This is a genomic window from Aeromonas sp. S16(2024) (assembly GCF_041403065.1).
In the GTDB taxonomy this organism is placed as follows: Bacteria; Pseudomonadota; Gammaproteobacteria; order Enterobacterales; family Aeromonadaceae; genus Aeromonas.
Map to the genome: position 1 here is coordinate 173,015 of NZ_JBGLQX010000002.1, position 113,538 is coordinate 286,552.

Consider the following 113,538-nt stretch of genomic DNA (forward strand, 5'->3'; position numbering starts at 1 on the left):
ACCCATGCTGAGCCGCACCGCAAGCGAACTCTACTGGATGTCCCGCCATCTGGAGCGGGCGGAGAACACGGCCCGCATGCTGGACGTCACCCAGACCATGTCGCTGATGCCCTCCATCGACGCCGATCACAGCGAGCTGGTGGCCCCCCTCACCATCAGCGGCACCCACGAGCCCTTCCTGGCCCGCTACGGCCAGGTGAACATGGAGAACCTGCTGCAATTTTTCTGCTTCGACGAGGAGAACCCGAGCAGCATCTTCAGTTGCCTGCGCATGGCCAGGGACAATGCCCACGGGGTGCGCGGCAAGATCCCAGGAGAGGTGTGGGAGAGCATCAACGCCGCCTGGATAGAGATACGCAGGCGCCGCAAGGCGGGGCTGTCCAGCGGCCAGGCCCAGGAGTTCTTCGACTGGATCAAGGAGCGATCCCATCAGTTCCGTGGCGCCACCTACGGCACCATGATGCGGGGGGACGTGCTCTGGTTCCTGCGCCTTGGCACCTTCATCGAGCGGGCCGACAACACGGCGCGCATCCTGACCGTGAAGTATCAGGTGATCCGGGAGGACGAGGACAGCGTGCGCGAGTTCTACCGCTGGAACGCCCTGCTGCGCTCGGTGGGGGCCTACGAGGCGCACCAGACCCTCTACAAGACCCTCTCCCACGCCTCCATCGCCGAGCTGCTGATCCTGCGCAACGAGGTGCCGCGCTCCCTGCGTGCCTGCCTCGACGAGATGGAGCACATCCTGGCCCAGATCGAGGGCAACGCCGGCCAGGCGCCCCGGCGCCTCACCACCATACTCAACGCCCATCTGACCTATGGCGCCATCGAGGATGTGTTCGCCCTCGGCATGCAGGCGTACCTGAGGGACTTTCTCAGCGACATCGGCGCCATCGGCCAGAGCATCCACGCCGCCTACCTGGAGGTATTATGAGACTCATCATCGATCACCAGACCCGCTACCACTATGCCGACGTGGTGCGCCGCAGCACCCAGTACCTGCGCCTGACCCCCCACAGCACGGCGCGCCAGCAGATCCTCTCCTGGCAGCTGGAGCTGCCCGGGGAGGCCACCTGCACCACGGACGGCTACGGCAACATACTGCACGTGCTGAGCCTGGAGTCCCCCCACGAGGGGATATTGATCCGCGCCCATGGCGAGGTGGAGATCTGCGACGACGCCCTGGAGGATGAAGAGCACTCCCTCATCTCCCCCCTGAGCTACCTGAGGCCCACCCCCCTCACCAGTCCGACCCCGGCCCTGCGGGATCTCGCACAATCCTGTCTGCCAGAGGAGCCCACCCTGGCCGATCTGCAGGGGCTGATGGCACGCATCCTGGTGCTGATGCCCTATCAACCCGGCAGCACGGACGCCACCTTCAGCGCCGACGAGGCCCTCGCCTCGGGCAGCGGCGTCTGTCAGGACCACACCCATGTGTTCCTGGCCTGCTGCCGCCATGCCGGCCTGCCAGCGCGGTACGTGAGCGGTTACCTCTACAGCCAGGACAGCAGCCACGTGGCGATGCACGCCTGGGCCGAGGTGTGGATCGAGGCGCGCTGGCACACCTTCGACGTCACCAACCTCACCTGCTCCGCCAGCGAGCACCTCAAGCTCGCGGTCGGCATGGATTACCTGGATGCCTGCCCGGTGCGCGGGGTGCGCTACGGTGGCGGCTGCGAGCAGTTGCAGAGCCAGGCGCGGGTCACCCGCCTGGATGGGCAGCAGCAATGAGGGCCCGGGACGCGCTGGCGGGAGGGCGGCCATGACCTATTGCGTCGCCATGTGCCTGCAAGATGGCATCGTCTTCGCCTCAGACTCGCGCACCAATGCGGGGGTGGATCACATCGCCACCTTCCGCAAGCTGCACCTCTTCACCCAGGAGGACAGGGTGATAGTGCTGCAAAGCGCCGGCAATCTGGCCACCACCCAGAGTGTCATCAGCCTGCTGACACAGGGGCAGGAGCTGCTTGCCCTCCCCAGCCTCTACGAGGTCGCGGCCCTCATCGGCCAGACCATACGCACCGTCATCAGCCGGGATGGGGGCCAGCAGCAGGGGCATGTCAACTTCGGCTGCAACATACTGCTGGGGGGGCAGATCCGGGGGGAGCGCCACCGCCTGTTCCACATCTATCCGGAGGGCAACTTCATCGAGGCGGGCCCGGACACCCCCTACTTCCAGATAGGGGAGAGTAAGTACGGCAAGCCCATCATAGATCGCATCATCCAGTACGAGACGCCGCTCCAGACCGCCATGCAGTGCGCCCTCATCTCCATCGACTCGACCCTGCGCAGCAATCTGTCGGTGGGCTTGCCCCTGGATGCGCTCGTCTATTCCGAAGGGAGCTTCTCGGCGGCACAGCTGCACCGCATCACAGAGCAGAACCCCCACTTCCAGGCCCTGCGCAAGGCCTGGGGCGAGGGGTTGCAGCGGCTGTTCCGAGAGCTTCCCCCCTTCCCCCTCTGAACGGGCGAGGGAGCGCCATGGCGCTTTCCCGCCCCCCTCTTTCCAGATATTCTTGCTGCCATTCGCTTCCCTCTCAATGGAGTCCCCATGCGCCGCTTCAACTTAATGCTCAACGGCAGCCGGCTGATGATGTTCCCCTTCTATGTCTGCATCCTGATCTGCGTCGTCCTCTTGATGGTGAAGTTCGCCATGCAGCTCTATGTGCTGAGCCGCGACATCATCGAGATCCACTATCTGGATCTCATCACCGGGGTGCTCACCCTGGTGGACTTCGTGCTGGTGGCCCAGATGCTGATCCTGGTGGCCCTGTGCGGCTATGTGCAGTTCATCAAGACCCCGGAGCAGCGGGCGGCCCTGGGGGACAACTGGCTCCACAAGATCAACTTCGCCTCCCTGAAACTCATCGTCATCAACTCCCTGGTGACCATAGCCGGCATCGAGGTGCTCAAGGCCTTCCTGGACGATGGCATCGGCAACGAGACCGAGATGAAGTGGTCTGTCATCGTGTTTCTCGCCTTCTCCACCGCCGCCCTCATCTACGCCATCACCGAGCGGCTGGCGGATCACAAGTGACCCGCCCCTGATTTCATTCAGGATCTATTCATCAGCAGCCGAATTGATAACTCTTTTCATTACCCTTACCCCATTGTAAACTTGCTCGCCCCGGGCTGAACTGCCCGGGTGCTGGAGCACCCATGACAAGCCTTTCCCTCTCACCGCGACAATTCTGGCAATGGCTGGCCTATCACCATCAGGCCGCCGAGAGCTCCCTCTACCTGATGTTCTTCTCCGGCCTGCTGCTGTGGGAGCCGCTGACCCCGGTCTGGTCCCTGGCGCGCTGGAATCTGTTTCTCCACGTGATGCTTTCGCTCACCCTGTTTCCCCTGCTGTTTGGCGCCTTCTGGCTCTCCCATCGCAGCCTGCTGAACAAGAGCCGCAGACCTTTCTTGCGCACCACGGGGCGCATCATCGAAGCCTTGCTGCTGGTCTGTCTGGCAAGCGGATTGCTGCTGGTGCTGCATGGCACCCCGGGGGATAGCCTCGGCAACCTTGCCAGCTGGGCCCACTGGCTGAGCGCACTCGCGTTGACGCCCCTGGTGCTGCGCCACGCCTGGCGCTGGACCATCTTGACATGGCGCACCTGATCTTATGTTGAAGTGGTTGTTATCCCTGATGTTCGCCGCCCTGCTGCTGGGCACCGCCTCGGCCCAGGAGATGGGCGCGGCCATGATCGCCTATGACGAGGGCGACGCCCCTCGCCTGCTGGTGGCCAACCAGAGCGCAGGCTCCGTCACCCTGCTTGAACGGGGCAGCGGCAAACGGCTGAAAGAGGTGCAGCTGGGGGGGGATCTGCGCCAGCTTGCCCGCGCCGATGACGGCACCCTGCTGGTGACCGACTACAGCGGCGATCGCCTGCTGCTGCTGGACGAAGATCTCGAGCTGGAAAAGGCGATCCCCACCGGCCATAGACCCTATGGCGTCATCTTCGATGCCAAGCGGCAGTGGTTCTGGGTCACGCTGTTCGAATCAGCTCGTCTGCAGGCCTACGACAGGGCGGGCAAACTCCAACTGGATGCAGAGACTGCCGAGACCCCCCGCGGGCTCGCCCTGACCGACGACGATCGCCTGCTGCTGACCCACGCCATGACAGGCCAGCTCGCCATCTATGATCTCGCCAAACTGGGCAGCGGGCTAACGGGCGCCACCTTGCCCAAGCCGCGTCTCATCACCCTGGCCGAGACCCACAGCGCGCCCCCTACTGGAAAAGCGAGCGACTCCCAGGGGCTGCCGCGCCTGCTGGATGGCATCGCCCTCTCCCCCGATGGCAGCGAAGCCTGGCTGCCCCACGTGCTCTGGAGTTTCGACCACCCCTTCCAGTTTCAGAGCACCGTCTTTCCGGCCGTCTCCATCATCGCTCTCGATGAGGAGAAAGAGCGGGTCGATGAAAGAAAGCAGCTCTTTTTGCAGATCAACCTGCCAAGCGTCGGCAACCGCAGCCAGATCGTCTCCAATCCCTTCGCGGCGCGCTTCGCCGCCGATGGCAAGCGGGTCTACCTGACCCTGGCGGGCTCGGAAGATCTGCTGGTGTTCGACCTGTCGCGCAGCGGCAAATCCAACAACAACCGCCACCGCCGCAAGAAGTTTCAGGGGGGCGCCAAGGCGACCCAGCTGTTGCGTCACCTGCCAGGCCAGAATCCTCGGGATCTGCTGATCGACGGCGACCATATTCTGGTGCACAACGCCATGGGGCAAGATCTCACCCGTCTCAACAGCGGCGGCAGCGGCCCGTTTGCCCGGGTCACCGTGGATGTGCCCCACTTCGCCAAACTGGTGGAGACGGATCCCCGCCCCGAAGCCCTCAAGCGCGGCGAGCGGTTGTTCAACCTGGGCAACACCGCCGCCAACAGCCGCTTCCCCATGGCGGGGGACAACTGGATGAGCTGCAACTCCTGCCATCTGGACGGGTTCAACTTCACCAACCGCCATCTGATGGCGGCCCATCGCCAGAAGAGCGGCGACAATGCCATCAACGGCCACGCCAACCTCGCCAACATGGTGGCGGGGGATTTTGTCGGCGAATACCTGCGCATGACCCAGCAGACCCAGGGCGGCATGGGTCATGACACCCGGGATGGCGCCGAGCAGGTGGATCCCGCGAGGCCCCAGCCCGAGGTGCAGGCGATGATGGTGGATCTGCACGCTTTCGTGACCAGTGATGGCAACCTCCCCTATCTGGCCAACTGGCTGCGGCTCGATGCCCCGCGCAGGGATCCCGCCAAGGCGCCGACCACTCATCCCAAGGAGTGGCTCAACTCCGCCTCCTGCCAGAACTGCCACAGCCAAGCGTTCAAGGATTGGAGCGAGAGCAACCACCGACTGATGGGCAACTCCCACCCCTACTACAAGGTGGTGCAGGCGCTGGCCCGCGAAACCGAAGGGGAAGCCTTCGGTCAGTGGTGCCAGGGCTGCCATATGCCCCAGCAGGTGCTGAACGGCCAGCAGGAGCTGCCCAAGGGCTCCCACATGTTCGAGCAGGGCGGCGCCTCGCTGATTGCCGCCCACCAGGCTGGCGAACCCGTTGTTGAAGAGGGCACCAGCTGCGTGCTCTGCCATCGCATCACCAAAGTCGAAGACGCCGGCGGCAACAGCGCCTTTACGGTCAATTTGAAAGACCGCGAGAGCTATGTGTTCGAGGATGCCCCGGGTGGCAGCCTCAAGCACTGGCTGGCCGAGCGGCAGATCAATGCCCGCCCCGCCATGCACAAGGCCTCCTACCAGAAGGATTTCTACCAGGATGCGGCCCTGTGCAAGTCCTGCCACAACGAGTTTGCCCCGGGCACAGGCGCCAATATCGTCAATACCTGGGATGAGTGGGAGAACTCCAGCTTTGCGAACGCTGAAGATCCCGCCAGGCGGCGCACCTGCATCGACTGCCATATGAACCCGGAGCCGGGCAATGGCGGCGCGCCGGTGGCGGGCCAGTCCACCGAAAACGGCACAGTGAAAGAGCGCCTCTATCGCCACAACTTTACCGGTGCCCAGCACCAGCTGGTGGGGTTACGAAATCCCGCGCTCGAGCAAGAGAGCCTGGCGCTGCTGCGCTCCAGCGCCACCCTCTCTGCCCGTATCGAACAGGCTGCCGATAGTCAGCAGCTGGTGGTGCGGGTCGCCAATACCGGCGCAGGCCATGCCCTGCCCACCGGGGTCGCCGATTTCCGTGAACTCTGGCTGGAGCTGACCGTCACCGACGCCACCGGCAAGCTGGTGCTTGCCAGCGGCCAGCCTGTAGATGGCGCCGTCCCTGAGGATGCGCGGCTGTTCAGAAAAGTGTTCGGCGATGCCGAGGGCAAGCCGGTGGGGCTCAAGTTCTGGCGCTACGCCAAGCTCTTGGAAGATACCCGCATTCCGGCCGATGGCTGGCGCGATGAAGCCTGGCCGCTGCCCGCGGATGCCCGTGGGCCCTTCAAGGCCGATATCAGACTCAATTTCCGCACCTACCCCAAGTGGGTCAGTGATGCGGTGCGCGCCGCCGAGCCGAGCTTGCCGGCGCCACCCATAGTGCAGCTAAATCGGTTGCAACTTACCTTGCAGCCTCTCCCCATCACGCCCGCTACGGAGCCTCAATCCTGATGTTTGCAAGTTTTCTCATTACCCTGCGCGAGGGGCTGGAAGCCTTCCTGCTGGTCGGCATCTGCCTCTCCTACCTCGCCAAGCTGGGGGCGAGCCGCTACAACAAGCTCATCTATCTGGGGGTGGGGCTGGGCCTCGTCGCCTCCCTCGTGGTCGCCTTCCTGTTCCAGGTGGTGGTGAGCCAGTTCGAGAGCGAGCGCTACAACCACCTCTTGATGGCGGGGATCCTCATTTTTGCCACCCTGGTGCTCACCTATATGGCGATCTGGATGCAAAAACAGGCCAAGTCCCAGGTGGGGGCCATGACGGCGCGCATCGACGCCGCCATCGACGGCGGCAACCTGTTTGGGCTGGTGCTGCTCGCCTTCCTGGCTGTGATGCGCGAAGGGTTTGAAACCGTGCTCTTCTTCTCCGCCCTGATCTACTCCGGGCAAGGAGTGGATCTGCAATCCGGCCTCATAGGCGCGCTGGCAGGACTGCTGGTCTCTGTGGTGCTGGTGTGGGGGCTGCTGCGCTCCACCCGCAAGGTGGCGCTGGCCCCCTTCTTCCGCTGGACCGGGCTGCTGATCATCATCATAGCCGCGGGTCTGCTGTCGTCAGCCGTCAACATGTTGCAGGCAGCGGACATCATCACCTTCTGGACCACGCCGGTGTTCGACATCAGCCACATTCTCGACGATCAGGGGGTCTTCGGCACCTTCCTGCGCGCCCTGTTTGGCTACAATGCCTCGCCGGCCGGCTTGCAGCTGCTGACCTGGGCCGCCTATCTGGCAGTCTTCGTCACCCTCTGGCAGCGCAGCTATCGTCCTCGGGTTCAGGGATAACGCCGCCCCGGTTGCAACCCCATTCGGGGGCCGCGCCCTGGCGCGGTTTCCTTATCTATCAAGCAGTGTCGGAAAAGCGCATGAGCGATAACAACAAGAAGAAGAAGATTGCGGTACTGGGTGCCGGTCCCGCCGGTCTGATGGCCGCCTGGCGCCTCTGCCAGGCCGGTTTTGCGGTCACCCTGTTCGAGCAGGAGCCGGTCGTCGGCGGCATGTGCGCCACCCAGACCTTCAAGGGACGCGATGGGGAGTATCGCTTCGACTACGGCGGTCACCGCTTCATCACCAAGAACCCCGAGCTGCTCGCCTTTATCGACGAGCTGATGGGAGACGACTTGCTCCACGCCGAGCGAAAGAGCGTGATCCGCTTTGGCGGGCGCACCTATGACTACCCCCTGAACCTGCCGAACCTGCTCAAGACCGCCCCCCTGCCGCTGATGGCGGGTGCGGTGAAAGACTTGCTGCTGTTGCCTTTTGCCAAGAAGCCGGACGATTTTGCCAAGGCGAGCTTTGCCGAGTGGATCCAGAGCCACTTCGGTCGCACCCTCTACCGCCAGTTCTTCGAGGGCTACACGGCTAAGCTGTGGGGCATCAACCCGGACAAACTTTCCGCAGACTGGGCCGGTCAGCGCATCAGCCTGATTGACCTTAAAGACGTGGCGCGCCGCCTGCTGCCAAGACGCAACGGCAACCTCTCGGTACGCACCTATGCCCGCAAATACCGCTACCCCAAATATGGCTTCGGCCAGATCTTCGCGACCCTGGGCGAGCGGCTGGTGGCCGAAGGTGTTGAGCTCAAAACCGGCGCCACCATCACTCGCCTTGAGCAGGCTGATGGCCGCATTGAACGGGTTTATTGGTCACAAGATAACGTTGAGCAGAGCGCCGCCTTTGATCAGGTGATCTCCACCCTACCGCTGCCACTCACCTGTCAGCATCTGGGCTTGCCGTGCGATCTGCACTACCGGTCGCTTCGCTTCGTCAATATGCCGCTCAAACAGGAGAACCTGTCGGACAACACCTGGCAGTACCTCTCCGACCCCCATATTCTGGCCACCCGCTTGCAGGAGCCGCGCCGCCGCAGCCCCTTTATGGCGCCACAAGGCCAGACCTCGGTGATGCTGGAGATCCCCTGCAATCCGGGGGATGCCACCTGGCAAGCACCGCTTGCTAATCTGCGCGGCCGGGTCACCGCCGATCTGGCAAGCCTCGGCGTGGACACCACCAAGCTTGGCGATGAGACCTTCGAAGCCCGCAGTGAGTACGCCTATCCGCTGATGGATCTCGGCTATCAGGCACGTCGCAACGACGCCATCAAGGCGCTGATGCCTATAGCCAACCTCATCATGACCGGCCGTCAGGGGACATTCCGCTACATCTTCACCGACACCGCCATGGAGATGGGGATGATGGCCGCCGACATGGTGATCGACGGGGTGGACAGACGCCACGCCATCTTCAACCATCGCAACGAAAATACCGTGATCGAAACCCAGAGCGTGGCGTGAGAACCATTGCCGGTGTCCAACAGGTAGACAGACGCCGCAACACCTTCAACCATCGCAATGAAAATACCGTGATCGAGACCCAGCGCGTGGCCTGACCGCCACGCCATTGGCATAACCTCTTGGCATAAGTAAGGAGAACAGGATGACCATCCGCCCGGGTTTACTCGCCCTCACCCTGCTGCTGACGCTCAGCGGACTGACCCTGAGCGGTCAGGCACAGGCTTACTCCTACGCCGCCGCCGGCAAGGAGCCGCTGATCGATGCCCGCGAGGCACTGCTGACCGCCGCCACGGACGGCAAGGATGCCAGCGCCACCTTGAGCGAGATTGCCGACGAGCTGACCTATCTGGAACAGCACCACAAGGTCGAACTGCAAGCGCCCCTGGCCGCCGCCATCAAGGGGAAAGACGCCGCCGCCACCGCCGCCCTGCTCAACCGCGCCTACAAGGCGGAGATCGAGCGCCGCCTCGAGGGGGCGGCTCAGAACCTTGGCGACTACCAGACCGCCAAGGTGCTGGTGGTCAAGAGCAAGCGCTTCCTCGACTTGATCCTCCCCTCCCTCAATGAAGGGGATCGCAAGGCCGCCGAACAGGCGCTGGCCAGGGTGCTGGATGCCATCGGCAACCCGGGGGTATTCGGAGTGGGCGCCAAGCCCGCCGATGCCGCCGCCTTTAGCGATGCAGAAAAAGCGCTGATGGCCGTGCTGGCGCCGCTCTGATCACTCCCGCCCCATCGATGACGACGGAGCCCCTCATCCCCGGCCCTTCTCCCGCAAGGGGAGAAGGGGGGCATCACTACGGCCGATTACGCTTCGCTAATCGACCCTACTGGCTGATCCTGCTGCAACTGGTCTGGATGGGCTGGCTATTTACCTTCCCGGTGGCCCTCGACTCCGACGATGCCCTCAATTTCGCCCACGGGGTGATACGCTTCAGCGTGCTGGAGTTCTCCCCCCATTTTCCGGGCTACCCCGCCTTTATCTGGCTGGCGCGGCTTATCAATCTGGCGGTAGACGACCCGGCCCGCGCGGTGCAATGGGCCAGCCTGCTCGGCACAGCGCTGATAGCGCCCCTCGCCGCCTGGCTGGCGGTGAAACTATGGCAACGGCCAAGCCTGCTGGCGCCAGTCTGGCTGCTGGTGCTGGCCCTGCCGCTCACCCCGGCCCTGGCGCTCTCCGGCCTCTCGGATGGGCCGGCGCTGGCCGCCTGGCTCGGGGCGCTGCTGGCCTTGCAGCATCGCAAAACGGCGCTGGCGGGTCTGCTGCTTGGATTGCTGCTGGCGCTGCGCCCCTCCTACTTTGTGCTGGCCCTGCTGCCCCTTTGGCTGGGGATAGAGCAGAAGGGAACGCGCTTAAGGTTTGTGCTCCCCATCACTCTGGTGGGGCTTATCTGCCTGCTCTTTGTCTGGCAGGCCGATGGCTGGGCCTATTTTGCCGAGGGGCGACGCTTTACCGACGGCCACTTCACCCTCTGGGGCAACACGGCGGCGGCCCACGGCGACCGGCTGCTGAGCTGGGCACGCACCTTCAATGAGCAGCTCACCCCGCTCTGGCCCCTGCCGATGGGGGCACTGCTGGTACTGCCGCTCTGGCAAAGATCAAAAGGCCAAGCCACCGCCCTCTCGCCGCTCTGGCCCCTCTACTGGCTCGCCCTGCTGCTCTGGACCCTGTTTGGCCAGAACCCGGACAATCCCCGCCATCTGGCGCCCATTACCCTGCTCGGTATAGTGCTGCTGGCAGGTTGGCTGCCACGCCGTGGCGAGGTGCTGGTCGCGGTGGCCGGATTGTTGCTGCTCGGCGCGACCTTCACCCAGCCCAGTCCGCCCGCCATGGTGCAGGCGGCCAGACTTGCAGAAAAAACCTGCCCGGCCCTGGTGACCCAATGGGGAGTGAGGCTGCTTAGGGAAACCACCACCCTGCCGGTCACCGATGGCTGGTATCAGGGGGATGCCGCCCTTGCGCTCACCCAGGGGGCCTGCCGCCTCAGCCGCCGCCCCATAGCGCAGAGCGAGATGCCGCTCCCCCACCAAGCGTACTGGTTTGCCCCCCGCTTTGGCGCCGAACCCGGCCTCTGGCTCGCCATCCCGCGCTGACATCTGGCCCAAACGCGTCGCTGCGCCAGCTGACTCGTCTACACTCACTGCGCATGGGCGTGGCAGGGAGAGGATGCATGAAGGGAGGCAAGGAGTGGGCACTGGTGCCCCTGGTTCTGGCGCTGGCCAGTGCGCTCCTGGTGCTGCCTGTCTGGCTGCAGGGGGGCACTCAGGGGCACGATCTGTTCCACCACCTGCTCTCCGGCCACTATTTTGCCCGCCAGCTGTGGCAGGGTGAGCTCTATCCCCGCTGGCTGATGGCCATGAATGGCGGCTTTGGCAGCCCCACCTTCTTCTTCTATCCCCCGCTCCCCTACTACGTCAGCGCCCTCTTTGCCGGCCCCGGTGCCCCCGCCCAGCAGGCCATCTACCCCCTGCTCGGCAGCGCCACCCTGGCGCTGCTGCTCTCGGGCACGTTCGCCTATCTGTGGCTGCGCGCCACCACGCCCCCGGGCCGAGCCCTGGCGGTCAGCCTGCTCTACCTGATCCTGCCCTATCACCTGGCCATGGATCTCTATGCCCGCTTCGCCCTGGCGGAGTTCTGGGCCTTCGCCTGGGCACCGCTGATCCTGCTTGGCCAGGATCTCGCCCATCGCGGCCTGCGCCAGGGCCTGCCCCTGCTGATCCTGGGGCTGGCGCTGCTGGCCTTCTCCCACCTGCCCAGCCTGCTGCTGATGATGGGGCTGGTCAGCGTGCGCGCCCTCTGGTTCGCCTGGCGATCCCGCACCCTGGCGCCCTGCTGGATAGCCCTGGGGGCCCAGGGGCTGGGGCTCTGCATGGCGGCGGCCCTGCTGCTGCCCGCCCTGGCGGATCAGGGGGCCATCTCCATGGAGCTGATGCGCGGCGGCATGTTCGACTTTAGGCGCAACTTCCTCGACCGTTTGCCCTCGGGCTGGGGGGACTGGCGTTTTCGCGGCCACCTGGCGTGGCAGAGCCTGCTGACCCTGGCCCTGCTGCTCATCGCCTGGGCCGCAGCCCGCGAGCCGCGCCACCCCGAGCTCCTGTGCTGGGGGGCGCTCGGGGTGGGTGCCTTCCTGATGATGCTGCCCCTGAGCCAGCCCCTCTGGAGCCTGCTGCCCCCCCTGCAACGGGTGCAGTTTCCCTGGCGGCTCAATCTCATCCTCACCCTGGCCACCATCGCCGTGGTGGCGCTCGGCACCCCCACTCACCGCCCCTGGCAGTGGCTCTGGTGGGGAACACTCCTGCTGACCCTGATCACCACCCTCACCTATGTCCGCCACGCCCCCCTCACCCAGGCCCCCACCCGAGAGGCCATGGCCCTCGAGTTCGACAGCAAGCGCAGCGCCCGGGAGTACAGGCCAAGACAGGTGCCGGGGGGGATGTTCGCCCCCACCCTGCTCGCCTGGAAGGACGAGTTCCAGCCCCCGGTGAGCGCCGATCCCCCGGGCGCCAGCTGGACAGTGCACCACTGGCAGCCCAGGGCCCTGACCCTGGCGGTGACGGCGGCCGTGCCGACCCGGCTGGTCCTGCACCAGTATGATTACCCCGGCTGGCAGGCCTGGCTCGACGAGCGCCTGATGCTGACGGTGGGCGCCAATCACCAGGGCCTGATGCAGCTCTGGGTGCCGGCGGGCAGCCACAGCCTCACCCTCAGACTGACGGTGCGCTGGCCCGAGCGGGCAGGCAATGCCCTCTCCCTGCTCGGGTGGCTGGGCTGGCTGCTGCTTCTGTGCCACCACAGGGCAAGGCGTCCGGTGCGCTGATCCCTTGGCAGATCTGACCTCAGGGCCTGGGCCAGGATAGACCTGCTCAAGCCTGCCAAAGCTGATAGACTCAGCACTTGCCCCTTTTCCCGGCCCTGCCACGACTCGGATACCCTATGCCTCAAGCCACGACCCTCTCTCCCCGCTTCCTGTTCATCCTGCTCGGCGCCCTGGCGGGCCTGACCCCGCTCGCGGTGGACATGTACCTGCCCGCCATTCCGGCCATCGCCCGGGACTTGGCCACCAGCATAGACGGGGCCCAGCTCACCATCAGCGCCTTCCTCGGCGGCTTCGCCATTGGCCAGCTGTTCTACGGGCCGCTCGCCGACAGCTTTGGCCGCAAGCCGGTGATCCTGGCGGGGCTGACGATGTTCGCCGTGGCCTCGGTGGGCTGCGCCATGGCGGACTCCCTGCCGGAGCTGCTGGCCTGGCGCATGTTGCAGGCCGCCGGCGGGGCGGCGGGATCCGTGGTGGTCAATGCCCTGCTGCGGGATCTGTTCGAAAAGGATGCGTTTTCGCGGGCCATGTCCTTCGTCATCCTGGTGATGACGCTGGCGCCCCTGGTGGCCCCCGTGGTGGGCGGTTACATCAGCGCCCACAGCGATTGGCGGGTGATCTTCTGGCTGCTGGTGGGAGTGAGCCTGCTCATCTGCGTGGTGATGCAGTGGAAGATAGAGGAGACCCTCAAACCCGAACACAAGCAGCCCCTCAGGCTAGGCCAGGTGCTGCGCAACTACTGGGGCGTGCTCTCCCACCGCGGCGCCATGGGCTATGTGCTGTGCGGCGCCCTGTCGAGCTCCGGCATGTTTGCCTTTATCAGCGCCTCCCCTTATGTCTATATCGAGTATTTCAAGGTGCCGACCGAGCACTACGGCTGGCTCTTTGGCCTCAATATCCTGCTGATGATGGTGGTCACCTTCGCCAACAGCCGTCTGGTGAAGGGGGTGGGCGCCGAGCGCATGTTGCAGTACGGCCTGACGGTGCTGCCGCTCGCCGGGGGCCTGCTCATCTACAACGCCTGGAGCCAGACCGGGGGCCTGTGGGGCATCGTCATCCCCGTGGTGCTCTTCGTCGGCCACATCAGTCTGGTGGGGGCCAACGCCATGACCGGCCTGATGGGTCACTTCCCCCAGTCGGCGGGCACCGCCTCGGCGCTGGCGGGCACCCTTCGCTTTGGCATAGGCGCCGTGGTGGGGATCCTGGTCAACCTCAAGGCGCCTGAGTCGCCACTGCCCATGGCCATCGCCATCGCCGCCTGCGGCCTGGGCTCGGCGCTCTGCTACTGGCTGCTCACCGGCAAGCGTGCCAGGGTGGCCTGACCATCCCTTCGGCTCACCGCTATGCCGACACGAAAAAGCCCTGTCCACCGGACAGGGCTTTTTGCATCAGGGTTCGCGGCCCTCAGGCGTCTGCCTCGAGGCCGCTGCGGGCCAGGATCTCGCTCTCCACGCCATCCAGGCTCAGCTGATTCTTCTTGCGCCAGTAGGTCTCTATGCCCTCCTTGCCCTGGCGCGCCGACCAATTGGCGAGATCCTCCCTGTCCCCCTGATAGTCAAACAGGGGCACCGACATGCCGCAGGAGGTCTGAACCCGTTCAATGTCGAGCAGGAAGATCTGGCGGGCCGCCACGCTGGCCGGGAAGCGCGCCAACGCAGCCTCCCAGTCCGGGTCACCCCGGTGCAGCACCCGCGCCTGACCATAGGCCCGCAGTATCATGGGCGCCCCCTCGAAGGCGCAAAACATCACCGTCATGCGCGGGTTCTGCAGCACATGGGCCGCCGACTCGTTGCCGCTGCCGGTCAGGTTGAGCCAGGCCAGGGTATGGGCATCGAGAATGCGCAACGAATCCCCGCCCTTGGGAGAGAGGTTGACCGTGCCCTCCCCCGCCGCCGTGCCGACAAAATAGATCTTCTGCGCCTCGATAAAGGCCACGTGGCGCGGCGAAAGCGCCTCGAACAGTTGTCCCATAGTCCCTTCCCCTGCAGTGTCAATCGCGCTCAGAACAGGGCACTGTTGAGCCACAGATGCGCCCCTATGCTGACCATATAGCCAAGCAAAATGGCAGGCAACCACTTGAGATGGCCGAGGAAGGTGTACATGCCACGGGCCTGCCCCATCAGGGCCACCCCGGCGGCGGAGCCGATGGAGAGCAGGCTGCCCCCCACCCCTGTGGTCAGGGTCACCAGCAGCCACTGCCCCGTGCTCATCTGCGGCTCCATCGACAGCACGGCAAACATCACCGGGATGTTGTCGATGACGGAGGAGAGCAGGCCGATGACCACGTTGGCCTGGGTCGGATCGCCCCCCAGATAAAGCAGCTGAGACGCCAGCGCCAGATACCCCATGAAGCCGAGCCCGCCGACGCACATCACCACCCCGTAGAAGAAGAGCAGGGTGTCCCACTCCGCCTTGGCAATCTTGTTGAACACGTCGAACGGCACTATGGAGCCGAGGCGCAGCAGGCGTGCATGATCGCCGGTGCGCTCAAAGAGGGCGCGCTCCCGCGCCAGGATGCCGCGCTGCGTCTTGCGCAGGTAGAAGCCGAAAAATTGCAGATAGCCCAGCCCCGTCATCATGCCGAGCACCGGGGGCAGGTGCAGGAAGTGATGGCAGGCGACGGCGGTCCCTATGGTGAGGAGGAAGAGCAGCACTATGGTGGCGGCCCCGCGCCTGAGCACCACCTCCTCATCGAGCACCCTGGGGGCATGGCGCGGCACCATCAGGCTCATCAGGGCGGCCGGGATCAGGAAGTTGAGCAGGGCGGGGATGAAGAGCACGAAGAACTGGCCGAAGGGCACCTTGCCCGCCTGCCACACCATCAGGGTGGTGATGTCGCCGAAGGGGCTGAAGGCGCCGCCGGCATTGGCCGCCACCACGATGTTGATGCAGGCCAGGTTGATGAAGCGGCGATCCCCGTTGGCCACATTGAGCACCACTGTACACATCAGGAGCGCCGTGGTGAGGTTGTCCACCACGGGGGAGATGAAGAAGGCCAGCCACCCGGTGAGCCAGAACAGGGTGCGCAGGCTGAGCCCGGCCCGCACCAGACGGGCGCGCAGGGCGGCAAACAGCAGCCTGTCCTCCATGGCGTTGATATAGGTCATGGCCACCAGCAGGAACAGCATCAGCTCGGCATATTCCAGCAGGTTCTGCCGAAACCCCTCGTGGGCCAAAGGGCTCTGCCCCGCGTCGGCATAGACGACGCCAATGGCTATCCAGATGATGCCGGCGGCGATCAGCACCGGCTTGGATTTTCGCAGCTTCAGGTACTCTTCGGCCATCACCAGGAGGTAGGCCAGCACGAAGATGGCGAGGGCGAATACACCGACGCCACTGTGTGTCAGGGCAAGGGGGCCCTCGGCCAGGGCGGGGCCGCAGAACAGGCAGAGCCCGGACAAGAGGGCAAGGCGTGAGGATCCAGACATGAGTGCGCGTCTCTTGAGAACCGTCTGGCATTGAGGCTAGCAGCGGACAGGGAAGTCACCGCCATCCCGACCCGGATGTCGAGCCACCCGCCTCGGCCGGGCAGGCGGCGCGGCTCAGGGGATATCAGGGGGATTTTTTGCCAAAACCGGATTGCTTGAGGGTATAGCCAGCGCTGTTTTGCCAGGCATCCAATCCGCTTCTGTTGTTGCCCGCCGCCCGCCTAGGCCGGGCAGGCGGCGCGGCTCAGGGGACGTCAGGGTGTTTTCTTGCCGAAACCGGATTGCTTGAGGGTATAGCCGGCGCTGTTTTGCCAGGCATCCAGCCCGCTTCTGTTGTTGCCCGCCACCCGCCTCGGCCGGGCAGGCGGCGTGGCTGTCTCAGAGGCATCAGGGGGATTTTTTGCCAAAGCCGGATTGCTTGAGGGTGTAGCCGGCGCTGTTTTGCCAAGCATCCAGCCCGCTTCTGTTGTTGCCCGCCACCAGACTGGCGGCCAGGCTCGGGCTGTTGAACAGCTGATCGGCGCTGAACATGAAGCCCCCCTCGGCTCGGGGGATGAGCACCCCCTTGGCCAGCAGCTCCTGGCGCAGCTCGATCACCGCCTCGCGCAGGGAGGCGGCATCTTCCCCGTTGGCGGTGGAGCCCGCCTGCACCATGAAGCCGGGATTCTGGCGCTTGCCCACCGGATAGCCATGGGCCTCGGCACCCTTGCCGTTGAAGTGGTAGAGCTCGCGCTCGCCGGGCTTGTTGTCGGAGAGCGCCTTCTGCAGGGTCATCAGCTCGTTGTAGATATCGATGGGAACCACGGCAGCCTGCTTGGCCCCCTTGCTGTCGACGATAAAACTGACTTGCTTGTGTAACATCCTTGCTCATCCTGTGACCCATGGAGGCCCCTATTCTAACCACCTCTGGCGAGCGGGATCCAGCAAGGATCCTCATCCCTTTTGCAGGCGCGATCACTAACTGGCATAGTGACTGACATTGTGAAAGCCATTGGCCATCAACCGGTTATCCCATGCTGAACCTGCGCAACCTCAGTAAACGCTTCGCCAGCGGCGGCGAGACGCTCCCCCTGTTTGAGGGGCTGGATCTCAAGCTCGCCCCGGGGGAAACCTGTCTGCTGCTGGGGCAGAGCGGCTGTGGCAAGTCCACCCTGCTGAGCCTCATCGCCGGCCTCATTGCCCCGGACGAGGGGGAGATCTGGCTGGGGGAGACCCGGCTCGACACCCAGTCCCCGGACGAACGGGCCCGTTTGCGGGGCCGGCATTTTGGCATCGTCTATCAGGACTTCAACCTGCTGCCGACCCTCACTGTGCTGGAAAACCTCTGCCTGCCGCTTGAGATAAACCACCTGCCCCGCGACATGGCACACCTCGATACCCTGCTGGAGCGCCTTGGCATGAGTCACAAGCGCCACGCCTGGCCGGAGCAGCTCTCCGGCGGCCAGCGCCAGCGGGTGGCCCTGGCCCGGGCCCTGGTTCACCGGCCCCAGTGGCTGCTCGCTGACGAGCCCACCGGCAGCCTCGATGAACACAACGCCGAGCAGGTGATGGGGCTGATGATGGCTGCGGTGCGGGACACCGGCGCAGGCCTCTTGCTGGTGAGCCACAACCCGGGCTATGGCGCCCTGGCGGATCGGGTGCTGCGCCTGGAAGGGGGGCAGTTGCTCGAGGCCAGACCCCATGGGTGACGCCCGCCGCAAGGATGCATCATGCTGCCGCTGAAGGCGCTGCTTCGCCTCTATCGCGCCCACCCCTGGCTGCTGCTGATGAGCCTGGCGGGGCTTATGCTGGGGGTCACCCTGGTGGTGGCCATCGAGCTTTTGAACCACAGCGCCCGCACCAATTTCGTCGCCGCCCGCAGCCAGCTTGCGGGGGAAGCGAACTACCGCCTGGCCCCGAGCGGCGGCCTGGATGAGCAGCTCTATGTGACGCTGGTGCGAAGCCAGCCGGGTCTGGATGCCATGCCCCAGCTGCACGCCTGGCTCAAGGACCAGCAGGGACGCAGCTTCCAGCTGCTGGGGATGGATCTCTTCAACCCGGGCCCCCTGCGCCGACTCTTTGGCGAGCAACCGGGGCGCGAGCCCGACTTCACCCTGAGCCGCGCCGACAGCGTCTGGCTCTCGGCCCCCGAGGCAAGGCGCCTTGACTGGCAACCGGGCCAGTCGCGGGCCTTTATGCTGGGCACGGACGGTGAGCGAGCCCGTACGCTCACCCTCACTCTCGCGGGCACCTTCGAGCCGGGTGCCGTTCCCATGGAGCGACTGCTGGTGACCGACATAGGTCTCGCTCAATCGCTGCTTGGCAAGGCCGGAAGGCTGGATCGCATCGTCTTCAAGTTAAGCGATGCAGAGGCCAATACCTTGCAAAGCGCCTTGCAGGCCGCGCAGGGAGCCGAGTTCCCCGCTCAGCCGCTCTGGCTCGAGCCCATCAGCCCGGCCCTCGATGCCAGCCAACTCGGGGATGCCCTGGCCCTCAACCTCAGCGCCCTCTCCCTGCTCGCCATGGCGGTGGGATTGTTTTTGGTGTTCAACGCCCAGCGCTTCGTGCAGAGCGTGCGCCGCCCCCAGCTCGCCCAGCTCATCATCCTGGGGATGCCCCCAAGCCGGGTACTCCGCTGGCTGGCTCTGGAGCTCTCCATCCTCGCCACTCTAGGCACCCTGCTCGGGCTGCTGCTCGGCAGCCTGCTGGCGCTGGCCCTCATGGGGCAGCTCACCCAGGCGCTGGCCGATCTCTATGGCCCCAATCCCATCGACCTGCTGCGCCTCTCCCCCGCAAGCCTTATCAAGGCGCTGCTGATAGGCCTGGCTGGCACCCTTGCCGCCAACCTCCCCGGCTGGTGGCAGTTGCTGCGCCAATCCCCTCTTGAACTGCGGGAGGGCAACAGCCGCCCGCCGACTCACCCCTGGCAACGTCGGGGGCTGGCCATCGCCATACTGCTGCTCTGCGCCCTCTGCCTCTTGTTGCCGCAGACCGGCCTGGGAGGCGCCCTCTTCGTGGCCGGGGGCTGGCTGCTCGCCATGGCGCTCGCCCTGCCGGATGCCCTGCGCGCGCTGCTGGGCCGGCTGCGCGGGCACGGCCCCCTCAGCGTCCGGCTCGGGGTGGCCGAGACCCAATACCATCTGGATCGCACCGCCATCGCAGTGATGGCGCTACAGCTTGCCATCGCCGCGGCCATCGGCATCGGGGTCATGGTGTCGAGCTTTCGCTCGAGCGTGGAGATCTGGCTCGGCCAGCGGCTCGCCGCCGACCTCTATGTCAGCGCCCCCAAGGGGGTGGCAGGCAGCAGAGGCCAGCTGAGCGAGCAGAGCCTGACCGCCATACTCGCCGAGCCAGATGTGCGTGCCGCCTCCCGCCGCGCCGTGCATCCCGCCCGCTGGCAGGGGCAGCCCATCGAGTGGGCGCAGATGGACTTTATCCCCGAGCTCAAGGCCGCCTACCCGCTGCTCGCCGGGCGCTGGCCCGCAACGCCCGACGAGGTGCTGGCGAGCGAACCGCTCACTGTGCGCCTCGGGGTCAGGGTGGGCCAGATACTTGATGTAACAAGCGAAGGGGGGCCAAGGGCCCTCACCGTCACCGGGGTCTATCAGGATTACGGCAGCGACAAGGGGCAGATACTGCACGCCTTCGAAGGGGGGGCGGTGCAATCCCTTGCCCTCTTCAGCGCGGACCCCGAGGGCCTAAGCGATCGGCTGCGAGCGCGCCTTGGCGAGCGGGTGAACCTGCTGCCCGCCCCCGCCATCCACGCCGCGGCGCTTAAGGTGTTCGATCAGACCTTCGTGGTGACCGAGCTATTGAAACTGCTCATCCTCGGCATCGCCTTCGTCGGCATCGGCTCCGCCTTTATGGTGCTGGGGCTGGCCAGGCGCGGGGAGTTGCAGACCTTGCAGAGCTTAGGGATTGGCCCCCGCCACTGCCGCCGCCTGCTGGTGTGGCAGGGGGCGGGATTGGGGCTGCTCACGGCGCTGCTGGCCCTGCCGGTGGGCTATGGCCTGGCCTGGGTGCTGATTGAAGTGGTCAACCCCCGCGCCTTTGGCTGGCGCCTCGCCTTCGAGGCCGCCCCGCTGCACGCCGTCACGGCGCTCTTGCTGGCGCCGGTGTGCGGGGCACTCGCCTCCTGGTATGCCGCAAGGAGAGTGGTATGAAATATCGGTTACCGCACTGGCTCGGCCATGGCTTGACGCTCCCATGGACCACATCCCTGTCACCACTCTTGATTCAGCGCAGAGAAGCGCATAGAGCTGCCGCGAACCATCCCCTCTCCCTTCGGGAGAGGGCCAGGGTGAGGGGAATCTTGTCCTCTTTACGGACCCTGTGGCTCGCAGCCCTCTTGATCCCGCTTATTGCCATGAGCGGCAACGCGCAGGCCAGCGATCTGGGGAGCATCCTTGGCGGCGGCAGCGATCAGTTCAAGAAGGCCCTGCCGGGCCAGCCCATCAGACTGCCCACGGATCACGGCGCCCACCCCGACTACAGATCCGAGTGGTGGTATCTCACCGGCAACCTCAAGGACGAGCAGGGGCGCGACTACGGCCTGCAGTGGACCCTGTTTCGCCAGGGTATCGAGCAGCAGATCACATCTGACAACCCCTGGCTCAGCCCCCAGCTCTGGCTGGCCCAGTTCGCCATCACGGATCTCGCCCGTGGCACTCACCGCCAGGATGAGCGTACCAGCCGCCAGGGGCCTGGGCTCGCCGGCGCCAGCGGCGGCGAGTATTGGCTGAAAGAGTGGGTACTCGCCTCTGAAGGAGAATCGCTCTTTCCCGCCACCCTCAAGGTGCAGAGCAAGATGGGTGAGCTGAACCTCAGGGTGAGCGCCGCCAAGCCGGTGGTGCTGCAAGGCAAAGCGGGTTACAGCGAGAAGAGCCCGGGCAACGCCTCCTTCTACTACTCCTACCCGCGCCTGACGCTTAGCGGCACCTTGACCCTGGAGGGGGAGACCCGCAATGTCACGGGCCAGGGCTGGTTCGATCACGAGTGGAGCAGCTCGGTATTGGCCCAGTGGCAGTCGGGCTGGGACTGGTTCTCCCTGCAACTTGTCGATGGCCGCGAGCTGATGCTGTTTCGCCTGCGCACCAAGGAAGGTCGTCCCGAACCCGAGAACCGCTACGGCATACTGATTGAGCGGGATGGCAGCAGCCGTGTGCTCGCCCCCGAATCCATCGTCCTCACCCCCGGCAAGACCTGGCACGGCCCCAAGGGCCAGCCCTACCCCGTCGAGTGGCAGCTTAAGGCCGGTGATTTGAATCTCGTTATCAAAGCACGTCAACCCAATCAGGCCATGACGGGGCGTTTTGACTACTGGGAGGGGGCGGTGACTGTGGAGGGCGATGCAACAGGGCTGGGCTATCTGGAGATGACGGGGTATTGAGCCCGGGCCCACCCCGTTTCTTCGCTGCGTCTATTTTTTTGTATTCCGGGGCGAAGTCTGCTCCCCATTACAAATGCGGCGGCTGTAGAGTGCGAAAGCAATACCCTCATAACCGCCAGCTTTAAACCACCTCCCCCTTCCGGATTTCTGATCTCCATCAAAGTAACGCGTAAATCCCCCGCCTTGGTAAAACGTTTCGCTCAACAACGGGATAGACACTTGGTACCCTACTCATCCGGCCCTCATAGCCCCAAAGGCAGCCAAGGAGCGCCTATGGTTTGCCCCTTCTCAATCCGGTTAAGCGCAGCACACAGGGAGCTGAAACCCCGTGCGGTAGCCACCCTATTTTCCGGCAGACGAGAACGTAGGACAACAATAAGAAAAGCATATGGCCCTCTCTCCAAACCAGCATAATGGTTAATATTATCGTGTGGGAAATATCAATGAAGCTTGATGAAATAGTGAAGAAGTTTGAGCTCTATATAGTATCACTATGGTTACTATTTTTTCTCATAATCGTTGTTACTGCAGACATTCCTATATGTTTCGGAAATGATTGTACATTTATTGGCTTTAGTTCATTGATTTCAAGAAACGTCATCCCTTTAATTTCATTGTTATTTTTATTAATCGGTGTGTTTTCATACTTAAGATTTGACTATAGAATTTCCGGAAGTAAAAAAATCCCCTCAAGAATTGATAAAATAGAAGATCTAAACTATGAGCATTTGACATTTCTCACAACATATATAATTCCATTAATTTGCTTTAATTTATCCAACGCTAGGTACGTGTTTGCTTTGGCTTTCTTATTAGTGGTGATCGGCATAATCTATGTGAAAACTGATAAGTTTTATGCAAATCCAACCTTAGCTGTTCTTGGCTACAGACTATATAAAGTAACCATAACAACGCGAACAAAAACAAGCGAGAACATTGTAGTAATTACAAAAGAACGACTAACTGAGGCCGATCAAATAAGAATAATCGATCTCGATGATAAGGTTTGTTTTGCAAGGAAAATAAAATGACAATAGAAGTTCTTAAGAAAGGTGTATCTTCCATCATCAGCGCAGCTGGATGTTCGGCTGAATTTTTCTTTTTGTTTGATGATAAAAGCAACATGAGAGTTAAGTCCGTCGATATCAACGACACTGACCATAAAGAGCTAGAGAAAATCTTCATAAAATCAATTACCGATACATTGCTTTTGAATGATGATTTAACGCTAATTTCACTTTCTAGTGCAGATGATAGAAAAGATGCCGTCTATCATTACGATTTAGATGACGTGCCAGTGGGCCTTACATATCTCAAGGAGATTATTGATAATGAAAACATTGATAATTTTGAATTAGCTAATGATGATCTATCAACACTTGAAGGAATTCTTATTCTCATTGGAAATCAAGACTCACAGGTGGCTTTATATAAACACCAATATCCTGTGACTTTGATGAAACCGGATAGCGGCTTCAGTTTAATGAAACCAAAAGGGAATAATAGATTCAAGAAATTAGACACCGACATACTAAAAATCAGTTCTAAGTTTGAATTCATTAAATATGATAACAAATATTACATTTTTGACATTAAAGCCCTAGAAAGATTTTTCGGTTTCCACGAAGCGGTTAAAAACATTGCGACAAAAGGTGTTGAAAACATAAAAAATACAGAAATCGTTATGGATTGCGAGGTATTTAACGCACGATTAGATGAAATATCCTTCGCAAGGAAGTTAGTTAAATCCGCTAACAACTCTCCTGTTTTAAATGTAATACCTAACTCACAAATAATTAGCTTCACCCAAAATCATCCTGCTTTGAAAGGTAAGTTCAAATACAGCACGGATGGACTTCAACTAAATTTAAAAACGAAAAAATCACAGGATTTATTCTTGAAGTTACTAAATGATGATTTCCTTCAATCAGAATTAACTAAGAAATATTACGACAGCATTGCAAAAGATAGCGTTGACATTAAAGAGGACAGCGCAGCATAGGCTCGAATAGCGAAGCGTATTCAAACGTTCGTGGTTTTATTAATTAAACAATTCCAGCCCTGAGATAATATTCGGGGCTTGTATCTATTTATACCTGATAACGGAAATCAAATCCTGTCACAACGAAGCATCCTGATGCTGGGCTTCGCTAAGCTCAGCATCAACCTACGCCCAACCTTCCCCATTAAATGGCTTATGCCGCGACCGTCTGGCTGGAGATAAACGCCAACGACTGCCGGTTGAAGTGCTCCGGCTGCTCCACGTTGCAGACATGGCCGCAGTTTTCGATGATCTCGAGCTGGCTGTAGGGGTCGCGGGCGACCTGCTCGCGCACCGGGGCGATAAACATATGGTCCTCCTCCCCCATCAGGTAGAGGGTGGGAATGGGCAGGGCGCGCTCCTTGAAGTAGCGCATCAGGGGGTTGACCTCGGTGGCGAGGCGGAACCAGCGTTTGAACTCCTTCTGGCAGAGCTTTCTGGCCTCGCGCACGAAGAGGTTGCGGGACTCCTGATGGTGCTGGCGCGGCATGATGATGAAGGCGAACAAGCGGTAGAGCCACATGTAGGGCAGTATGTGCTGGCCGACCCGGCCAAGCTGCACCAGCACCCGGGAGCGGATGTCGAGGCGCAGTATGGCGCCGCCGAGCACCATGCTCTTGACCCGCTCCGGGCAGAGCTCGGCCAGGTGGCGAATGAGGATGGTACCAAGGGAGATGCCGACAAAATGGGCGCGGGGAATGCGCAGGTGATCGAGCAGCCGCAGTATGTCCTCGGTCACGGCCCGAAAGCTGTAGTGCCCCTTGACCACCTGTTGCAACTGGTTGGATTGGCCGTGGCCGCGAAGATCCAGCAGCAGCACGTTGAAGTGCTCCCGGTAGGCCCGCAGTTGCTTGAACCAGATGGAGGAGCTGCCGCCGGCACCGTGCACGAACACCACCCAATCCCGATCGGGGCCCAGCTCAAAGGTCTTGTGGTACAACATCTTATGGGCTCCCGGGGGGTTGGGGGATATACTCGGCGGGCATATTAACAGAAGGGGCGCCCCGCTGAATATGCTGCCACCCATCATCGGACCAGCATGGAGTCCTGTATGAGCCTTGCATCGTTACGTGAATTTCTGCTAAGCCAGCCCGGCGCCACCGAGGATACTCCCTTTGGCCCCGAGATCCTGGTCTATCGCATCGCCGGCAAGATGTTCGCCCTGGTGGACTGGCAGGCGGCGCCGCTCACCATCAACCTCAAGTGCGAGCCCGAGCTGGCGCTGCTGCTGCGAGAGATACACCCCGAAGTCAAACCCGGCTGGCATATGAACAAGCAGCACTGGAACACGGTGACCCTGAGCGAGAATCTGGACGCCGAGCTCTGGCAGGGCTGGATTGAACACTCCTACCAGCGGGTGGTGGCGGGCCTGCCCAAGGCCAAGCGGCCACAGGCGCCGGCCTCCCATTTCAAACCATGAGCCTTCCCATGTCTGACTCCCCTGCTCCGCACTCCCGCGACCCTGACCTCTATCCCGTCGTTCCCTTGGATGAGCGCCATATCCCGGCCCTGCTCACCCTGTTCGAGCAGTCGGTGCGCCGCCTGGGCCCGGAGCACTACAGCCCGGCGCAAGTGGAGCAATGGGCGCTGGGCGCCCGTCATCCGGGTCTCGCCAGCCAGTTGCGCGAACACCACGGCTGGCTCATCGAGCAGGAGGGGATCCCCCTTGGCTTTGTCACCTTAAGCGATGATGGCCACCTCAGCCTGCTCTATGTGAGCGCGGATCATCCGCGCCAGGGGCTCGGCGGCCTGCTGCTGGTGCAGGCGCTGCAGGCGGCGAGCCAGCTGGGTCTGCACAGCCTAACCACAGAGGCCAGCGCCTTCAGCCTCGCGCTCTTTCTGCGCCACGGCTTCGAGCAGGCCGGATTGGAAACCGTGGAGCGCGGCGGGGTCAGTTTTGTCCGCCATCGCCTCTACTGCCGCTTGCCAAGCCAGGGCCAGCCACTAAAATACCCCCCATTTCCCTAAAGCGATGAATGAAGGCAGCCATCATGGTGGTAGAGAGCGACGGTTATATTGCGCTGATCGAGTATCTGGTAGAGAGTCTGGGCCTGTTCGAGAGCCAGCAGCAGGGCACGGGCTCCCAGACCATAGAGGATCTGGTGAGCAACCGGGTGGCAGGCAACCTCATGGCCATCTGCGAGCAGAACCCCCAGCTCGACCCCAAGGTGCGTTTCATGATCATGCAGGAGGCCGACGCCGTGGTGGCCGATCTGGAGGAGGTGCTCTCCGCCGTCTGGCTGCGGGCGCCCACCCCGGCCCAGCACGCCTTCCTCGATGAGTTCATCGATCTCATCAAGAACCTGTTCGACAGCACCATCGGCTAGTCCCCTCCCCCGCGGCCGCAGGGCCCGCCAAAGATCCGCAATGAAAAGGGCCGCCTCAACGGGCAGCCCTGCTTGCTATCACTTCCGATTCATCGCGCTTGTCAGTTGAATGAATATCGAGGCAAGAAATGTGTCTGGTCTTGGCTGCCGTCCATGGTAGCTACCCTGTTAGTCTGCCGAGGTTAGGTTAAGTTCCCGGCCAGGACGTTTTTTTTAATATTTCTTTCAAAAAAACGAAACAGGGGCCTAATGGCCCCTGTTTTATCCAGGCTGCGCCTCAGCGGTTCAGGCTGGGGGGCAGGCAGACGCCAATGCCCCCCAGTCCGCAATAGCCTTCCGGGTTCTTCTCCAGATATTGCTGATGGTAATCCTCGGCGTAGTAGAAGGGCGCCAGCGGCAGGATCCGGGTGGTGATGGCGCGGGCGTCGCCGCTCGCCATCATGGCCTGCTGGTAGGCCGCCAGGCTCTGCTGGGCGATGGCCTCCTGGGTTTCATCCCCATAGAAGATCACCGAGCGGTACTGGGTGCCGATGTCGCCGCCCTGGCGCATGCCCTGGGCCGGATCGTGCTGCTCCCAGAACAGCTTGAGCAGATCGCCATAGCTGATGACCGCAGGATCGAACACCACCTGCACCGTCTCCGCATGACCGGTCAGGCCGCTGCACACCTCCTTGTAGGTGGGGTTGGGCGTCAAGCCCCCCTGATAACCGGCGGCGGTGGAATAGACGCCGGGCTGCTGCCAGAACAGGCGCTCCACACCCCAGAAACAGCCCATGCCAAACCAGGCCAGCTCCATCCCCTCGGGCCAGGGGCCCTGGGTCGGGTGGCCGTTGACGGCATGCTGCTGGCCGATCGCCAGCGCTTCCCGTCGTCCCGGCAGGGCCTCTGCCGGTGAAATAATCTGCTCCATATGCCCTGTCCTTGAATAAAATCCCGCGCGAGGCGGCTGACGAAAAGGAACCCCGAAGATAACAGGTTATGAGCCCGGATCAACCAAGGCGGCCCCTTCAGCGGGCTGACCGCCGCCCGGCTCGCCCAGGCGCAGGGCGTCTGCGGCTGGTCAAAATGGCGGCACAAAACAGCCAAACCAATATTTAGTCTTGATTTGTGAATTTATTTTCATATATTGGGCAAATTGCTGCTTTTTTATGGAACGAAACACGTGCGTGAACGCGAACCCAGCCTGGTCCATGCCTTTCGGCAATCCACCCCCTATGTCAACGTGCACCGGGGTGCCACCTTCGTGCTGATGATGGGCGGGGAAGCCATCTGTCACCCCAACTTTGCCAACATAGTGAGCGACATCGCCCTGCTGCAGACGCTCGGCATTCGCCTGGTGCTGGTGTTCGGCTCGCGTCCGCAAAACGACGAGGCGCTGGCCCGTGCCGGTATCGAGGCCCAGTACCACAGACGAATTCGGGTCACCGACGATCAGAGCTTCGCCATCATCAAGCAGGTGTGCGGCGGTCTGCAATACGACATCACCGCCCAGCTCTCCATGGGACTGGCCAACACCCCCATGCAGGGGGCGCGCATCAGCGTGGTGAGCGGCAACTTCGTCACCGCCCAGCCGCTGGGGGTAGAAGATGGCATCGACTACTGCCACAGCGGCCGGGTGCGGCGCATCGACGTGGAGGGGATCACCCGCCAGCTGGATCAGCATGGTCTGGTGCTCATCTCCCCCATCGGCTGCTCGGTCACCGGCGAGAGCTTCAACCTGAGCTCGGAAGAGGTGGCGCGCCGGGTGGCGGTGGATCTCAAGGCGGACAAGCTCATCTGCTTCAGCAGCACCCAGGGGGTGATGAACCGGCAGGGCGTGGCCATCTCCGAACTCTTCCCCGAGCAGGCCGAAGAGCTGCTGGTGGAGCTGGAGCAGGCGGGCGAGGAGATGTCCGGCACCGCCCGCTACCTGCGCGCGGCCATCGCCTCCTGCCGGGGCGGCGTGCCGCGCTCCCACCTGGTGAGCTATCAGGATGACGGCGCCATGCTGCAGGAGCTGTTCAGCCGCGAGGGGCTCGGCACCCAGATAGTGCGCGAAAGCGCCGAGCGGGCGCGGGCCGCCACCATCGAAGACATCGGCGGCATCCTGGATCTCATCCGGCCGCTGGAGGAGGAAGGCATACTGGTGCGCCGCTCCCGCGAGCAGCTGGAGATGGAGATAGACAAGTTCACCATCATAGAGCGCGATGGCCTCATCATCGGCTGCGCGGCGCTCTACTGCTTCATGGAAGAGGCGATGGCCGAGATGGCCTGCGTCGCCATCCACCCCGAGTACCGCAACTCCAACCGGGGGGATCAGCTGGTGGCCAAGGTGGCCGAGCGGGCCAAGCGGCTCGGCATCCGCCGCCTGTTCGTGCTCACTACCCGCTCCATCCACTGGTTCCGGGAGCGGGGCTTCGATCCCCTGGAGGTGGAAGATCTGCCGGTGGCGCGTCAGCGCCTCTACAACTGGCAGCGCCGCTCCAAGGTTTTGTCCAAGACCATTTCGTAACTGATTGATCTTGTGCCTGGTTGTTGCCAATTGTGTACTTTTTTACAAACTCGATTGACAGTGCAATCCAGTGCAGGGTATTTCTACATGCACGCCACCTTCCAGGGTGGCACCAGAAGAGGAGCGCTGCCCAGGCAGCCCAAGGGAGGACACCAGAGTCCGGTGAACTTGGGTCAGGGGGAGCAGCGCCGAGACGAGTGAGGCAACTGGATACCTCAACGTCGGCTGCGGGGGCTGAATCCCCCGGGTTGTCATCGGTCGTGTGCATCCCACAGGCATCCAGCAGGATCCTTGTGGGATGGGCACCGCGGATGGAGTGCTTCTGGCCGGGATCCTCGCGTTTTCCTGCCATTTATCGCCTCCTCCTCTCTTTTGCCCGATGAAACCGGATTTTCACCTTGAGACAGGAGTATGCAATGAACCCGATCAACGTCGCCAAGTTTGGCGGAACCAGTGTCGCCGATGCCGCGGCCATGAACCATTGCGCCGACGTGGTGCTGGCCAATCCGGCGACCCGGGTAGTGGTACTGAGCGCCAGCGCCGGGGTCACCAACCTGCTGGTGAGCCTGGCCCAGGGTGAACTGGACGAAGCCGGGCAGGATGCCCAGCTCGACAAGCTGACCGGGATCCAGCAGGCCATACTGACGGCGCTCGGCAACCCGGGGGAAGTGAGCGCGCTCATTCACGCCCAGCTTGGCGACATTCGCACCATGGCCCGCCAGGCCTGCCAGCACACGGATGCCGAACTGGCAGACCGCCTCATCGCCTGCGGCGAGCTGATGTCCACCCGCCTCTTCACCGAGCTGCTGCACCAGCGGGGCATCAAGGCCTGCTGGCAGGACGCACGCCAGCTGCTGCGCACCGACAGCCGCTTTGGCAAGGCCACCGTGGATCTCGCCGCCACCCGCACCCTCTGCCAGGCCACCCTGGGCCCCCTGCTGGGTGACAGCCTAATCATCACCCAGGGCTTCATCGGCGCCGACGCCGATGGCCGCACCACTACCCTCGGCCGGGGCGGCTCCGACTACAGCGCGGCCCTGCTCGCCGAGGCGCTGGACGCAGGCAGCATAGAGATCTGGACAGACGTGCCCGGCATCTACACCACGGATCCGCGCCTGGTCACCCGGGCCCGCCCCATCCCGGAAATCAGCTTCGTGGAGGCGGCCGAGATGGCCACCTTCGGCGCCAAGGTGCTGCACCCTGCCACCCTGCAACCCGCACTGCGCCAGGACATTCCGGTGTTCGTCGGCGCAGCCCGGGATCCCGCGGCCGGTGGCACCTGGATCCGCGCCAGCACCGAGACCAGCCCGCTGTTTCGCGCCGTGGCCCTGCGCCGCCAGCAGGTACTGGTCACCCTGCACAGCCTCAACATGTTCCACGCCTACGGCTTTTTGGCGGAGGTATTCGGCATCCTGGCCCGTCACCGCATCTCGGTGGACCTCATCACCACCTCGGAGGTGAGTGTCTCCCTGACCCTGGATCACACCGGCAGCCAGAGCAACGGCGAGCCCATCCTGGGCGACAAGGTGCTGGCGGAGCTCGGCCAGCTGTGCAAGGTGGAGGTGGAGACCGACTTCGCGCTGGTGGCCCTGATTGGCAACCGCATGAGCGAGGCCGCCGGGGTGGGCAGCCGGGTGTTCGACGCCATTCGCGAGCACAATATCCGGATGATCTGCTATGGCGCCAGCGCCCACAACCTCTGCTTCCTGGTCAAGGAGAGCGAGGCGGGCAACATAGTCAATCGCCTCCATCAGGAGCTGCTCGACTGAGCCTGAGTGAAACCATGGCAGGCCCCTCTTCTCTTGCGGCAGAAGGGTCGGTATCAGGGGAAGGCCATGGCGCCAGAGCCGATACCAACGAAGAGGGGCGCCGATGCGCCCCTCTCGTCATTCTGTTAACCCCTCATGTCAGCGCGCAGGCTGGCTGGTCCGGGTCGGCAACAGGTTGGCCCGGATCTGCTCGCGCAGCGCCCCCAGCCGCTGCAACAGCGCAGCCTGGCTGAGCCCCGCCTCGTCAAATCCCAGGTTATCGGCCAGCGCCGGGAAGTGATCCCGCACCGCCTGCTCCAGCCAGTCGAGGCGGCGCAGGGTCATGGGGCCGCAGCTCTTGCCGCTGAGATCGTCCGCAATGTCGAGCCGGTGGCTGCGATACATGTCGCGCCACCAGTTGGCGGCGAGCGCCTGCTCGCTTGCCAGCGCCGCACTCCACTCCCCCACCAGCCCCTGCATCCGGGCCAGCACGGGGGCGCTGGCCCCCTCCCGTGACAGATATTGCAACTCCCCCTTCGCCCAGGCGAGGCAGAGCGCGCGCCAGTGGCGAAACAGCGGCAGGGGGTCTGCCTCCTCCAGCCAGAGCCCCGACAGGGTACGGGTCTCCAGCCGCTCAGGCACATGAAATTCAGGGTCGCTCAGGCCATTGGAGTTGAACTCGTGCAGGGGATCGAAGGGCCACATGTAGCCAAAGTCGAACACCGAGATCTGCTGGCCGTCGTCGAGCAGGTTGCCCGGACTCGGATCCCAGTCAAACCAGCCCCAGCGGGCCAGCTCGGCCTCCACCGCCAGCATCTGCGCCAGGTTGCGTTCACTCAGCCTGCGCACCGGCTCTCCCCGCAGCCAGGGAGAGATCAGCACCCCGGTGCGGGCGGAGCCGAAGCTGGTGCAGACCACGTTGGAGAGGATGGTGGGGTGCAATTCGCGCAGGCTCTCTATCTCCCGGCGCCGCTCCAGCTCGGTGAGAAAGGCGGTCTTGCCGTCGACGTTGGCCACCAGGGAGTCTGGCCGGCAGCGCTTCAGGCACCAGTGGTGGCCCTCCACCTTGAGGTGGAACACCTCGGCGGTGAGCCCCTGACCATAGACCTTGACGACGGCCGGGTGATCCTCGGTCAGCCTTGTCAGCTGGGCCAGGGGCAGGGGACAGTCTCGCTCACGCCCGATCCGGATCTCGTCCCCGTTCTCCAGCATCTGGAGCAATCTTGCCTGACGTGCCGCAACCTTGGGATTCATACATGTACCTCCAACCGTTACTGAGAGACTAAACAGCGCCCCCCTCCCAGACCAGCGGCAAAGGCCCATGATGACGCTTTCATCACAGAATGAGTGCCCCTCCCGGATCGGGATCACAATTTGCACGCCCAGACCGTCACCCAATATTCATCCCGTCGTCATTAAATTGACATCAAGGAACAAGCCCCTCACCATCGGGTCAAAATAGATGCAGCGTTGCTGCCCTGCCCGCTCCAAGGATGAGCCTCTATGAATGCCCCTGTCTGTGATCGCTCCCCCTCTTCCTCCCAATCTCTGGCCGGGTGGTTGTTCGGTCTGCTGATCGCCCTGCTGTTGCTGACCCTGGCCCTGCCGCTGCTCAATCCCGCCGGCTGGCTCGGGCAGGCACAGCCGCTGATCCTGGGGCCCGCCGATCAGCCCATCGCCACCCTCAGCCGCCACAGCCTGCTCTACAAGAGCGACAGTCGCGGCCTCTATCTGGTGGTGCGCAGCCAGTGGCAACTGCTCAAGCCGCTGCAGGCGGGGGACAAGGTGCGGGTGGAGCTGCTCAACGACAAGGGCATTCGCATCGATCAGCTGAGCCAGGCGGTGGAGAAACGCCAGAAGTGTCGCCAGAGCCGCTGCACCCTGGATCTCAACAGCGCCCTGCGCGCCCCCGACGACGCCCTCGACAGCCGCTATCAGCTGCGGATCGGCCTGCTACTGGCGGACAGGCCCGAGAGCGCCGAATACAGCCAGATCCTGCAGACCCTGCCGGAGCGCGGCTTCAATCTTGTCTACCTGATGACCAGCCTGCTGCTGGTGCTGCTGGTGAGCGCCGCCGTGCTCAGGGGGTTGATGCCGCGGCTGCGCCGCAGCTACCGCTCCCGGGTGCTGGGCAGCCTGCTGCTCGGCAACCTCACCTTCGTGCTGCTGCACGGCTTCGTGGTGTTCAAGCTGGGGGAGTTTCTGCTCTGGTCGGGCTTTAGGCCCGAGCACTACTACCTCGCCTGGGGCAGCATGGTGCTGGGCTGGAGCCTCTGCGCCCTGGCGGGCTTCAACCTCTATATGGGGCTGGTCTTTACGGCGCTTTCGGGCATAGGCCTCTTGGCGAACTTCATGAAGATTGCCATCTACGGGGTGCCGCTTGGGGGGGACGATCTCGGCAACCTGCTGGCCCTGCTGCACATACTGCTCGATCAGCACCCCGTGCTGCCGGTGCTGGCCGTGCTGGGGCTCTTGTTCCTGTGCTGGCGCTTTGCCCTGTCGCGCTGGATCCTGCGCACGGCCGCCGCCACCGCCGCCTTCTTCGCGCTCTGCGTGTTCGCCACCCAGACCGGCAACAAGCTGCTCGGGGCCAACATCCGCTACGTGGACAGGGCGGTCAACTATCACAGGGACATCATCCGCGCCGGCCCCGGCCTCTACCTGTTCAACCTGGTGGACGAGATGCTGCAAAGCGGCAACATCTTCCGCTACCCCCTGCAGATCAACGAGCGCACCCCCGAGCTCAGCCAGCCGGCCCCGGGCCAGCCGCCCCGCTTCGATCTGGTGATAGTGCTGCAATATGAGTCCCTCTGGCTCGACTGGCAGGGCAAGATCTGCGCCCCCGCCCCCACCCTCTCTCTGCCCGCCGGCGTGGCCCAGTGGCACAAGACCATCCACTCCCCCACCACAGGGGGCATGACGGTGCTGGCGGAGTTCGAGATGAATACCGGCCTGCCGGTGGGCCTGCTCAAGCAGGGGGTGGTGCCCTACTACTACCTCTCGGACAAGGTGCCCGGCCTTGCCCAAAGCGCCAGGCAGAACGGCTACCAGACCCTGTTCGCCCACCCCTATGTGGAGAAGTTCTGGGGCCGCGCCAAGGCTATTCCGGCGCTCGGCTACCAGGAGCGCTGGTTCGACACCCGCTTCACCACCCTGGAACACAAGGGACTCTACATCTCCGACGACGCCCTCATCGATCACCTGCTCAGGCGCAGCGAGCAGGATGACAAGCCGCTGTTCGCCTACGCGGTCACCATGCAGGGGCACGGCCCCTTCGACGGGGATCGCTATCGGGCCCAGCAGCTCGATCGGGCCTGCCCGGATCAGAGCCCGGCGGACAGGCAGTTGCTCAACACCTACTACACCGGGGTGGTGGACGCCATGGCCTCCCTGGAGCGGTTGCTCAAGACCCTGGATCGCTCCGGCAAGCGCTACCTGGTGGTGGCCTTCGGGGATCACCAGCCCTTCCTGATGTCGGCGGGCAAGAACATCCATGGCGCCAAGCCGCCCCGGGATGCCCCCTACCAGATCCCCATGATGGCCTTCACCCGCAACGATGGCGCCATCACGCTCGATCGCCAGTTCGCCCCGGTGCGCCAGCTCTACCAGATGGGACAGGCCACCCGAGCGCTGCTGGCAGGGGATCTCACCCCCATAGAGGACAAGCCCGTGCTCCATCCGGTGCTGGGGGAGGAGAAGGGCTTCGACCCCTCCCCCCTGGTGCCGCAGATCCGCGCCAGCTTCCGGGCCGATGCCCTGCCCTGAGATCAATTAACATTTAAGAGACGGGGGCCGCAGATCCTTGCAACACCTTCCGGGCCTATGCCCTGCCCTGAGATCAATAAACATTTAAGAGACGGGGGCCGCAGATCCTTGCAATACCTTCAGGGCCGATGCCCTGCCCTGATCCTGCCCGATAGCAACAACAAAGAGGCCGCAACTGCGGCCTCTTTGCATGAAACGGGACATAAGGGCTGAACCTGCTGACGCCAGGTGTTTTCATCCCGGCAAGGGCTCGCAGGCACCGGGCAGGCCGTTTTTTGTTTAGAGAAATCAAACGACATAACCAGGTCGGATAGAAAAAGTAAACAATATTCCCGGCCCGGGGCCTTCCCCTCATCCCCAACCCTTCTCCCGCAAGGGGAGAAGGGTGAATCGCCCCCCATACCCTAGGGGGCCGCGCCCAATAAAGAAGCCGACCTCGGGGTCGGCTTGCTGCGTGCCGTCACAGGCGGCCAGGGGGCAAAGGCGAGCTAGATCACCACGGCGGTGCCGCTGATGCTGACCATCAGCATGCTGCCGTTCTGGCCCACCACCTCGTAGTCGATGTCGATGCCGACCACGGCGTTGGCCCCTAGCGCGGCGGCGCGCTCCTTGAGCTCCTCGAAGGCGATCTCCCGGGCCCGGGCCAGCTCCTTTTCGTAGGCGCCGGAGCGGCCACCTATGATGTCGCGGATGCCGGCGAACAGGTCCTTGAAGATGTTGGCACCCAGGATGGCTTCACCCACGACTATGCCGCGGTATTCACGAATGGCCTTGCCTTCCAGGGTGGGGGTGGTTGAGAGGATCATCTTGCGCTCCTTGGGGTGAAAATGGGCTCCAGACTACCCCAAAGCGGGGCAGGACAACATCCTCTATCGCAAATAACCGGCCAGGGGGACGGGCAGGCAGGGGCCGATCTCCCCGCCCCGCTTCCAGCGGCGCTTGCCGGGTCGCGGTCGTCAAAAACGGCCATAAAAAAGGAGAGGCGAGCCTCTCCTTGTCGTTTGTCTTGTGCTTGCCACTCAAGGCACAGGCTTAGTGCAGCTTCATGCTCGGGCGCAGCACCCGGTTGATGCGGCCCACCAGCATGATGAGGCCGGTCTTGATGTAGCCGTGCAGGGCGACCTGGTGCATACGGTAGAGGGAGATGTAGACGATGCGGGCGATGTAACCTTCCACCATCATGGAGCCGCGCATCAGGTTGCCCATCAGGCTGCCCACGGTGGAGAAGCGGCTCAAAGAGACCAGGGAGCCGTGGTCATGGTAGAGGTAGGGCTTCATCTCGCCGCCGTTCATCTTGGCCAGGATGTTCTTGAACGCCTGGGTCGCCATCTGGTGGGCGGACTGGGCGCGGGGCGGCACGAACTTGCCGTCCGGCTGCGGGCAGGCGGCGCAGTCGCCGATGACGAAGATGTTCTCGTCACGGGTGGTCTGCAGGGTCTCTTTGACCACCAGCTGGTTGATGCGGTTGGTCTCGAGGCCGGCGATCTCCTTCATGAAGTCCGGTGCCTTGATGCCCGCGGCCCACACCATGAGGTCTGCTTCAATCAGCTCCCCATCCTTGGTGTGCAGCCCATCGCTAGTGGCTTCGGTGATCATGGTGGCGGTGCGCACGTCCACACCCAGCTTGACCAGCTCCTGATGGGCGGAGCCGCTGATGCGCTCCGGCAGGGCCGGCAGGATGCGGGGGCCCGCCTCCACCAGTGTCACCTTGAGGCTGTCGGTGGTGAGGTTCTTGAAGCCGTAGGCGTAGAGCTGCTCCACAGCATTGTAGAGCTCGGCGGAGAGTTCGACGCCGGTGGCACCGCCACCGACGATGGCGATCTTCACCTTGTCACCGGGCTGGTATTCGGTGGCGAACTGCAGGAAGCGGTTCATCATGCTGTTGTAGAAGCGGTGCGCCTGGGAGGGGCTGTCCAGGAAGATGCAGTGATCCTTGATGCCCTTGGTGTTGAAGTCGTTGGACACAGAACCTATGGCCATCACCAGCATGTCGTAAGGCAGTTCCCGCTCGTTGACCACCAGGGCGCCGCTCTCGTCATGGATAGGCGCCAGCACGATGCGTTTCTCGTCGCGCTTGATGTCGGTCAGGCTGCCGAGCTGGAATTCGAAGCCGTGGTTCTTGGCGTGGGACTGGTAGCTCAGGGCGTCGATGCCCGCATCCATGGAGCCGGTGGCCACTTCGTGCAGCAGGGGCTTCCACAGGTGGGTGCGGTTGCGATCCACCAGGGTGATCCTGGCCTTGTTCTTCTTGCCCAGCTTGCGGCCCAGGCTGGTCGCAAGCTCCAGACCGCCGGCGCCACCGCCTACAACGACAATATTCATCATGATGATTTTCCTTGGTTCCTCAAAACGAAAGGGAGCCATTGGCTCCCTAAAACGAAATCGGTTGACGTGATGGCTCAGGCTTCTTTGAAGGCCTTCATCCGTTGCAGATGGTGCGAGATGTTCTTGAACTTATGGGTCTCGCGCTCATCCCATACGATGTCGTAATAGTTCTTCAATTCACGTTCAGTGTCCCGATTATCGCGGATTTCATCCTGAACGGAAAGGATGCACAGGCAGTTTCCTGAATTTTTATTACGAAATTCGGTTACACACTTGGTGCCGATGTCCTCGTACTCTTCCGGCCTGTCGATCTTGCCCTGCATGTTCTCTTCCGGGTGCAGGTTGGGGTTGAAGACCACCTGTTTGATGCCGCACAGAAACCCGATCCGCTCGCTCCAGTAGCCGCCGAGCCCTACCCCGCAGATGAGGGGCTTGGGGTCTGTGCTCATGTCGAGCTGCTTCTTCACCTCCTTGAGCAGGTGGCTCATGTCGTGGCGGGGGTGCACCGTGCTGTAGTGAACGAAGCGCACATCATCATCGATAAACTGCAACTGCAGCACTTTCTCATGATTGCCGGGGCTGGTGGCATCGAAGCCATGCAGATAGATGATCATGGATAAGACCTCAAGAACTGTGTCGGTTCTATCGAAACTACCCCAGCGAACCGCAGAGGCGCCACCAAAACATCGCACTTTCTTGCTTTGGATCACGCCCCCCGCCGCCGGAAAATCCTTTTCCCACTCCCTTTGGGCGCATTCGGCAGGGGAAAAGGGGCTCCAGGCCCCTGACGCGGCGCCCGGCCTCAGCTCTGGGTCTGCTCGAAGCGATCCACCGCCGCCGCCACCAGCGCCAGGCTCCCCTGCCAGAAGGCCGCCTCGCGAATGTCCTGCCCAAGGTGTTTTGCGACCAGATCCTCGGCGCTCATGCGGCCAGTGTCTCGCAGCAGGGCGCGATAGGCCTGTGCCACATCCTGCTCGCCCGCGGCCTGACGGCTTATCAGCTGCTGATAGACCCCGAGGCTGAACAGGTAGCCAAAGAGGTAGGGGTAGTTGTAGAAACCGAACCCCGCGATGGAGAAGTGCGCCTTGGCGGCCCAGAACATGGGGTGATAGCGGCCAAGGCTCTTCTCATACCAGCGCCCCCAGGCCTCGTCGGTGAGCGCCTTGAGCCGGGCCGATGACACATAGCCCTGCTCGCGCTCGGCCACCAGGGCCTGCTCGAAGTCAAAGCGGGCCGGGATGTTGACCAGGAAGGTGGCGGCGCCGTCGGCTTCCGCCCAGGCGATGGCCTGGCGCTCCTCGGCGCTTCGGGCCTGCTCGAACAGGGCGCTGCGCACCAGCGTCTCGGCGAAGATGGAGGCGGTCTCGGCGAGCGTCATGGGGTAGCTGCGCTGGCTCATGGGCAAGTCCCGGATGAGCCAGTTGTGCCAGGCGTGCCCCAGCTCGTGAGCCAGCGTGATGACGTTGTCCATGGTGCCGGCATAGGTGATGAAGACCCGCGGCTCCACCGGATCGGCAAACTTGGTGCAGTAGGCCCCGGTGCGCCGGTTCGGGGTGGGGGCGGCGTCAATCCAGCCGCGCTCGGCCATCATGCGGGCGAACGCCCCCATCTCGGGATCGAACCCGGTGAAGGCCAGGGCGATGATCTCGATCGCCTCCTCGAACGGGATGCTGCGGTGGCTGCTCGCCGGGGGCGGCGCGAACAGATCCTCCGGCCCCAGCTCCTCGATGCCGAGCCGCCGGGCCATCAGCCCCAGGGCCCGCTGGCCCAGATGGCGCGCCTGCCAGGTCTCCTGCATCAGGGTATCCAGGGTCGCCCGCTCGATGTGGCTCTGGTGGCAGGAGAGATCCAGGGCATCCAGGGTCCGCACCCTGCCGCGCTGGCGCGAGAGCTCCAGGCGCCAGCCGTTGAGGGCGTTGAGGATGGCGGCCACCGTCTCCTGCTCCCCCTCCCAGCCGGCGCTGATGGCGTCGAAGGCCTCTTTGCGCAGGGCCCCATCCGGGCTGGAGAGCAGGTTGCTCGCCTCCGCCAGCCCCCGCTCCTGGCCGGCGACCTGCACCCGGATCTTGCCCACCAGATCGTTGTAGAGGTTGCCCCAGGCGTGCAGGCCGTCGGTGCCAAGGCCGATGACCAGCTGCTCCGCCTCCACCGGCAGCCGTTGATCCTGCAGGCAGCGCTCGTGGCGCAGCCGATACTCCTCCTCCCCGAGCAGGGGATCCTGCATCAGCGCCCCGAACTCGGCCTCGGGCAGCCCCAGCATCAGATCTTCGATGGGCGCCAGCGTCTTGAACAGGTCCGCATTGAGGGCCCGGGCCCGGGAGGCCAGCTGCTTGGCCAGGGGATCCCTGGCGTCCTGGCTCCCCGTGCAGGCCGCCAGCACGGCGATATTCCAGCCTATTTCGCGGATGCGACGGGCCCGCAGCCGCACCTCTCGTAAGCCATCCCGCAAGCCATCCTGCAGGGCGGCGCCCTGATCACGCAGCGGGCCCAGGCCGTCGATAAAGACCGCCAGCTCGGCGAGGCTGGCGCGGGCCAGGCTCATGTCCGCTTCCAGTACGCTGCTGTCGAGGGAGGGGTAGATGTGCTGATTTTGCCACTGCTGTGGGTAGACTCGTTGTTGCATCGAACGCTCATTGTCAGAGACGGGTCCGGCCCGTCGTGAAACAGGGGTGGCCCCAGGGCCACGCACAGGAATACCAAGGCTGGCGGCGACACCAGCCGGATCAAACACAGGCGACTACACCAGCCGCTCGAGGCGCTCGACTGCCTCCTCCAACAGAGTGCAGGCTCTCCTGCCAGCGCTCAGGAGGACTCGCGACGACTCGCGACTACACCAGCCGCTCGAGACGGCTGACCGCCTCCTCCACAGAGCGCAGGCTCTCCTGCCAGAACGCGGGCTCGCGAATGTCGACCCCCAGGTGCTTCTCCACCAAATCCTCGGCGCTCATGCGGCCGGTGTCGGCGAGCAGCGCCCGATAGGCCGGCACGAAGTCGGCCCCAACCCGCTCCTTCTGGGCATAGAGCCCCAGGCTGAACAGGTAGCCAAACAGATAGGGGTAGTTGTAGAACCCGAACTCGGCGATGGAGAAGTGACCCTTGCTGGCCCAGAACAGCTCGTCATATTGGCTGAGGCTGTCACCATACCACTGCTGCTTCGCGGATTTCATCATGGCCCTCAGCTGGCCCGCCCCCAGATACCCCTCGGCCCGGCCTGCCACCAGCGCCCGTTCGAAGTGGAAGCGGGAGGGGATGTCGAGCAGCAGGCTCGCGACCCGCTCCCCGTCCATCCAGGCGATGGTCAGGCGCTGCTCGCGGGTCTGCGAGCGCGCGAGCAGGGCGTCCCGCACCAGGGTCTCGGCAAACAGGGAGGCGGTCTCGGCCAGCGTCATGGGGTAGTCACGCTGCTCCAGCGGCAACTCCCGCAGCAGCCAGCTGTGCCAGGCGTGGCCGAGCTCGTGGGCCAGGGTGATGACGTTGTCCATGGTGCCCTCGAAGGTGAGGAAGACCCGGGGCTCGGCGGGGTCGGCATACTCGGTGCAATAGGCGCCGCTGCGCCTGTTGTCGCTCGGCGCGGCATCTATCCAGCCCCGATCCGCCATCATGCGGACGAACTCCCCCATCTCGGGATCGAAGGCGGCGAAGGCATCGGCCACCAGGGTCAGCGCCTGTTCGAAGCCAAAGCTGGCCTGCGCCCCATAAGGCGCAGGGGCATAGAGATCCCAGGGGGCAAAATCCGTTATCCCCTGGGCGCTTGCCATGGCTTGCAGGGCCCGCCTGCCCAGCGTCTTGTGGGCCTCGGCCTGCGCCATCAGAGTCTCCAGGGTGGCGCGCTCCAGGTGCCCCTGGTGGCAGGAGAGATCCAGCGCATCGAGCCGCCGCCCCTTGCCGCGCTGGGTGGCGAGCTCGTTGCGCCAGCCGTTGATGGCATTGAGGATGGCGGCCACCGTCTCCTGCTCGCCAGCCCAGGCGGCCTGAATGCCGTGCCAGGCGCTGGCGCGCCGCGCCCTGTCCGGGTGGGCGAGCAGGTTGTCCGCCTGGGCCAGCCCCATGGGCTCCCCCGCCACCACCGGCCTGAGTCTGGCCACCAGGCTGTCGTAGAGATCCCCCCAGGCTTGCAGGCCGTCCACCGCCAATCCCTCGATCAGCTGCTCGCTCTCGAGGGAGAGAGCCTGATCCTGCAACCGGCGATCGTGGCGAATGAGGTAGGCCAGCTCGAACAGCTCGGGATCCTGCAGCAGGGCCCGCACCTGATCCTCGGGGGCATTCAGCCAGAACAGGGCCACCGGCTTGACGAGCTGGGCCAGCCTCGCCTGCAGCTGCTGGCCACGGGAGAGCAGCACCCGGGCGGCCTCGTCGCGGCCGTTGCGGCTGAGCCGGTTGTAGGCGAAGGTCTGGCTGTTCCAGGCTTGTGCTTTCACGGCATTGGCCTGACGGCGAATGGCCCGAAGCAGGTGGCGCAAGGGGTTGATGTCCCGGGTCTCCGGCAAGGCGGCCAGCAGGTTGGCGATCTCGGTCAGGCCATCTGCGGCGCGCTGGAAGTCGGCGTCGATGGCCGGGCAATCGGGGGCGGCATAGATGTGATCATCCTGCCAAAGGGTGGTGGTCATAACTGTCCTTGTCTGTTTGCGTCCATGTGGGCGTCCCGCCTCTGTGGGCAGTGACCGCCAAATAGTACGAAGGGGGCCGGCCCTTGCCTAGCCCCCATTCTGGTCAACAAACAGCAGATCCGACCTGCGACGCCCCCTGTCGGCAGGGGACGATTCCTGAGCGGCCGCCGCTGTTATTTCGCGGGAGTCAGCTTGCCCACCAGGGTCATGGCCAGCACCAGCAGCAGACCGGCCACCACCCCCACCAGGGCGCTCAGCAGGGTCGGCGTCACCGCGGCCAGCACGGCGCCCCCGGCCAGGGGGGCCAGACTGGCGGCCACCCCCTCTATGAGGTGATGGGCAAAGGGCCAGCCGTGGACCAGAATGCCGCCCCCCACCATGAACATGGCAATGGTGCCGACCAGAGCCAGCAGGTGCATCAGCCGGGGTGCCGTTACCAAGAGACCCCGCCCCACTGCCCGGCGCAGGGCGCCGGCATCCGGTTTTTGCAGCAGGTGCAGACCGATGTCGTCGAGCTTGACGATGAGCCCCACCAGGCCATAGACCCCCACCGTCATCAGCAGGGCTATGCCCGCCACCACGGCAATCTGCAGGCCCAGGCTCGAACCCTGCACTGTGCCGAGGGCGATGACGATGATCTCGGCGGAGAGGATGAAGTCGGTGCGAATGGCCCCCTTTATCTTCTGCTGCTCGAAGGCCTCCAGATCGTCCGGGATCGCCTGCGCCGACGAGGCCGTCTCGCCGCTGTCGTGGGGCAGGAACTTGTGGGCCAGCTTCTCGGCCCCCTCGAAGCAGAGGTAGGCGCCCCCCAGCATCAGCAAGGGGGTGATGAGCCAGGGGATCAGGGCGCTGATGGCGATGGCGGCAGGCACCAGGATCAGCTTGTTGCGAAACGAGCCCTTGGCCACCTTCCACACCACGGGCAGCTCCCGCTCGGCCCGCACCCCGGAGACCTGCTCCGCATTGAGGGCGAGATCGTCCCCCAGCACACCGGCGGTCTTCTTGGCCGCCATCTTGGTCATCAGGGCCACGTCATCGAGCACGCTGGCAATATCGTCGAGCAGGGCCAACAAACTGGTTCCGGCCATATCAAACATTCCTTATATCAGTGGGAAACATCGCCCCAGGCAGCACGGCGCTCTTCCTGGTCACCGCCCCGGTCATCAGGGCCAGGTCACCCGGCACGCTGGCAATATCGCCCGGCAGGGCCAACAGACTGGTTCCGGCCATATCAGGCATTCCTTATATCAGTGGGAAAATCCCCTCCGGCACCCAGGCCATCTCGCCGGGCCGATGCCGCGAGCGAGTGCCGAGCAGAGGGGGCTCCTTGTTTCAGGCAAAAGATGGCACAGTGTAACGAGAAGCCGCCCTTTCGGCAGCCCCCCATGACAGGGTCAATCGGCCTTGTTTCACCTCAAGGCCCCAGGCCCAAGGAGTACCCATGCAACCCTGGCAACCCCTGCTCGATTTCTGGTTTGGCGACGACTCAGGCGACGCCCCCCGCGCCGCCAGGCAAGCCCCCCTCTGGTGGGGCAAGATCAGCGAGACGGACGCGCTGCTGGCGCACCGCTTTGGCGAGCTGGCACAGGCCGCCGCAGAGGGGGAGCTCGCCCACTGGGCCGAGGTGCCGGTGGGCAGGCTGGCGCTGATCCTGCTGCTGGACCAGTTGCCGCGCAACCTTCATCGTGGCACCCCGGCGGCCTTTACCCAGGATACCAAGGCCCGGGATCTCTGCCTCAGGGGCCTCTCCCTTGGCGCGGACAAGGCCCTCTCCCCGCTGGCGCGGGTCTTCTTCTACCTGCCGCTGGAACATGCGGAGTCCCGGGAGCAGCAGGCCAGAAGCGTGGCCCTGTTCGAGGCGCTGGCGGCCGAGCAGGCGGACGGCCCGGCCCGGGAGACCTTCGAGGGATTCGCCGACTTCGCCCGCCGCCATCAGGTGATCATCCAGCGCTTTGGCCGCTTCCCCCATCGCAACGCCATCCTGGGGCGCACCAGCACCCCGGAGGAGGCCGAATTTTTGCAGCAACCGGGCTCCGGCTTCTAGGCCAGCCAAAGAGACAAAAAAACGGGCCCAGTGGGGCCCGTTCTGCATGCAAGGAATGGCAAAGGCATCAGGCCGCCTCGGCCAGATCCTCCTCTTTCTTCTGGTAAGCCTGGGGGGAGAGCCCCAGCAGCTCCTGCACGGTCGAGGCGACCGTGATGGAGGAGATGGTGCCCACCAGGATGCCGGCGAACAGGGTGAAGGAGAAGCCGAACAGGGCGTCCCCACCGAACAGCAGCAGGGCCCCCACCGTGAACAATGTGGTGCCCGAAGTGATCATGGTGCGGCTGAAGGTGGCCTTGATGGCCACATCGGAACAGTCGTGGATCCCCATCTGGGTGCGCGAACCGAGCAGGTCACGCAGCCGGTCCGAGATGACGATGCTGTCGTTGAGGGAGTAGCCGATCACCGCCATCAGACCGGCGATGACGTTGAGGTCGAACTCGATATTGAACAGCGCCAGCAGCCCCAGGGCCACCAGACCGTCGTGCAGCACAGAGACCAGGATGCCGATGGCCTGGCGCCACTCGAAGCGCACCGCTAGATAGGCGGAGATGGCCAAGGAGGCCACCAGCACCGCCAGCATCCCCTGCTGGAACAGCTCGGCGCCCACCTGGGGGCCCACTATGGTGGTGCGCAGCAGCTCCACCGGCAGGGCGAGTTGCTGCCCCAGCATGGTCGCCAGATCTTCCGCCGCCCAGGGCAGCTCGTGGGGAGGCAGCTTGATGAGCCACTCGCCGGGCACGCCGGCGCCGTGCAGCTCCACCGCCCCGGCCAGGGGGGCGCTCAGCAGGGCGTTGAGTTCGTGGGCCTCCTTCAGGGTCTGGATGCGAAACTCCAGCAGTATGCCGCCGGTGAAGTCGAGCCCAAGGGAGAGCCCGTTGATGGCGAGCACGGCGATGCTCGCCAACGTCAGCAGCACCGAGGCCCACATCCCGATGTAACGCCAGCGGGTCAGGCCCATGGCAATGATCATTCTCAGCATTCTTCTTCCCTCGACAGCAGATGGCTTGGGCTTCCCAACCGGAAGCAAGTGGCGCGGAGCAGGCTCGAACGCGCGGTGCAATGACACAGGTGGTCAGTCATGGTCATACCCTCAGCAGCTTGGCGCGGCTGTTGCCCCACAGGGGGTTGATGATGGCGCGGGTGCCCCAGATGCCGGTCACCATGCTGGAGATGAGCCCCAGGATCAGGGTGATGGAGAAGCCCTGCAGCGGCCCTGAGCCGATGGCATAGAGCACCACGGCGCAGATGAGCGTCGTGATGTTGGCATCGAAGATGGTGCGAAACGCCGAGCGATAGCCAAAGTCGATGGCGTTGGCCAAGGAGCCCCCCTCCCGCAGCCTGTCCTTGATCCGCTCGAAGATGAGCACATGGGTGTCCACCGCCATGCCCACCGTCAGCACCAGGCCGGCGATCCCGGGCAGGGTCAGCACGGCGCCGGGCAGCACCGCCAGCATCCCCACCTGCATCAGCAGGTTGCCGATGAGCGCCGTGATGGCAACCCAGCCGAACTTGCGATACCAGGCCATCATGAACAGCATCATGCCCGCCATGCCGAACGCCAGGGCGGTGAAGCCCGCCTCTATGTTCTGCAGACCCAAGGTCGGGCCGATTGAGCGCTCTTCCAGGATCTTCAGCGGCGCCGTGAGGGCGCCAGCCCGCAGCAGCATGGCCAGCTCCTGGGCCTCCGGCAGGCTGCCAATCCCTGTGATGCGGAACTGGTTGCCAAGGGCGGTCTGGATGGTGGCGACGTTGATCACCTCGCTTCTGGCCCGAAGCTTGCCCTCGGCGTTGGTCTTGTACTCGGTGAAGACGGTGGCCATGGGCTTGCCCACGTGCTGGCGGCTGAACTGGTTCATCTTGCTGCCACCCAGGGTGTCGAGCACTATGTTGACCTGGGGCTGACCCATCTCCCCCATGTTGGCGCGGGCATCGACGATGTGCTCGCCGCTCAGCACCGGCTTGCGGGCCAGACCGACCGCCTGGCCGTTGCGATCCGCCATGAAGAAGCGGCTGTCGGCCTTGGCCTCGTAGAAGGCCAGGGATGCGGTGGCGCCTATCACCTCTTTCGCCTGCTTGGGGTTGTGCACCCCCGGCAGCTCGATGCGGATGCCGTCCTGACCCTGACGCTGGACCGAGGCCTCGACGATGCCGAGCTCGTTGATCCGTTTCTTGAGGATCGACAGGTTCTGGGTCACGGCGTTGTTCACCAGCAGGGTGCGCTCTGCATCGCTCAGCACCAGCTTGAGCTCATTGCCGGAGCGGGAGAGCTTCCACTGATCCTGACGGGTGCCGGCGCTCTCCTTGATGATAGTGAGCCAGCCCTCCTGCCCGTCGACGTCCGGCAGGGTGACGGCCAGGGCCCCCTGGGCGGTGCGCATCACGCTGGCGCCGCGCAGGTTGGCCTCACGGAAGCGGGTGCGCAGGGTATCCACCAGGTTCTTGGTCTGGTTGTCGATGACAAAGTCCACATCGACCCCGATCAGCAGCTGGGAGCCGCCGCGCAAGTCCAGCCCGAGCTTGATGGGATCGGCGCCGAGCCGGCTTATCCAGGTCGGGGCATTGGAGTGAAACTCCAGGGTGAGGGCGGCGCTGTCCACCCCCTGCTGCTCCAGCAACTGCTTGGCCCGCTGCTGCTCGGCCTGGGTGGCGAACACCAGCTCGATCCGCTCCTTCTGCTCGATCTGCAGCTGGGGCGCAATCTGGTGCTCCTGCAGCAGGCGCTGCTGCGCCTCGCTCAGACGGGTCTGGCCATGGAGGCCCAGGGAGGGTTGCTCACCGAAGAAGGTGGGCAGGGAATAGAACGCGAAGGTGAGCAGCATCAGCAGCAGCAGGGCGTACTGCCACAGGCTCATGCGGTTCAAGACGGTATGACTCTTTTTTCTCATGAAATCGGCCTCTGTCAGGCGAGCGCAAGGGGCGACGCCGGGTCGCACCGTGCAAAAAAATGAAACAAGACAGCCTAGCCGTTCACTAAAAGTGAACAGCAACAGAGAGAAGATGAGGCAACAGCAGGCAGACTGACCCCATCGGGGTCAGGCGAGGAAACTCTGGGAGAAGCGGTATTGCAGGTGCCGGCGCTGCAGGCGGCGCCGGTGGATGCTGGCGAAGTGATCGCGAAAGCTCGTCCTCGGGTAGAAGAGGGCGGCGTAGAGCAGCAGGCCGCACAGCAGCAGCAGTATGGCCTGCTGGGCCCAGCTCATGACCAGCTCGTAGACCACGCTGCCGGGCTGATGATCCCGGCTCAGGGAGTGCTCGAGGCGCAGCAGGTGGCTCTGGTGGGAGCCGATGAACTTGACGACACCGTCGTCGCTGTCGCTGGCGCCGTGGTTCATCCGGGCGCCGTCGGCGGGATCCGCGGCCTCCCCCATCAGCTGGGCGGCGTGCTGGGAAGCGGGTACCTTGAGCCCCTCCACCGAAACGGTAGAGAGCAGCAGAGTGAGCGCGATGAGCAGGGTCATCGCCGCCAGTTTCACTTTGTCCAGCAGGCTCAAAAAGTTAATTCCCGAATAATAGAAAGGGCAAACTACCATAGCCCCCCCACAAGGACAAGGGCGGCAGGCCATGACGCCTGCCGCCCTTGCGGCGCGGATCCTGTCAATCAGCGGCTGCGGGTCATGGTTTCGAAGTCCTCGGCATAGTCCTTGAGCAGGGTGTAGAGGTGGGCGCGCTGGGAGAGATCCATCGACTGGCTGAGGGCGCTGAGCCACTGTATGGTGCGCTGGCGTGACTGGTCGGTGTAACCGGTGAAGCGACCATCCATCAGGCCATCCCCCTGTTGCAGCAGTCGGGTCAGCTCCTTGCCAAAGTCCGGGTCCTGGCGCTGCTTCATCAGCCGCTCCAGCTCCTTGGTCCAGGCCTCCTGAAACTCGAGCCAGGGGGGCATCATCTCGTATTGCCACTCGGCCCACTGGGCAATGAGCGGCTCCTGGGCCGGCTTCACCTTGCCAATCCAGAACACCAGTCGCTCGCTCATCTTCTCCCTGAACTCCTTGAGCATCTGCGCCTTGGGTTCGGTGGTGAAATCATGCTGGCGCTCCTGCTGGCGTTTCACTCTATCGGTCATGAAGCGCGCCACCTGGGCATCGGTCAGGGTGCTGGCGAGGCGCACTGTGCGGGGAATGGCGTTCTCCAGGGTGCGGGTCAGGCTGGCCTGGGTGCGGTCCAGGTGCAGGGTGACCTGGGCCGGGGTCATGGGGCTGGCCACCGCCTTGGCCAGGGCATCGAGATCCCGGGCATAGATGGGCAGCTCGTGCTGGCGATGCCAGGCCATCAGCCCCTTCACCTCCCTGTCCAGCAGGGTCTTCTGGCTGCGGTCCAGGGAGAAGTAGTCGTCCAGTTGCCAGACGATGGCCGAGTCGAGCCAGTAGTAGATCACCCGGGTCGCGCAGCCGGTCATCAGCAGGCAGAGCAGCAGCAGGCTCCAGCTGCGGGGTTGACGCCATGAGAATCTGGTCACCATGCATGCCTCCAAGTCGTAGAAAATAAGCGTCGCGCTGGCCTCTGGCCTATCTCATTCCAGGCGCTGGCGGTTCATGTCGATGAGGGCCTGATAGTCGGGCCCGGGTTGCTGCTCCGCCATCAGCAGCGCCCACAGCAGGCCGATGTAATCGACCCAGGGCAGGAAGGCATCCGCCTGGAATCCCTTGCCATTGAGCAGCTTATGAGCGCCTCCCCTGCCTTCAAGATAGCAGCTCTCCAACTGGCACCGCAGCTCTTCGCTCCAGCCATGGGTGCGCTGTATGCTGGCCAGCTCGAAGCCGGGATGACCGGCGGCGCCATACTCCCAGTCGATGACCCAGGGCCTGTGGCCCAACAAGTTAGCCGGATTGAGATCATGATGGCAAGGGAGCCAGCAGTCGTCCGGCTCGCGGCTCGCGAGCAGGGCCCGCTCCAGCGCTGGCAACCAGGGGGGAATGTGGGCCAGGCGCTGCCGATAGCCGGCGCTGTGGGCCCGCACCGCCATCACCACGGCGGGCAGTGCCAGTCGGTGCAGTCGCCTCAGCACCTCGGCCAGCAAGGGGGCTTGGGCTGCCAGGGGCGGCGGGGCGACGGCCCAGTTAGGCTCGTCGCACCAGTCCAGCAGCATCAGGCCGGTGGCGGGATCGCCGTGATGACAGGGCAAGGCCAGCCCCTGCCCCACGGCCCCCTGATAGAGCTGCCACTCGGTGGCCCTGTCGATACCGAGCCGGACCGGATCCGGGTGGCCGCGCCGCAGGAAGCCGCTCTGCCCCGAGGGCAGATGCAGCCGGTAGTTGCCGTTGGTCAGGCCGCTCGCCAGTGGCTCAAGGCGTCCCTGGTGCCAGGGGGCAGGCAGGTTGGCGAGCAGGGTCAGCTCCGCCAGATCCCCCTGCTGCCGGGTCGCCTCACCAGCCAAAGGTGGAGGTCTTCGCCTGCTTGCGGATCTCTTTCTGATCGGCCCACAGCAGCTCGCCATTCTCCAGATCCATCAGGTTCATGGTCATCTGGTAGTAGACGTCCTTCACCTTGCCATTGTCCTTGACGATGCTGGCGAGGTTGCCATAGACCATGTAGCGGGCGCCGGTCTGCTTGCCAAGGCGCACCATGGAGGCGGGATCCACCATGCCGCTGCTCTGCTGGTACTCGAGCTGCTGCTTGACCGCGCTCACCTTGCTCATGTCCACGAAGCGGAACTTGCCGGCGCGCAGCAGCTTGGTGCGGATGGTGTCTGTGATGGCCTCGGTGTCGATGTGCTCCGAGGTCTTGTTGCGGATGGAGTCCATGAACATCACGGGACGGCCCCCTGCGGTGATCTCGCCTGTGACCGGTGAGGCCAGCATGGAGTCCGCCATCTTGTCGGCGATGGCCTGCAAGTCGGAGGAGCCGTAATCCACTGTCACCGTCTCTGTCTCGGTCGCGTCGCCATAGCTGACGGTGGTGCTGGAGCAGCCCCCCAGCAGCAGGGCAGAAGTCAGGATCAGCAGGGCATGGTTCATTCTCATCAGTTCGATTCCTCAATCACTTCGCGTACGTAAATCCGGTAGCCCCGGGCGGCCGGGCTCGGCGCCAGGGCGGACAGGGTGCGGGTCTGGTAGCCGTGCAGCTTGATGGGGGTCCAGCCGCGGCCATCGCTGGCCACCTCCTGCCCGGCGTCATCATACCAATAGAACAGGTATTGCAGCTTGTTGTCGCCGCGCTGGGTGCTGGCGGCGGCCACGTTGACCTGCAGCAGGCCGTTTTGCTGGCGGCGGCTGAGCTCGGTCAGGGTGACATTGACGTTCTGGTGCTGCTCTGCCACCGCCGCCGCCCCGGGCGCGCCATAGAGCGCCACCCCAGAGGTGTTGGTGGCGCAACCCGCCAGCAGCAGTACCAGCCCGAGGGCCAAGCCATGTGCTTTCATCTTGCTCTCCTTGCCGGCGGCCGATGGGCCGAGCCGGTCAGTGTGTGATCTTGCCCAAACGGGCACTCATAGGGGCATCACTCGGGTGCTCAATCCGGCGCCGAGACGCTGCACCCAGACGAGCGTGGTGCGGCCGGCGTGCACTGTGAGAGGCAGGGTGCGCATGGCGCTGCCCGCCCCCAGCCGGAGTTGCACCTCCCCGGCCGGGACCATTCCCTGCCAGCTCGATGCCTCGGCGGGCAGGGTCAGCCAGCTGCGGGTATCGGCCCGCTCCGAGAGGGTGTTGAAGATCCCCACCAGTATGTTGCCCACATCCCCCCCCTCCTTGGCGGCGGAGCGTCTGAGCTGCTCCTTGGCCACCAGCCGCAGCGCCTGACGGGTCAGCATGCCGGGCAGCCGCTCCTGCAGATCCTTGGCCGCCAGCGCCTCGAGTCGCACCAGCGAGCTGGTCCGCCCGGCCTGTTTGCCCGCCGACACCGTCAGCGGGCCGGTATCGCTGGCCCTGTTGTCGTAATAGGGTACCGCCACGGTGAAGGTACGAAAATCGCCGCTGGAGGTGGAAATCGGCAGGGGCAGGAAGATCTCCCGCCGCGCCGGGATCAGGCCATCTTCAAACAGCACCACCAGCTGGCCCTGATCCCTGGTCAGCGGCGGCGCCTTGCGGCCCACCCTTTTCTCTGTCTCCCTGAGCTCGTCCGCCGCGCCACGCAGCCGGGCCAGGCGCAGCAAGGCATCCTGCAGGCTCTGGTTGTCCGGCGCTATCTGATAGCCGCGCTGATAGTCCACCCAGGCGTCGTTGAGATCCCCGGCCGCCTCGTAGAGCACGCCGGAGAAATAGAAGGTATAGGCGTTCTGGAAACCGTTTTTCACCTGACCTATCAGGCGATCGAGCTCGGGCGCCCCGCGCGACATCAGCTGGCGCATCTCCCCTTCTGCTGCGGTATCAGCCTCGGCCTCTTCGCTCTCTTCCTTGGCCTTGCGCACCTCGTCGGCCCGCGCCTTGAGCGCCCTCTCCTGCACCTGGTTGGCGCGGCGCACCTCCACCAGGGCCCCTTCGGCATCCCCGCGCTGCAGGTAGTTCAGCGCCAGATAGTGGTGCAGCATGGTGCGCTCGTAGTCCGGCGCCCGGTAGGCCATGGTCTGATCGTTGGTGAGCAGGCTGCCCGCCTGATCGAGGCCGTGACTCAGGCGGTACTGGGCCTGACTGTCTTCCCAGGCGAGCCGGCTGTCGGCGGCGGCAAAGCCCTGCTTGCTGACCCCGTCCTGACCCGCCAGCCAGGCGATGCGCCCTCTCTCCAGCTGATCCAGCACATAGGTGTCGTCCCCCGGGGTCGATTCCCGCACCTTCGGCAGGGCCTCGGCGGCATGACCCAGCAGCAGCTGGTTGCGCAGGGGCACCATCTGATCGGAATAGGAGACGAAGAGATCTTGCCAGCGGGAGGCGCAGCCTCCCAGCAGCAGACCGGCCAACAGCAGGCCGGTCAATGAGGCGGGACGCATCACAGGCTGAGCAGGGGTCCCAGCGGCTGGCCACCCACCAGGTGCAGGTGGATGTGGTAGACCTCCTGCCCGCCGTGGCGGTTGCAGTTCATGATGAGGCGATAGCCGTCCTCGGCGATCCCGGCATCCGCCGCCAGCTTGCGGGCCACGGTGAACATGCGGCCGAGCGCCAGCTCGTGATCCGCTTCCACGTCGTTGACCGTGGGGATCAGCACGTTGGGCACGATCAGAATGTGGGTCTTGGCCTTGGGCTGGATGTCGCGAAAGGCGGTCACCAGATCGTCTTGATAAAGGATGTCGGCGGGGATCTCCTTGCGGATGATTTTGCTGAAAATGGTTTCTTGCGCCATGGGTAACTCCTTTATATGAAAAAGAAAATTCAATGCAAAACTCAAGCGACTCCCAAAAATGTCGCCACAGCCCGCCAAGTGTGACACAAGCCGACATTTGACACAGCCGTTGTCCCAATCACTTCAGTTATTGTGAAGAATACCGATAGTGAGGATGACGTCCCGAGTACCCCAGCGGCATTCCCCGTGAGGGCATGCAGGGTACCAAAGGGACGGGGTACTCAGGCAAGGGACTTTTGCATAGACAGCGGGACAATAATGAAACAAACAATGTCAGACCTCTCGATCTTACAGAGAGTCTATCTGGGCTTTGCCATTCTGGTCGCCGTCATGGTCGCCAGCGCGGTACTGACCTTTCGCGGCCAGAGCGAACTCAGCGATGCCCTGGACCAGGTAACACAAGAGTCCATGCCGCTGGTGATCGCCAGCAGCCAGACCCAGATCAGCCTGCTCAGCGCCAACAAGTGGCTCACCGACGTGCTGACCGAGCAGGATCCCAAGCAACTGCCGGCGGAAGTGGCCGAGCTGCAGCAGGCCAAGGGCCAGGTCGACAAGATGCTGACGACCCTCAGGCAGCAGGTGGCGGCACACCCCGAATTGCAGGGGGAGATGACAGCCCTCGGCAAGCTGGTGGCTGACTACCTGCAGCTGACCCAGACCCTGCCCACCGAGCACGAGGCCCTGCTCACCCGGCTGCACAAGGTCAACCAGGCCAAGGGCCAGTTCCAGGTCAGCCTGCCCCAGTTCAAGAAGAACCTCGGCGACATGATGGTCACCGTCGACGACAGCTTCATCAAGATGCTCTCCGAGACCCTGACCACCAAGCTCTCCGCCATCGAGCTCTCCACCATGGATGCCCTCAACCAGAGCATCCCCGGCCCCATCGAAGCGGCGCTCAAGCGCAACAAGATGCAGATCGAGGGCTTCAACAGCACCATCAAGGATCTCCAGGGGGAGCTCAAGGATTTCGACAACAACATGGGCCACTACGTCCATGGCTTCGTGCGCGACACCACCGCCAATGAGGGGGTGCTCGCCCAGTACCTGGCGCTGATGAAGCAGCAGCAGAGCATGCGCGAGCAGAGCAAGCAGGCGAGCCAGCTCATCGTCAGCATCCAGAACAAGCTGGAGGGGATCACCGCCCAGAGCCAGCAGCTGATGAACGCCAGCATCAGGGCCTCCGATCGGGTGCAGACCCAGAGCACCCTGACCCAGGGGATCAGCATTGTCATCGCCATCTTCGTCGCCATACTGGTGGCCTTTACCCTCGGCAAGGCCATACGCCGCCCCCTCAAGGAGCTGCTGCGGGTGCTCACCCAGGTGACCCAGGGTGACATGACCCAGCGGGTCGGCTTCAAGAGCCAGAACGAGTTCGGCCAGCTCGGCAGCCAGATCAACCTGCTGATCCAGCAGATGGGAGACGTGCTCAAGCAGCTCTCCCAGGCCTCGACCCAGCTCAACAGCGCCGCCCACGACAACCGCCACACCACCGAATCGGTGCGCGCGGATCTGGAGAAACAGCGTCAGGAGACCGCCTCGGTCGCCGCCGCCATGACCCAGATGGAGGCCTCGGTGCGGGAGGTGGCCCAGGCCGCCAACCAGACCCTGGAGCGGGTGCAGGACGTGGAGAAAGCCTCCGAGATGGGCCGCAAGGTGATGGCAGGCAACATCACCACCACCCATCAACTGGCGGGCAAGCTGCAGCAGACCGGCAAGGTGATCGGCGATGTAAGCGCCATGAGCGGCCAGATTGGCAACATCCTCGACGTCATCCGCGGCATCGCCGAGCAGACCAACCTGCTGGCCCTCAACGCCGCCATCGAGGCGGCCCGGGCCGGCGAGCAGGGCCGTGGCTTTGCGGTGGTGGCGGACGAGGTGCGCAACCTGGCCGGTCGCACCGCCCAGTCCACCAGCGAGATCCAGACCATGATAGAGAACCTGCAGCAGGGGGTCGCCCGGGCGGTCAACGTGATGCAGGAGTGCTCCCGCGAGATGGACAGCTGCGTGGATCAGAGCTCCCAGGCGAACAACGCCATGGAGGAGGTGCAGGGCATAGTGGTGCTCATCAGCGACATGTCTAGCCAGATAGCCTCCGCCGCCGAGCAGCAGCAGGCCACCAGCGCCGACATCGCCACCAACCTCAACCGCATCTCCGACATCTCGGATCTCAACTATCAGGGCATAGAGCGGGTCGCCGAGACCAGCCAGCAGCTCGACAGCCTGGCCGAGCAGCAGGAGGGGCTGGTGCAGCGCTTCCGGCTTAGCGCCTGAGCCCCCTTAGCCACGGCAGTTAAACGGCGAGGCCCCGCAGATGCGGGGCCTCGTTTTTATTGCGGCTTGCGCCTGGGGATCAGGCGTAGGCGATGGCGCCCTTGCCGACCCCTTCATAGGCGACAATCTTGACGAGCTTGTCTCCCACCTGCTTTTTCACTTCACGGGCAATGTAGTGGGCCAGCAGCTCTATGGTGGTGTCGGTGTCGATCATCTCCACCTCGGCGGCCGGCATGGCGAGCTGGAACAGCCCCTGGGGCGCCAGGTACTTGAAGCCGAGGTGATGCTCCCCCAGGTGGGCCTTGGCCAGCTCGCTCAAGTCCAGTTCGGAGAGGGCCACCTTGTCCTCCAGGGTACCGAGGTAGATGTCGGCCCAGCGCTCGGCCCAGTTCAGCTCCAGCTCCTCGTTGCGCGCCCCGTCCACCTCTATCTCGACCGGAGAGCGATGGCCGTGGGCGATGCGCTGGCAGTTGCCGTCGTGCTTCTTCAGACCATGGCTGTAGTGGTAGAAGGCGCCCTCGATCTTCTCCTGACGCAGGGTCAGGGAGAGATCCTTGATGTTGCCAGGCAGGCGCTTGGCCAGCACCGCCAGCAGATAGCGGGTCACCGACTCCTTGTCCACCTGGGGGGCGGGAATGAAGGCAAACCCCTGGGCCGGGCAGCGCAGGTGGATGGAGCGACCCGGGCGCAGCAGATCCACGGTGCACTCGTCGTTGTCCAGAGCGTGGACATGGACCAGGGGGCTCTCGGTCGGCACCAGCAGCTTGTGATCCACCTCTTCATCGATGATCGACTTGACGAGCTTCTTCACCCGGCCAAAGTCCAGCAGCATGCTCATCTCGTTGAGCTCGCCGCTCATCTCGATGTCCACCAGCCAGCTCTCCCCTACCATGCCGCGACGCTCGCACAGATAGCTGGAATCGATCACAGTCAAATCTCTAACAAATAACTTCATCACTCAGGCCTTGCTACAGAGAAAGTGCAGTTTGCGATATTATGACCCCGGATTATCGGCAAAGGAACTGGAACCCCCCATGAACAAATTGCTTATCAAGAATGCCACCCTGGTCAACGAAGGCCGCATCTATGCTTCCGACGTCTTGATCGAAGGTGAGCGCATCGCCCGCATCGCCCCGGACATCAGCGCCCCCGATGCCGTGGTGATCGATGCCGCAGGCCGTCACCTCATCCCCGGAATGATCGATGATCAGGTCCATTTCCGGGAGCCTGGCCTGACCCACAAGGGGACCATCGCCAGTGAATCCCGGGCCGCCGTCGCCGGTGGCACCACCAGTTTCATGGAAATGCCCAACGTCAATCCCCAGACCACCACCATCGATGCCCTCGAAGCCAAATACCAGATAGCCGCCAACTCCGCCGCCGCCAACTACAGCTTCTACCTGGGTGCCACCAACGACAACCTGGAAGAGATCAAGAAGCTGGATCCCAAGCAGTCCTGCGGCATCAAGATCTTCATGGGGGCCTCCACCGGCAACATGCTGGTGGACAACCAGGAGACACTGGCGGCCATCTTCCGCGAGAGCCCGGTGATGATAGTCACCCACTGCGAGGACACCCCCTCCATCAAGGTGTTGGAAGACGAGGCCCGCGCCAAGTGGGGCGAAGATGTGCCGATGCGCGAGCACGGCCGCATCCGCAGCGCCGATGCCTGCTACAAATCCTCCAGCATGGCGGTGGGGCTGGCGAAAAAATACGGCGCCAAGCTGCACGTGCTGCACCTGACCACGGCCAAGGAGCTCTCCTTGTTCACCGCCACCCCGGATCTGAAGGATCTCAAGGACAAGAACATCACCGCCGAGGTGTGCGTCCATCATCTGTTCTTCAACGAGGCGGACTACGACACCCTGGGCAGCCAGATCAAGTGCAACCCGGCGGTGAAGAGCGCCGCCGACCAGCACGCCCTGCTGGATGCGGTACGCAACGACGTGCTCGACATCATCGCCACCGACCACGCCCCCCACACCTGGGAAGAGAAGCAGAACAGCTACTTCAAGGCGCCGTCCGGCGTGCCCCTGGTGCAGCACTCCCTGCAGGCGCTGCTGGAGCTCTACCACAACGGCGTCTTCTCGCTGGAAACCATCGTCAAGAAGACCTCCCACGCGGTGGCCGAGCGCTTCCAGGTGCAGGATCGCGGCTACATCCGCGAGGGCTACTTCGCGGATCTGGTGCTGCTGGATCTCGGCAAGCCCTATGTGGTCAACGACAGCAACCTGCTCTACCTGTGCGGCTGGTCCCCCTTCAACGGCTACCGCTTCCAGAGCACCATCGACATGACTCTGGTGAACGGCCAGATTGCCTGGCAGAACGGTCAAGTCACCGATCAGGTGCTGGGCAAGCGGCTGACCTTCAACCGCTAAGCCAGTCATCGCTGATACCAGACGGCCGCCCATCGGGCGGCCGTTTTTGATGCAAGAGGGCGGCAAGGTGCTGACAAAATGCGCGACTGGTCGCACTTTGATCCGAAGTTGCTCGCAAAGCAGGCAAACGATCTCGGCGCGGGATTTCCCCTGTTGACAGGGTCGGGGCATCTCCATAAACTCCCTCCCCGTCAGCCGAGCTGACTTAAGTCGGTGTGTAGCGCAGCCAGGTAGCGCATCTGCATGGGGTGTAGAGGGTCGGAGGTTCGAATCCTCTCACACCGACCAAATTCCCCGAGAAAGGCCTTGTCAAACGACAAGGCCTTTTCTTTTTGCCTCCCCGCGGCGGCGCCCAGGCCAGCGATTGTCTCGTGGGCGCCGTTGTGCTGTAGTGATCCCCTCTTTGCCAAGGGCCTGCACCATGTCACCAAGCTCCCCCCTCTTGTTCGCCCTCGCCCTGTGCGGCTCGCTGCTGCTCGGTGGCTGCGCCACCCCCTATGACAGCGAGAAGTCCTTCTGGAACGGCCAGACAGGCTTCTCCCAGACCCGGCTCGGGGAGACCCGCTGGCAGCTGGAGTTTGTGGGCAACGATCTGGTGGACAGGGAGACGGCCCGCAAGTACGTGCTCAAGCGAGCGGGAGAGATGGCGCTGGCGCAGGGGTACGCCTGGGTGCAGGTGCAGTCGCTGACCCTGTCGCGGGATGCAATCAGAGTCATCCCGACCCGCCCCCAGTTCGGCTTCGATGAGTACGAACCCGACACCTTCATGGACGAGACGCAGGTAGAACACCGCACCTCGGCACTGCTGATCTTCTCCCTGGAGAGAGCCCCATTGGACGACCAGAGCCTGGAAGCCATTTATCTGGTAAAAATGAAAATAAACAGCGATTAATATAATTAATTCACAACATACACATCACATACAACTAATCACAACATAAAGTTCTGCTATAAGTCGCTGGATTTCCCCTCCGTGATTAGGCATGCTGCCAGCATACCGGCTGTCAGGATTCCATGGCCCGGATCACAAAAACGGACTGAGGTGGCACCCTGCCCACCTGCACAGGCACTGCACATATCGAGACTGTCCCCCCATGAAAATGAACAAATTGACCGTTGCCATCCTCATTGCGATGTTGCTTGGCATTTTTACCGGGCAAGGCTATCGCCTGTTTGCCCCGGCCCAGGCCGCCACCTTTGCCAGTGAAATCACCCTGCTGACCGACATCTTCCTGCGCCTCATCAAGATGATCATCGCCCCTCTGGTGTTCACTACCCTGGTGGTCGGCATCGCCAAGATGGGCGACACCCGCACCGTGGGCCGCATCGGCGCCAAGACCCTGGGCTGGTTCATGCTGGCCTCCCTGATGTCACTGACCCTGGGGCTGGTGATGGTCCACCTGATGCAGCCCGGGGTCGGCCTCTCCCTCTCCCTGCCCGATGACGGCGCCAGCTCAGGGGTGGCCGCCACCGCCATCTCCCTCAAGGACTTCGTGACCCACGCCATCCCGAAAAGCGTGGTCGAGGCCATGGCCACCAACGAGATCCTGCAGATCGTGGTGTTCTCCCTCTTCTTCGGGCTGGCCGCCGCCGCCCTGGGGGATGCCGCCAAGCCTGTGGTCAAGCTGATGGCCAGCGGCGCCGAGATCATGTTGAAAGTGACCGGCTACGTGATGAACTTCGCCCCCTTCGCGGTCTTTGGTGCCATCGCCGCCATGGTCGCCAAGGAGGGGCTCGGGATCCTCGCCACCTATGGCACCTTCATGGCCCAGTTCTACCTGGCCCTGGCCTGCCTCTGGCTGCTGCTCATCGCCATGGGCAGCCTCTTCATCCGCCGTCGCATCCTGACCCTGCTGGCCATGATCCGCGAGCCCATACTGCTCGCCTTCTCCACCGCCAGCTCCGAAGCCGCCTATCCCAAGACCCTGGACAGGCTGGAGAAGTTCGGCTGTGACAGGCGCATCGCCAGCTTCGTGCTGCCCATGGGCTACTCCTTCAACCTGGACGGCTCCATGATGTACTGCACCTTCGCGGTGATGTTCATCGCCCAGGCCTACGGCATAGAGCTCTCCATGGCCCAGCAGATCACCATGCTGCTGCTGCTGATGGTCACCTCCAAGGGGATGGCCGGGGTGCCGCGCGCCTCCCTGGTGGTGATCGCCGCCACCCTGAACCAGTTCCACATTCCGGAGGCCGGCATACTGCTGCTGCTCGGCATCGATCACTTCCTCGACATGGGTCGCTCCGCCACCAACGTGCTGGGCAACGCCATCGCCGCCAGCGTGGTGGCCAAGACGGAAGACAGCCTGGGAGAGACCGCGCCCCAGGGCGAGGCCGACCTCGCCAGGGTCTAAGGTTCTCCGTTACTCGACAAGAGGCCCGCAACTGCGGGCCTCTTGTCGTTTGGCGCTCAGCACCAGCGCCTCACCCGCCGGCAATACTGCACATAGGGGATGCCGAAGCGGGCGCGCAGGGCGCGCTCCTCCGGCAGGATCTGGAAGCGGGTGAGCCAGCCCAGCAACAGCAGCGGCCCGAGCCAGACCCAGGGGCCCCCGAGATAGCAGGCCAGCGCCAGCAACCAACAGAGCAGCCCCAGGTACATGGGGTTGCGGCTGATGCGATAGACCCCCCGGGTCACCAGCACCCGGCTCTGCTGCAAGCGAACAGGGTGAACGCTGGTACGCTCCCGGCGAAAGTGCAGCAGCGCCCCGCCCCCCAGCAGGGCCCCCATCAGCAAAAGCGCCATGGCCAGCACCAGCAGACCCCCGGCTCCCCTCTCCTCCCCCCGACCCAGCCACATGGCGAAGGCGAGCACCACAAACAGCAACAACGGCGGAACACGCAGCTCAAAACGCATATTTTCTTCCTGCAACAAGTGCCACGAATGACGCCATTGCGATACACTCGCAGCGTCGGTATTGGGTAAAAAGTGAAACATATCATTAGCATAGCAACATGCTGACCCAGCCATGCCGCGGCTCGCGTCTGACGCGGGCCCATCCTCAACGACACAATAAAAAAGGAACCATCCCATGCACAAGAAAACCCTGCTCGCGACCCTGATCTTCGGGTTGCTCGCCGGCCAGGCCGTCGCCGCCCCCTACCTGCCGCTCGCCAGCGACACCCGCAACGGTCAGGAGCAGACCGCCGCCAACGCCTGGCTGGAGGTGGATTTGACCGCCTTCGAGCACAACATCCAGACCCTCAAGGATCGTCTCGGCGACAAGGGCCCGCAGATCTGCGCCATCATGAAGGCCGACGCCTACGGTCACGGCATCGATCTGCTGGTCCCCTCCGTGGTCAAGGCGGGCATCCCCTGCATCGGCATCGCCAGCAATGAAGAGGCCCGGGTGGCCCGCGAGAAGGGCTTCGAAGGCCGCCTGATGCGGGTTCGTGCCGCCACCCCGGCCGAAGTGGAGCAGGCCCTGCCCTACAAGCTGGAAGAGCTGGTGGGCAGCCTGGAGAGCGCCAAGGGGATCGCCGACATCGCCCAGCGCCACCATACCACCATCCCGGTGCACATAGGTCTGAACTCCGCCGGCATGAGCCGCAACGGCATCGACCTGCGCCAGGCGGACGCCAAGGAAGATGCCCTGGCCATGGTCAAGCTCGAGGGGATCACTCCGGTCGGCATCATGACCCACTTCCCGGTGGAAGAGAAAGAGGACGTCAAGCTGGGGCTGGCCCAGTTCAAGCTGGACTATCAGTGGCTGATCGACGCGGGCAAGCTGGATCGCAGCAAGCTCACCATTCACGCCGCCAACTCCTTCGCCACCCTGGAAGTGCCGGAAGCCTACTTTGACATGGTACGCCCGGGCGGCATCATCTACGGTGACACCATCCCCTCCTACACCGAATACAAGAAGGTGATGGCGTTCAAGACCCAGGTCGCCTCGGTAAACCACTACCCGGCGGGCAACACAGTCGGCTATGACCGCACCTTCACCCTCAAGCGTGACTCCCTGCTCGCCAACCTGCCGCTGGGTTACTCCGACGGCTACCGCCGGGCGCTCAGCAACAAGGCCTATGTGCTGATCCAGGGCCAGAAGGTGCCAGTGGTGGGCAAGACCTCCATGAACACCATCATGGTGGACGTGACCGATCTCAAAGGGGTGAAACCCGGTGACGAGGTGGTGCTGTTCGGCCGTCAGGGTGAGGCCGAGGTGAAGCAGGCGGATCTGGAGGAGTACAACGGCGCCCTGCTGGCGGACATGTACACCATCTGGGGCTACACCAACCCCAAGAAGATCAAGCGCTAAGCACGCACTGATATGAAAAAGGGCTCCGGAGGGAGCCCTTTTTTTGCGGGTGCTTACACCGCCTTCTGGTCGGTCACCTTCTTGCGGGTCACCCAGAGGCTGAGCCCCATGGAGGCCAGCAGGATCAGCGCGACCACGCCCAATGCGATGCCGGTCGGGATCTTGAAGATGTCCAGCAGCAGCATCTTGACCCCGATGAACATCAGGATCAGCGCCAGGCCGTATTTGAGCAGGGCGAAGCGCTCGGCGACGCCGGCCAGCAGGAAGTACATGGCGCGCAGGCCCATGATGGCGAAGATGTTGGAGGTCAGCACGATGAAGGGATCCGTGGTCACCGCGAAGATGGCCGGGATACTGTCCACCGCGAAGATGAGATCGCTCACCTCCACCAGCACCAGGATAAGCAGCAGCGGGGTCGCATAACGCACACCGTCACGCCAGACGAAGAAGTTCTCCCCCTCCAGGGTTTCTGTCACCTTGAAGCGGCGACGCATCCAGCCCAGCAGCGGGTTGTTGGCCAAGTCCGGCTCCTTGTCGGCGGCCCACAGCATCTTGACCCCGGTCAGCAGCAGGAAGGCGCCAAACAGGTAGAGGATCCAGTGGAACTGCTCGATGAGCCAGCTGCCCGCGAACACCATGCCGGCGCGCATGACGATGGCACCCAGCACCCCATAGAGCAGCACCCGGCGCTGCAGCTCGGCCGGAATGGCGAAGTAGCCAAACAGCATCAGCCAGACGAAGACGTTGTCCACCGCCAGCGCCTTCTCGATGAGGTAGCCGGTGAGGAACTCCAGCCCCTTCTGATTGGCAATTTCACGCCCGGCACTGTGATCCAGCCAGAGCCAGATGGCCAGGTTGAACAGCAGGGCCACGCTGACCCAGACGAGGGACCAGATCCCCGCCTCTTTCAGGGACACCTTGTGCACCTTGCCGCCGCCGACAAAGCGGATATCAATCCACAACAGGACCAGCACTATGCTGAAGAAACCGGTCCACATCCACCATTCACCCATTTTCACTTCTCCCAAAACGACAAAACCCACGACCGAGAGGCGTGGGTTTGCGTTTGGAGCAGATACACCTTGCCTCTCGGCAAGGTCTCACTTACAGCCAATTTCCATCGACTGCCCGGCTGCCGGGTGCACTGCAGGATATGGGTGCACCGTAATGACGACAAACCGGCGAGAAGTTACTCCCCTTGTTGCGCGGATAGTAGCAGCGGTAAAAGATAACGCCAAGAGGCATCTTCACCGCGGATGGAAATAAAACGGGGCACCACCTGGGTGCCCCGCATGCTCGTTCACGCCCTCGCCCTCAGAGCGGATCCACCTTGAGACAGGAGACGGCGTGATCGAAGTTCCCCTCCAGCATGGGGCGGGTCTTGGCGCACTCAGGCCCCGCCACCGGGCAGCGGGTACGGAACACGCAGCCGGACGGCGGATTCATGGGGGACGGCAGGTCCCCTTCCAGGATCTGGATCACCTTGTTGCGTTCCAGATCCGGATCCGGAATGGGCACGGCCGACATCAGCGCCTTGGTGTAGGGATGCAGGGGATTGGCGAAGATCTCCTGACGGGTCCCGAGTTCCACCGCATTGCCCAGATACATCACCAGCACCCGATCCGAGATGTGTTTGACCACGGACAGGTCGTGGGCGATGAAGATGAGGGAGAGCCCCATCTCCTTTTGCAGGGACTTGAGCAGGTTCACCACCTGGGCCTGGATGGAGACGTCCAGCGCCGAGACAGGCTCGTCGCAGATGATCATCTTGGGCTCCAGGATCAGCGCCCGGGCGATGCCGATACGCTGGCACTGACCGCCGGAGAACTCGTGGGGGTAGCGGTTCACCAGGTTGGGCAGGAGGCCCACCTTGGTCATCATGGCGCGCACCTTCTCCTTCACCTGCTCCCTGGAGAGATTGGGATAGAAGGTGACCAGGGGCTCGGCGATGATGTCGCCGATTGTCATGCGCGGGTTCAAGGAGGCCAGCGGGTCCTGGAAGATCATCTGGATCTCCTTGCGCTTCTCCCGCAGCGCCCCCTGCTCCAGCTTGGTCAGATCCTGACCCAGCCACACCACCTTGCCGTCGGTGGCCGGCACCAGACCTATCAGGGCCCGGGCGAAGGTGGACTTGCCGCAACCGGACTCCCCCACCACCCCCAGGGTCTCCCCCTCGTAGAGGCGCAGGGTGACCCCGTCCACCGCCTTCAGGGCGGAGGGCTTGGCCCAGGGCCAGGCCTTGTCACTCTTGATGCTGAAGTGAACCTTGAGGTCAGACACTTCCAGCAGCAGTTTCTTGTCAGTACCCATCAGTTCACCCCCTTGATCATGGCATCCGAAACCCAGTGGCAGGCCCTTGTCCGTCCGTCGCCGAAGGGGGTCAGGACGGGTGACTGCTGGCCGCAAATCTCGTGCGCCCGGTGGCAACGCTCCTGGAAGGGGCAGCCGGTGGGCAGACGCAGCAGGTTGGGCGGATTGCCCGGTATGGTGGGCAGCACTTCCCCTTCGGTATCGAGACGGGGAATGGCGCGCAGCAGCCCTTCGGTATAGGGGTGGCTCGGGCGATAGAAGATGTCGTTGACCCGGCCGTACTCCATGGTGCGACCGGCGTACATCACCAGCACCTTGTCACAGATGCCCGCCACCACGCCAAGATCGTGGGTGATCATGACGATGGCGGTGTTGAACTCCCGCTTGAGCTCGTTCATCAGGGTCATGATCTGGGCCTGCACCGTCACATCCAGCGCCGTGGTCGGCTCGTCGGCGATGAGCAGTTGCGGCCGGCACAGGAGCGCCATGGCGATCATCACCCGCTGACGCATGCCGCCGGAGAACTCGTGGGGGTACATGTTCATCCGCTTGCGCGACTCGGGGATCTTCACCGCGTCCAGCATACGCACCGACTCCTCGAACGCTGCCGCCTTGCTCACCCCCTTGTGCAGCATCAGCACTTCCATCAGCTGATCCTTCACCTTCATGTAGGGGTTCAGGGAGGTCATGGGGTCCTGGAAGATCATGGCGATCTTCTCGGAGCGGATCTTGTTGAGCTTGTGCTCCGGCAGATTCAGGATCTCGTCCCCCTGAAACTTGGCCGAGCCGGTAATGATGCCGTTCTTGGCGAGCAGCCCCATGATGGCAAAGGCAGTCTGAGACTTGCCTGAGCCTGACTCACCGACGATCCCCAGGGTCTCGCCGGCAGAGAGGGAGAAGTTGAGGTCGTTGACCGCCACCACATTGCCGTCCGGGGTCTTGAACTCGACCCGCAGATCTTTCACATCCAGTAATTTCATATCAGCACTCCTTATCGCGCTGTCGTGATGCCAGCCTGCCCATCCCGTGAACGCAGTGCGTTCTCTGGACGGGTCTTATGGCCCCTTGGCGTCTTGCCTGTCCCTTGGTGTCAGCGATCCTTTGGATCCAGGGCATCACGCAGACCATCCCCGAGGAAGTTGAAGCAAAACAGGGTCACCACCATGAAACCGGCGGGGAACAGGAGTTGCCAGATGGCCACTTCCATCGACTTGGAGCCTTCATCCAGCAGGGCACCCCAGCTGGTCATGGGCTCTTGTACCCCCAGCCCCAGGAAGCTCAGGAAGGATTCGAACATGATCATGCCCGGCACCAGCAGGGTGGCGTAGACGGCCACTATGCCGAGCACGTTGGGGACGATGTGACGGGTGATGATCTTCCACTTGGAGACGCCGCAGACGTGGGCCGCCTCGATGAACTCCTTGCTCTTGAGGCTCAGGGTCTGGCCTCGCACTATCCGCGCCATGTCGAGCCAGCTCACCGCGCCGATGGCGAGGAAGATGAGGGCCAGGTTGCGACCGAAGAAGGTCACCAGCATGATGACGAAGAACATGAAGGGGAAGGCGTTGAGGATCTCGAGGACCCGCATCATCAGGCTGTCGACACGGCCGCCGATGAAGCCGGAGGCGGCGCCATAGAGGGTGCCGATGATGACGGCCACCACGGCCCCCATGATGCCGACCATGAGCGAGATGCGGCCACCGAGCAGGGTGCGCACGAACAGATCGCGCCCCAGGCTGTCGGTGCCGAACCAGTGACCCGTCTCCATGTCAGGGGCGGCCTGCATGGCGCCCCAGTCCGGATCGTCGAAGGTGTATTGGGACAGATGCGGCCCGACGATCACCGCCAGACCTATGATGGTCAGGATGATGAGGCTGGTCAGGGCCGCCTTGTTGCGCAGGAAACGGCGACGGGCATCCTTCCACAGGGAGCGTCCTTCCACCACTTCCACTTGCTGGGCGAACGCCTCGACGGCTTCGCGCTTTTCAGTTGTGATTACCATGATGTACTCCCGGCTTAGTAACGGATCTTGGGATCGATGACGGCATAGAGAATATCGACCACGGCGTTAAAGGTGATGGTCAGGGCGCCGACCAAAATGGTCAGGCCAAGCACCATGGAGTAATCACGGTTCAGCGCTCCGTTGACGAACAGCTGACCTATGCCAGGCAGACCGAAGATGGTCTCGATGACCACTGAGCCGGTGATGATGCCCACGAATGCCGGGCCCAGGTAGGAGACCACAGGCAGCATGGCCGGACGCAGCGCGTGTCTCAGGATGATATGGCGCAGCGGCAACCCCTTGGCACGGGCGGTACGGATGAAGTTGGAGTTCATGGTCTCAATCATGCTGCCACGCATGATGCGGGAGATGGCGGAGATGTAGTACATCATCATGCCGAACACCGGCAGCACCATGAACTGCACCCCGCCCCCCTGCCAGCCTCCCGCCGGGAACCAGCCCAGATAGATACTGAAGAAGAGCACCAGCAAGGGCGCCAGCACGAAGCCGGGTATCACCACCCCGGCCATGGCCGACGACATCAGCAGATAGTCGATGAGGGTGTTCTGTTTCAGGGCCGCAATGGTGCCGAAGGTGACCCCCAGCGTCACCGCCAGCAGGAAGGCGACCGAGCCAATCTTGGCGGAGACCGGCAGCGCCTGGCTCACCAGATCGTTGACGGTGAAATCCTTGTATTTGAAGGAGGGCCCCAGATCCCCCTGGACCAGGTTGCCCAGATAGGTGAGGTATTGCACGCCTATGGGCTTGTCCAGGCCATATTTGGCCTCGATGTTGGCAAGCACTTCCGGCGGCAGGGCGCGTTCGCTGGTAAAGGGGTTACCCGGCGCGAAACGCATCATGAAGAAGGAGACGGTGATCAAGACCAGCAGAGTCGGGATCGCTTCCAGTAGACGTTTAAGGATGAATTTCAACATAGACATTTCCTGTCCTGTACTGCTTCCAAAGGGTCGCGGTTGTAATAAAGGCCCGCCGTCCGGCGGGCCTGCTTGTTATGCGACTTGTTTCTTTACTCAGTGAGCAATGATGTACATGTCTTTGCTGTAGAGGTTGTCCAGCGGGTTGGCCGGGTAGCCGCCCACATAGGGCTTGACCATGCGGGAGGTCACGTACTGATAGATGGGGGCGATCGGCATGTCCTTGGCCAGGATATCTTCGGCCTGGACATAGAGCTTGTTGCGCGCATCCGCATCCACCTGATTGCGGGACTCGCTCATCAGCTTGTCAAAGGCGACATTGGAGTACTTGCCGTCGTTGTTGCCGTGGGTGGTCTGCATCAGATCCAGCATGGAGGAGGCTTCGTTGTAGTCCGCAATCCAGCCGGCGCGACCCACGTCGAAGTTACCCTGCTTCTTGGTTTCCAGGTAGGTCTTCCACTCCTGGTTCACCAGGCTCACCTGCACGCCCAGCTTCTTCCACATGGAGGCGACGGCCACGGCCACCTTCTTGTGGTTGTCGTCCGTGTTGTAGAGCAGCTCGAACTTGAGCGGCTTGCCCGGGCCGTAACCGGCCTCGGTCAACAGCTCTTTCGCCTTGGCGTCACGCTCGGCCTGGGTCAGCTTGGACCAGGCCGGGGCCACCGGCTTGAAGCCATCCACGAAGTCGGGCACCAGGGTGTAACCCGGGGTCTCGCCCTTGCCCATCACCTTGTCGGCGATCACGTTGCGATCGATGGCATAGGAGAGCGCGGTACGCACCCGCACGTCGTCAAACGGCTTGTGCTTGAAGTTGTACTGGTAGTAGTAGGTGCCCACATAGCCGCTCACCTGCACCTCGTTCGGGTGCTCCTTCTTCATCTGCTTGAAGCGCTCGATGGGCATGTTGTAGGTGAGATCGACTTCACCGGCCAGGTAGCGGTTCAGCTCGGCGTTGGTGGACTGGATGGGCAGGTAGGTGACCTTCTCGATCACTGTCTTGGCGTTGTTCCAGTAGCTGGGGTTGCGCTCGACGTCGACGCGCTCGTTGACCACCCAATCCTTCAGCACATAGGCGCCGTTGGAAACCATGTTGCCGGGCTGGGTCCACTTGTCACCAAACTTCTCGATCACCGCCTTGGGGACCGGGTAGGTGGTGGTGTGGGAGAGCATGCTGACGAAGTAAGGCACCGCCTTCTCCAGCTGGACTTCGAAGGTGTAGTCGTCGCTGGCTTTCACCCCCAGGGTGTCGGCCGGTTTCTTGCCACCGATGATGTCGGTAGCGTTGACTATGGTCGGGATCTCCATGTACCAGGAGTAAGGAGAAGCCGTCTTGGGATCCACCGCGCGCTGGAAGGCGAAGACGAAATCATGGGCGGTGACCGGATCCCCGTTGGACCACTTGGCATCTTTGCGCAGGTGGAACACGAAGTGTTTGTTGTCCTTGGTTTCCCAGGACTCGGCGACGCCGGGCAGGGTTTCACCCTTGGGGCCTGAGGTGACGAGACCCTCGAACAGGTCGCGCAGAATATTGGATTCAACCGTTCCTTCGGTCTTGTGCGGATCCAGGGTGGCTGGCTCTGAGCCATTGCCCTTCACCAGGGTCTGCTCGGGGGCGAGCTTGGTGCCGGCGGGGACGTCGGCGGCGTGGGCCAGGGTGGCGCCACCAAAGAGTGCGGTCAATAAAAGGGCATTAATAATTGTTTTTCTATGAGTCATTTCCATACTCCAACAAGAACATTCCATGCATTTGTCCATTCACGAGATAAAAATCCCGCAGCCCGCATAATTCCCTGACAATTCTGATAATGCAATAGATATCATCAGGCGGGGGCGGCTTTGGTGGTCAATAAAACAGCTTTAAACCATTTATTCAGCATTTAAATATCGCGCAATGGGTGTTTTTCATACAAAGCCGCCCGATTCTAGGAAATGATTAACAAAAAAGAAACAATAAAAAGCCGGTCACAAGGACCGGCTCCGACAAAATGGACCTGAATCACATCAATCCAGGAAAGACTCCCTTGATCCCTGCCACCATGATCTCGATACCAAGGGACATCATGATGAGACCCATGATCCGGGTCACCACGTTGATGCCGGTATTGCCCATCAGCTTGAACAGCAGGGGAGCGGCACGGAAGATGAGCCAGGAGCAGTAGGCAAAGGCCATCACCACCACGAACATGCCCATCAGCTGGGGCAGGGTCTTCTGGCTGGCATAGACGATGGAGGATGAGATGGCTCCGGGGCCGGCCATCAGGGGCAGCGCCAGCGGCACCACGGCGATGGATTCGCGCGCAGCCAGTTCACCCTTCTCCTGCTTGTTATGCTTCACCTCCCCCAGCTTGCCCTGCAGCATGGACCAGGCGATCAGGGTGATGAGCGAGCCACCGGCAATGCGGAACGACGCCAGCGAGATACCGAAACCGTCGAGGATCAGCTGCCCCATGGTCATGGAGACCATGAGGATGACCATCACAGCAATGTGGGCACTAGTATTGGTCTTCCTGCGTTCATCCGGTTGCATGTGGCCCGTCAGGCTCACAAAGACCGGCAACAGACCCAGCGGGTTGATGATCGCAAACAGGCCAACGAAAAATTTCAGGTATAAAGAGAAGTCAATTGCTGCCATAAGCGCCATCCAGAACCAATTCGGGCCACCGAGGGCCATCCCCGTCAAACTGCGCGTAAATTTACACCATGATATTTCCCTTCTCCAATCAAATAATCTCACCCTTTCCGGGGCTTTTCAGTTAGTTCCTCTAATGAATCGACGAAAATCAACATATCGAGTTGTTAACCGCCATGGAGGCCATTTAACACGCTTGCAAAGCGTGGTGGCGTTTTATGTCGAGACTCCCACTCATCACAATATTTCCCTTCAATAAAGCGTCATTTTCATGGATTGATCTGGAGGGCCTCAGGGAATAACCCCTATTCACCCCCACAGCGCGCCCCAGGCTGGCGCCCTATCTTCACCCCGATCTGCTCGGGGCGGCCATGCAGCAAACCGTGCCCCCACACAGACGTCGTGATGGGATTTGCCAAACAGCCACCCGAAGTCCGGCACAAAGGCCCGGCGCTGAATGAAAACAACCACCATTTTTTCCAACAGAAATGAAACGCCTACCTCTCTTCAGGGCGAGAGGCTTGCAAGGGCCGCCACCAGGCTGGGCCTAAGCGTCCTCCTTGCCAACGGCGAAACAGCGGGGAGATATGAGGCAACAGTTTGATACCTGGCGCAAAAATGGCTGTTCACCTCGTGTTCATCTCCCGGGCGCTCTACTCTACAAACTTGTAACATCTGACCGACCGGGATAGTGAAACAAAATTTCTTTTGTTCTTTTGTTACATATGATCCAGATCAATCTTTTCTGACACATCCCGGCTCTATAATCGAGCCAGAAAACAATTTAGTAAGGCATGTAAATACCCCGTTGTGGTGATTCCCTCCTTGACAAGGTGGCTATAATTGCCGGGCATTGCCAAGGTCTTACTAAACAGTTTTCAAATCATCAGGAGATAAACATGGCAGTAACCAATTTGGCTGAACTGGATGCACTGGTTGCCCGCGTCAAAGAAGCACAGCGTGAATTCGCCAGCTTCTCGCAAGAGCAGGTAGACAAGATCTTCCGCGCCGCCGCCCTGGCCGCCAGCAACGCCCGTATCCCCCTGGCCCAGATGGCAGTGGCTGAGTCCGGCATGGGTATCATCGAAGACAAGGTCATCAAAAACCACTTCGCCTCCGAATACATCTATAACGCTTACAAAGACGAAAAGACCTGCGGCATCCTGAGCCAGGACGACGAGATGGGCACCATCACCATCGCCGAGCCGGTAGGCATCATCTGCGGTATAGTACCGACCACCAACCCGACTTCCACAGCTATCTTCAAGGCCCTCATCTCCCTGAAGACCCGCAACGCCATCATCTTCTCCCCGCACCCCCGCGCCAAGAACTCCACCAATACCGCTGCCAAGCTGGTACTGGATGCAGCCATCGCCGCCGGTGCCCCGAAGAACATCATCGGCTGGATTGACCAACCGTCAGTAGAGCTCTCCAACGCGCTGATGAAGCACGATGACATCAACCTGATCCTGGCCACCGGTGGCCCGGGCATGGTGAAAGCCGCCTACTCCTCAGGCAAGCCCGCCATCGGCGTGGGTGCCGGCAACGTGCCCATCGTCATCGACGAGACTGCCGATGTGAAGCGCGCCGTCGCCTCCATCCTGATGTCCAAGACCTTCGACAACGGTGTGGTCTGTGCGTCCGAGCAAGCCGTCATAGTGGTCGACTCCATCTACAACCAGGTGAAAGAGCGTTTCGCAACTCACGCCGGCTACATCCTCTCCAAGGACGAAGCCGACAAGGTGCGTAAAGTGCTGCTGATCAACGGCGCCCTGAACGCCGACATCGTGGGCCAGCCCGCCACCAAGATCGCCGCCATGGCCGGTGTGACAGTGCCTGCCACCACCAAGATCCTGATCGGTGAAGGTCTGGAGCTCTGTGCAGAGGACGAGTTCGCTCACGAGAAGCTCTCCCCGACTCTGGGTATGTTCCGCGCCAAGAACTTCGAAGAAGCCGTCGAAATGGCCTGCGACATGGTCAACATCGGTGGTATCGGCCACACCTCCGGTCTGTACACCGACCAGGATCGCAACGCCGACCGCATCAAGTACTTCGGCGACAAGATGAAGACAGCCCGTATCCTGATCAACACCCCCTCCACCCAGGGCGGTATCGGTGACCTGTACAACTTCGCACTCGCCCCGTCCCTGACCCTGGGTTGCGGCTCCTGGAGTGGTAACTCCATCTCCGAGAACGTCGGTCCCAAGCACCTGATCAACAAGAAGACAGTCGCAAAACGGGCAGAAAATATGCTGTGGCACAAACTTCCGAAATCCATCTACTTCCGTCGTGGTTCCCTGCCGATCGCCCTGGGCGACCTGGAAGGCAAGAAGCGCGCCATGGTGGTCACCGACCGTTTCCTGTTCAACAACGGCTATGCCGATGAAGTGGTTCGTCTGCTCAAGAAACTGAACATGGAAGTGGAGATCTTCTACGAAGTGGAAGCCGACCCCACCCTGTCCGTGGTACGCAAGGGCGCCGAGATGGCGAACTCCTTCAAGCCAGATGTGATCGTCGCCCTGGGCGGTGGTTCACCCATGGATGCCGCCAAGATCATGTGGGTCATGTACGAGCACCCGGACACCGCGTTCGAAGACCTGGCCATGCGCTTCATGGACATCCGCAAGCGTATCTACAAGTTCCCGAAAATGGGCGTGAAGGCCGAACTCGTCTGCATCACCACCACTTCCGGCACAGGTTCTGAAGTGACCCCGTTTGCGGTCGTGACCGACGACGCCACCGGCATGAAGTACCCGCTGGCCGACTACGAGCTGACCCCGAACATGGCCATCGTCGATGCCAACCTGGTCATGGGCATGCCCAAGTCCCTGTGTGCCTTCGGCGGTATCGATGCCGTGACCCACGCCATGGAAGCCTATGTCTCCGTGCTGGCCAACGAATACTCCGACGGTCAGGCGCTGCAAGCCCTGAAACTGCTCAAAGAGTATCTGCCGTCCAGCTACCAGAACGGTGCCAACGACCCGGTTGCCCGTGAGAAGGTGCACAACGCAGCCACCATCGCCGGTATCGCGTTCGCCAACGCCTTCCTGGGTGTGTGCCACTCCATGGCTCACAAGCTGGGTGCCGAGTTCCACATCCCGCACGGCCTGGCCAACGCCCTGCTGATCAGCAACGTCATCCGCTACAACGCGAACGACAACCCGACCAAGCAGACCGCGTTCTCCCAGTACGACCGTCCGCAGGCTCGTCGTCGCTACGCCGAAGTGGCCGACCATCTGGGTCTGACTGCCGCCGGTGACCGTACCGCGGCCAAGATCGAGAAGCTGCTGACCTGGCTGGACGAGCTGAAAGCGACTCTGGGCATCCCGGCCTCCATCCGTGAAGCCGGTGTGAACGAGACCGACTTCCTGGCCAAGGTTGACCAGCTGGCGCTGGAAGCCTTCGATGACCAGTGCACCGGCGCCAACCCGCGCTACCCGCTGATCACCGAGCTCAAAGCCATACTGATGGACACCTACTACGGCCGTCCCTTCACCGAGGAAGCTCAGGTAGCGACCAAGGTTGAGGCCAAGGTCGACGCCAAGGTAGACAGCAAGAAAAAATCCAAGGCCTGATAAACGGCCAGGATGACAAGAGCCCGCGCACATGCGCGGGCTTTTTTGTTTGTCTATCTGTTTAATTTTGCTAGCTTGTTGATAGGCAAATTCGACAGAAGAGTGAGTCTATGGCGCTGATCCAGGCCTCCATCGAACAATTGAGAGTCGGCCACTACATCCATCTCCCCACGGGATGGACCAGCCACCCTTTCATGTTCAATGCCTTCAAGATCCGCGACCAGCAGCAGCTCGAGATCCTCCGCCACCTCGAACTCACCCTGCTGATGGTGGATCCCGACAAGAGCGATCTCCCCGTCGAGCCCCTGCTGCGGGCCGAGCCGACCCCTTCGCCCTATCTCGGGGCAGCCCAAGATGCCTCCGCCCTCCCGACCGAACCCGCGTTCGACGAAAAAGCCTTTCGCCGCTCCCTGCGCACCGCCGACAAGGCATTCGGCCAATCCCTGTCAGACCTTCGCGACGCCCTCGGCGCCCTCAATCTCAAGCCCGACGAAGGGCTGGCCAACACAGCCCAGATGGTGCGCACCGTCGCCACCCGCCTCGCAGAACATCAGGGCCCCCTGGGCCTGCACCTCATCCGCAGCCAGCACACTGACATCCTGCTGCAACACAGCCTGAGCGTGGCCTTCATCGCCATGCTGATGGCAAGGGAGCTGGGCATGAGCCCCATCGAGATAGAGGAAGCGGGGTTGGCCGGTCTGCTGCACGATATCGGCGAGCTGAAGATCCCGAGCCAGATCACCCAGAAGCGGGGAGAACTCAACAAGGCGGAGCTCAATTTTCTCAACATGCACCCCCAGTACGGGCTGGAGATGCTCAACCAGCTGCAGGCCTTCGAACCCAGGATCCGCGAGGTTGCCCATCTCCACCACGAGCGGCTGGACGGCAGCGGCTTTCCCCTCGGTATTCAGGGTGACAGGATCCCTCCCCTCGCCCGCCTCATCGGTCTGGTGGATCACTACGACGAACTGCTGCACCCACGCAGTGGCCTCCACCCCGCGGGGCCGAGCCAGGCCATCGGCCAGCTCTACAAGTTGTCCCAGAAGAAATTCGATCAAGATCTGGTCAGATTGTTGATAAAGCTGCTGGGGGTCTATCCACCCGGATCCCTGGTGCGCCTGGACGATGATACGGTGGCGCTGGTGCTTTCGACCGAACCCACCATGCCCCTCAAGCCCAAGGTGCAACCCTACATCAAGGGACAGCGCCCGGAAGCCGTCGCCATGATGGATCTGCGGGAAGATGGGAGAAGCATCATAGCCACCCTCAGGCAGGAAGAGCTGGACGACGCGCAACGCGCCTTTTTCGGTCTGGGTCGGCGGGTCTGTTACTATTTCGCCTTCTGAGTTATCCCCAGAAGCTGGGGATAACTCATTGGACAAACCTGAATAATTGCTCGAGCCCCCTCGAAATCGTCCGCCATTGGAGCTGGATAAAAAACGCCCAGCCGAAGGCCGGGCGGAGCATGCCACCTCCGTGTGGCGTACCCAGTGGGCACATTCATGCTCACTCCAGCAATAACAAGCACCGCCCGGTTACACAAATATCAATTTAACATGCTGATTTTATATGGTTTTATTTTTTCATTCTGGCAAACTGCCCCCGCCATGAGGCCCTGTCCTGCAGCAAGACGGGATCTTGCTCACAGTTTGCCCTGGTGGCGTTCGGGCCCGGGATGATTCTTGAGGAAGGTTTTTTATGCAATTAGTCCTCTCCCTGCTCCAGCAGATGAGCGTCAGCCTGGTCATTGCCTACCTCTTCTCCAAGAGCCCCTTGCTGCGCCCTCTGGCCAACTACTCGGTCCGGCTTCCTCACAAGATACTGATATACGTCATCTTCTCCTGCTTCTGCATACTGGGCACCTATGTGGGGCTGGACATCGACGACGCCATCGCCAATACCCGCGCCGTCGGCGCCGTGCTGGGGGGGCTGCTGGGCGGCCCCCTGGTGGGCTTTCTGGTGGGACTGACCGGGGGGCTGCACCGCTATACCCTGGGGGGGTTTACCGATCTCGCCTGCGCCATCTCCACCACCTGCGAGGGGCTGCTGGGGGGCCTGGTACACTGGCGGCTGATGCGAACGAACCGGGTGGATGCCCTGTTCAACCCCCGTATTGCCTTCTTCACCACCTTTGCAGCCGAGATCATGCAGATGATCATCATACTGCTGGTCGCCACCCCGTTCGATAAGTCCCTGCTGCTGGTGCGCACCATAGCCACCCCCATGATCCTCGCCAACTCCTGCGGGGCCGCGCTCTTCATCAGCATGATCCGCGACCAGCAGCGGATGTACGAAAAATTCTCCCGGGTCTTCTCCGCCAAGGCGCTCACCATCGCCAACCGCACCCTGGGGATCATGGCAGAGGGCTTCACTCCCGAGGCGAGCCGCAAGATAGCCCACATAGTGCAAGAGGAGACAGGGGTCGGCGCCGTCGCCATCACGGACACCGACAAGATCCTCGCCTTCATCGGCACCGGGGAGGATCACCACAAGCCGGGCACCCCCATCACCTCCGCCATCACCCTGCAGGCCATAGCCCAGAACAAGGTGCTGTTTGCCGATGGCAACAGCCACCCCTATCGCTGCAGCATCTCCCCCCAGTGTCAGCTTGGCTCCGTGCTGGTGATACCCCTGCAGGGAGACAGGGGGGTGATCGGCACCATCAAGCTCTATGAACCCAAGAAACGGCTCTTCCTCAAGATCAACCACACCCTGGGGGAAGGGATAGCCAACCTGCTGTCACAACAGTTGCTGAGCGGGCGACTGGAGCAGCAGCAACGATTGCTGGTGCAGTCCGAGCTCAAGCTGGTGCAGGCGCAGATCAATCCCCATTTTCTGTTCAACACCCTCAATACCATCAGTGCCATCACCCGGCGCGACCCCGAGCGGGCACGCCAGCTGTTGCTGCATCTGTCGCTGTTCTTTCGCAAGAACCTCAAGCGCCAGAACGATCTGGCCACTCTCCAGGAGGAGCAGGAGCACTGCCAGTCCTATCTGGAGATAGAGCAAGCCCGCTTTGGCGAGCGCCTGACCGTCATCAACGAGATACCGCCACACCTGGCCGACGTGCAACTGCCGAGCTTCACCCTGCAGCCCCTCATCGAGAATGCCATCAAGCACGGGGTCTGCTCCCTGTTGGAGCAGGGGCGGATCCGGCTCTTCGCCGAGGAAGGGCCAGAGAGTGTCACCCTCTGCGTGGAGGACAATGCCGGAGCCTGGCAACCGGGCTCGCTGGGGGATGGTCTTGGCATGAGCATTGTGGACAGACGGCTCAAGAGTGCCTTCGGCGAGCGCTTTGGCATCCGGGTGCAGTGTGAGCCGGAGCAGTGGACCCGGGTCTCTTTCACCCTGCCCAGACAGCCAGATTCCCCTTCCAAGGAGATGACATGATCCGCACCCTGATCGTCGACGACGAACCCTATGCCCGCGAGGAGCTAGCCGAGCTGCTCGGCAGCGATCCCGACATCGAGATCCTGGGCACGGCCGCCAATGCCATCGAGGCGCTCTCCCTCATTGCGCGACTCAAGCCGGATGTGGTGTTTCTCGATATCCAGATGCCCAAGCTCAGCGGCATGGAGCTGGTGGCCATGCTCGACCCCCTGCCCCGCATCGTCTTTGTCACCGCGTTTGATGACTACGCCATCCAGGCCTTCGAGGAGAACGCCTTCGACTACCTGCTCAAACCGGTGGAACCCGCTCGCCTCGCCAAGACGCTGGCGCGCCTCAAGCAGGATATCAGCCCCCAGCCCGTGGCGGTGCTGACGCCGACCATTCGCCACATCCCCGGCTATCTCCACAACCGGGTGCGACTGTTGCCCATCGAACAGGTGGAGTATGCCTTCTCGGATCTCGGCGGGGTACACGTCGCCTGCCAGGGTGAGCTGTTTCACACCCAGCTCACCCTGAAATCCCTGGAGGAGAAGACACCGCTGCTGCGCTGTCATCGCCAGTACCTGGTGGCCCCGGGCGCCATCTTCGAGATCCAGTTGCTGGAAAACCAGCTGGCCCAGATAGTCACCCCAAGCGGCGCTCAGGTGCCGGTCAGCCGACGCTATCTCAAGGAGCTCAAAGACGAACTGGGGCTGGAATAAGGCCGCCCACTGTGCGCCGGATCACAACAGGCGACCACTCGGCTCGCCATGTCGCCGCTCACCATCATTTACCTGCCGTTAACAGAAGTCCCCATCTAGACTGACCGCGCACACCATAAAATAACAATGCAGGAGCGTAACAATGATCTGGTTCTTCCTCTGTGTCGGTCTGCTGGTCGCGGGCTACTTCATCTACGGCAAATTCGTCGAGCGGATATTCGGCCCCAAACCCGAGCTTGCCACCCCCGCCATCACCATGGCAGACGGCGTGGACTATGTCCCCATGTCAGACAAGAAGGTCTACCTGGTTCAACTGCTCAACATCGCCGGCGTCGGCCCCATCTTTGGCCCCATACTAGGCGCCCTCTACGGCCCGGTTGCCATGCTCTGGATAGTGTTCGGCTGCATCTTTGCCGGCGCTGTACACGACTACTTCTCCGGCATGCTGTCCGTGCGCGCCAAGGGCGCCTCTGTGCCGACCGTGGTCGGTGAGCATCTGGGCACCGCCGCCAAGCACTTCATGAACCTCTTTGCCGTGGTGCTGCTGATGCTGGTGGGCGTGGTCTTCGTGCTGAGCCCGGCGGGCCTCCTGGCCAACCTCACCTCCACCGATCTGGTCTACTGGATAGTGGCGATCTTCGCCTACTACATCCTGGCCACCATAGTTCCCATCGACAAGATCATCGGCCGCTTCTATCCCATCTTCGGCGCCCTGCTGGTGTTCATGTCGGTCGGCCTCATCGTAGGTCTCATCGTCTCCGGCAAGGGCTTCTACAACACAGGGATGGATTTTTCCAACCTGCACCCGACCGAGCTGCCGCTCTGGCCGCTGCTGTTCATCACCATCGCCTGTGGCGCGGTATCGGGCTTCCACGCCACCCAGTCGCCGCTGATGGCGCGCTGCATGCAGAACGAGAAATCCGGCCGCTTCATTTTCTACGGCGCCATGATAGGTGAAGGGATCATCGCCCTGATCTGGTGCACCCTGGGTCTCTCCTTCTACGACAGCACAGAGGCGCTCAACGCCACCATGGCGAGCGGCGGCCCGGCCGCCGTGGTACACGAAGTCTCCACCAGCCTGCTCGGCACCGTGGGCGGTATTCTGGCCATCCTGGGCGTGGTGATCCTGCCCATCACCTCCGGTGACACCGCGTTTCGCAGCGCCCGCCTCATAGTGGCGGACTTCCTGAAGATGACCCAGAAGCCGCTGGTCAAGCGTCTGCTCATCGCCATCCCCATGTTCATCCTCGGCTTCATCATCTCCAAGGCCGAGTTCGGGGTGATCTGGCGCTACTTCGGCTGGGCCAACCAGACCACGGCCGTCATCATGCTGTGGGCCGCCGCCGCCTACCTCATCAAGGAGGGCAAGCTGCACTGGATCTGCACCATACCCGCCATCTTCATGACAGCCGTGGTGATCACCTACCTGGCCAACGCCCCCATCGGCTTCGGGCTGGCGATGAACGTCTCCACCATCATAGGTCTGGTGAGTACCGCTCTCATCACCCTGGCCTTCCTGGTGAAGTTCAGACCCTCGCAACTGAGGGAAGCCAAGGAGAGCTGAGTCGCGAGACTGCATTTTCCCCATGACAAGAGGCCCGGCATTGCTGCCGGGCCTCTTCATTTTCCAGGGGTTCACTCCTTGGGGGTCGTCCCGGGCGCCTCGGCGGGTGCCTGATACCAATGTTCCCTGGCCACCAGCACCGCCTGCTCCGGCTGGGCGATGAAGTTGGGGGACATGATCTGCACCCCGAACTCGTTGAACACATCCTGGATATGGCCATGGAGCTCGGTCTTGACCACGGCGGGGAGCAGTCCGTCTTTCATGCGTACTTGCAACTCGTATTCCACATACCAGTCCTGCAGATTGAGCTGACGCACCAGGGGCGGCTCTGTCTGATTGAGCATGGTGCAGCGCCGGGCCGCCAGCTCCAGCATGGCGTGCACCTGGCGCCAGGGCGCATCGTAGCCGATGGTCACCTTGGTCAGCAGTGCGACCCCCTTCTCCCCCGCCAGCCGCGTCAGGTTCACCACCTTGCCCCCCACCACCACGGCATTGGGCAGGGTCACCTCGTGATCCTGGCGTGTCACCAGCTTGGTAGAGAGGGCATTGAGCTCGCTCACCATCCCCTCTACCTCGCCAATCTGCACCAGATCGCCGGGCCGCAGGGCGCGGGAGTAGATGAGCACCAGGCCGCTCATGGCATGGTTCATGATGCCCGCCGACCCCAGGGTCACCATGAGGCCGAAGAAGACGCTGATCCCCTTGAAGGCGTCGGAGTCGGCACCGGGCAGATAGGGGTAGGCCACGGTCAGGGCAAACAGCCAGATCACCACAGAGAGCAGCCGCCGGGTCGCGCCTATGGTCTCGGCATGCAGCCCCTGCACGCGAAACTGCCCCCGCTCGATGCGATCGAAGAGAATGGCCAGCATACGGATGAAGAAGCGGGTGATGATGACGATCAGCATCACTGTCACCAGGCCCGGCATGGCCGCAATCATGCCCTCCAGCATGTCGCCGCACAGGGCAAACAGGGAGTCTCCCAGCCGCTCGCTCCAGGCCCGGGTCTGGGGGAAGAGACCAAGCACATAGGTGAGCCAGCCATAGGTGAGCATGAAGATCAGCAACAGGGTCAGCAGGCCGAGCAGGCGGATCTCCACGTTGCCCGCTACCTGGCGCCACTGATGGGGGATCAATCCCTTCTGCAGCAGGAGGCGATTGGCGAGCCACTTCCTGACTCGTCTATGACCCCATTGCAGAGACCAGATGAGGCCGAAGAAGATCAGGCTGGCCAGGAGCGCCAAGCCGCCAGCCTTGACCAGATAGGGGGTGGAGTGCAACTCGAGGTATTTGAGCCGTACCTTGTCGAGCCGCTGCCGGACACGCTCGCTCGCCTGATCCAGCGTCAGCTCGTCGAGGGCTTCCAGATCCCCCTCCACCAGCACCAGGATCCGCTTGCCGTTGACCAGGAACTCCCGGCTGTCCTGCCCGAAGCGCCTGGCGCTCACCAGGGTCACCGGCTGTTCAAGATCGGAGGCCTGCATCTGCTTGAGCCGCTCCTGCACCAGCCGGACCCTGCCCGCCCCGTCCAGAGTGCCAAACTTGGCCTGGAGCATGACGATGGGTTCATGGAGCAGCACCAGGGTCTGTGCCTGCTCCTGCAGGGTTGGCTCCAGTCGGGGTTCAGCGGCCCGTACGGCGGTGACCTGCGTGAGAATGAGCAGCAGCCCCGCCCACCAAAGGTTCATGTTGTATTGACCTTCCATCGCGCCACCCTTTTTTGCTACGAGACATACGAATCTCTTTCCTGCTTGATTTTATAGGAGGAAACTCGGGGTGCATGATAAATAACCAAGCGTTTAACCGAGCCTGTACCGGAATATCAACTCCCCGGTTGCACTCTTGCACTCAGCTAATATGCTGTCATCATGGCCGGATGCCTTGTCTAGACGAAACAAGGCATTACCTCGCGACTAAGATGGGAGAAATCGATGGTACTTGATTACATTGCCCTGGGAATATTGGTGTTCGTCGTCTTGGTCATGTTCTATGGAGTCATCGTCATCCACGACATTCCGTACGAGATTGCCAAGCATCGCAATCACCCCCACCAGGATGCCATTCACGTGGCCGGCTGGGTCAGCCTGTTCACCCTGCACGTGCTCTGGCCTTTTCTCTGGATCTGGGCCACCGTGTATCGTCCCGATCGCGGCTGGGGCTTCAATCAACGATTGCAGAAAGACGAAGATGAGATCAACGCGCTCAAGCAAGAGCTTGCCGCCTTGCAAGCCCGTATGACCACGCTCGAACAGACCGACAAATAGGTAATCTTTCATGGACTTGCTACTTATCCTCACCTATACGGCCATCTGTGTAGGGATTTTCAAGATCTTCAAGATCCCGCTCAACAAGTGGACGGTGCCGACTGCCGTGCTCGGTGGCGTCTTCATCATCGGGGCCCTCATCACCCTGATGAACTACAACCACCCCTATGCCCAGACAGCCCGGAATTACTACGTCTCCACCCCCGTCGTTCCCTTGGTGAAGGGACGGGTGACCGAGGTCCCCGCCAAGCCCAACCAGGAAGTGAAGCAAGGCGACGTGCTGTTCAAGATAGATCCGGTGCGCTTCGAGCAGAAGGTCAACAGCCTGGCCGCCCGTCTTGACGCCAGCAAGGAAAACCTCAACTCCATCAGCGCCAGACTCCGCTCTGCGATGCTTGACCGGGATCGGGCGAAAGAGCTGATGCGCCGTGGTATCGGCAAGCAGCGCGATCTGGATGTGACGCAGGCCAATGTCGATGACATCACGGCGCAGATAGATCAGCAGAAAGCGACCATCGACGATCTGCAGGCCCAACTGGGCGAAGCACAGTACAACCTGGAGCAGACAGTGGTCTATGCCCCCTCGGATGGCTATGTGCTGCAAATGGCCCTGCGCCCCGGCATGGTGGCCACCCCCTACCTGTATCGCCCTGTGATGACTTTCGTTCACAAGGACCAGAACTTCTATGTGGGCTGGTTCTGGCAGAACAGCATGCAACGCCTCAAGGCGGGTGACGAGGCGGAAGTGGTCCTCGATGGTGTCCCAGGCCGCATCTTCAAGGGCAAGGTCGAGGCCATCATCCCGGCCATGGCACCCGGCAATGTACAGGCCAACGCCCCCTTGCTGGATCAGAACTCGGCGCAGCAACCGGGTCGCCTGCCGGTGCTTATCCGCATCACGGATCCGGACTGGACCCAGTATCAGGTGATCGCCGGCTCCAGCGGTCAGGCCGCCATCTATACCGAGCACATGCACCATGTGGCGGTGATGCGTAAGATCCTGCTGCGCATGGGCAGCTGGCTCAACTACCTGTTCCCCTTCCACTAAGCGCTCCTTGGTGGTACCTGCGGGCCGGCATCATGCCGGCCCGCTGTTTTTGTGGCCCCAAGATCCCTATAATGGCGCCATCCTGCGCCGCACCATGCCCAAACACCACACCCTCATGTTCGTTCTCAGACCCTATCAAACCGACGCCGTCAACGCCGTGATCAGCCACTTTCGCAAGCACCCGGATCCTGCCGTAGTGGTGCTGCCTACAGGTGCGGGCAAGAGTCTGGTGATCGCCGAGCTGGCCCGCAAGGCGCGCGGCCGCGTGCTGGTGCTGGCCCACGTCAAGGAGCTGGTGGAGCAGAACCACGCCAAGTACGAGGCCTGGGGACTCAAGGCCGACATCTTCGCCGCCGGGCTGGATCGCAAGGAGGCGAGCGCCCAGGTGGTGTTCGGCTCGGTGCAGTCGGTGGCGCGCAATCTGGCGGCCTTCGACGGGGCTTTTTCCCTGCTTATCATCGACGAGTGCCACCGGGTTTCGCTCGATGACGACAGCCAGTACCATCAGGTGTTAGGCCATCTCAAGGCCGCCAATCCGGCCCTCAAGATCCTCGGTCTCACCGCCACGCCGTACCGGATGGGGCTGGGCTGGATCTACCGGCGCCACTACCACGGCATGGTCAAAAGCCACGGGGAGCGGCTGTTCGGCGACTGCGTGTTCGAGCTGCCCCTGCGCTTCATGGTGAAGAACGGCTACCTGACGCCGCCACGCATGATCGATGCCCCCATAGTCCACTACGACTTCAGCAAGCTGGTGCCCCGCGAGAACGGCCTGTTCAGCGAGGCGGATCTCAACGGCGAGCTCAAGCGCCAGCAGCGGGTCACCCCCCATATTCTCAATCAGGTGCTGGAGTATGCGGCCGAGCGGCAGGGGGTGATGATCTTCGCCGCCACCGTCGAGCACGCACGGGAAATTCAGGGGCTGCTGATCGCCAAATCCCAGACGGCGGCCCTTATCACAGGCGAGACGCCGGGGCCGGAGCGCGATGCCCTCATCCATGCCTTCAAGGGGCGGGAGATCAAGTTTCTGGTCAACGTGGCGGTGCTCACCACCGGCTTTGATGCCCCCCATGTGGACCTCATCGTGATGCTGCGCCCCACAGAATCGGTGTCGCTCTATCAGCAGATAGTGGGCAGGGGCCTGCGCCTCTCGCCGGGCAAGACCGACTGCCTGGTGCTCGACTATGCGGGCAACAACTTCAACCTGTTTGCCCCCGAGGTGGGGGAGCCCAGACCCCACGCCGGCACAGAGCCGGTACAGGTGCCCTGCCCCGCCTGCGGCTTTGCCAACACCTTCTGGGGCAAGACCGACGAGGAGGGCAAGGTGGTCGAGCACTACGGCCGCCGCTGCCAGGGGCTGTTTGAAGATGACGAGGGGCACCGCGAGGAGTGCGACTACCGCTTTCGCGCCAAGATCTGTCCCGGTTGCGGCGCCGAAAACGACATCGCCGCCCGCCGCTGCCAGAGCTGCGATCAGCTGCTGGTGGATCCGGACGACAAGCTCAAGGAGGCGCTCAATCTCAAGGACTGCATGGTCATTCGCTGCGCCGGCCTCACCCTCACCGCAGGGCGCGGCAAACAGGGGGAGCGGCTGGAGGTGACCTATCACGATGAGGACGGTCTTACCCTGACGGAGTACTTCGCCTTTCACACCAGCGGTGCGCGGCGCTTGTTTCAACAACGCTTTGTGCGTCATCATTGGCCCGCCCCGGGCCTGGAGCCCGAATTCACCACCATGGCGAGCGTGCTGGCCGTATCGAGCCAGTTCCGTCACCCGGATTTCGTCATCGCCCGCAAGTCGGGGCGTTTCTGGCAGGTGAAGGAGAAAATTTTTGATTATGAAGGGCGGTACCGCACTGCCAACGCCTTTGCCTAGCCACGCCGACTGGCGGGCGAATGACAGTCACCAGGTTTGATTATCAGGGGCGCACCGCACTGCCGGCGCCCTTCGTTCAGTTAGAGGATCTTATGCAGCGGTTGTTGATTGGTTTTTGTGCTCTCTTTTCCCTGGTGGCCCAGGCCACCCCGCTGACCCCGCCCAAGGGGGGCCAGTACGCCGTCATCGTCCAGGGCAACAACGGGGTGGAGTTTGCCCGTCACGCCGACGACATGATAGCTCCCGCCTCCACCATGAAGGTGCTGACCGCCCTGGCCGCCCGCCTCGAGCTCGGCGCCGACTTCCGTTTCGCCACCGACATTCAGTCCCAACCCGGCGCCAAACAGGGCAACACCATCAAGGGCGACATCTGGATCAACTTCGTCGGCGACCCCACATTGTCGCGGATGGATCTGGTGGCCCTGTTCAAGCAGCTCGGGGTCACCCGCATCCAGGGCAACGTCCATGTCAACACCGGCGCCTACAACGGCTATGAGCGCGGCAACGGCTGGTCCTGGGGGGATCAGACCCTCTGCTTCGCGGCCCCCGTCTCCGCCGTCATCATCGACAAGAACTGCGCCTACGGCACCATCACCGCCACCCAGATTGGCAGACCTGCGGTGGGCAACGTCGCCACCGGCGTCCCCATCGGTATAGGTGCCGACAACGTGGAGGTGATGAGCTATGGCGACATGGCGCGTCAGTTCTGCGCCCTGGAAGTGGACATGGCCAAGGGCAACTTCTACGAGCTCAAGGGCTGCATCACCCCGAACAAGGAGCCGCAGGGCCTGCGCTTCGCCATCCACGACGTGGAAGCCTGGGGCTGGGACAACATCCGCTGGGCCATGAACCGCGCCGGGATCAGCCACGACGGCTTGCTGCGGGTCACCCACAAGACACCGGTTGGCGCCGAAACCCTGGCCACCCACTACTCGGTCTCCCTGCCGGTGATGCTCGCCAAGATGCTGAAGAAATCTGACAACCTCTACGCCGACACCTTCCTCAAAACCGTGGGCCGTCACTACTACAACAAGCCGGGCAGCTATCGCAGCGGTACCATGGCGGTACGCGCCATCCTGACCAAGCACGGCATCGATCTGGGCAACGCCACCCTGGCCGACGGCTCCGGCCTCTCCGCTCACAACCTCATCAGCGCACGCCAGATGCTGTCGGTGCTGAACTTCATCCAGAAAAATGACGCCGAGCTCGACTTCATCAAGCTGCTGCCGAGCTCCCAGGTGGACGGCACCCTGGCCTGGCGACGCAGCGTCACCGCCCCCATGATGAAGAACAAGGTGCACGCCAAGACGGGCACCATCACCGGCACCTCCAACCTGGCCGGCTTCATCGACACCGCCGGTGGCCAGCGCAAGGCCTTCGTGATGTTCCAGCGTGGCCTCTCCCAGGATCCGGCGACCCACGAGCGCTATCGCGCCAGCAAGGCCCCCTGGCCCTGGACCGTCTTCGAAAAAGGTGTGCTGGAGAGCATCTACCAGCAGCAACCCATCCAGATTGCCGAGCAGTGATGAACGTGGGCGGCCTTGCCAGCAAGGCTGCCCCATCACCCTGGACCGTATTTGAGAAAGGCGTGCTGGAGAGCATCTACCAGCAGCAACCCATCCAAATCACCGAACAGTGATGAACAATATGGGCGGCCTTGCCAGCAAGGCTGCCCCATCACCCTGGACCGTATTTGAGAAAGGCGTGCTGGAGAGCATCTATCAGCAGCAACCCATCCAGATCACCGAACAGTGATGAACAATATGGGCGGCCTTGCCAGCAAGGCTGCCCCATCACCCTGGACCGTATTTGAGAAAGGCGTGCTGGAGAGCATCTACCAGCAACAGTCCATCCAGATTGCCGAGCAGTGATGAACGTGGGTGGCCTTGCCAGCAGTGGGCGCAATCGGAGATGGCGAACGGGAGCATCGCTATTTTCAGCTTTGACTGACAGGGCGCCGACGCTATGCTATCGCCAGCCTCGTCTCAATGGCCTTCTTCAACGGCTTGTTTAACGGAGAGAAAAGATGTTTGTAGAAATTTTTGGTCGCCCGGGTTGCCCCTATTGCGTTCGTGCCAAGCAGCTCGCCGAGCAGCTGACCGAGGAGCGCGATGACTTCGAGTTCCGCTATGTGGACATCAACGTCGCCGGGCTCACCAAGGACGATCTGGCCGCCAAGGCGGGCAAGCCCGTCACCACAGTGCCACAGATCTTCCTGGACGAGCAGCACATCGGTGGCTGCACCGATTTCGAAGCCTATGCCAGAGCCAATCTGGGTCTGTAAGACAGAATACCAATGCAAGAGGCGCCTCGGGCGCCTTTTTTCATGGCAACGAGCCAGACTCACGCCACCGGCGTAAAGCGGCTCACCACCTGCCCCTGATGCTCAATCCACTCCATGAACATGGCGACCGGACGGGCATAGACCTGTGCATCCTGCTCGGATTGGTAGACAACCAGCTGTTCCTGGGTTTCGGTGTGCAGGGCCAGGGCGAGCACTTGATAGTAACCCCCCTTGAAGTGTCGGTAGCGACCGGTGGCGGGTGCGTGCATGAAGATCCTCGACGACAGGATGAAAGGGCGCCCAGAGCTGCGCGCGCCCTTGGCCGGCAGCAGGGGTTGGAGCAGATTTTTACCCCAGCCAATCGTGCCAGATGGGGTGGATAATTCAATACACTCTTGCTGCTTTCTGAACCTCCCCCTCATCTTTCACTAGTCTCTCGCGAGACAGGCAAACGATCCTGCTGAATTTAACAGACTGGCAACTCTGTTTAAGGGGTAAATATCAGGGATTTATTCCATAAATTAGATTGTTCTAGCATTCAATTCTGTGAAGAATAGGGGTAGAGAAATTTGATACTAAAAAAAGCTTTTCTGCCAACGCGCCCCCAGGGGAAGGAATCACGCTCACCATGTTCACTATCGACAAGTCGCACAAGCTCGACGATGTCTGCTATGACATTCGCGGCCCGGTGCATAAAGAGGCTCGCCGTCTCGAGGACGAAGGCCACCGCATCATCAAGCTCAACATCGGCAACCCGGCCCCGTTCGGTTTCGATGCGCCGGAAGAGATCATCAAGGATGTGATCCTCAACATGCCCCAGAGCCAGGGCTACTGCGACTCCAAGGGGCTCTTCTCGGCCCGCAAGGCGGTGATGCAGTACTACCAGCAAAAGGGGATGCGCAAGGTCGACATCGACGACATCTACATCGGCAATGGCGCCAGCGAGCTGATCGTGATGGCCATGCAGGCGCTGCTCAACAACGGCGACGAGATGCTGGTGCCCTCCCCCGACTATCCGCTCTGGACCGCCGCCGTCACCCTCTCCGGTGGCCATGCGGTGCACTACCGCTGCGATGAAGGGGCCGACTGGCATCCGGATCTGGACGACATCCGCGCCCGCATCACTCCGCGCACCCGCGGCCTGGTGCTGATCAACCCGAACAACCCGACCGGCGCCGTCTACGGCAGCGAATTCCAACTGGAATTGATCGAGATCGCCCGCCAGCACAATCTCATCATCTTCGCCGACGAGATCTACGACAAGATCCTCTACGACGACATCTCCCACACCAGCGTCTGCACCCAGTGTGACGATGTGATGGTGGTGACCTTCAACGGCCTCTCCAAGGCCTACCGCGCCTGCGGCTTCCGCCAGGGCTGGATGGTCATCACCGGGCCCAAGGGCCGTGCCAAGGGGTATATCGAGGGGCTGGAGATGCTGGCCTCCATGCGGCTCTGTGCCAACGTGCCCATGCAGCACGCCATCCAGACTGCGCTTGGTGGCTACCAGAGCATCAACGAGCTGATCCTGCCGGGTGGCCGCCTGCGCCGCCAGCGGGACAAGGCATGGGAGCTGCTCAACGAGATCCCTGGGGTCTCCTGCGTCAAGCCCAAGGGGGCGCTCTACATGTTCCCGCGCCTGGACCCCAAGGTGTATGACATCCGCGACGACCAGAAGATGGTGTTCGACCTGTTGCAGCAAGAGAAGCTCTTGCTGGTGCAGGGCACCGGCTTCAACTGGCCGGCGCCGGATCACTTCCGGCTGGTGTTCCTGCCCCGGGAAGAGGAGCTGGAAGAGGCCATCGGCCGCCTCGCCCGCTTCCTCAAGGGCTACAAGCAGTAAGCACGGCTAACGAAAAAGGCTCCATAAAGAGCCTTTTTTTCTATCTACTTTGTTACAGCTGACGCATCAGCCGTGGAGCAGGGTTCCCGCCACCAGCACCCCCATGGTGATGAGGGCCACGCCGATGATGAAGGGCAGCACCCAGCGCACGAAGCGATCATAGGGGATCTTGGCGAGCGCCAGCCCGGCCACCAGATGGGCGGCGGTGGGGGCGAACAGGTTGATCCAGCCGGAGGCAGACTGATAGGCGGTGATCACCAGATCCCGGGAGATGCCGGAGAAGTCCGCCAGCGGCCCCATCAGGGGCATGGAGACGGTCGCCAGCCCCGAGGTGGAGGGAATGAAGAAGCTAAGAATGATGTGCACCAGATAGGCCATCAGGATGAAGACCGACGACGACAGTCCGCTCACCAGTCCTTCGGCCCAGTGCAAAATGGTGTCGATGATGACGCCCTGCTCCATCACCACATAGATGCCCCGCGCCACCGCCACCACCAGTGCCACCCCGATCAGATCCCGCGCGCCATTGAGGAAGGTCGCCACATAGTTGGATTCGGGCATCCGGTTAATCAGCGCAATCAGAATGGAGGCGCTGAAGAACAGGGTAGAGAGCTCATCGAACCACCAGCCCAGTGTGGGCAACAGATCGATGCCCAGATCGGACCAGGGCACCACCGCATAGATCATCAGCAGGAAGGTGCCGAAGAAGACCAGCATGGTGAGCTTCTGCTTGCCGCTGAAGGCGAGGTTGCCGCTCTTCATCTGGGAGAACTCGTCGTCATAAGTGATGTCGGCCAGCACGGAGCGGGACTTGTCCTGCTGCACCTGCTTGGCGTAGCGCATCACAAACCAGGAGGCGAAGATCACCAGCAGCAACCACTGGATGACCCGCAGGCCAATCCCCTCGCCGATGGGGATACCGGCAAAACCGGAGGCGATGCCGGTGGCAAAGGGGTTGACGGTGGAGGCGAGCACCCCGACCCCGGAGCCGAGCAGAATGATCCCCGCCGCCACCATGCGATCGAAGCCCGCCGCCATCATGACAGGCACGATGAGCGCCCAGAAAGCCACCGTCTCCTCCGCCATGCCGAAAGTAGAGCCGCCGAGGGCAAACAGGGCGATCAACACAGGAATTAGCAGCCGCTCACGCCCGGCAAAGGCTCGCACAATGGCCCCCACCCCGGCATCGAGCGCACCGCTTTGCATGGTCACCGCCAGAAAGCCGCCGATGATGAGCACGAACAGCGCCACGTCGGCCGCCTTGTGAAAGCCCTGAATGGGGGCCTTGAGCACCTCGAACACCCCTTGCGGGTGGGCGGGTAGCTCGGTGTAACTGCCGGGCACCGGCAACAGCCGCTCGTCGCCGCTGTAATCGGCCACGGCCGCTGCCGCCACCGGCTGCTGGGTCTTGGCGGTGACGTAGTCATATTTGCCCGCTGGCAGCACCCAGGTGAGGGCGGCCATCAGGGCGATGATGATGAAAAGCAGGGTATAGACAGTGGGAAGTTGGCGCTTCTTGGGCGCCTCGTGTGGAGTGGTCATAGCTTCCGTTCCTCGGCAATGCCGTCTGTGATCCGATCAGCGCAAGACTAGCGGGTTTGATATGGGAAAAAGGTGATCGCGGATAATAAACCTGCGGCAACAGCTTGAATGAGCAGCAAAAAAACAGGGCCCCGCAGGGCCCTGTCGTCACATGGTCAGGCTCAGAGCTCGACCACGTCGAATGTCACGTCCGGATTCACATCCGCCTCGTAATCCACCTCGTCCAGACCGAAACCGAACAGGCGCAGGAACTCCTGCTTGTAGCCGGCGTAGTCGGTGAGCTCACAGAGGTTCTCGGTGGTGATGGAGGGCCAGAGATCGCGGCAGGTCTGCTGCACGTCTTCACGCAGCTCCCAGTCATCCATGCGGATGCGGGCCTGCTCGTCCAGTGCCAGCTCCTCGCCATAGAGACGGGTGCGCAGCATGCGATCCACCTGCTCCATGCAACCCTCGTGAATGCCCTTCTCCTTCATGATCTTGAAGGCCATGGAGATATAGAGCGGCATCACCGGAATGGCGCTTGATGCCTGGGTCACCACGGATTTGAGCACGGCCACGTGGGCGGTACCGCCCTTGGCGGCCAGATCGCCACGGATGGCGGTGGCGGCGCGATCCAGATCTTCCTTGGCGCGGCCCAGGGTGCCATGCCAGTAGATGGGCCAGGTCAGATCGGTGCCGATGTAGGAGTAAGCCACGGACTTGGCGCCGTCGGCCAGCACGCCCGCATCACGCAGGGCAGCCATCCACAGCTCCCAATCCTGACCGCCCATGACGGTGATGGTGCTCTGGATCTCTTCCTCATTCGCCGGCTCGACGGTGGCGGTGATGATCTGATCCTTGTTGGTGTCGATGGCGGTGGAGGTGTAGACCTCACCGATGGGTTTGAGGGCAGAGCGCACTACTTCACCGGTATCCGGCATCTTGCGTACCGGGGAGGCCAGGGAGTAGACCACCAGATCGATTTGACCCAGATCCTGCTTGATGAGCTCGATCACCTTGGCGCGGCACTCGTGGGAGAAGGCGTCACCATTCACGCTCTTGGCGTAGAGGCCGGCTTCTTTGGCAGCCTTGTCGAAGGCGGCGGAGTTGTACCAGCCGGCGGAGCCCGTCTTGGTCTCGGAGCTCGGTTTTTCGAAGAAGACGCCAATGGTGGCGGCGCCGCTACCGAAGGCAGTGGCAATCCGGGAGGCCAGACCATAACCGGTGGAAGCGCCGATCACCAGCACCTTCTTGGGACCATTCTCGATGGTGCCCTTGGCCTGGGTGTAAGCAATCTGGCGACGAACATTGGCTTCACAACCGACCGGATGAGTGGTGGTGCAGATAAAGCCGCGAACCTTGGGTTTGATAATCATAGAGGGGTCTCGACACCGTTAAATGGATGAAATCGGGGCATAAGATACCTCATTGTGGCCCGCTATGGTGCTCTGATGTGTTGAACTGCGGGGAAAACTGGCCAACATCCCGCCGTTTGGCACGGCAACCGGGCACCCTGCGTGCAGGCAAAGAGGCCAGGGCGACACGGGCAACCCCTCGCTTTGATTGCGGATGTCGGGGGCGATTGTCTGACCCGGCACCATGTACTAGTGTGCAAGGGGAGGATTCAAGGAGGAGCCTATGTCACGCACCCTGGTCATCTGCCTCGCCCTGCTGGTGGCGGCCACCCCGCTCTCTGCCGAGGTCTACAAATGCACCGTCAACGGCAACATCACCTTCAGCGACATTCCCTGTACCGGTGACAGCGAGCCGGTGCGGATGAACATCTTCACCCCCTCGGCCGAGGAGGTCGAGCGGGCGAACAAGCGAACCCGGGATATCGAGGAGAACCTGGCCAGCGGTCGGAAGCAACGCCAGCTTGAGGCCCTGCGCACCGAGATGGGCGCCAGGGATCAGAAGATGAACCCTGAGATAGCCGGTGACAACAACGAACAGAGGGCGACGACCGAGACAAGCGATCTCGAGGGCAGAGTACGCTCTCCCAGGATGCAGGGCGTGGCGCGCCAATACCAGAACGAGATGGAGGCGCTGAACAAGAAGATAACCCCCCTCCAGCAGTCAAAATAATCCCCCCCTGCACGGTGCACAAACCCGTTTTTCACGGGATGGCCACTGCCCGCACACTGACATCAAAAGGTAACACAACCACCAGTGCCAATAGGGTCGCCTTCATGCCACTATCAGACTGGCTGGCTGCTCGCCCGTATGCGGCCGGGAGCAATCTTCGTTAGAAACCTGGTTGAGGGAGAAAAATTTATCAGGATTGAAATTAAATATTCAAAAAGTTGATTCGCAGTCGATGAAGCTTCATCAGGCAGCAATGCTATTGTTAATTCACTCAGATTACTGTCGATCTGTCATTCAAGGGTCTCATGGAGGAGCTCCGTATGTTCTGGAATCACAAAGCAAGCAAGGAAGCGAGTGAACAGGTGGCGAAGATGGCGGAGCTGGGGGCTTTCGAGCAGGCCATCCAGTCCCAGGTGCCTTTCATCCTGTTTACCCCGGCGGGCATAGTCACCTTCGTCAACGACCTCTTCCTGAAGATCGTGGGCTTTCAACGGGAGGAGGTGATTGGCAAGCACCACAGTGCGCTCTGCTTCCCGGAGGACGTCAAGACCCGTGATTACGAGAGCCTGTGGCAGGATCTGCGCGGCGGCATCTCCCGCAATGGCCGCTTCATCCGTCAGTCGAAATCGGGCAAGGCTATCTGGCTGGAGGCCACCTATTTTCCCATCATGATCGATGGCAAGGTGGCGCGCGTCGCCAAGGTCGCCTCGGACGTGACCCAGCAGCAGTCCTCCCTGGAGCGCACCCAGGCCCTGCTGGCGGCGCTCGACAAGTCGCTGGCGGTGATCGATTTCCAGCCGGACGGTACCGTCATCACCGCCAACCAGAACTTCCTCCACTGCTTCGGCTACCGGCTGGAAGAGGTGGTCGGCAAACACCACCGCCAGTTCTGCGATCCCGAGTTCTACCAGAAAAACCCCAACTTCTGGCGCGATCTCGGCTCGGGGGACATCAAGTCCGGGCTCTTCATGCGCCTCGGTCACCGCGGGGAGAAGATCTGGCTGGAGGCGACCTACAACCCCATCTTCAACCACGAGGGCAAGGTGGTCAAAATCATCAAGCTGGCGAGCGACATCACGGAGCGGGTGGAAAAATCCATCTCCACCCGGGAGGCGGCCCAGAAGGCCTGCGCCATCGCCAGCGAAACCGTCGCCAGTGCCGCCAAGGGGCGCGAGGTGATCGACAAGGTGCTGGAGACCTCCTCCCACATCAACACCTCGGTCAACGAGGTGAGCAAGCAGATAGATCTGCTCAATCAGCAATCCAAGAGCATAGAGTCCATCATCTCCACCATCAGCGGCATCGCGGATCAGACCAACCTGCTGGCACTCAATGCCGCCATAGAGGCAGCCAGGGCCGGCGAGCAGGGCCGGGGGTTTGCGGTGGTCGCCGATGAGGTGAGGCAGCTGGCGGCCAGAACCTCGACCTCCACCAACGAGATCGTCTCCGTCATCAAGCACAACTCCGACATCACCTCCAAGATCACCCAGACCGTCTCCGTGGTCTCAGGCAAGGCGGTGGCGGGGCAGGATCAGGCCAACATCATCGCCGACGTCATCAAGGAGATCATCGAAGACGCCAACTCGGTCTCGGACACCGTCAAGAGTCTCTCCATCTGAGCCCAGGGTGCACCATCCAACAAACACGCGGGGCCTGGCCCCGCGTTGTTATTTGCTCATCCAAGACATTCGAAGAGGCATCAATCCCCTCCCTGCAGATAGTGCCTCGCCTCCTCGTCGGCCTGACCCAAGGCCTGCTCCCACAACTCGGCGATGCAGAGCCCCTCCTCCCCCACCGCAGCTTCCTCCAGGGCCTCCAGGGCCCTGGCATCGGCCAGGGTAAAAGGGTGGTGGCTCAACAAGGTCTTGGCCTCGGCCAGCAACTTCATGTCGTTCATGGTGTGGCTCCTTCATGGCCAGCATAGGTTCCTGTCCAGACTGTAGCCGATCGGGGGAAAGCCAACTCTGGGCGGCGGCGCTGCGCACCCGGTTTTTGCCCGCAGGCAACTGACCGACCCCGATGCCGGCCAGCACGGCGACGCAGGCAACCCATTGCAAGGCGCCCAGCGTCTCCCCCAGCAGCAGATAGGCGAGCAGCAGGGTAAAGACAGGGATGAGGTTCACATAGGCGGCCGCCAGGGTCACCTTCACCTGAGTGACCGACCAGTTGCAGAGCAGGTAAGCACCTAGCGTCACGGAGGCGCCAGGGAAGAGGGTGCAGACAAGGCCTGCAGGGCGCCCATCAGGGCCAGCCAGCGCCAATCCCCCTTCTGGTAGCGGAACCGGCCAAGCAGGCGGTAGCAGAGCAGCATGGCAGGGTGAGGGTCAGTATGGGGAGCGGGTGAACAATGCCGCCATGAATTGGGCATTCGAATAATAACCATGCGGCCTTGCGGTTGTCTAAAGGCACCTAACATCAGATAATACCGCCGCCTTCACACCGGAAAACCCATCGTCAATGACTGAGTACCTGCTTTTACTGGTCAGTACCGTGCTGATCAACAACTTCGTGCTGGTGAAGTTTCTCGGCCTCTGCCCCTTCATGGGCGTCTCCGGCAAGCTGGAAACCGCCATCGGCATGGGACTGGCCACCACCTTCGTGATGACGCTCGCCAGCGCCTGCTCCTATCTGATGGAGCACTATATCCTGATCCCGCTGGACATCGCCTATCTGCGCACGCTCGGCTTTATTTTGGTGATCGCCGTGGTGGTGCAGTTCACCGAGATGGTGATCCGCAAGAGCAGCCCGACCCTCTATCGCCTGCTCGGTATCTTCCTGCCCCTCATCACCACCAACTGCGCCGTGCTGGGCGTCGCGCTGCTGAGCATCAACGAGCGCCACAACTTCATCCAGAGCATCATCTACGGCTTCGGGGCTGCCTGCGGTTTCTCGCTGGTGCTGATCCTGTTTGCCGCCATGCGTGAGCGTCTGGTGGCTGCCGACGTGCCCACCCCCTTTCGCGGCGTCTCCATCGCCATGGTCACCGCCGGCCTGATGTCCCTGGCCTTCATGGGCTTTACCGGCCTCATCAAGATATAGCGCTATGACTCACATACTCTTTGCCATCCTGGTGCTGGCCCTGCTGGCCCTGGCCTTCGGCATCATTCTGGGCTATGCCGCCGTCAAGTTTCATGTGCAGGCCGACCCCATCGTCGACCAGCTCGATGCCCTGCTACCCCAGACCCAGTGCGGCCAGTGCGGCTACCCGGGCTGCAAGCCCTACGCCGAGGCCCTGGCCAACGGCGACAAGATCAACAAGTGCGTGCCCGGTGGCGATGCCACCATGCGCAAGATAGCGGATCTGATGGGGGTCGAGCCCCAGCCGCTGGACGGTGGCGACGAAGCGGCCGTCCCCGTCAAGAAGGTCGCCTTCATTCACGAGGACATGTGCATAGGTTGCACCAAGTGCATCCAGGCCTGCCCGGTCGATGCCATCCTCGGCGCCACCAAGGCGATGCACACCGTCATCGCGGCCGAGTGCACCGGGTGCGATCTCTGCGTCGACCCCTGCCCGACCGACTGTATCGAGATGATCCCGGTGCCGACCACGGTCGACAACTGGAAATGGGATCTGGCCAAGGTCGCCATTCCGGTCAAGATAGTGGAATAAACAGCGGAGTAACCATGCAGCATCTGCTAGAACGCATCAAAGCCGGCACCCTCTGGGATTTTCACGGTGGCATTCATCCTCCCGAGAACAAGCACCAGTCCAGCCTGACCCCCGTCGTGGACGCCGGTCTCCCCCCCCAGCTCATCATACCGGTGCGCCAGCACGCGGGCCCGGCCGGCGAACTGCTGGTGCGGGTGGGCGACAGGGTCAAGAAGGGCCAACCGCTGACCCGTCACGACAAGGGTCGCATAGTGCCGGTGCACGCCTCCACCTCGGGCACTGTCACCGCCATCGAACAACACACGGTGGCGCACCCCTCGGGCCTGGACGATCTCTGCATCATCCTGACCCCGGACGGGGAAGATGCCTGGGGTGAGCGCAACCCCCAACCCGACTACTGGAATCTGGAGCGGGGCGAGCTGCTTGAGCGTATCCAGCAGGCGGGGGTCGCTGGGCTCGGTGGCGCCGTCTTCCCGACCCACAGCAAGCTCGATGGCCGCGGCCAGCTCACCGAGATCCTGATCGTCAACGGCCTGGAGTGCGAACCCTACATCACCACAGACGATCGCCTGATGCAGGAGTATGCCGACGAGATCATGGACGGCATCCGGGTGCTCAAGCACCTGCTCAAGCCCAAGCTGACCCTGATCGGGGTGGAAGACAACAAGCCGGCTGCCATCGACGCCCTGACCCGCCATGCCACAGATCCGGATGTGCTGGTCAAGTCGGTGCCGACCAAGTACCCCTCCGGCGGTGCCAAGCAGACCATAGAGCTGCTCACCGGACGCCAGGTACCCAAGGGGGGCCGGGCCGTCGACATGGGCATCATGGTGCTCAACGTCGCCACCGTATTTGCCATCAAGCGCGCCATCATAGACGGCGAGCCGCTCATCTCGCGCATCGTCACCCTCACCGGTGACGCCTTCAAAAAGCCCTGCAATGCTTGGGTGCGCCTCGGCACCCCGGTGCGCTGGCTGCTGCAGCGTTTCGAGCTGCAACCTGAGGCGGATCAGCGGGTCATCATGGGGGGGCCCATGATGGGCTTCACCCTGCCCCATGCCATGGTGCCCGTGGTCAAGGCCACCAACTGCCTGCTCTCCCCCACCCGCGCCGAGCTGCCGCCCCCCGGCCCCGAACAGGCCTGCATCCGTTGCAGCGCCTGTGCCGACGCCTGCCCCGCCAACCTGCTGCCCCAGGAGCTCTACTGGTACAGCCGGGTCAAGGAGTATGACAAGGCCGAGAAGCTCAACCTGTTCGACTGCATAGAGTGCGGCGCCTGCGCCTGGGTCTGCCCGAGCGAGATCCCCCTTGTGCAGTACTACAAGATTGCCAAGGATGACATCCGCGAGGTCCGTGCCGAGCACGAGAAGGCGGAGCGCGCCAAGCAGCGCTTCGAGGCCAAGCAGGCCCGCTTCGAGCGGGACAAGGCCGCGCGGGAGGCTCGCCACGCCGAGGCTGCCGCCCAGCGTCGCCAGGCCATGGCCGCGGCCGGGGGGGATGATCCCGTCGCCGCCGCCCTGGCCCGCCTCAAGGCCAAGCAGGATGCCGCCAGCGCAGAGACTCCGCCGGACAACGCCGCCATGATGGCCGCCCGCGAGGCGCGCAAGCAGGAGGCGCTGGCGCGCCGCGCCGCCAAGGCGGTCGAGACCGCACAGCCGGATGATGCCGGCACGGCTGTCGTTGCCGAAGCCGATCCCAAGAAGGCCGCCATCGCCGCCGCCCTGGCCCGCGCCAAGGCCAAGAAGGCTGCCCAGGCTGCCGGTGACGAGGCCACAACCGACTCGCCTACCACCCCGAGCGAGCCGGTGGCTGAGCCCGCTGCCGAGGCAGATCCCAAGAAGGCCGCCATCGCCGCCGCCCTGGCTCGCGCCAAGGCCAAGAAGGCTGCCCAGGCTGCCGGTGACGGGGTCACAACCGACTCGCCTACCGCCCCGAGCGAGCCGGTGACTGAACCCGCCTCCGAGGTCGATCCCAAGAAGGCGGCCATCGCCGCTGCCATCGCACGCGCCAAGGCCAAGAAAGCGGCCCAGACTGCCGGTGACGAGATCACAAGCGACTCACCCGCCGCCCCGAGCGAGCCAGTGGCTGAGCCCGCTACCGAGGTCGACCCCAAGAAGGCGGCCATCGCCGCCGCCATCGCACGCGCCAAGGCCAAGAAAGCGGCCCAGACCACCGGTGACGAGGTTGCGTCCGACGCACCAGTCTCCTCAAGTGACGCTGTGAGCGACACGCAGGCCGCCCCGAGCGAGCCGGTGGCTGAGCCCGCCCCCGAGGTCGACCCCAAGAAGGCAGCCATCACCGCCGCCATCGCCCGGGCCAAGGCCAAGAAGCTGGCGGCCGACGCCGCGGCGCACACTCCTTCTCCTTCGACCGACAAGAGCCACTGATCCATGTTCAATCTCGCGAGTGCGCCCTTCGCCCATAACCGCAAACAGACCCAGACCCTGATGCTGCTGGTGATCCTGGCCTGTCTGCCCGGCTTCCTGGCCCAGACCTGGTTCTTCGGCTGGGGGACCCTGATCCAGACTCTGCTGGCCCTGGTGACGGCCCTGGGCTGCGAGGCCCTGGTCCTGCGCCTGCGCGGCCGCCCCGTCAAACCGGCCCTGCTGGACGGCAGCGCAGCCCTCACCGCCGTGCTGATCGGCCTCTCCCTGCCCCCCCTGCTGCCCTGGTGGATGCTGGTGCTGGGCACCGCCTTTGCCATCATCATCGCCAAGCACCTCTATGGCGGGCTCGGTCAGAACCTGTTCAACCCGGCCATGGTGGCCTATGTGCTGCTGCTGGTCTCCTTCCCGGTCCAGATGACCAGCTGGCTGCCCCCCTCCAGCATCGCCGCCTACGGGGTCGACTTTGGGGACGCCGTCTCGGTGATCTTCACCGGCTTCAGCCTGGACGGCTACAGCCTGGCGCAGCTCAAGCAGGGGGTGGATGGCCTGACCATGGCCACTCCCCTCGACACCCTGAAGACGGGCCTGACCCAGGGGCTCACCGCCAGCGAAGTGATGACTCACGCCGTGTTCGAGGGCTGGGGCGGGATTGGCTGGAGCTGGGTCAACCTGTGCTACCTGCTGGGTGGCCTCTTCCTGTTGCAGCAGAAGGTGATCAACTGGCGCATTCCCACCGCCGTGCTGGGGGCCCTGCTGCTCTGTGCCACCCTGGGCTATCTGGCCACGCCGGACGCTACCGCCACCCCCATGCTGCACCTGTTCAGCGGCGCCACCATGCTGGGGGCCTTCTTCATCGCCACCGATCCGGTGAGCGCCAGCACCACTGCCAGGGGGCGCCTCATCTACGGCGTGCTGATCGGCGTGCTGGTCTACCTCATCCGCCGTTTTGGCGGCTACCCGGACGCCTTCGCCTTCGCCGTGTTGCTGGCCAACCTCTGCGTGCCGCTCATCGACAGCCTGACCCGTCCCAAGGTCTATGGGGATCGCCGCAAATGAGCCAGCCTCTTGCCGACAGCCAGCCTCTGCGTAGCCACCCCCATCGACAGCCTGACTCGCCCCAAGGTCTATGGGGATCGCCGCAAGTGATCATCGCGCACATCTCACTCTCAGGAGCCTTCCCATGTTAAAGAGCATGCGCAAAAACGGCGTCACCCTTGCCCTGTTCGCCCTGGCCTGCACCGCCATGGTGGTGCTGACCAACGAACTGACCCGGGATCGCATCGCCCACCAGCAACAGCTGGAGAAGCTGCGCACCCTGGAGGCTTTGCTGCCGGCGGGGAGCTATGACAACGATCTGGTGGCCAGTTGCAGGCTGGTCACCAGCCGCGAGTACCTGGGCAGCGATCAGCCCATGCCGCTCTACACCGCGACCCTCAAGGGGGAGCACACCGGCTATGCGCTGGAAACCGTGGCCCCCGACGGCTACAGTGGTGCCATTCGCCTGGTGGTCGGCACAGATGCCAGCGGGGCCATCAGCGCGGTGCGGGTGCTGGCCCACAAGGAGACCCCGGGTCTTGGCGACAAGATAGAGCTGAAAAAATCGAGCTGGATAGAGAGTTTCGTCGGCAAGTTCCTCACCAAGGAGAACGCGGCGAGCTGGGCGGTGAAGAAGGATGGCGGCGAATTTGACGCCTTTACCGGCGCCACCATCACCCCCCGGGCCGTGGTCAAGGCGGTGAAGAATCTGCTGCTGCTGCAACAAGAGCACCCTGAGCTGCTGCAAGAGGCCCCCTCCTGTGACACCACCCCCTGACACCGGAGCCCCGTATGGCGCATACAACGGAACACGCAATGGAACAAGTTGATGTGATTGACGGCCAGAGCCCGGCCGATGAGGGCAACAGCCGCCGCGAGGAGCTCAAGGAGCTGATGCTGCAGGGGTTGTGGAAGAACAACCCCTCCCTGGTGCAGGTGCTGGGGCTCTGCCCGACCCTGGCGGTCTCCTCCACCTTTACCAATGCCCTGGGGCTGGGTCTCGCCACCATGGTGGTGCTGGTCTGCTCCAACCTGGCCGTCTCCCTGGTGCGCAACTGGGTGCCCAAGGACATTCGCATCCCGGTCTACGTGATGATCATCGCGGCCCTGGTGACCAGCGTGCAGCTGTTGATGAACGCCTACACCTATGGCCTCTATCAGGCGCTCGGTATCTTCATCGCGCTGATCGTCACCAACTGCGTCATCATAGGCCGGGCCGAGGCTTATGCCTCCAAGAACCCGCCCCTGCTGGCGGCCATCGACGGCTTCATGATGGGGCTGGGCTTCACCCTGGTGCTGCTGTTGCTGGGGGGGCTTAGGGAGATCATCGGCATGGGCACCCTGTTCGACGGCGCCGAGCTGCTGCTGGGGGACTGGGCCAAATCCCTGCGCATCGAGCTGTTCCATGCCGATGCCAGCCTGCTGCTGGCCATCTTGCCGCCGGGGGGCTTCATCGGCCTGGGCCTGCTCATCGCCGGCAAGAACGCCATCAACGACTGGATGGGCCGCAAACAGCGTGCCGACAAGGCGCACTGCAACCTGCCCGCAGCCGGTGCCCGCACCACCCAGCTCTGAGGGCTGGCACCAAGACAGACATGAGACGCGATGAATAACCAGAAACGCAGAGAGATACTGGAGCGGCTGCGGGAGAACAACCCGCACCCCACCACCGAGCTCAACTTCAGCTCGCCGTTCGAGCTGTTGATCGCCGTGCTGCTGTCGGCCCAGGCGACCGATGTCAGCGTCAACAAGGCCACCGACAAGCTCTATCCGGTGGCCAATACCCCGGCCGCCATGCTGGCTCTCGGGGTGGACGGCGTGAAGGAGTACATCAAGACCATAGGCCTGTTCAACACCAAGGCCGAGAACGTCATCAAGACCTGCGCCATCTTGCTGGAGCGCCACGGCGGCGAGGTGCCGGAAAATCGCGAGGCACTGGAAGCCCTGCCGGGGGTGGGCCGCAAGACCGCAAACGTGGTGCTCAACACGGCGTTTGGCTGGCCCACCATAGCCGTCGATACCCATATCTTCCGGGTGTCGAATCGCACCGGTTTCGCGGTGGGCAAGAACGTGGATCAGGTCGAGGAGAAGCTGCTGAAGGTGGTGCCCGCCGAGTTCAAGCTGGATGTGCACCACTGGCTCATCCTGCACGGGCGCTACACCTGTCTGGCGCGCAAGCCACGCTGCGGCTCCTGTATCATCGAAGACCTGTGCGAGTACAAAGAAAAGGTCTATCCGGAGAGCTGAACGACCTTCTGTCCGTTCACTGCCCGACCTCAAGACCTAGATTGAAAGCAGTACCAATCACCAACCCGGAGAATTGAGCAATGAGAATTCTGCATACCATGCTGCGCGTCGGCGACCTGCAACGCTCCATCGACTTCTACACCCGCGTGCTGGGCATGACACTGCTGCGCAAGAGCGAGAACAGCGAGTACAAGTACACCCTGGCCTTCGTCGGTTACGGTGACGAGAAGGACGAGGCCGTCATCGAGCTCACCTACAACTGGGGCGTGAGCGAGTACGAGCTGGGCTCCGCCTACGGCCATATCGCCCTGGAAGCGGACGACATCTATGCCACCTGCGACGCCCTGCGCGCCGCCGGCGCCAAGATCACCCGCGAGCCGGGCCCGGTCAAGGGTGGCACCACCGTCATCGCCTTCGTGGAAGATCCGGACGGTTACAAGATTGAGCTGATCGCCAAGAAAGACACAGGAACCGGCCTCGGCGTCTGAGCCAGACCGGCACCCTCGCGGTGACATAGCAAACGGGGCCCTGGGGCCCCGTTTTTGTTGGTACTCTGCCAGCCGTCCAGCATCAGGCGAGGCGGAAGCGGCCTATGGTCTGGCGCAGACCCGCCGCCAGCTGACTCAGCTCCAGACAGGCACGGGCGGTGTGATCGGCACCGGTCGCCACCTCGTTGGAGGAGTCGTTGATCCGCTCCACGTTGCGGCCCAGCTCATCGGAGACCGCATCCTGCTCACCGCAGGCGCTGGCGATCTGGATCGCCATGTCGGCAATCTGGCCGACCGCCTCCTCGATCTGCTGGATCCCCGAGCTGGTCTGCTCGCTCTGGCTCACGCACTGGCGGATCATCTCGCAGCTCTGGCTGGTCACCGCCTTTGCCTGGTTGGCTCGGGCCTGCAGGGTCTCGATGATGGCGACGATCTCGCCGGTCGAGGCCTGGGTGCGGCCCGCCAGGGTGCGCACCTCATCGGCCACCACCGCAAAGCCGCGGCCCTGCTCGCCGGCGCGGGCCGCCTCTATGGCGGCATTGAGCGCCAGCAGATTGGTCTGATCGGCGATGCCGCGAATGACGTCCACCACCAGGTTGATCTGGGCCGACTCGCGTTCCAGCTCGGCCACCAGGGTGCCCGCCTGCTCTATCTCCTCGGCGACCCGGGTGATGGCCACCAGGGCGCCCTGCACATCCTGATTGCCGCGACGGGCCAGGGCATTGGCCGAGCTGGCGGACTCCGAGGCAACCTCGGTGTTGCCCGCCACATCGGCCACCGTCGCCTTCATCTGGGCCATGGCGGTCGCCACCAGGGAGATCTCCTGCTGCTGGCTCTGGATCCCCTGGGCCGACTGCTCGGAGACGGCGCTCACCTCCTCGATGGCGGCCCCCAGCTGGGTCACGGCGGCGACCACCTCCTCGATGAGACCGCGCAGGTTGTCCTGCATCTTGAGGGAGGCACTGGCCAGCATACCCAGCTCATCCTGCCCTATGTGCTGGCGATCCAGCCTGTGGGTCAAGTTCCCCTGCGCAATGGCGTTGGCCTGAGCGACCACGGCCTGCAGCGGCAGGCAGATCTGGCGCGTGAGGAACCAGGTCATCACCCCCATGAACAGCAGCAGGGCGCCGATGCTCACAGTGGCGAAGGTCGTCACCATATTGACGCTGCCAAGCAGGCTGCCGCGGTTCTCCTTGACGAAGCCGAGGTTCACCTCCACCAGGGCGTTGACCCCCTGCTCCAGCTCGGTGTAGCTCCCGTTGGAGAGAAACAGCGCGTCCCTGGCCTGATCCTTGAGCCCCTGCACCAGCAGGCTGTCAACCCGGTTGACCGCGCTCAGGTAGTGCAGCCACTGCTGCTTGGCCCGGTTGAACACCTGGCGCTCGTGCTCGGCCCCGACGGTGGCCTCATAGGCGCTAAGGGCGCGCTCCACCTTGGCCACGCTCTCCTGGATGCGGCCGCGGCGGGCCTGCACATCGGCGGCGTCCTCGACCATCAGCAGGGCAAACTGGGCGCGGCGTACATAGGAGACGTCGTAGAGCAGGGTTTCCACCGAGATCACGCTCGGCAGGGTGGAGTCGGTGAAATTGAGCACCCGATCCCGAATGCCGCGCAGCTCGCTGGCGAGAAAAAGACCGAATATCACGTTGATGGCGGCGATAACCGCAAAGACCACGGCAATCTTCTTGCCGATGGAGAGGTTCTTGTAAGACATGTTGGCTGGTGATCCTCGACTGCTGATAAGCAGGTGCACAGTGGCGATCACATCCGTGTAAGCGGTTACCCGAGACTCCTGACGGGAAAATGAAACAACGCGAACGAGCGGGGAAGTGCGTTCGCAGGCGCGCACCCTATCACAGCTGCCGCCCTCGCTCATCCCTCTCGTGTTGCACAGGGCCATGCCGTTTGGCATGGGCCCGGGGTACAAGAGCGACCGGATGAGCACAAACTTGAGCCGATTGCCCCAATCGCCCCGCCATCATGGACAAACGGGAGGCCAGGTTATGTAATGGTCCTCTCGTCTCTCCCAACCACAGTCCCCGAGGCCCCATGGATAACGCGTCGACCCTCAGCCCCTCCTGGTCAGTCCAACTGCGCGAGCAGATACAGGAGCGCCCCCTCATCGCCCTGGGACTGCTGCTCGCCCTGGCCGCCGTGCTGCTGCTCCTGTTGCAGAGCCTCATCCTGCTGGCGGCCGGTGACATCAGTCCCGGGGTGCGTTATGGCCTCATCGGCGGCGTCGCCGGGTTTGCCGCGACGGCGCTCGGCGCCCTGCCCGCCCTGTTCCTGCGATCTGTCCCCCAGCGGGTGGAAGACGCCATGCTGGGCTTTGCCGCCGGCATGATGCTGGCAGCCAGCGCCTTCTCCCTGCTGCTGCCTGGGCTGGAGGCGGCCGAGGGGATCACAGGTGACGGTTTTCTCGCCGCCGCCGTGGTGGTGGCCGGCATGACCCTGGGGGTCTTGCTGATGCTGGGGCTGGATCAGTTCACCCCCCACGAGCACGACAAGACGGGCCCCTGCGGCCCCGGCCATGAGAGCTGCTCCCGGGTCTGGCTGTTCGTCTTTGCCATCGCCCTGCACAACCTGCCGGAAGGCATGGCCATCGGGGTCAGCTTCTCCCAGGGGGACATGGCGGTGGGGCTGCCGCTCACCACCGCCATCGCCCTGCAGGATATCCCCGAGGGGCTGGCAGTGGCGCTCGCCATGTGCGCCGCCGGCTTTCGTCCCTCGGTCGCCGTGCTGGTGGCCATCGGCAGCGGCCTGCTGGAACCGCTCGGCGCCCTGCTCGGGGTCGGGCTCGCCAGCGGCATGGCCATCGCCTACCCCATAGGTCTCGGGCTCGCGGCCGGTGCCATGTTGTTCGTGGTCTCCCACGAGGTGATCCCCGAGACCCACCGCAACGGTCACCAGACCCACGCCACCCTGGGCCTGATGGCGGGGTTCGCTCTGATGATGACGCTGGATACGGCCCTGGGTTGATATGGGGTTGAGAGGCGGGGGCAGGATGCAAGCCGTCTTTTCCCAGGCTGCGATCCCCGAGCCAATCGCTACGGCCATCAGACCCATCTCTTCCCGGGGCCGATGGCCGGTTCGCCCTGATGATGACGCTGGATACGGCATTGGGTTGATATGGGCGGGCAGGATGCAACCCGTCTTTTCCCAGGCTGCGATCCCCGAGCCAGTCGCTACGGCCATCAGACCCATTCCACCCGGGGCTGATAACCGGCTTGCACTGATGATGACGCAAGATACGGCCTTGGGTTGATAACACGCTGATAAATAGCCTAATGTCTAGTTCCTTGCGTTCCTGATCCGGCTGATGATGGGTTAGCGTCGCCCCTATCGAGACCCTGCATGAGATGATCTTCCGGATGGCTCTGCTGCTTTGCCTGCTTGCCCCAGCCCGTGGGGCCGTCGGTGCCACCGAGGTGTACCACACGGCGGCGCAAGCCAATTCGGCCCCCAAGTACGTGGTGCGCCCCGATGGAGATGTCGGCGGGATCTGCGTCGATCTCTTCCGGCGGATGGAGGCGCGGGAGCCGGCTCTGCGCATCGCGGGGGATCAGACTACCCTGCCCCTCAAGCGGCTGGAGAAGAAGGTGCAGCACGGTCAGCTGGACTTCATCTGCGGCGTGGGAGAGAGCCCGGCCCGACGCGATCACTTCATCGTCCTGAAGCCCGCCATCTTCACGGTGCGCTACCACCTGGCGGTGCGCAGCGACGATCCCGTCGAGATACGCAGTTGGGAGGATGTCAGGGCCCTCGGCCAGGCGGGCAGCATCCTCATCAACCACGGCAGCGGCGCCATCGCACGGCTCCAGGCCATCGGCGGCCTCCTCATCGACAGCGGCGGGATCGGCAGCAAGGCCAACTACGACAAGCTGTTGATGAAGCGGGGGCGCTTCGTCTACTACCGCTCCCCGGGGTTTGAGTCCGACTTGCGCGAACAGGGGCTGGCAGGGGAGATCCGCATCCTCCCCACCGTGATGGAAGAGACCCCCTTCTACATACTGTTCCACCGCCGCAGCACCCCAGAGCGGCTGGCGCTGTTTGCCAACACCCTGCAGCAACTGGCCGCGAGCGGCGAGCTCGCCGCCCTGGTCGAGCGCTACCGCTGACACAGGGCATACCCCACCCCCCCCCATAGGAATGCTCGGCGCCACCGCCAAGTTTTGTTATCATCCCCGCCAACTTTTCCGGCCGAGCGGCCACAGAGACGAGGTAGATGATGAAAGTAGGTATTATCGGCGCCATGGAGCAGGAAGTTGCCCTGCTGCGCAGCCAGCTGAGTGAACCCACCACCCTGCAACTGGGCGGCTGCGAGTTCTATCAGGGTCGTCTGGCCGGTAAAGAGGTGATCCTGACCCGCTCCGGCATCGGCAAGGTTGCCGCCAGCGTCGCCACCAGCCTGCTGCTGGAGAAATTTGCCCCCGACTGCGTCATCAACACCGGCTCCGCCGGCGGCTTCGCTCAGGACTTGCACATCGGGGACGTGGTGATCGCCAGCGAGATGCGTTTCCACGACGTGGACGTGACCGCTTTCGGTTACGAGATGGGCCAGATGGCCCAGCAGCCCGCCGCCTTCCCCTGCGATGACAAGCTCATCACCCTGGCCCAGGCCTGCATCGCCGAGCAAGGCAAGCACCAGACCAAGGTCGGCCTCATCTGCACCGGCGATCAGTTTATGTGCAAGCCCGAGGCGATTGCGAAGGCCCGCGCCGACTTCCCGCAGATGCTGGCAGTCGAGATGGAAGGGGCCGCCATCGGCCAGGTATGCCACATGTTCAAGGTGCCCTATCTGGTGGTGCGCGCCATGTCCGACATCGCCGGCAAGGAGCAGGTGGAATCCTTCGATGCCTTCATCGAGGTGGCGGGTCAACACTCCGCCGAGGTGATCATCGCGTTGCTCGGCAAGCTGTGATCGACACCCTCTCCTGGGATGCCCTGATGACCGCCCTTGCCTCGACGACGGCGGCCATCATGGTGGGGGCCGCCCTGCTGGAGGCCCTGCTGCCCTGGCCCGCCCGTTTCAGGCCCGGCGCCACCGTGCCGCTGCTGGCCCGCCTCGGCCACAAGGTGTATCGCCCGGACGGTTCGCCCAGTCAACAACGCCAGGCGGGGCTGCTGGCCCTGCTGGTGGTCTGGGTGCCCTGCGCCGCCGGCCTCTGGGCGGTGCGCAACCTCTCCCTCTCCGAGCCCCTGTTCGACCTGCTGTTCCTGCTGCTGATGCTGGAATCACGCCCGCTGCGGGAGCTCGCCCAGGGGAGCCGCGCCCTGGCCACCCAGGAGACCCTGGTGGTGGCGAGGTTGCAGGCAGCAAGCTGGCTCAGACGAGAGACGGGCGCCCTGTCGGTGATGGGATTGAACAAGGCGGTGAGCGAGACCTGCGTGCTGCGCCTAGTGGGCCAGTGGGCCGGCCCCCTGCTGGGCTTTGCCCTGGCCGGGGTGCAGGGGGCCCTGCTCTGGCGCCTCGCCCAGCTGATGAATCAGGCCTGGAGCCCGAAACAGGCGGAGTTCGTCCACTTCGGCCGCGCCGCCAGTGCGCTCTATCAGGGGCTCTGCGCCCCCGCCATACTGCTGCTGGCGCTCCCCCTCGCGCTGACCCGGTTGCGCCAGCTTGGGGGCAAGCTGCGCCTTGCCCTGCGCTGGCCCTATCCGGCCATGGGCGGCCTGCTCAGCCTGCTGGCACAGAGCACGGGCTGCCGCCTCGGGGGCCCCCGCTACTATCAGGGCCAGCTGGTGCGCCTCCCTGTGTTGGGCGATGGGAGCGAGCCCGACGCCGCCCTGCCCCGGCGCCTGCTCCATCGCCTGCTGCTGATCGGCTGGGGCTGGCTCGGGCTCTCGCTGATCCTGACCCTGATGGCACTGACTCATGGCTGACCGCTTCCCCCTTCGCACCCTCTGCCTGCTGCTGTGCCTGCTCGGCTGGCCCCTGTCAGGCGCGGCGGCCACCCCGCAACGCATCATCAGTCTCACGCCTCACCTGACCGAGCTGCTGTACGACATAGGGGCCGGGGATCGCATAGTGGCCACCGACGATGCCTCCGATTTCCCCCCCGAGGTGGCGCCCCTGCCACGGGTCGCCAACTACCGCAGCATCAACCTGGAGGCCCTGCTGGCCCAGAAGCCGGATCTGGTGGTGGCCTGGCGCTCGGCCCAGTCCCGCATGCTGGCCCCCGTCGAGAAGCTCGGCATTCCCGTCTTCTACTCGGAGCCCACCGACTTTGCCTCCCTGGCCACCGAGATGCGCAGCCTGGGACGCCTGCTCGGCACTCAACAGAAAGCCGACCAGCAGGCCGACGCCTATCTGGCCAGGCTAGATACCCTGAAACAGCGCTACGGCAAGCCCAAGCCGGTCTCGGTCTTCTATCAGCTCTGGTATCCACCGCTCACCAGCGTCAACGACTCGACCTGGCCGGGCCACGCCATCAGGCTCTGCGGTGGCCGCAATATCATGGCGGATGCCAGCTCCCCCTACCCCCAGGTCGGGCTGGAGCAGGTGATCAAGGCCAACCCCGGGCTCATCCTGGCCGGTAGCCGGGATCCCGCCGTGCTGGCCCACTGGCGCCAGTGGTCCATGCTGGATGCCGTCAAGCAGCAGCGACTCCTTCTTATCAACCCCGATGAGCTGCACCGTTTCACCCCGCGGGCCCTCAACGCGGTGGAGCAGCTGTGTGAGGCGATAAAACTATCGACGGTGACCTCTCAAGCAGATCAATTGCCAGACAATCAATGACAGTGCCATTGATTAACAACTTTCAGAATCACATCTATCTGCATAGATAAAGGGGGAGTTGATTCTACCATAATAGAGATGATAAATATTTTCCCTGCATTAATCATTGCCAGTCTTTAATAGCGCATAAAGTGTAATATCGCTGGCCAGCCCTGATTGCTGCAGCCCTTGCGCCAATACGGTCAAGAACTTGGGATTGTGTTGGCGAAGTGTATGATAGCTATAAAACAGATCTGTAACATCTTGCTCGGTAAGGGCTTTTTCATCTATCGCGATCAAGGATAAATAGCTGCGCAGCAAGAAATAGTCCGCAATGAGAAGCTGATAAGCTATTTGAGGAGAATCAAATCCTGATGGAAACTGATTGTGATAGACATGATAAAGCAGATAGTTCTGTTGAATATGGGGGCGTTGCGTCAAAAATGGCACTACCTTCTGGTGCCAGCTTTTATGTATCAGCAGCAGTTTTTCCTCATTAAACTCCCTCTCTAAAACCTGATTTATTTTATTCAGGCAACGGAGCATCACAGCCCTTCCACGACGTTGCTGGTTTTGTACTAACAGATGCGTCAGGGTACGCAAGGCCCACCACTGCACTTTACCAATAAAAGGAATTTGAGAAAACGCCGCGCTCAACTGCCCATCATTTATCATGGGAATTAATTGCTCGATAAATGCTTGGTTTGAGCCCTTGCTTTCATCCCTGTGCACCAACATACCGATCAGCCATAGTTTATCTTCTATCGTCATACCGTCTGCAAGCAGTAAATCGATACTCAATGAATGCAGGGTATCAATGGTGCTGGGCACGGGAGAGGGCCTGACCTGCCCTTTGAATGGGGTGACATCGACCACCATGGCATCTGGATTCAAGAGTACCTGCCTGCTCACCTCCGGGCAGGAGAGCATCAGGCTTCGCCTGTGCTGGACACCAAATTGCTGTAGTTGCCTGGGGTAGGTCTTACAGGTGTGGCTCAGTGCCTCTGCACCAATCTTCTTATGCACATTGCATAATCCAACATCATCCAAAAAGGGACAGGCGCCAGACTCATCCATGCGGATAGTCCCCCAGTGAGAGTCTGACTTTTTCACTTTCTCAATATGCTGCTTGGCCGTGCTTTGAATCAGCTGATCCGGATGACTGACATAATTACGATAAGTTTTCTTGTCTATCGAAATCGTCCATCCATGGCAGCAATTATCCTCACACTTGTCGCCAATACATTGAAAATCTTGGTAGTACCTGGGGGTTACCAGGGTATGGGTCATGCTGATGTCCTCAAGTAAATCATTCGGATACCACCCCCATCATGGGCGTAGGTCTAAATTAAGCGCAATATGCATGCCTACATAGCAGGTCATAATCACTTGATGTTATTAGAGTCATGCCAAAATAGGCACTGACATGACTCATCATTCCTAGCTGTCTTTGGAACTCTCAATTTGTTTTATTTCTACAATATCACGGGTTTTTGGCGCTGGTATCAGGCTGATAAACCTGGCCAGGCTTAACAGTGTCATGAACAGGCCGACAGTTGCGTGAAAAAGCAGCACAGAGGCAGCCATAGTGCTCTTTGGCAATAAATCGAAATCACCAAATGAGGTCATTGTGATAAAACTGCTATAAATACCACCAAAGACAGTGCCTGTGCCTGGCTGCCATTTATGCTCGAAATCAGCTGCCATCACCGTATATGTGCACGCAAGCCAAAGAATGATTTCGAAGTAATTATGCAGCAACAACAATACAATACGACGGTAACCCTCAAGTCGGTATTCACCGCCCGCTTTTACTACCCGATATTCATCAAACAGCAAGACGTTCGTCTGGTACACGACGATCTCAAAGGTTCGAAGAAACCCATACCCCATAAAAAGGTATCCCATCACAGGATAGGGTGCGTAGACGGCGACCACTACCGCCACCATGGACAGGACGAGGTGACTCAGCACCCAAAAATCGACAAATCGAGCGGTGATTGCTGAGGGGAACAGTTTCCTTACCAGTGTGAATACCGACACTTTCGCCAGTATGCCAAAGATGCTTGACCAAAACTCAACAATAAATGAGGGCATATAAAAACCTAAGTGCTTGCGTAGGATTCATGTTCACTTCATATCAGAAAAGTAAGATAAACACTCGACAATCTAAACAGTACGAATGATTCATCACTGGCGGTCGTGACTTTTATCAAGTATCAAACAAAGCAACACGCTGTCTTGGCTGGCCAGAGCTTACCTATTCCCATGATAAGTAGACTTTGCCTTGTTGGCCCTGCCAAGGGTCACTAGCTGCATGGCAATCTCATTCTTAAACGTTTCAGCCAGACTTCTCAGCCTCTCTTCTTTTGCTAGTTGGTCTCTGACCAAGGTAGCCATTTCCGCTGACGCCATCTTCTGCTGCCGAGAAAAGTCAGTCAGTGTCGTGATGATCGCCAGACGCTCATCCATACAAGCTAGGGCCTCTTCATATTGATGGTGCGCCAATAGTCGCTGCAGTGTCGCGATATTATCGGTCAAAGCATCACCATAATCGTTCAGCGCCTTCACTACACACTCCCTGACGCTTGTCTTAGCTGAAACCCCTGTTGCTTATCTGCGTCGGTAATTTGATCCCAAGCCGATTTGATGGTCACCATCAGGGTCATGACCTCCTCTAGGGGCTGAACGTCACGCCGAACGCTGGCGTCCCAGATGCGTTCATCCATATAGGCATAGAGCGCAAACAGATCCTCGGCTATCTGCCCTTGTGTCATATCCAGCGCATCCTGAAGGCCATGCACCAACGCCTGCGCCTTGGAGATGGTCTTGGCCTTCGCCTCCACATCCTTGCGCTCTATGGCTCCCTTCGCCTGTGCAAGGCACTCCAACAGTCCTTGCATCATCAGTTGAATGACCCTATGGGGATCCGCAACCGCCAGGTCCGCTTCGATACTGGTTGTCTTATATGCCTTCAGATTACGGTGGTACATAACATGGGTCCTCGAAATATCACTATCAGTTATTATTTATCTGCAATGCGGTCAGGGCTGCCGCCGAGTTATTCATTTTCACAAGCAGGGCATCCAGGCTGCCGTATTGGGCGCGCAAGGCGGCTTCATATTTAACCAGCTGTTCATTGGTAGTGGCCTGCTTCTGACCCAGGCTGCGTAGATCTGAGTTGAGGGTATCTGTACGCTGTGCCAACAGGCCACCACTCTTGGTATATTCCTTCAAGCCATTCGTCAGCTTGGCCGCCAGACCATCCTCACCACCCAAGAGGCTAGCCACCTGGTCGAAGTTCTTATCTACTGCCTCACCAAACTTCTCTTTATCGAGGGAGAGCTTGCCCTTGTTATCCATCTTGATGCCAAGCTCGAAGATGGTGGAATAGATGGTACTGGTATCGGAGGGGGTGGTAATTAAATTGGACATGAAGTTGCTGATGGCCCGCGTTGTGGAGTCACCCGCCAATGCACCACCATCATCCTGACGCACACCACCGACGATGCTGTTGCGCTTGCCCAAGCCACTCAGTTTCTCCTGCAACGCGTTATAGCCATCGATAAACTTCTGTACCGTCTCCTGAACAGAGGTCTTGTCGGTGGTGATATCCACCTTGTTGGACTTGAGATCGCCATTGCTGTCCTTGTCGGAGACCCGCAGCACGGTCAGCTTCAGGTCCTGAATGACGTCATCGAAGACATTGGTATCGCTCTTGAGCACATTGCCATCCACCAGAATCTCGGCGCTGGACGCCTGTTGCGTCTCTGCCATTTTGCCCGTGAACTTGTCCTGTAGTTCGGTCGTGCTGCCCGTGATGACCAGATCCTTGCCGTCCCCCGACACGCCCGAGTCGATGACGAGTTTAGCCTTGCCATCGGCGGTATTGACGATGTTGGCACTGAGCCCGAAGTTGTCGCCATCATTGTTGATGCGCTTACGAATGTTTTGCAGGGTATCCCCCGCCTTGACGTCGACCGTGAACTCCTTGTCCCCCGCCTTGAAGGTCAGTTGGCCGTCCTGGGTGATAAGCGGCGCGGTCGAGCTGTCAAAGATCCCTTCCTCACGGCTGGTGGTTGCCAACTTATTGACGGTGATATTGTACTGGCCGTTGGAGGTACCACTCTTGCTCTCCACAGCCAGCACAGGGTCATCTTTATTCTGGGTGATATTGATGGCCCGCTTGTTGAAAGCGCCGGGTTTGCTCAAGGTATCCAGGATATCGGTGAAGGCAGATATAGAAGACTTGAGCTGCCCTATGCCAGACAAGGTGATATTGGTGCTGTTCTGCTTGGTGATGATGGGCTGCTGCAACTGCGCCTTTCTGGCGGCCACGCTCGCCGAGATAACGCTCTCGAGATCGATGCCCGACCCAGACCCGGCGGAGGTAATCGCCATAACATGCTCCTCTTATCTTGTTTAGAAACCTATACCTGACCGTCGACTAGCAGCCCGGAGAGGCTAACACCCTCACCATTGTCCTGCGTCATCGCCTGCAACCGCTTGTTCATCTGGAGGATCTCTTCACTCGGGATCTGGCGGATCACCTGCCTGGTCTCGGCATCGATCACCTTGATCACTGGTCGATCGAACTCAGGCACCAGACTGAAATGGATGGCCCACCCCTTTAGTTTGCCCAAGCTGGTCAGCTTCTCTTGCAATTCTTGGGCCTGTTTTTTAGTTTCATCATTATTCTTGGATGACGACGCTGTGGCCTTCGAAGTCTCTTCTTTCAGAGGCTTGTCTGCCGAGTCGACGCTTCCCTGCTCGACGGTTTGCTCCACGCCGGATTTTGGCGGCACAGAAACAGGCATGGCGGCCCGAGGGCCGCCATGAGAAGTGAGCGTCGAGGTAGAAGCCATGACAATGGGTTCATTGGCCATCTGCCGCTCCTTATTCAGAGGTTAATCTGGACTGTCTTAGTTGCCCAGCAGCGACAGGGCCGACTGCGGACGCTGGTTGGCCTGGGCCAGGATGCTGGAGGCCGCCTGTTGCAGAATGTTCTGCTTGGTCATGTTGGCGGTTTCGGTGGCGAAGTCCGCATCGCGGATACGGGAGCGTGCGGCGCTGACGTTCTCCGAGATATTGGACTGGTTGCGGATGGTGGAGTCCAGCCGGTTTTGCACCGCACCCAGCTCGGCGCGCTTGCTATCAACCACTTTAATGACACTATCTATTTGACCTAAAACTTTTTGTGCCTCTGCTGCATCGGTGGAAATGTCAATGCCTTTAGCGCCAGACGCGATATCAGCAACACCTGCTTTCGTGCCAAGGGATGTAATATCCATCTTATCAAGCGTAAAACTAATCTTCTGGTTAGCATCAGCACCGACTTGGAAGTCAAATGCTTTACCATCAGTGTCAAATAATTTAGTACCAGCAAAGGTGGTATCAGAAGCAATACGATCCATCTCTTTGCTCAGCTGATCCACTTCAGCTTGCAACGCAACACGATCATCTTGTGAATTGGTGCCATTAGCAGACTGTTGAGCCAGGGTGCGGATACGCTGCAGCATGGAGGTCACTTCATCCATGGCCCCTTCCGCAGTCTGAGCCATAGAGATGCCATCGTTGGCGTTGCGGTTGCCCTGGTCCAGACCGTTGATCTGGGCGGTCATCCGGTTGGAGATCTGCAGGCCAGCCGCATCGTCCTTGGCGCTGTTGATGCGCAGGCCTGAAGCAAGGCGGGTATAGGAGGTATCCAGCGACTTGCCGGAGTTCATCAAGTTGCGCTGAGCGTTGAGGGACGAGACGTTGGTGTTGATGTACATGGACATAATGAATTCTCCTGATAAGTCTAAAACTGCGGATCCCAGGGCGCACGGCGATTGAGATCCCTCTTCAGTCTGCAGGGACAATCCGCTGCCGGTGACTGAGGCAGATCTGATTCAACGTGGTGATGACCAGATCCGCAGCACTGCAAAAAGTTGGACTTCCTGACACCCTTCCATTTGCTTCCCCCTTAGTAACGGCACCACAGCCCGATGCTTTAGAAGATTTTTCGCCTCATCATGTACAAATCTGTATGTTCTCCCGGCAACAGCCACACTGCAGTCTCAGCCTGTCTATCGGCCCAGACCATAGCCTCCAGAAACCCGCTCTGGCTCTCACTTTTGCATACCGGCATTGCTCACACGCGCCCCTTGCCCCTAAAATCGCCGCCCCATCATTTATTGGACGTGAGTTGTTCTCCATGCAGACACTGGTTGAGCAGATTGTTTACATCAGCGACATGTTTGGTACTGCGGTATTCGCGTTTTCAGGGGTATTGGTGGCAGGGCGCCTTCGAATGGACGGCTTCGGCGTCATGGTGCTGGCGGCGGTCACCGCCATCGGGGGTGGCACCATCCGTGACATGATCCTGGGCGCTACCCCGGTCTTCTGGGTACGCGACCCCCTCTATATCTGGGTGGTCATTGCCACGGCGCTCATCGGCATGTGGATGGTCAAGTTGCCCCGCCGCATGCCCTGGTATGTGCTGCCGGTGGCGGACGCCTTTGGGCTGGCGCTCTTTACCGTGATTGGCGCCCAGAAGGCGCTCAACTTCGGCACCTCAGGGCTGATTGCGGTGCTCATGGGCACCATGACGGGGGTGGCTGGCGGCATGATCCGGGACGTGCTGGCCCGGGAAGTGCCCATGGTGCTGCAAAAGGAGATCTATGCCACCGCCTGCATCCTGGGGGGCATCCTCTATACCCTGGCGCTGGAGGTCAACATGGACAGGGTCACCGCCATGCTCATCTGCATGACGGCCGTTTTTGGCCTGCGCGTTGCCGCCATCTACTGGCACCTCTCCCTGCCGACCTTCTCGTTGCAGCGCAACTGAACCGGGTCTGGGTGGGCGAGATCCCACCCTTGCAGGGGCAAGATTGAACCAAGCCCGCTTTTCTGTTGTCATAGAGTGGTCGTTTCAAGCCGGATTACCTCATGCAAAAACTTGGGCTCATTACCACGCTGATTCTGATGATGGTGGCAGCGGCTCATGCGGGGGCACAGGCCCTGTTCGGGCGCCTGGCATCCACCCCGGTGC

102 protein-coding genes, 1 tRNA gene, 2 pseudogenes and 1 riboswitch (2 of these 106 only partly in view) are annotated in these 113,538 nt (G+C 62.1%); of the genes and pseudogenes, 59 read left to right on the forward strand and 46 right to left on the reverse strand.

Annotation, left to right across the window (positions count from 1 at the left end; genetic code table 11):
* The 13 genes from ACB030_RS02570 to ACB030_RS02630 form a co-directional block, all read left to right on the forward strand.
* Positions 1-11, forward strand: partial view of a circularly permuted type 2 ATP-grasp protein gene (locus ACB030_RS02570; protein WP_371157782.1) — the final stretch only. It extends 1,426 nt beyond the left edge of the window; 11 of the gene's 1,437 nt are visible here — the last part of the coding sequence; its start codon lies beyond the left edge, outside the window; its stop codon occupies positions 9-11.
* Positions 5-931, forward strand: a complete 927-nt coding sequence (locus tag ACB030_RS02575; protein ID WP_247626688.1) for an alpha-E domain-containing protein — start codon at positions 5-7, stop codon at positions 929-931. Before ACB030_RS02570 ends, ACB030_RS02575 begins: the two co-directional genes overlap by 7 nt.
* Entirely contained in the window at positions 928-1,728 is an 801-nt protein-coding gene (locus ACB030_RS02580) for a transglutaminase domain-containing protein (RefSeq protein WP_371157784.1), read from the forward strand. Before ACB030_RS02575 ends, ACB030_RS02580 begins: the two co-directional genes overlap by 4 nt.
* A gap of 31 nt (positions 1,729-1,759) precedes the next feature.
* Positions 1,760-2,461, forward strand: a complete 702-nt coding sequence (locus ACB030_RS02585) for a peptidase (RefSeq protein ID WP_371157786.1) — start codon at positions 1,760-1,762, stop codon at positions 2,459-2,461.
* 87 nt (positions 2,462-2,548) lie between these two features.
* Positions 2,549-3,034: a YqhA family protein gene (locus tag ACB030_RS02590; RefSeq protein WP_371157788.1), complete on the forward strand. Its 486-nt coding sequence runs from the start codon at positions 2,549-2,551 to the stop codon at positions 3,032-3,034.
* Positions 3,035-3,156: 122 nt separating this feature from the next.
* Positions 3,157-3,606, forward strand: coding sequence for a hypothetical protein (locus ACB030_RS02595; protein ID WP_371157790.1), 450 nt, complete (start codon positions 3,157-3,159; stop codon positions 3,604-3,606).
* Positions 3,607-3,610: 4 nt separating this feature from the next.
* Positions 3,611-6,592: a YncE family protein gene (locus ACB030_RS02600; protein WP_371157792.1), complete on the forward strand. Its 2,982-nt coding sequence runs from the start codon at positions 3,611-3,613 to the stop codon at positions 6,590-6,592.
* Positions 6,592-7,416 carry an FTR1 family protein gene (locus ACB030_RS02605; protein WP_371157794.1) on the forward strand — a complete coding sequence of 275 codons (825 nt, stop codon included), beginning with the start codon at positions 6,592-6,594 and terminating at the stop codon, positions 7,414-7,416. Before ACB030_RS02600 ends, ACB030_RS02605 begins: the two co-directional genes overlap by 1 nt.
* An 80-nt stretch (positions 7,417-7,496) precedes the next feature.
* Entirely contained in the window at positions 7,497-8,924 is a 1,428-nt protein-coding gene (locus ACB030_RS02610; RefSeq protein ID WP_371157796.1) for an NAD(P)/FAD-dependent oxidoreductase, read from the forward strand.
* 142 nt (positions 8,925-9,066) lie between these two features.
* Positions 9,067-9,642: a hypothetical protein gene (locus tag ACB030_RS02615; RefSeq protein ID WP_371157798.1), complete on the forward strand. Its 576-nt coding sequence runs from the start codon at positions 9,067-9,069 to the stop codon at positions 9,640-9,642.
* Positions 9,643-9,779: 137 nt separating this feature from the next.
* A complete protein-coding gene (locus ACB030_RS02620) occupies positions 9,780-11,015 on the forward strand; it encodes a hypothetical protein (RefSeq protein ID WP_371157933.1) in 1,236 nt (411 codons plus the stop codon).
* Positions 11,016-11,092: 77 nt separating this feature from the next.
* Positions 11,093-12,739, forward strand: a complete 1,647-nt coding sequence (locus ACB030_RS02625) for a hypothetical protein (RefSeq protein WP_371157800.1) — start codon at positions 11,093-11,095, stop codon at positions 12,737-12,739.
* A gap of 116 nt (positions 12,740-12,855) precedes the next feature.
* Positions 12,856-14,058 carry a Bcr/CflA family multidrug efflux MFS transporter gene (locus ACB030_RS02630; RefSeq protein ID WP_371157802.1) on the forward strand — a complete coding sequence of 401 codons (1,203 nt, stop codon included), beginning with the start codon at positions 12,856-12,858 and terminating at the stop codon, positions 14,056-14,058.
* A gap of 82 nt (positions 14,059-14,140) precedes the next feature.
* Here ACB030_RS02630 and ACB030_RS02635 read toward each other — a convergent pair whose 3' ends face one another.
* From ACB030_RS02635 to ACB030_RS02650, 4 genes and pseudogenes are all read right to left on the reverse strand, one after another.
* On the reverse strand, positions 14,141-14,707 hold the full coding sequence (locus tag ACB030_RS02635; RefSeq protein ID WP_371157804.1) for a pyridoxamine 5'-phosphate oxidase family protein: 567 nt from the start codon (positions 14,705-14,707) through the stop codon (positions 14,141-14,143).
* 29 nt (positions 14,708-14,736) lie between these two features.
* Complete coding sequence (gene nhaD / locus ACB030_RS02640) at positions 14,737-16,164, reverse strand: sodium:proton antiporter NhaD (protein ID WP_371157806.1); 1,428 nt, start codon at positions 16,162-16,164, stop codon at positions 14,737-14,739.
* Positions 16,165-16,418: 254 nt separating this feature from the next.
* A pseudogene (locus ACB030_RS02645) lies at positions 16,419-16,511 on the reverse strand (DUF4357 domain-containing protein); the annotation flags it as partial.
* A gap of 40 nt (positions 16,512-16,551) precedes the next feature.
* Positions 16,552-17,025 (reverse strand): DUF4357 domain-containing protein, encoded by a 474-nt coding sequence (locus tag ACB030_RS02650; protein ID WP_371157808.1) that lies wholly within the window; start codon positions 17,023-17,025, stop codon positions 16,552-16,554.
* Positions 17,026-17,177: 152 nt separating this feature from the next.
* Here ACB030_RS02650 and ACB030_RS02655 point away from each other — a divergent pair, with 152 nt between their 5' ends.
* From ACB030_RS02655 to kwaB, 5 genes are all read left to right on the forward strand, one after another.
* Complete coding sequence (locus tag ACB030_RS02655) at positions 17,178-17,852, forward strand: ABC transporter ATP-binding protein (RefSeq protein ID WP_371157810.1); 675 nt, start codon at positions 17,178-17,180, stop codon at positions 17,850-17,852.
* A 21-nt stretch (positions 17,853-17,873) separates the two neighbouring features.
* The gene (locus tag ACB030_RS02660) at positions 17,874-20,306 is read left to right on the forward strand and encodes an FtsX-like permease family protein (RefSeq protein ID WP_371157812.1); all 2,433 of its coding nucleotides are present in this window, start codon (positions 17,874-17,876) and stop codon (positions 20,304-20,306) included.
* A gap of 185 nt (positions 20,307-20,491) precedes the next feature.
* Positions 20,492-21,532 carry a lipocalin-like domain-containing protein gene (locus ACB030_RS02665; protein WP_371157935.1) on the forward strand — a complete coding sequence of 347 codons (1,041 nt, stop codon included), beginning with the start codon at positions 20,492-20,494 and terminating at the stop codon, positions 21,530-21,532.
* A gap of 443 nt (positions 21,533-21,975) precedes the next feature.
* Entirely contained in the window at positions 21,976-22,563 is a 588-nt protein-coding gene (kwaA, locus tag ACB030_RS02670) for an anti-phage protein KwaA (protein WP_139436083.1), read from the forward strand.
* A complete protein-coding gene (gene kwaB, locus ACB030_RS02675; RefSeq protein ID WP_139436081.1) occupies positions 22,560-23,534 on the forward strand; it encodes an anti-phage protein KwaB in 975 nt (324 codons plus the stop codon). The genes kwaA and kwaB overlap by 4 nt, the downstream gene beginning before the upstream one ends.
* A 193-nt stretch (positions 23,535-23,727) precedes the next feature.
* Here the strand turns inward: kwaB and ACB030_RS02680 are convergent, their stop codons facing one another.
* Positions 23,728-24,516: an alpha/beta fold hydrolase gene (locus ACB030_RS02680; protein WP_371157814.1), complete on the reverse strand. Its 789-nt coding sequence runs from the start codon at positions 24,514-24,516 to the stop codon at positions 23,728-23,730.
* Positions 24,517-24,624: 108 nt separating this feature from the next.
* On the opposite strand from ACB030_RS02680, the gene ACB030_RS02685 reads away from it, so the two are divergent.
* From ACB030_RS02685 to ACB030_RS02695, 3 genes are read left to right on the forward strand one after another with little or no spacing between them, the layout of a single operon-like run.
* On the forward strand, positions 24,625-24,993 hold the full coding sequence (locus ACB030_RS02685; RefSeq protein WP_371157816.1) for an MmcQ/YjbR family DNA-binding protein: 369 nt from the start codon (positions 24,625-24,627) through the stop codon (positions 24,991-24,993).
* 8 nt (positions 24,994-25,001) lie between these two features.
* Positions 25,002-25,541, forward strand: a complete 540-nt coding sequence (locus tag ACB030_RS02690; RefSeq protein ID WP_371157818.1) for a GNAT family N-acetyltransferase — start codon at positions 25,002-25,004, stop codon at positions 25,539-25,541.
* 23 nt (positions 25,542-25,564) lie between these two features.
* Positions 25,565-25,900, forward strand: coding sequence for a DUF3802 family protein (locus tag ACB030_RS02695; RefSeq protein ID WP_371157937.1), 336 nt, complete (start codon positions 25,565-25,567; stop codon positions 25,898-25,900).
* A gap of 277 nt (positions 25,901-26,177) precedes the next feature.
* On the opposite strand, the gene msrA is transcribed toward ACB030_RS02695, so the two are convergent.
* Positions 26,178-26,810 carry a peptide-methionine (S)-S-oxide reductase MsrA gene (gene msrA, locus ACB030_RS02700; RefSeq protein ID WP_371157820.1) on the reverse strand — a complete coding sequence of 211 codons (633 nt, stop codon included), beginning with the start codon at positions 26,808-26,810 and terminating at the stop codon, positions 26,178-26,180.
* A gap of 252 nt (positions 26,811-27,062) precedes the next feature.
* On the opposite strand from msrA, the gene argA reads away from it, so the two are divergent.
* Together argA and lysC are read left to right on the forward strand one after the other, a co-directional pair.
* Positions 27,063-28,391, forward strand: coding sequence for an amino-acid N-acetyltransferase (gene argA, locus ACB030_RS02705; protein ID WP_025326593.1), 1,329 nt, complete (start codon positions 27,063-27,065; stop codon positions 28,389-28,391).
* A 108-nt stretch (positions 28,392-28,499) separates the two neighbouring features.
* Positions 28,500-28,721, forward strand: a riboswitch (Lysine riboswitch).
* Between the two features lie 86 nt (positions 28,722-28,807).
* Positions 28,808-30,160: a lysine-sensitive aspartokinase 3 gene (lysC, locus tag ACB030_RS02710; RefSeq protein WP_371157822.1), complete on the forward strand. Its 1,353-nt coding sequence runs from the start codon at positions 28,808-28,810 to the stop codon at positions 30,158-30,160.
* A gap of 138 nt (positions 30,161-30,298) precedes the next feature.
* On the opposite strand, the gene ACB030_RS02715 is transcribed toward lysC, so the two are convergent.
* The gene (locus ACB030_RS02715) at positions 30,299-31,393 is read right to left on the reverse strand and encodes a hypothetical protein (RefSeq protein ID WP_371157823.1); all 1,095 of its coding nucleotides are present in this window, start codon (positions 31,391-31,393) and stop codon (positions 30,299-30,301) included.
* 249 nt (positions 31,394-31,642) lie between these two features.
* Here ACB030_RS02715 and ACB030_RS02720 point away from each other — a divergent pair, with 249 nt between their 5' ends.
* On the forward strand, positions 31,643-33,904 hold the full coding sequence (locus ACB030_RS02720; RefSeq protein ID WP_371157824.1) for an LTA synthase family protein: 2,262 nt from the start codon (positions 31,643-31,645) through the stop codon (positions 33,902-33,904).
* Positions 33,905-34,392: 488 nt separating this feature from the next.
* On the opposite strand, the gene ACB030_RS02725 is transcribed toward ACB030_RS02720, so the two are convergent.
* From ACB030_RS02725 to ACB030_RS02755, 7 genes are all read right to left on the reverse strand, one after another.
* Positions 34,393-34,710, reverse strand: coding sequence for a heavy metal-binding domain-containing protein (locus ACB030_RS02725; protein ID WP_371157825.1), 318 nt, complete (start codon positions 34,708-34,710; stop codon positions 34,393-34,395).
* A gap of 226 nt (positions 34,711-34,936) precedes the next feature.
* Positions 34,937-36,229, reverse strand: coding sequence for an NAD(P)/FAD-dependent oxidoreductase (locus ACB030_RS02730; protein ID WP_371157826.1), 1,293 nt, complete (start codon positions 36,227-36,229; stop codon positions 34,937-34,939).
* 74 nt (positions 36,230-36,303) lie between these two features.
* The gene (gene ycfP, locus ACB030_RS02735; RefSeq protein ID WP_005331594.1) at positions 36,304-36,843 is read right to left on the reverse strand and encodes an alpha/beta hydrolase YcfP; all 540 of its coding nucleotides are present in this window, start codon (positions 36,841-36,843) and stop codon (positions 36,304-36,306) included.
* Positions 36,844-37,031: 188 nt separating this feature from the next.
* Positions 37,032-38,852, reverse strand: a complete 1,821-nt coding sequence (locus ACB030_RS02740; RefSeq protein ID WP_371157828.1) for a M3 family oligoendopeptidase — start codon at positions 38,850-38,852, stop codon at positions 37,032-37,034.
* A 205-nt stretch (positions 38,853-39,057) separates the two neighbouring features.
* Positions 39,058-40,836 (reverse strand): M3 family oligoendopeptidase, encoded by a 1,779-nt coding sequence (locus ACB030_RS02745; protein ID WP_371157830.1) that lies wholly within the window; start codon positions 40,834-40,836, stop codon positions 39,058-39,060.
* Positions 40,837-41,009: 173 nt separating this feature from the next.
* Positions 41,010-41,924 (reverse strand): DUF808 domain-containing protein, encoded by a 915-nt coding sequence (locus tag ACB030_RS02750; RefSeq protein ID WP_371157832.1) that lies wholly within the window; start codon positions 41,922-41,924, stop codon positions 41,010-41,012.
* A 1-nt stretch (position 41,925) separates the two neighbouring features.
* Positions 41,926-42,066 carry a hypothetical protein gene (locus ACB030_RS02755; protein WP_371157834.1) on the reverse strand — a complete coding sequence of 47 codons (141 nt, stop codon included), beginning with the start codon at positions 42,064-42,066 and terminating at the stop codon, positions 41,926-41,928.
* A gap of 211 nt (positions 42,067-42,277) precedes the next feature.
* Between ACB030_RS02755 and ACB030_RS02760 the strand changes: the two genes are divergently transcribed.
* Positions 42,278-42,880 carry a DUF924 family protein gene (locus ACB030_RS02760; protein WP_371157836.1) on the forward strand — a complete coding sequence of 201 codons (603 nt, stop codon included), beginning with the start codon at positions 42,278-42,280 and terminating at the stop codon, positions 42,878-42,880.
* Between the two features lie 67 nt (positions 42,881-42,947).
* On the opposite strand, the gene secF is transcribed toward ACB030_RS02760, so the two are convergent.
* From secF to hinT, 9 genes are all read right to left on the reverse strand, one after another.
* Complete coding sequence (secF, locus tag ACB030_RS02765; protein ID WP_371157838.1) at positions 42,948-43,862, reverse strand: protein translocase subunit SecF; 915 nt, start codon at positions 43,860-43,862, stop codon at positions 42,948-42,950.
* A gap of 103 nt (positions 43,863-43,965) precedes the next feature.
* Positions 43,966-45,768 carry a protein translocase subunit SecD gene (gene secD, locus ACB030_RS02770; protein WP_371157840.1) on the reverse strand — a complete coding sequence of 601 codons (1,803 nt, stop codon included), beginning with the start codon at positions 45,766-45,768 and terminating at the stop codon, positions 43,966-43,968.
* A gap of 147 nt (positions 45,769-45,915) precedes the next feature.
* Entirely contained in the window at positions 45,916-46,413 is a 498-nt protein-coding gene (locus ACB030_RS02775; RefSeq protein ID WP_371157842.1) for a hypothetical protein, read from the reverse strand.
* A gap of 68 nt (positions 46,414-46,481) precedes the next feature.
* Positions 46,482-47,342, reverse strand: a complete 861-nt coding sequence (locus ACB030_RS02780; protein ID WP_371157844.1) for a DUF6279 family lipoprotein — start codon at positions 47,340-47,342, stop codon at positions 46,482-46,484.
* 51 nt (positions 47,343-47,393) lie between these two features.
* The gene (locus ACB030_RS02785) at positions 47,394-48,257 is read right to left on the reverse strand and encodes a phosphotransferase (RefSeq protein WP_371157846.1); all 864 of its coding nucleotides are present in this window, start codon (positions 48,255-48,257) and stop codon (positions 47,394-47,396) included.
* Positions 48,247-48,843 (reverse strand): penicillin-binding protein activator LpoB, encoded by a 597-nt coding sequence (gene lpoB / locus ACB030_RS02790; RefSeq protein ID WP_319912968.1) that lies wholly within the window; start codon positions 48,841-48,843, stop codon positions 48,247-48,249. The genes ACB030_RS02785 and lpoB overlap by 11 nt, the downstream gene beginning before the upstream one ends.
* On the reverse strand, positions 48,843-49,241 hold the full coding sequence (locus tag ACB030_RS02795) for a YcfL family protein (protein WP_139436040.1): 399 nt from the start codon (positions 49,239-49,241) through the stop codon (positions 48,843-48,845). The genes lpoB and ACB030_RS02795 overlap by 1 nt, the downstream gene beginning before the upstream one ends.
* A gap of 66 nt (positions 49,242-49,307) precedes the next feature.
* Positions 49,308-50,741 carry a COG3014 family protein gene (locus tag ACB030_RS02800; RefSeq protein WP_371157849.1) on the reverse strand — a complete coding sequence of 478 codons (1,434 nt, stop codon included), beginning with the start codon at positions 50,739-50,741 and terminating at the stop codon, positions 49,308-49,310.
* Positions 50,741-51,091, reverse strand: coding sequence for a purine nucleoside phosphoramidase (hinT, locus tag ACB030_RS02805; protein ID WP_025326574.1), 351 nt, complete (start codon positions 51,089-51,091; stop codon positions 50,741-50,743). Before hinT ends, ACB030_RS02800 begins: the two co-directional genes overlap by 1 nt.
* A 258-nt stretch (positions 51,092-51,349) precedes the next feature.
* Here hinT and ACB030_RS02810 point away from each other — a divergent pair, with 258 nt between their 5' ends.
* Complete coding sequence (locus tag ACB030_RS02810) at positions 51,350-53,362, forward strand: methyl-accepting chemotaxis protein (RefSeq protein ID WP_371157851.1); 2,013 nt, start codon at positions 51,350-51,352, stop codon at positions 53,360-53,362.
* 79 nt (positions 53,363-53,441) lie between these two features.
* On the opposite strand, the gene ACB030_RS02815 is transcribed toward ACB030_RS02810, so the two are convergent.
* Complete coding sequence (locus ACB030_RS02815) at positions 53,442-54,317, reverse strand: 6-carboxytetrahydropterin synthase (protein ID WP_371157853.1); 876 nt, start codon at positions 54,315-54,317, stop codon at positions 53,442-53,444.
* A gap of 79 nt (positions 54,318-54,396) precedes the next feature.
* On the opposite strand from ACB030_RS02815, the gene ACB030_RS02820 reads away from it, so the two are divergent.
* The 4 genes from ACB030_RS02820 to ACB030_RS02835 all read left to right on the forward strand — a co-directional run bounded on the left by ACB030_RS02820 (position 54,397) and on the right by ACB030_RS02835 (position 58,094).
* Complete coding sequence (locus tag ACB030_RS02820) at positions 54,397-55,740, forward strand: dihydroorotase (protein WP_371157855.1); 1,344 nt, start codon at positions 54,397-54,399, stop codon at positions 55,738-55,740.
* A 211-nt stretch (positions 55,741-55,951) separates the two neighbouring features.
* A tRNA-Pro gene (locus tag ACB030_RS02825) sits at positions 55,952-56,028 on the forward strand.
* 133 nt (positions 56,029-56,161) lie between these two features.
* Entirely contained in the window at positions 56,162-56,632 is a 471-nt protein-coding gene (locus ACB030_RS02830; RefSeq protein WP_371157857.1) for a hypothetical protein, read from the forward strand.
* Positions 56,633-56,834: 202 nt separating this feature from the next.
* Positions 56,835-58,094, forward strand: coding sequence for a dicarboxylate/amino acid:cation symporter (locus tag ACB030_RS02835; RefSeq protein ID WP_371157859.1), 1,260 nt, complete (start codon positions 56,835-56,837; stop codon positions 58,092-58,094).
* Positions 58,095-58,150: 56 nt separating this feature from the next.
* Here the strand turns inward: ACB030_RS02835 and ACB030_RS02840 are convergent, their stop codons facing one another.
* Positions 58,151-58,597: an isoprenylcysteine carboxylmethyltransferase family protein gene (locus ACB030_RS02840; RefSeq protein ID WP_371157861.1), complete on the reverse strand. Its 447-nt coding sequence runs from the start codon at positions 58,595-58,597 to the stop codon at positions 58,151-58,153.
* 175 nt (positions 58,598-58,772) lie between these two features.
* Here ACB030_RS02840 and alr point away from each other — a divergent pair, with 175 nt between their 5' ends.
* A complete protein-coding gene (gene alr / locus ACB030_RS02845) occupies positions 58,773-59,999 on the forward strand; it encodes an alanine racemase (protein ID WP_371157863.1) in 1,227 nt (408 codons plus the stop codon).
* 53 nt (positions 60,000-60,052) lie between these two features.
* On the opposite strand, the gene ACB030_RS02850 is transcribed toward alr, so the two are convergent.
* From ACB030_RS02850 to ACB030_RS02880, 7 genes are all read right to left on the reverse strand, one after another.
* Positions 60,053-61,012, reverse strand: coding sequence for a TerC family protein (locus tag ACB030_RS02850; protein ID WP_205641503.1), 960 nt, complete (start codon positions 61,010-61,012; stop codon positions 60,053-60,055).
* A gap of 301 nt (positions 61,013-61,313) precedes the next feature.
* The gene (gene oppF / locus ACB030_RS02855; protein ID WP_139434112.1) at positions 61,314-62,309 is read right to left on the reverse strand and encodes a murein tripeptide/oligopeptide ABC transporter ATP binding protein OppF; all 996 of its coding nucleotides are present in this window, start codon (positions 62,307-62,309) and stop codon (positions 61,314-61,316) included.
* Positions 62,309-63,289, reverse strand: a complete 981-nt coding sequence (locus ACB030_RS02860) for an ABC transporter ATP-binding protein (protein WP_043129280.1) — start codon at positions 63,287-63,289, stop codon at positions 62,309-62,311. The genes oppF and ACB030_RS02860 overlap by 1 nt, the downstream gene beginning before the upstream one ends.
* 110 nt (positions 63,290-63,399) lie before the next feature.
* Positions 63,400-64,311, reverse strand: coding sequence for an oligopeptide ABC transporter permease OppC (oppC, locus tag ACB030_RS02865; protein WP_205641501.1), 912 nt, complete (start codon positions 64,309-64,311; stop codon positions 63,400-63,402).
* A gap of 14 nt (positions 64,312-64,325) precedes the next feature.
* Positions 64,326-65,246: an oligopeptide ABC transporter permease OppB gene (gene oppB, locus ACB030_RS02870; RefSeq protein WP_041205427.1), complete on the reverse strand. Its 921-nt coding sequence runs from the start codon at positions 65,244-65,246 to the stop codon at positions 64,326-64,328.
* 96 nt (positions 65,247-65,342) lie between these two features.
* Positions 65,343-66,962: an ABC transporter substrate-binding protein gene (locus ACB030_RS02875; protein WP_371157867.1), complete on the reverse strand. Its 1,620-nt coding sequence runs from the start codon at positions 66,960-66,962 to the stop codon at positions 65,343-65,345.
* Positions 66,963-67,242: 280 nt separating this feature from the next.
* A complete protein-coding gene (locus tag ACB030_RS02880; RefSeq protein WP_205641499.1) occupies positions 67,243-67,878 on the reverse strand; it encodes a YchE family NAAT transporter in 636 nt (211 codons plus the stop codon).
* A gap of 896 nt (positions 67,879-68,774) precedes the next feature.
* Between ACB030_RS02880 and adhE the strand changes: the two genes are divergently transcribed.
* The 5 genes from adhE to ACB030_RS02905 all read left to right on the forward strand — a co-directional run bounded on the left by adhE (position 68,775) and on the right by ACB030_RS02905 (position 77,105).
* Positions 68,775-71,450 carry a bifunctional acetaldehyde-CoA/alcohol dehydrogenase gene (gene adhE / locus ACB030_RS02885; protein WP_163153832.1) on the forward strand — a complete coding sequence of 892 codons (2,676 nt, stop codon included), beginning with the start codon at positions 68,775-68,777 and terminating at the stop codon, positions 71,448-71,450.
* 110 nt (positions 71,451-71,560) lie between these two features.
* Positions 71,561-72,796: an HD-GYP domain-containing protein gene (locus tag ACB030_RS02890; RefSeq protein ID WP_371157869.1), complete on the forward strand. Its 1,236-nt coding sequence runs from the start codon at positions 71,561-71,563 to the stop codon at positions 72,794-72,796.
* Between the two features lie 352 nt (positions 72,797-73,148).
* A complete protein-coding gene (locus tag ACB030_RS02895; protein WP_371157871.1) occupies positions 73,149-74,840 on the forward strand; it encodes a LytS/YhcK type 5TM receptor domain-containing protein in 1,692 nt (563 codons plus the stop codon).
* Positions 74,837-75,541, forward strand: coding sequence for a two-component system response regulator BtsR (gene btsR / locus ACB030_RS02900; protein ID WP_205641495.1), 705 nt, complete (start codon positions 74,837-74,839; stop codon positions 75,539-75,541). Before ACB030_RS02895 ends, btsR begins: the two co-directional genes overlap by 4 nt.
* A gap of 142 nt (positions 75,542-75,683) precedes the next feature.
* Positions 75,684-77,105: a carbon starvation protein A gene (locus ACB030_RS02905; RefSeq protein ID WP_371157874.1), complete on the forward strand. Its 1,422-nt coding sequence runs from the start codon at positions 75,684-75,686 to the stop codon at positions 77,103-77,105.
* Positions 77,106-77,176: 71 nt separating this feature from the next.
* Here the strand turns inward: ACB030_RS02905 and ACB030_RS02910 are convergent, their stop codons facing one another.
* A complete protein-coding gene (locus tag ACB030_RS02910; protein WP_371157876.1) occupies positions 77,177-78,790 on the reverse strand; it encodes a mechanosensitive ion channel family protein in 1,614 nt (537 codons plus the stop codon).
* 243 nt (positions 78,791-79,033) lie between these two features.
* On the opposite strand from ACB030_RS02910, the gene ACB030_RS02915 reads away from it, so the two are divergent.
* From ACB030_RS02915 to ACB030_RS02935, 5 genes are all read left to right on the forward strand, one after another.
* A complete protein-coding gene (locus ACB030_RS02915; RefSeq protein WP_371157878.1) occupies positions 79,034-79,366 on the forward strand; it encodes a DUF3302 domain-containing protein in 333 nt (110 codons plus the stop codon).
* 10 nt (positions 79,367-79,376) lie between these two features.
* Entirely contained in the window at positions 79,377-80,414 is a 1,038-nt protein-coding gene (locus ACB030_RS02920; RefSeq protein ID WP_371157880.1) for an HlyD family secretion protein, read from the forward strand.
* A 115-nt stretch (positions 80,415-80,529) separates the two neighbouring features.
* Positions 80,530-82,290: a DEAD/DEAH box helicase gene (locus ACB030_RS02925; RefSeq protein ID WP_205641493.1), complete on the forward strand. Its 1,761-nt coding sequence runs from the start codon at positions 80,530-80,532 to the stop codon at positions 82,288-82,290.
* 92 nt (positions 82,291-82,382) lie between these two features.
* A complete protein-coding gene (dacB, locus tag ACB030_RS02930; protein WP_371157939.1) occupies positions 82,383-83,816 on the forward strand; it encodes a D-alanyl-D-alanine carboxypeptidase/D-alanyl-D-alanine-endopeptidase in 1,434 nt (477 codons plus the stop codon).
* 500 nt (positions 83,817-84,316) lie between these two features.
* Positions 84,317-84,574, forward strand: a complete 258-nt coding sequence (locus ACB030_RS02935) for a GrxA family glutaredoxin (RefSeq protein ID WP_182785701.1) — start codon at positions 84,317-84,319, stop codon at positions 84,572-84,574.
* Positions 84,575-84,633: 59 nt separating this feature from the next.
* Here the strand turns inward: ACB030_RS02935 and ACB030_RS02940 are convergent, their stop codons facing one another.
* Positions 84,634-84,843, reverse strand: a complete 210-nt coding sequence (locus tag ACB030_RS02940) for a DUF1653 domain-containing protein (RefSeq protein ID WP_182785702.1) — start codon at positions 84,841-84,843, stop codon at positions 84,634-84,636.
* 359 nt (positions 84,844-85,202) lie between these two features.
* Here ACB030_RS02940 and ACB030_RS02945 point away from each other — a divergent pair, with 359 nt between their 5' ends.
* A complete protein-coding gene (locus ACB030_RS02945) occupies positions 85,203-86,417 on the forward strand; it encodes a pyridoxal phosphate-dependent aminotransferase (protein ID WP_025326548.1) in 1,215 nt (404 codons plus the stop codon).
* A gap of 66 nt (positions 86,418-86,483) precedes the next feature.
* Here the strand turns inward: ACB030_RS02945 and ACB030_RS02950 are convergent, their stop codons facing one another.
* Positions 86,484-87,959 (reverse strand): YfcC family protein, encoded by a 1,476-nt coding sequence (locus tag ACB030_RS02950; protein ID WP_371157883.1) that lies wholly within the window; start codon positions 87,957-87,959, stop codon positions 86,484-86,486.
* Between the two features lie 161 nt (positions 87,960-88,120).
* Positions 88,121-89,314: an enoyl-ACP reductase FabV gene (fabV, locus tag ACB030_RS02955; protein WP_371157885.1), complete on the reverse strand. Its 1,194-nt coding sequence runs from the start codon at positions 89,312-89,314 to the stop codon at positions 88,121-88,123.
* A gap of 262 nt (positions 89,315-89,576) precedes the next feature.
* Here fabV and ACB030_RS02960 point away from each other — a divergent pair, with 262 nt between their 5' ends.
* Positions 89,577-90,023 carry a DUF4124 domain-containing protein gene (locus tag ACB030_RS02960; protein WP_371157887.1) on the forward strand — a complete coding sequence of 149 codons (447 nt, stop codon included), beginning with the start codon at positions 89,577-89,579 and terminating at the stop codon, positions 90,021-90,023.
* A gap of 320 nt (positions 90,024-90,343) precedes the next feature.
* Complete coding sequence (locus ACB030_RS02965; RefSeq protein ID WP_371157889.1) at positions 90,344-91,642, forward strand: methyl-accepting chemotaxis protein; 1,299 nt, start codon at positions 90,344-90,346, stop codon at positions 91,640-91,642.
* Between the two features lie 80 nt (positions 91,643-91,722).
* Here ACB030_RS02965 and ACB030_RS02970 read toward each other — a convergent pair whose 3' ends face one another.
* Both ACB030_RS02970 and ACB030_RS02975 read right to left on the reverse strand, forming a co-directional pair.
* The gene (locus tag ACB030_RS02970; protein ID WP_371157891.1) at positions 91,723-91,920 is read right to left on the reverse strand and encodes a hypothetical protein; all 198 of its coding nucleotides are present in this window, start codon (positions 91,918-91,920) and stop codon (positions 91,723-91,725) included.
* Between the two features lie 82 nt (positions 91,921-92,002).
* Positions 92,003-92,236, reverse strand: a pseudogene (locus tag ACB030_RS02975) (EamA family transporter); the annotation flags it as partial.
* Positions 92,237-92,480: 244 nt separating this feature from the next.
* On the opposite strand from ACB030_RS02975, the gene rsxA reads away from it, so the two are divergent.
* The 8 genes from rsxA to gloA all read left to right on the forward strand — a co-directional run bounded on the left by rsxA (position 92,481) and on the right by gloA (position 99,790).
* A complete protein-coding gene (gene rsxA / locus ACB030_RS02980) occupies positions 92,481-93,062 on the forward strand; it encodes an electron transport complex subunit RsxA (RefSeq protein ID WP_106887207.1) in 582 nt (193 codons plus the stop codon).
* A 4-nt stretch (positions 93,063-93,066) separates the two neighbouring features.
* On the forward strand, positions 93,067-93,633 hold the full coding sequence (rsxB, locus tag ACB030_RS02985; RefSeq protein WP_005326872.1) for an electron transport complex subunit RsxB: 567 nt from the start codon (positions 93,067-93,069) through the stop codon (positions 93,631-93,633).
* 14 nt (positions 93,634-93,647) lie between these two features.
* Positions 93,648-96,020: an electron transport complex subunit RsxC gene (gene rsxC / locus ACB030_RS02990; RefSeq protein ID WP_371157894.1), complete on the forward strand. Its 2,373-nt coding sequence runs from the start codon at positions 93,648-93,650 to the stop codon at positions 96,018-96,020.
* A 3-nt stretch (positions 96,021-96,023) separates the two neighbouring features.
* Complete coding sequence (gene rsxD / locus ACB030_RS02995) at positions 96,024-97,076, forward strand: electron transport complex subunit RsxD (RefSeq protein ID WP_205641489.1); 1,053 nt, start codon at positions 96,024-96,026, stop codon at positions 97,074-97,076.
* A 124-nt stretch (positions 97,077-97,200) separates the two neighbouring features.
* Positions 97,201-97,833, forward strand: a complete 633-nt coding sequence (rsxG, locus tag ACB030_RS03000) for an electron transport complex subunit RsxG (RefSeq protein WP_371157896.1) — start codon at positions 97,201-97,203, stop codon at positions 97,831-97,833.
* A 38-nt stretch (positions 97,834-97,871) separates the two neighbouring features.
* A complete protein-coding gene (locus ACB030_RS03005) occupies positions 97,872-98,630 on the forward strand; it encodes an electron transport complex subunit E (protein WP_205641487.1) in 759 nt (252 codons plus the stop codon).
* A gap of 30 nt (positions 98,631-98,660) precedes the next feature.
* The gene (gene nth / locus ACB030_RS03010; RefSeq protein WP_139434134.1) at positions 98,661-99,302 is read left to right on the forward strand and encodes an endonuclease III; all 642 of its coding nucleotides are present in this window, start codon (positions 98,661-98,663) and stop codon (positions 99,300-99,302) included.
* 80 nt (positions 99,303-99,382) lie between these two features.
* A complete protein-coding gene (gene gloA / locus ACB030_RS03015) occupies positions 99,383-99,790 on the forward strand; it encodes a lactoylglutathione lyase (protein WP_205641485.1) in 408 nt (135 codons plus the stop codon).
* Between the two features lie 82 nt (positions 99,791-99,872).
* Here gloA and ACB030_RS03020 read toward each other — a convergent pair whose 3' ends face one another.
* On the reverse strand, positions 99,873-101,504 hold the full coding sequence (locus ACB030_RS03020) for a methyl-accepting chemotaxis protein (protein ID WP_371157899.1): 1,632 nt from the start codon (positions 101,502-101,504) through the stop codon (positions 99,873-99,875).
* A 335-nt stretch (positions 101,505-101,839) separates the two neighbouring features.
* On the opposite strand from ACB030_RS03020, the gene ACB030_RS03025 reads away from it, so the two are divergent.
* The 5 genes from ACB030_RS03025 to ACB030_RS03045 all read left to right on the forward strand — a co-directional run bounded on the left by ACB030_RS03025 (position 101,840) and on the right by ACB030_RS03045 (position 106,526).
* Positions 101,840-102,769, forward strand: coding sequence for a ZIP family metal transporter (locus ACB030_RS03025; protein WP_371157901.1), 930 nt, complete (start codon positions 101,840-101,842; stop codon positions 102,767-102,769).
* A 380-nt stretch (positions 102,770-103,149) separates the two neighbouring features.
* The gene (locus ACB030_RS03030) at positions 103,150-103,908 is read left to right on the forward strand and encodes a substrate-binding periplasmic protein (RefSeq protein WP_371157903.1); all 759 of its coding nucleotides are present in this window, start codon (positions 103,150-103,152) and stop codon (positions 103,906-103,908) included.
* Positions 103,909-104,018: 110 nt separating this feature from the next.
* Positions 104,019-104,711: a 5'-methylthioadenosine/S-adenosylhomocysteine nucleosidase gene (mtnN, locus tag ACB030_RS03035; RefSeq protein WP_371157905.1), complete on the forward strand. Its 693-nt coding sequence runs from the start codon at positions 104,019-104,021 to the stop codon at positions 104,709-104,711.
* Between the two features lie 26 nt (positions 104,712-104,737).
* A complete protein-coding gene (locus ACB030_RS03040; protein WP_371157907.1) occupies positions 104,738-105,670 on the forward strand; it encodes a cobalamin biosynthesis protein in 933 nt (310 codons plus the stop codon).
* Positions 105,663-106,526: a cobalamin-binding protein gene (locus ACB030_RS03045; protein ID WP_371157909.1), complete on the forward strand. Its 864-nt coding sequence runs from the start codon at positions 105,663-105,665 to the stop codon at positions 106,524-106,526. The genes ACB030_RS03040 and ACB030_RS03045 overlap by 8 nt, the downstream gene beginning before the upstream one ends.
* Positions 106,527-106,625: 99 nt before the next feature.
* Here the strand turns inward: ACB030_RS03045 and fliB are convergent, their stop codons facing one another.
* The 7 genes from fliB to ACB030_RS03080 all read right to left on the reverse strand — a co-directional run bounded on the left by fliB (position 106,626) and on the right by ACB030_RS03080 (position 112,285).
* Positions 106,626-107,795 carry a flagellin lysine-N-methylase gene (gene fliB, locus ACB030_RS03050; protein ID WP_371157911.1) on the reverse strand — a complete coding sequence of 390 codons (1,170 nt, stop codon included), beginning with the start codon at positions 107,793-107,795 and terminating at the stop codon, positions 106,626-106,628.
* 150 nt (positions 107,796-107,945) lie between these two features.
* On the reverse strand, positions 107,946-108,602 hold the full coding sequence (locus ACB030_RS03055) for a hypothetical protein (RefSeq protein WP_371157913.1): 657 nt from the start codon (positions 108,600-108,602) through the stop codon (positions 107,946-107,948).
* 159 nt (positions 108,603-108,761) lie between these two features.
* Positions 108,762-109,076, reverse strand: a complete 315-nt coding sequence (locus ACB030_RS03060; protein ID WP_371157915.1) for a hypothetical protein — start codon at positions 109,074-109,076, stop codon at positions 108,762-108,764.
* Complete coding sequence (fliS, locus tag ACB030_RS03065; protein WP_371157917.1) at positions 109,076-109,498, reverse strand: flagellar export chaperone FliS; 423 nt, start codon at positions 109,496-109,498, stop codon at positions 109,076-109,078. Before fliS ends, ACB030_RS03060 begins: the two co-directional genes overlap by 1 nt.
* A 25-nt stretch (positions 109,499-109,523) precedes the next feature.
* Entirely contained in the window at positions 109,524-110,906 is a 1,383-nt protein-coding gene (gene fliD / locus ACB030_RS03070; protein WP_371157919.1) for a flagellar filament capping protein FliD, read from the reverse strand.
* A 29-nt stretch (positions 110,907-110,935) separates the two neighbouring features.
* Complete coding sequence (locus ACB030_RS03075) at positions 110,936-111,391, reverse strand: flagellar protein FlaG (protein WP_371157921.1); 456 nt, start codon at positions 111,389-111,391, stop codon at positions 110,936-110,938.
* Positions 111,392-111,427: 36 nt separating this feature from the next.
* Complete coding sequence (locus ACB030_RS03080; protein WP_371157923.1) at positions 111,428-112,285, reverse strand: flagellin; 858 nt, start codon at positions 112,283-112,285, stop codon at positions 111,428-111,430.
* 416 nt (positions 112,286-112,701) lie between these two features.
* On the opposite strand from ACB030_RS03080, the gene ACB030_RS03085 reads away from it, so the two are divergent.
* Both ACB030_RS03085 and ACB030_RS03090 read left to right on the forward strand, forming a co-directional pair.
* On the forward strand, positions 112,702-113,334 hold the full coding sequence (locus ACB030_RS03085) for a trimeric intracellular cation channel family protein (RefSeq protein WP_025326511.1): 633 nt from the start codon (positions 112,702-112,704) through the stop codon (positions 113,332-113,334).
* A gap of 101 nt (positions 113,335-113,435) precedes the next feature.
* A protein-coding gene (locus tag ACB030_RS03090) for a hypothetical protein (RefSeq protein WP_005326432.1) crosses the window boundary here: on the forward strand, positions 113,436-113,538 show its start. Its footprint extends 290 nt past the window's final position; only the first 103 of its 393 coding nucleotides appear in the window; it begins with the start codon at positions 113,436-113,438; the stop codon falls past the right edge of the window.

What these genes read in the sequence shown, in the direction of transcription:
- ACB030_RS02575 (WP_247626688.1), top strand. Translation starts at nt 5, where the DNA reads ATGCTGAGCCGCACCGCAAGCGAACTCTACTGGATGTCCCGCCATCTG.
- ACB030_RS02580 (WP_371157784.1), top strand. Translation starts at nt 928, where the DNA reads ATGAGACTCATCATCGATCACCAGACCCGCTACCACTATGCCGACGTG.
- ACB030_RS02585 (WP_371157786.1), top strand. Translation starts at nt 1,760, where the DNA reads ATGACCTATTGCGTCGCCATGTGCCTGCAAGATGGCATCGTCTTCGCC.
- ACB030_RS02590 (WP_371157788.1), top strand. Translation starts at nt 2,549, where the DNA reads ATGCGCCGCTTCAACTTAATGCTCAACGGCAGCCGGCTGATGATGTTC.
- ACB030_RS02595 (WP_371157790.1), top strand. Translation starts at nt 3,157, where the DNA reads ATGACAAGCCTTTCCCTCTCACCGCGACAATTCTGGCAATGGCTGGCC.
- ACB030_RS02600 (WP_371157792.1), top strand. Translation starts at nt 3,611, where the DNA reads ATGTTGAAGTGGTTGTTATCCCTGATGTTCGCCGCCCTGCTGCTGGGC.
- ACB030_RS02605 (WP_371157794.1), top strand. Translation starts at nt 6,592, where the DNA reads ATGTTTGCAAGTTTTCTCATTACCCTGCGCGAGGGGCTGGAAGCCTTC.
- ACB030_RS02610 (WP_371157796.1), top strand. Translation starts at nt 7,497, where the DNA reads ATGAGCGATAACAACAAGAAGAAGAAGATTGCGGTACTGGGTGCCGGT.
- ACB030_RS02615 (WP_371157798.1), top strand. Translation starts at nt 9,067, where the DNA reads ATGACCATCCGCCCGGGTTTACTCGCCCTCACCCTGCTGCTGACGCTC.
- ACB030_RS02620 (WP_371157933.1), top strand. Translation starts at nt 9,780, where the DNA reads ATGGGCTGGCTATTTACCTTCCCGGTGGCCCTCGACTCCGACGATGCC.
- ACB030_RS02625 (WP_371157800.1), top strand. Translation starts at nt 11,093, where the DNA reads ATGAAGGGAGGCAAGGAGTGGGCACTGGTGCCCCTGGTTCTGGCGCTG.
- ACB030_RS02630 (WP_371157802.1), top strand. Translation starts at nt 12,856, where the DNA reads ATGCCTCAAGCCACGACCCTCTCTCCCCGCTTCCTGTTCATCCTGCTC.
- ACB030_RS02635 (WP_371157804.1), bottom strand. Translation starts at nt 14,707, where the DNA reads ATGGGACAACTGTTCGAGGCGCTTTCGCCGCGCCACGTGGCCTTTATC.
- nhaD (WP_371157806.1), bottom strand. Translation starts at nt 16,164, where the DNA reads ATGTCTGGATCCTCACGCCTTGCCCTCTTGTCCGGGCTCTGCCTGTTC.
- ACB030_RS02650 (WP_371157808.1), bottom strand. Translation starts at nt 17,025, where the DNA reads ATGTTACACAAGCAAGTCAGTTTTATCGTCGACAGCAAGGGGGCCAAG.
- ACB030_RS02655 (WP_371157810.1), top strand. Translation starts at nt 17,178, where the DNA reads ATGCTGAACCTGCGCAACCTCAGTAAACGCTTCGCCAGCGGCGGCGAG.
- ACB030_RS02660 (WP_371157812.1), top strand. Translation starts at nt 17,874, where the DNA reads ATGCTGCCGCTGAAGGCGCTGCTTCGCCTCTATCGCGCCCACCCCTGG.
- kwaA (WP_139436083.1), top strand. Translation starts at nt 21,976, where the DNA reads ATGAAGCTTGATGAAATAGTGAAGAAGTTTGAGCTCTATATAGTATCA.
- kwaB (WP_139436081.1), top strand. Translation starts at nt 22,560, where the DNA reads ATGACAATAGAAGTTCTTAAGAAAGGTGTATCTTCCATCATCAGCGCA.
- ACB030_RS02680 (WP_371157814.1), bottom strand. Translation starts at nt 24,516, where the DNA reads ATGTTGTACCACAAGACCTTTGAGCTGGGCCCCGATCGGGATTGGGTG.
- ACB030_RS02685 (WP_371157816.1), top strand. Translation starts at nt 24,625, where the DNA reads ATGAGCCTTGCATCGTTACGTGAATTTCTGCTAAGCCAGCCCGGCGCC.
- ACB030_RS02690 (WP_371157818.1), top strand. Translation starts at nt 25,002, where the DNA reads ATGTCTGACTCCCCTGCTCCGCACTCCCGCGACCCTGACCTCTATCCC.
- ACB030_RS02695 (WP_371157937.1), top strand. Translation starts at nt 25,565, where the DNA reads ATGGTGGTAGAGAGCGACGGTTATATTGCGCTGATCGAGTATCTGGTA.
- msrA (WP_371157820.1), bottom strand. Translation starts at nt 26,810, where the DNA reads ATGGAGCAGATTATTTCACCGGCAGAGGCCCTGCCGGGACGACGGGAA.
- lysC (WP_371157822.1), top strand. Translation starts at nt 28,808, where the DNA reads ATGAACCCGATCAACGTCGCCAAGTTTGGCGGAACCAGTGTCGCCGAT.
- ACB030_RS02715 (WP_371157823.1), bottom strand. Translation starts at nt 31,393, where the DNA reads ATGAATCCCAAGGTTGCGGCACGTCAGGCAAGATTGCTCCAGATGCTG.
- ACB030_RS02720 (WP_371157824.1), top strand. Translation starts at nt 31,643, where the DNA reads ATGAATGCCCCTGTCTGTGATCGCTCCCCCTCTTCCTCCCAATCTCTG.
- ACB030_RS02725 (WP_371157825.1), bottom strand. Translation starts at nt 34,710, where the DNA reads ATGATCCTCTCAACCACCCCCACCCTGGAAGGCAAGGCCATTCGTGAA.
- ACB030_RS02730 (WP_371157826.1), bottom strand. Translation starts at nt 36,229, where the DNA reads ATGATGAATATTGTCGTTGTAGGCGGTGGCGCCGGCGGTCTGGAGCTT.
- ycfP (WP_005331594.1), bottom strand. Translation starts at nt 36,843, where the DNA reads ATGATCATCTATCTGCATGGCTTCGATGCCACCAGCCCCGGCAATCAT.
- ACB030_RS02740 (WP_371157828.1), bottom strand. Translation starts at nt 38,852, where the DNA reads ATGCAACAACGAGTCTACCCACAGCAGTGGCAAAATCAGCACATCTAC.
- ACB030_RS02745 (WP_371157830.1), bottom strand. Translation starts at nt 40,836, where the DNA reads ATGACCACCACCCTTTGGCAGGATGATCACATCTATGCCGCCCCCGAT.
- ACB030_RS02750 (WP_371157832.1), bottom strand. Translation starts at nt 41,924, where the DNA reads ATGGCCGGAACCAGTTTGTTGGCCCTGCTCGACGATATTGCCAGCGTG.
- ACB030_RS02755 (WP_371157834.1), bottom strand. Translation starts at nt 42,066, where the DNA reads ATGGCCGGAACCAGTCTGTTGGCCCTGCCGGGCGATATTGCCAGCGTG.
- ACB030_RS02760 (WP_371157836.1), top strand. Translation starts at nt 42,278, where the DNA reads ATGCAACCCTGGCAACCCCTGCTCGATTTCTGGTTTGGCGACGACTCA.
- secF (WP_371157838.1), bottom strand. Translation starts at nt 43,862, where the DNA reads ATGCTGAGAATGATCATTGCCATGGGCCTGACCCGCTGGCGTTACATC.
- secD (WP_371157840.1), bottom strand. Translation starts at nt 45,768, where the DNA reads ATGAGAAAAAAGAGTCATACCGTCTTGAACCGCATGAGCCTGTGGCAG.
- ACB030_RS02775 (WP_371157842.1), bottom strand. Translation starts at nt 46,413, where the DNA reads ATGGTAGTTTGCCCTTTCTATTATTCGGGAATTAACTTTTTGAGCCTG.
- ACB030_RS02780 (WP_371157844.1), bottom strand. Translation starts at nt 47,342, where the DNA reads ATGGTGACCAGATTCTCATGGCGTCAACCCCGCAGCTGGAGCCTGCTG.
- lpoB (WP_319912968.1), bottom strand. Translation starts at nt 48,843, where the DNA reads ATGAGAATGAACCATGCCCTGCTGATCCTGACTTCTGCCCTGCTGCTG.
- ACB030_RS02795 (WP_139436040.1), bottom strand. Translation starts at nt 49,241, where the DNA reads ATGAAAGCACATGGCTTGGCCCTCGGGCTGGTACTGCTGCTGGCGGGT.
- ACB030_RS02800 (WP_371157849.1), bottom strand. Translation starts at nt 50,741, where the DNA reads ATGCGTCCCGCCTCATTGACCGGCCTGCTGTTGGCCGGTCTGCTGCTG.
- hinT (WP_025326574.1), bottom strand. Translation starts at nt 51,091, where the DNA reads ATGGCGCAAGAAACCATTTTCAGCAAAATCATCCGCAAGGAGATCCCC.
- ACB030_RS02810 (WP_371157851.1), top strand. Translation starts at nt 51,350, where the DNA reads ATGAAACAAACAATGTCAGACCTCTCGATCTTACAGAGAGTCTATCTG.
- ACB030_RS02815 (WP_371157853.1), bottom strand. Translation starts at nt 54,317, where the DNA reads ATGAAGTTATTTGTTAGAGATTTGACTGTGATCGATTCCAGCTATCTG.
- ACB030_RS02820 (WP_371157855.1), top strand. Translation starts at nt 54,397, where the DNA reads ATGAACAAATTGCTTATCAAGAATGCCACCCTGGTCAACGAAGGCCGC.
- ACB030_RS02830 (WP_371157857.1), top strand. Translation starts at nt 56,162, where the DNA reads ATGTCACCAAGCTCCCCCCTCTTGTTCGCCCTCGCCCTGTGCGGCTCG.
- ACB030_RS02835 (WP_371157859.1), top strand. Translation starts at nt 56,835, where the DNA reads ATGAAAATGAACAAATTGACCGTTGCCATCCTCATTGCGATGTTGCTT.
- ACB030_RS02840 (WP_371157861.1), bottom strand. Translation starts at nt 58,597, where the DNA reads ATGCGTTTTGAGCTGCGTGTTCCGCCGTTGTTGCTGTTTGTGGTGCTC.
- alr (WP_371157863.1), top strand. Translation starts at nt 58,773, where the DNA reads ATGCACAAGAAAACCCTGCTCGCGACCCTGATCTTCGGGTTGCTCGCC.
- ACB030_RS02850 (WP_205641503.1), bottom strand. Translation starts at nt 61,012, where the DNA reads ATGGGTGAATGGTGGATGTGGACCGGTTTCTTCAGCATAGTGCTGGTC.
- oppF (WP_139434112.1), bottom strand. Translation starts at nt 62,309, where the DNA reads ATGGGTACTGACAAGAAACTGCTGCTGGAAGTGTCTGACCTCAAGGTT.
- ACB030_RS02860 (WP_043129280.1), bottom strand. Translation starts at nt 63,289, where the DNA reads ATGAAATTACTGGATGTGAAAGATCTGCGGGTCGAGTTCAAGACCCCG.
- oppC (WP_205641501.1), bottom strand. Translation starts at nt 64,311, where the DNA reads ATGGTAATCACAACTGAAAAGCGCGAAGCCGTCGAGGCGTTCGCCCAG.
- oppB (WP_041205427.1), bottom strand. Translation starts at nt 65,246, where the DNA reads ATGTTGAAATTCATCCTTAAACGTCTACTGGAAGCGATCCCGACTCTG.
- ACB030_RS02875 (WP_371157867.1), bottom strand. Translation starts at nt 66,962, where the DNA reads ATGACTCATAGAAAAACAATTATTAATGCCCTTTTATTGACCGCACTC.
- ACB030_RS02880 (WP_205641499.1), bottom strand. Translation starts at nt 67,878, where the DNA reads ATGGCAGCAATTGACTTCTCTTTATACCTGAAATTTTTCGTTGGCCTG.
- adhE (WP_163153832.1), top strand. Translation starts at nt 68,775, where the DNA reads ATGGCAGTAACCAATTTGGCTGAACTGGATGCACTGGTTGCCCGCGTC.
- ACB030_RS02890 (WP_371157869.1), top strand. Translation starts at nt 71,561, where the DNA reads ATGGCGCTGATCCAGGCCTCCATCGAACAATTGAGAGTCGGCCACTAC.
- ACB030_RS02895 (WP_371157871.1), top strand. Translation starts at nt 73,149, where the DNA reads ATGCAATTAGTCCTCTCCCTGCTCCAGCAGATGAGCGTCAGCCTGGTC.
- btsR (WP_205641495.1), top strand. Translation starts at nt 74,837, where the DNA reads ATGATCCGCACCCTGATCGTCGACGACGAACCCTATGCCCGCGAGGAG.
- ACB030_RS02905 (WP_371157874.1), top strand. Translation starts at nt 75,684, where the DNA reads ATGATCTGGTTCTTCCTCTGTGTCGGTCTGCTGGTCGCGGGCTACTTC.
- ACB030_RS02910 (WP_371157876.1), bottom strand. Translation starts at nt 78,790, where the DNA reads ATGAACCTTTGGTGGGCGGGGCTGCTGCTCATTCTCACGCAGGTCACC.
- ACB030_RS02915 (WP_371157878.1), top strand. Translation starts at nt 79,034, where the DNA reads ATGGTACTTGATTACATTGCCCTGGGAATATTGGTGTTCGTCGTCTTG.
- ACB030_RS02920 (WP_371157880.1), top strand. Translation starts at nt 79,377, where the DNA reads ATGGACTTGCTACTTATCCTCACCTATACGGCCATCTGTGTAGGGATT.
- ACB030_RS02925 (WP_205641493.1), top strand. Translation starts at nt 80,530, where the DNA reads ATGTTCGTTCTCAGACCCTATCAAACCGACGCCGTCAACGCCGTGATC.
- dacB (WP_371157939.1), top strand. Translation starts at nt 82,383, where the DNA reads ATGCAGCGGTTGTTGATTGGTTTTTGTGCTCTCTTTTCCCTGGTGGCC.
- ACB030_RS02935 (WP_182785701.1), top strand. Translation starts at nt 84,317, where the DNA reads ATGTTTGTAGAAATTTTTGGTCGCCCGGGTTGCCCCTATTGCGTTCGT.
- ACB030_RS02940 (WP_182785702.1), bottom strand. Translation starts at nt 84,843, where the DNA reads ATGCACGCACCCGCCACCGGTCGCTACCGACACTTCAAGGGGGGTTAC.
- ACB030_RS02945 (WP_025326548.1), top strand. Translation starts at nt 85,203, where the DNA reads ATGTTCACTATCGACAAGTCGCACAAGCTCGACGATGTCTGCTATGAC.
- ACB030_RS02950 (WP_371157883.1), bottom strand. Translation starts at nt 87,959, where the DNA reads ATGACCACTCCACACGAGGCGCCCAAGAAGCGCCAACTTCCCACTGTC.
- fabV (WP_371157885.1), bottom strand. Translation starts at nt 89,314, where the DNA reads ATGATTATCAAACCCAAGGTTCGCGGCTTTATCTGCACCACCACTCAT.
- ACB030_RS02960 (WP_371157887.1), top strand. Translation starts at nt 89,577, where the DNA reads ATGTCACGCACCCTGGTCATCTGCCTCGCCCTGCTGGTGGCGGCCACC.
- ACB030_RS02965 (WP_371157889.1), top strand. Translation starts at nt 90,344, where the DNA reads ATGTTCTGGAATCACAAAGCAAGCAAGGAAGCGAGTGAACAGGTGGCG.
- ACB030_RS02970 (WP_371157891.1), bottom strand. Translation starts at nt 91,920, where the DNA reads ATGAACGACATGAAGTTGCTGGCCGAGGCCAAGACCTTGTTGAGCCAC.
- rsxA (WP_106887207.1), top strand. Translation starts at nt 92,481, where the DNA reads ATGACTGAGTACCTGCTTTTACTGGTCAGTACCGTGCTGATCAACAAC.
- rsxB (WP_005326872.1), top strand. Translation starts at nt 93,067, where the DNA reads ATGACTCACATACTCTTTGCCATCCTGGTGCTGGCCCTGCTGGCCCTG.
- rsxC (WP_371157894.1), top strand. Translation starts at nt 93,648, where the DNA reads ATGCAGCATCTGCTAGAACGCATCAAAGCCGGCACCCTCTGGGATTTT.
- rsxD (WP_205641489.1), top strand. Translation starts at nt 96,024, where the DNA reads ATGTTCAATCTCGCGAGTGCGCCCTTCGCCCATAACCGCAAACAGACC.
- rsxG (WP_371157896.1), top strand. Translation starts at nt 97,201, where the DNA reads ATGTTAAAGAGCATGCGCAAAAACGGCGTCACCCTTGCCCTGTTCGCC.
- ACB030_RS03005 (WP_205641487.1), top strand. Translation starts at nt 97,872, where the DNA reads ATGGAACAAGTTGATGTGATTGACGGCCAGAGCCCGGCCGATGAGGGC.
- nth (WP_139434134.1), top strand. Translation starts at nt 98,661, where the DNA reads ATGAATAACCAGAAACGCAGAGAGATACTGGAGCGGCTGCGGGAGAAC.
- gloA (WP_205641485.1), top strand. Translation starts at nt 99,383, where the DNA reads ATGAGAATTCTGCATACCATGCTGCGCGTCGGCGACCTGCAACGCTCC.
- ACB030_RS03020 (WP_371157899.1), bottom strand. Translation starts at nt 101,504, where the DNA reads ATGTCTTACAAGAACCTCTCCATCGGCAAGAAGATTGCCGTGGTCTTT.
- ACB030_RS03025 (WP_371157901.1), top strand. Translation starts at nt 101,840, where the DNA reads ATGGATAACGCGTCGACCCTCAGCCCCTCCTGGTCAGTCCAACTGCGC.
- ACB030_RS03030 (WP_371157903.1), top strand. Translation starts at nt 103,150, where the DNA reads ATGATCTTCCGGATGGCTCTGCTGCTTTGCCTGCTTGCCCCAGCCCGT.
- mtnN (WP_371157905.1), top strand. Translation starts at nt 104,019, where the DNA reads ATGAAAGTAGGTATTATCGGCGCCATGGAGCAGGAAGTTGCCCTGCTG.
- ACB030_RS03040 (WP_371157907.1), top strand. Translation starts at nt 104,738, where the DNA reads ATGACCGCCCTTGCCTCGACGACGGCGGCCATCATGGTGGGGGCCGCC.
- ACB030_RS03045 (WP_371157909.1), top strand. Translation starts at nt 105,663, where the DNA reads ATGGCTGACCGCTTCCCCCTTCGCACCCTCTGCCTGCTGCTGTGCCTG.
- fliB (WP_371157911.1), bottom strand. Translation starts at nt 107,795, where the DNA reads ATGACCCATACCCTGGTAACCCCCAGGTACTACCAAGATTTTCAATGT.
- ACB030_RS03055 (WP_371157913.1), bottom strand. Translation starts at nt 108,602, where the DNA reads ATGCCCTCATTTATTGTTGAGTTTTGGTCAAGCATCTTTGGCATACTG.
- fliS (WP_371157917.1), bottom strand. Translation starts at nt 109,498, where the DNA reads ATGTACCACCGTAATCTGAAGGCATATAAGACAACCAGTATCGAAGCG.
- fliD (WP_371157919.1), bottom strand. Translation starts at nt 110,906, where the DNA reads ATGGCGATTACCTCCGCCGGGTCTGGGTCGGGCATCGATCTCGAGAGC.
- ACB030_RS03075 (WP_371157921.1), bottom strand. Translation starts at nt 111,391, where the DNA reads ATGGCCAATGAACCCATTGTCATGGCTTCTACCTCGACGCTCACTTCT.
- ACB030_RS03080 (WP_371157923.1), bottom strand. Translation starts at nt 112,285, where the DNA reads ATGTCCATGTACATCAACACCAACGTCTCGTCCCTCAACGCTCAGCGC.
- ACB030_RS03085 (WP_025326511.1), top strand. Translation starts at nt 112,702, where the DNA reads ATGCAGACACTGGTTGAGCAGATTGTTTACATCAGCGACATGTTTGGT.